The following is a 113,813-nucleotide window of genomic DNA, read 5'->3' as shown; positions in this document are numbered from 1 at the left end:
GCTCAGGTGGTGGTCCTGAGGCCGACGCCCGGCAGCAGTCCGCTTACCGCCTTCGCCGCGGCACTGCTGCCCCTGCTGGAACCCAACCTGCCCGAGGCCGAGCACCCCGACCGGATCGCGGAACTCGCCGAACTGCTGCGCCGCCAGGGCCCGGCGGATGTCGTGGCGCGGCTGCTCCACCTGCGGCACGCCAGCACACTGCTCGTCATCGTCGACCAGTTCGAGGAGGCCCTCGCCCTGGAACCGCACACCGTCGACGAGTTCGCCGACCTGCTCACCGGCGACACGCTGCCCGACACCGTCCGGGTACTGATCACACTGCGCGCCGACTTCCTGGAGCCGGTGCTGACCCATCCGCGGTTCGGCCCCGGGATCAGCGGGCACCTGCACGCGCTCGCCCCACCGGGCCCGGAGCAACTGCGCGAGATCGTGACCGCTCCCGTCGACGCCGTACCCGGCGTGTCCTACGAACCGAACCTCGCCGCACGCATCCTCGCCGACACCGGCCCCGGCCCGGGGGAGCTGCCGCTCCTCGGCCTCACCCTCGACCTGCTGTGGCAGCGGCAGGAAGGCGGCCTGCTGACGCACCGGGCGTACGAGGAACTCGGCGGTGTCACCGGCGCGTTGGGCGAACACGTCGATCAGGTCTGGGACGCGTGCGTGCCGCCGGAGGACGAGGAGGCGGCCAGGCGGCTGTTCACCCGGCTCGTCCGGATCCCGACCGGCATGCCCGCGCCCACCCGCCGGATGGCACTGCGCACCGAGCTGGGCGACGGGGAGTGGCGCGTCGCGCAACGGCTGGCCGGGACCCGGCTGCTGGTCGTCGGCAGCAACGCCGAGGGCACCGAGACCGTGGAACTCGCCCACGAGGCGCTGATCGGCGGGTGGCGCAGACTGGCCGACTGGACCAGCGGGGACCGGGCCTTCCTGGAGTGGCGGGCCGCGCTGCAACAGGACCTGGACCGTTGGGGGCAAGCCGAGCGCGCTCCTCAGCTGTTGCCGACGGACCTTCAACTCGCCCAGTCGGCAAGATGGTTGAGCGAGCGGCCCGGTGAACTGACCGACGCGGAACGGCACTATCTGGACGCCGGTCGCGCGCACCGCCGTACGCGGGTCCGCAGGCGGCGGGCGCTGCTGTCGGCGGTCAGTCTCGTCGTCCTGCTGGTCCTGGTGGCCCTGTTGTCGTTCCACGTCACGCGCGAGGAGAGCCGGGAACGCGCGGCACAGGCCGCGTCCCGCGCCCTGGCCGTCGCCGCCGAGGACGAGACACGCACCGAACCGGCCCTCGGCGTCCTCAAGGCGCTCGCCGCCCACCGGACCGCGTCCACGCCGGAGGCGCACAACGAACTCCTCCGGCAGTACCTGCGGTACCAGGGCTACGACCGGGTGCTGTCCGGCGTGCTGGGCACGGTCAGGCAGTTCACCACCAGCGCGGACGGCGACGTCGTCCTGGCCACCTCGCACCTGGGCCGGGCCGTCCTGTACGTCGGCGCGACCTCCGGCCCGGTACGCAGCGCCCAGGTGCCCTCGACCGGGCAGGTCCTGGAGGTCGCGGTGTCCGCGGACGGCAGGCGCGTCGCCTACGTCCAGGCGGACGGCAAGGCCGTCTGGTTCGAGGTGGACCCCGACGCCGACGACCTGCTCGGCCCGGTGCACCGGCTGCCCGACGCGCCGGGCACCGGCGTCAGCTGGGACCCGTCGGTGCGCCCCGCGATGTCGGCGGACGGCCGCCTGTTCGCCGCGCGCGTCCGGGGCCGTCTGGTGTGGTGGAACCTGGACAGCGACACGCTCGCCGGTGACGTGCCCGCGCCCCAGGACTTGACCAACGCGCTCTGGTTCGGCCCGGACGGGAGGACGCTGCTGACGACGGTCTACACGGCGGCGGGCGCGCAGGCCCTGAATTCCGTGGACATGGAGACCGGCCGCGCCACGCGACTCCTGTCCGAGGTCCAGGAGATCTACCTGTCCGGGGACCGCCGCACCGCCGTCGTGTGCCGTGAGGAGAACGACCAGTCCGTCGTCAGCCGTCATCGGATCTCCGACGGTGCCGCCATCGGCCGCCCCTACCGCGAACGGGACGAGGCGTACACCACGGCCCTCTGCACGGTGTCCGCCGTGGACGCGACCGGGCGGCGCGTCGCGCTGAGCTGGGCCGAGGAAGTGCGCCTGATGGACCTGGACACGGGCGAGGCGATCTCCAGTGTTTCGCTGCCGGAACCCGCCTCCACCGACTTCACGCCCGCACCCCTCCTCTCCGAGTCCCACGGCAGGCTCACCTACGCGGGCGGGCAGGGCTCGATGATCGCCTTCGTGGACCTGTCTACCGGCGGGAGGCCGCCGAAGGCCGCTCAGGAACGGCTCACCGCCGACGGCAAGCGGACGATCCTCGTCCTCGCGGACGGCTCCCGCATGGAGCTGCGCCCGGCCGACCCTGAGCGCAGCGGGCGCGTCCTCGCGCGGGCGACACGCGCGAAGCCGTACTGGTTGCCCGAGGAGACCGACGTGCCCGTCCTCCACGACACCGGCGGGCTCGTCGCCGACCGCGAGGCGCGGAACGTGGTGGTCGTCCGTGACACGTCGACGCTGCGCGAGGTGGCCACCGTGACCGCCGTCCGCCCGCCAAAGACCCCGCACGGCACCCGAACCGTCCGGGACCTGGACGTGAGCGGGGCGCTCAGCTTTCGCGATCAGAAGCACGAGTTCCGCTACCACTTCGACCACACCGGCCACCTGCTGACCGTCTCCGGCACGGTCGTCCAGCAGTGGGACCCGCGCACGGGCGTGCAGACCGCCCGCTTCGACGCCGGTGCGCTGCGCCCCGACGACGAGCCCGACGCGCTGATGACGATCGCCCCCTATCCCGAACGGAACAAGGTCTCCGTGATCGTGCGGGGACAGCCCGGCATCCGCGTCGTCGACATCACGGACGGACGGATCACGGACCGCATTCGCACCGAGGGCGAGGTCCTCTCCGTCCAGTTCGCCTCCGACGGCCGGTATTTCGCGGTCATGCGGCCCGAGACGGGACTGGAGGTGTGGCAGCGCGGAGACTCCCCACGCAAGGTGATCGGCCCGCTGAGCACCATCGGCGAGAACAGCATCACCCCCTACCGTGCCGTCTTCCTCGACGACGACCGCTTCCTGATCGCCGCCGAAAACGCCGTACGCACCTACCGGATCGGCGGACGCGGCTACGACGAGTCGTATGTGCTCGACCCATCGACTACGGGGGAACTCTCCTTCATGGACGTGTCCCGGGACGGAAACACCGTGATCAAGGGCGCCTTCGAGGAAACGGGCAGCGCCCTGGTCCTCGATCCCGAGGTGTGGGCGCGGGAGTTGTGCCGTCTCGTCGGCGGCCGGGCGTTCACGGCGGACGAGCGCGACGATCTCCCGGCGGAGGCGGAGACATGGCGGCTGTGCCCGTAGTGCCACAGGTTTGGAGATACGACAGTTGTGCCCGTAGTGCCACAGGTTTGGAGACACGACAGTTGTGCCCGTAGCGCCACAGGTTTGACGACGAGGGACCGAATGAACGGGGGACGCATGGCGTATCTGGTCGAACTACCCGTGTCCACGGCCGGTGGCGCCCCGGGCGTGGCACCGCGGGGCAGGACGGACACGGTCCGGGTGCAGATCGAGGAGGTGTCCGACGCGCTGGTCGAGGTCGCCCGGCCGGGGCGGGTCGTGGCGCGGGCGGCCCGGTCGCTGGGCGACATGCTCGCCGGGATCCGGCCCGTCGCGGAGCACTTCGTCAGCGCCTTCCGCGACCTGCCGGACGGCCCCGACGAGATCCGCGTCGAGTTCGGCCTGACCCTGTCCGCCGACGCCGACCTGGTGATCTCCCGGAGCACCGGACAGGCCAACCTCACGGTCACCCTGACCTGGCAGCGGCCGTCGGACCGGGCGGCGGAATGACGACGGCACAGGAGCCGCACCGGCAACCGGCGGCCATCGGCCCGAAGGCCCTGGACAGGGCGCTGCTGCGCATCCTCGACGCACGCCGCCAGCCCGTCGGCGTCGGCTTCCTGGTGTCCGACACGGTCGCCCTGACCTGCGCGCACGTGGTCTCCGCCGCCCTCGGCCCACCGGCCGACACACCACCGGAACCCGGCGCGCGCGTCCTGGTCGACCTGCCGCTCGTGCCCGGCGCGCCGCAGGCGGAGGCGGTCGTCGAGCTGTGGGTCGCGCCCGCGGGCACGGCCTCCGACGTCGCCGTGCTGCGGTTCGCGGCCCCGCTGCCGGGCGCGGGGCCCGTGCGGTTGGTGGACGCGGACGTCCTGTGGGGACACCGGGTACGGGCGTTCGGGGTGCCCGCCGGACGGTCCGGTGGTGTCTGGCACGTGGGGGTGTTGCGGGGGCGGCAGGCCGATGGCTGGGTGCAGGCCGATCTCGTCGGTGACGGCTATCCGGTGTCGCGGGGTTTCAGCGGTGGGCCGGTGTGGGACGACCGGCTGTCGGGTGTGGTCGGCATGGTCACGGTGGCCGAGTCCGGGCAGCCGCCGGTCAGTTACCTGATCCCCACCGGCGGGCTGGTGGCCGCCTGGCCCGAACTGGGCCCCCTCGTGCTGCCGCCCTCGCCGTTCCGCGGACTCGAGGCCTTCGGGGAGGCCGACGCCGAGATCTTCCACGGCAGGCGGAACGAGAGCGACAGGGTCGCACGGGCGCTCGACGAGCAGCAGTGGGTCACCGTCGTGGGCCCTTCCGGTTCCGGCAAGTCGTCGCTCGCCCTCGCCGGTGTGGCGCCACGGCTGCGTGCGCGGGGAGCCCGCGTCGTCGTCATGCGGCCCGCGTCCGGGAGCAGCCCCCTCGCGGCCCTCGCCGCCGCGCTGCTGCCCCTGCTGGAACCCGACCTGCCCGAGACCCGCCGCCTCGCACGCCTACCCGAACTCTCCGGCGAACTGCGCCTCAACGGCCTCGCGGAGACGACGGACCGCCTGCTCGAAGTCCAGGGCGCCAGTCGACTCCTCGTCGTCGCCGACCAGTTGGAGGAACTGCTCCAGCAACCCCCGGACGCCGTACGCGAACTGGCCGACCTGCTGTTCGCCGCCGACGCCCTGCCTCCCGCCGTACGCGTACTCGCCACCTTGCGCGCCGACTTCCTCGAACCCGTCCTCGGCCACCCGCAGCTCGGCCCCGTCACCGGCCGCCACCTGCACGCCCTCGCCCCGCTCGGCGAGAACGGGCTGCGCGAGATCGTCACCACCCCCGTCGACACCCTCCCGGCCGTCTCCTACGAGCCCCATCTCGCCGCGCGCATCCTCGCCGGCACCGGCACCGGACCGGGCGTCCTGCCGCTCCTCGCCCTCACCCTCGACCTGCTGTGGCAACGGCAGGAGGACGGCGTACTCACCCACCGCGCGTACGACGAACTCGGCGGTGTCACCGGTGCGCTCGGCAACCACGCCGAACGGGTCTGGGCCGAACACGTGCCGCCCGCCGACGAGGCGACGGCCCGCCGACTGTTCACCCAGCTCGTCCGGCTGCCCCTCGGATCCGCGGTGGCCACCCGGCGCCTCGCCCGGCGTGACGACCTCAGCGAGGACCAGTGGCGCATCGCCCAACGCCTCGCCGCCCACACCCGGCTCCTCGTCACCGACCGCAGCGCCGAGGGCACCGAGACGGTGGAACTCACCCACGAGGCGCTGATCGGCGAGTGGGACAGACTCGCCGCGTGGGTGGCCACGGACCGCTCCTTCCTCCGCTGGCGGGAGACCGTACGGCACGAGATGGACCGCTGGCAGGAGGCGGACCGGGCCCCCGAACACCTGCCGACCACCGCGGCGATGGCCGGAGCGGAGCAGTGGCTGCCCGACCGTGACGCCGCCCTGAGCGAGGCCGAGCGGGACTACCTGGCCGCGGGCCGCACCCACCGCCGCGCCCGCGCCCGCCGACGCCGGGCCCTGTTCTCCGGACTGGCCACGGCCCTGTCCCTCGCCCTGGTGCTCGGCATGCTCTACGTCGTCGAACGCCGCAACAGCCGGGAACGCGCCGCCCTCGGCGCCTCCCGCGCCCTGGCCACCGCCGCACAGGACGCCCATGCCAGCGACCCGGCCCGCGCCGCGCTGCTCGCCCTCGCCGCCTACGACACGTCCCCCACCCAGGAGGCCGAGAACGAACTGCTGCGCCAGTACCTCCAGTACACCGACTACGAACGGGTGCTCTCCGGCGGACTCGGCGACCCCGTCTTCGACAAGAGCCGCGACGGCGACGTCGTCCTGGCGGCGTCCAGACGCTCCGGAGCCACCCTGTTCGTCCACGCCCTGACCGGACCGGTACGCACCGTGCGCGTGCCGTCCACCGACAGGGTCCAGTACGTCATGGTGTCCGCCGACGGGAAACGCGCCGCCTACCTGCAGTACGACGGCAAGGCCGCCTGGTTCGAGGTGCGCCCCGACGCGGAACGCCCCGCCGGACCCCTGCACCGGCTCCCCGACGCCCCCGGCATCGGCACCAACTGGAGCGACACCGTCACCCCCGCGATGTCCCTCGACGGCACGATGATCGTCGCGCACGTCCGCGAACGCGTCGTCCGCTGGGACCTGGACAGCGGCCCGCACGGCACCCTTGCCGGGACCCTCCCCGCGCCGAAGGGCATCGAGTTCAGGATGTGGCCCGCCCCCGACAACCGGACGCTGCTCGTCCCCGTCTACAAGCGGTTCCGCGACTTCGGGCAGGGCGAGAAGGGCAGCCTGCTCGCCCTCGACCTCGTGACGGGCGAGAGCCGGATCGTGGTGCGCGCCGACGCCGACCAGATCCGCATCTCCGGCGACCGGACCCGCGCCGTGCTGTGCCATGTACGGGGCGACACCGCCGAGGTCACCGTCCACCGGGTCAGCGACGGCTCCCGAGAGGGCATCGCCTACCGGGAGGAGGACGCGGACTTCGCGGCCGACGCCTGCCTGGTGCAGTCCGTCGACCGTTCCGGCCTCCGCGTCGCCCTCAACTCCCCCCAGGGCCTCAGCGTCGTCGACCTGCGCGACGGCACGGTCCTCTCCCGCAACGGCCTGCCCCCCACGACCTCCTCACTGGCCACGAGCAGCCCCTGGCTCGTGGAGGCCGACGGTCGGCTCTCCTACGTCCGCCACGACGAGTCGATGATCGGGTTCGTCCCACTGCGCCCCGGCCACTGGTTCCTCGACGTCGCCCAGCAACTCCTCACCCGCGACGGCAAGTACACGATCACCGTCCTGGCGGACGGCTCCCGCCTGCAACTGCACCACGCGCGCAAGGAGAGTGCCCGCGTCCTCGCCGACGTGCCGCGCCGCAAGCCCCACTGGGTGCCCCAACGCGTCGAACCCCTCGCCCTGGACCGCACCGGACGGCTCGTCGCCGACCGCGAGGGCGTGAACATCGTCACCGTCCGCGACGCCACCACCCTGCGCCGCACCACCACCGTCACCGCCACCCAGCCCCCGCGCCTGCCCGACTCCGAGCCGTCGAACGCGGACATCGACATCGGCGACGGCGGCACCGACCGACCCGCCTACGACTTCACCTACTTCTTCGACCGCGACGGCAACCTCGTCACCGTCTCGGGAACCGTCGTCGAACAGTGGGACCCGCGCACCGGCAGGCGACTCGCGCGTCTCGACGCCGCGCCGCTCCGCACCCGGGCCAAAGGCGCCAAGGACGCGGATCTGATGATCGGCCCCTACCCGGCGAAGAACCAGGTCGCCGTCGTCGTCCTGGACCGGCCCGGCATCCACATCGTCGACCTCACCACCGGACGCACCACCGAGACCGTGCCGACCGGCGACGACATCCTCGCCACCCAGTTCGACCCCACCGGCAGGTACTTCGCGATCCTGCGCCGCGGCTCGGTCCTCGAACTGTGGCGACACGGTGACCCACCCCGCAAGGAGATCGGCCCGCTGCGCAGCATCGCCGAGTCGCTGTCCACACCGTACGCCGCCGGATTCCTGGAGGGCGGGGACCGCTATCTGGTCGCGGCGAACAACGCCGTACGCGTCCACCGGCTCGGCGAGCCCGGCTACGAGACCTTCTACTCCTTCACCGGCCCACCCGACAGCGCACTCGACGGGCAGCACGCCTTCCTGCACGCCTCCGCCGACGGCAGCTCCGTCCTGCACATCGGCCCCGACGGCTCCGGCGGGCCCCTCCACCTGGCACCGGGCCGCTGGTACCGCGAGCTGTGCGCCATCATCGGCGACCGGGAACTCACCCCCGGCGAGGTGGACCTGCTCCCCGCCGATCCACGGACCCGGAAACCCTGCGCCGAGGACGACTGAGCCTCGGCGCGCACCCTGACTACCCGGCCACCGCCGGACGAGGGGACCGGTCCCGCGGATCCATCAGGCAGCGCAGGAGCAGGAACGCGCGCACGGGGAGCTGGAGGGTGCGCCCTCGGACGGAGACGTGGGAGCCCGCCACGTCGAGTTCGACATCGCCGACGACGATCGCGGCCGTGGCCTCCGCGGTGCCGTCGTGGCAGACGACCGGCCCACCGCTCGGCGCCGTGGTCGGGCGGGGTGCCCTCAAGTTCCCGCGCTCAGGGAAGTACGCCCGCCGTGGCGCGCGCGGCGTCCCGCAGCCGGGCGGCGTCCTTGCTGGGGGGTGCGCCGAACTGACGGCGGTACTCCCGGCTGAACTGTGACGGGTTGTCGTACCCGACGCGGCGGCCGACGCCCGTGACGTCGCCCGGATGGGTGGCGAGCAGCAGCCGGGCCTCCTGGAGCCGGATCTGCTTCTGGAACCGGATGGGGCTCATCGCGGTCACCGCCTGGAAGTTGCGGTGGAACGCGGAGACGCTCATGCCGGACATCCGGGCCACGTCCTCCACCCGGAACGGCTCGTCGTAGTGCTCGCGGATCCAGCGCACCGCGCGTGAGACATGGCTGAGGCTGCTGTCGGCGAGGCCGAGCTGGCGTACCGTCGCGCCTTGCTCGCCGGTGATCAGCCGCCACAGGATCTCGCGCTTGACCAGCGGGGCGAGGACGGCCCGGTCGCGCGGTTCGTCGAGCAGACGCAGCAGCCGGACCACCGCGTCCAGCAGCGCGGGCGGAGCGTCGCTGACGGCGATGCCCGACGGCGCGGCTCCGCCGGTGCGGGGCGTGTCCCCGGGCCCGGCGTGCAGCAGCAGCTCGGCCACGGCGGACGGTTCCAGGAGGAGACCGAACCCCAGCGCGGGCTGGTCGGGGTCGGCCTGGGTGAACTGTCCGGTGACCGGCAGGTCGACCGACGCGACCAGGTACTGCCCGGCCCCGTACGCGTACACCCGGTCGCCCAGGGCGAGCCGCTTGGCGCCCTGGGCGATGACCGCCAGCACGGTGCCGGACATCGAGGGCGCCGGGGGGTCGGGCCGGTCGACCTTCGAGATGAGGACGCCGTCGATGGCGGTGGTCCAGTCGGGCCGGACATGGCGGGCCAGCAGGGTGCGCAACTCGTCGAGGTGCATGCGTCCATTGCACCACCACCCCGGGCGCTCGCTCCCGAACGCGAGAGGATCGTGCAAGTCCGAGCGAGCATCGTTCTAACGTTTCCGCAGGTCACGCCGCTTGAATGGAGTCATCGCACTCCATTACGGCGAAGGAAGACAGCCATGATCGTCAATTACGGTTTCCAGGCCACCCTGACCGCCAAGCCCGGACTGGGCGGCCAACTGGCCGACCTGCTGCTGACCGGTCTGGACGAGGGCAGCCCGGGCGCCAGCGAACACTGCGTCGTCTACCTCGTCTCCCGCTCCGCGTCGGACCCCGACGTCGTGCACGTCACCGAGGGCTGGACCAGCGAGGAGGACCACCACCGGATCTTCGCGGGCGAGGCCGCCCAGGCCATCGTCGCGCGGATCGGCGGACTGCTGGCCAAGGAGTCGGAGTTCAGCGACTACGTGCCGGTACGCGGCAAGGCCGCCTTCTGACCCCCTGCGCTGATCGCCCCCCTCCTCACGATCACGAAAGGCACCTCCCGACATGACCACCACGCGCCCCGCCCTCGACCCCGAACTGCGCGACCTGCTCACCGACATGCCCCTCATGTCCCAGCTCACCCCGGAACTGCTCGCGCAACTGCGCCAGTACCCCTCGACACCCGTCGAGTCGCTCCTCGAGCACCGCCAGGTCGACCGGCGCGAGATCACCGTCCCCGCCAGGGACGGCGCCGCCATCCCCCTGACGGTCCTCAGCCCCGCCGGTCGGACCGCCGCCGCACCCTGCGTCTACTGGATGCACGGCGGCGGCATGGTGATGGGCGACCGCTTCTCGCAGCTCGACATCCCGCTGGAGTGGCTCGACGAGTTCGGCGCGGTCGTGGTCTCCGTGGACTACCGCCTCGCACCGGAGGCCACCGGCACCACCCTGGTCGACGACTGCCACGCGGGACTGCTCTGGATCGCCGCACACGCCACCGAACTCGGCATCGACCCCACCCGGATCGTCGTCGCCGGTGCCAGCGCGGGCGGCGGCCTGGCGGCCGGGGTCACCCTGCTCGCCCGCGACCTGGGCACCCCGGCCATCGCCGCGCAGATGCTGATCTGCCCCATGCTCGACCACCGCAACACCAGCACCTCCAGCCGCCAGTACTCCGGCGAACCCGGCGTCTGGACCCGCGAGATGAACGAGTTCGGCTGGCGTTCCGTCCTGGGCGACCGCACCGACGCCGAGGTATCCGCTTACGTCTCACCCTCCCTGGCCGACGACCTCTCGGGCCTGCCGACCACCTACGTCGACACCGGCTCCGCCGAGGTCTTCCGCGACGAGGACACCGACTACGCCACCCGCGTCTGGGCGGCCGGGGGACAGGCCGAACTCCACGTCTGGGCGGGCGGATTCCACGGATTCGACGCGCTGTACCCGCAGGCCCACATCTCCGCCACGGCCCGCCGCACCCGCACCGACTGGCTGGCCCGGGTCCTGGCCGCCACCCCCGAGGCATGACAGTGACACCCCAGAAGGAGACGACTATGAGGATCGCCATCGTCACGGGCGCCAGCTCCGGCATCGGCCGGAGCGCCGCGATCGAGATCGCCAGGCGCGGCACCGGAGTCATCCTGACCTACGGCGCCAACGCGCGGGGCGGGCAGGAGACGGTCGCCGCCATCGAGAAGGCGGGCGGCACGGCCGTCGCCCTGCCGCTGGACGTCGGCGACACCGGCACCTTCGCGGCCTTCCGCGACGCGGTGGCCGAGGCGCTGCGCGCCACCTGGCGCCGTGACACCTTCGACTACCTGGTCAACAACGCCGGTATCTCCCACGCGTCCCTGCTCGAGGACACCACCGAGGACACGTTCGACCGGCTCATGCGCGTCCTGCTCAAGGGGCCGTACTTCCTGACACAGCGACTGCTGCCGCTGATGGCCGACGGCGGGGCCATCGTCAACACGAGCAGCAACTCGACCGCCATGGCGGGACTCGAGCCCGGCTACTCGGCCTACGCGTCGATGAAGGGCGGCCTCGACGTACTGACCCGCTACATGGCCAAGGAGTTCAGCCCCCGGGGCATCCGCGTCAACGCCGTCGCACCGGGATCGACCCGCACCCGGATCGCCGACGACGCCTTCACCCGGTTCCCCGAGGTCGTCCCCGTACTGGCCGCGAAGACCGCGCTCGGCCGGGTCGGCGAACCCGACGACATCGGCGCGGTGATCGCGACCCTGGTCTCCGACGAGAGCCGCTGGATCACGGCCCAGAACCTCGAGGTGTCGGGCGGCTACAACCTCTAGCGGCCCGTACGTCCGTAGGCGTCCGCGGCGTACTCCCACAGTCGGTCCGCCGTGGCCGGGTCCAGGGCGTGGGCTGCGACGCCTCCGGGCTCGTCGGAGTCGTCCGGCAGGACAGGTGCCTCCTGGTTGTCCTCGAAGTAGCGTCCGGTGACGCCGTCCAGGAGGGGTGAGGCGGCCAGCAGCACCGAGGTCGCCGCGCCCTGGGCGGGGGTCTTGTAGTAGGGCAGCGGTGTCAGGTTCCCCTCGCCGTCCATGACACCGAACGCGCGCAGGGTGTCGTCGTCGAGATGACGCTGGAGGTTGGTGAGGACGTACCCCGGGTTCAGCGCGTTCGCCGTGATGCCGTCGGCCGCCCAGCGCCGGGCCGCCCCCACCGCGTGAAGCACACCGGCGGTCTTGGACTGCCCGTAGGCCACCCAGGGGTCGTAGGGGCGCCGGGCGAAGTGCGGGTCGTCGAAGTCGAACGGCGTGCCTCGGTGGGCGCCCGAGCTGACGACCACGATGCGCGCGGTACCCGACTCCCGCAGCGGGGCGTGCAGGCCGGTGGCGAGGGCGAAGTGGCCGAGGAAGTTGGTGGCGAGCTGGGTCTCCCAGCCCTGGGGCGTGAGCGTCCGCTCCGGCAGGGCCATGATCCCGGCGTTGGCGACGAGGATGTCCAGCGGCCCCCGCCAGGCCCGTACGAAGGCGTCGACCGACGCGAGGTCCGACAGGTCGAGCGCCGCGGCCCGCACCTCGCCCGCGCCGGGCCGGGCGGACAGCTCGCGGACGAGCGGCTCGGCGGCCTCCGGACGACGGGTGACGACCGTGACCCGCGCTCCCGCGCCCGCCAGCGCCCGTACGGTCTCGGCGCCGATGCCGGAGGAGCCCCCGGTCACCACGGCGTGCCGTCCGGTGAGATCGACGCCGTCGACGATGTCTGCTGCGGTGGCGTCACGGTCGAAGGGTGTGACGAGGCGGGTGTGGGTGTCCACGCGGGCGTCCTTTCGGGCAGTTCCGAACAGTCCCCCGTAGTAGGGCTGTCCGCTGTTGTCCCTGCCGACGCTACGACGCAGGTGCTGGACGCTCTATCATCGAAGATCCGAGAAACTTCATCGCGCGTCCGAAAGGCGGCACATGGATCCGCTCGAAGACGTGCTGGCCCTTCTCGACACCCGGAGTCAGCTCTCCACGAGCCTGGTGGCGGGTGGCCGGTGGGCCGTGCGGTTCGAGCCACCGGCCGGGGTCAAGTTCAACACGGTCCGGCGCGGGTCCAGCCTCCTGGAGGTCGACGGGACCGGGGAGCCGATCGCCCTGGCGGAGGGCGACTGCTATCTGCTCACCCGACCGAGGCGCTTCACGCTCCGCAGCGGCCCCGGCGTCGAGCCGGTTCCCGCGGGGCCCGTCTTCGCCCGCGCCGTCGACGGCGTCGCGAGGACGGGCGACGGTGACGACGTGATCCTCATGGGCGGCAGCTTCTCCTTCGGGGCGCACGCCCAGGAACTCCTCCTGGACGCGCTGCCCCCGGTCATCCGGGTGCCCGCCGACACCCCGCAGGCGGGCGCCGTCCAGTGGGCGCTGACCGCGATCGGCGACGAGCTGGCACACCGGCCCCTGGCCTCGACACTCGTGGCCGAGCACCTCGCCGTCGTCATGCTCGTCCACGTACTGCGCCTGCACCTGGCCCGCGAACCCGAGACGGTGTCGGGGTGGCTGGCCGGACTCGCCGAACCCGCGGTCGCCGCGGCACTGACCGCCCTGCACGCCGACCCCGCCCGCCCATGGACCGTCGCCGAACTGGCGCACGCCGCGGCCGTGTCCCGCTCCACCCTCGCCGCCCGCTTCAAGAAGACGGTCGGCCAGAGCCCCCTCGAGTACCTGACCCGCTGGCGCATCCAACTCGCCGCCCGCCGACTGCGCCAGGGCACCGACACCGTCGCCGCCATCGCCCACGCCATCGGCTACGGCTCCGAGAGCGCACTCAGCGTCGCCTTCAAACGCGTCACCGGGATGTCACCCCGCGACTACCGCCGCCAGCCGACCGAGGCGTGAGCCCGGCCCCGGCACCGCGTCCGTGCCGACCCACGGCCCGTCCGATCCGTCGCCGGAGACCGGCAGCCGGTCTGTGCGGGGGACGGGGCACGTACTCGCCGCCGGTCAGCGCGGCCGTCAATGAGGACGGGTCATGGCCTCCAGGTCGCGGTCGAGGCCATCGTGTGACTTTCCTGCGAGTCCCAGGGCCGTCGAGTGCTGTGCGTGGAGGTTCCCCCAGGTCACCGGCTTGGCGTTCCCATGAAGCGTTCATGTTCGTCCAGACCTGGTGCACGGCGGTGCACGGCCGAACGTCGCGCGGTTCGTCCTGCGCGCTACGAGGGGAGCATCATGAGCTTGTTCCGCCAGGGGACCGACGCACGACCCCGGCACCGTTCACTCGAACGAGCTGACGACGGGCCGGTCAGAGCAGCCCGCGCCGGGCGAGGTTGTGCATCAGGGCGCGGACGCCGAACGACCACGGCGCGGCCTGTTCGCTGGTGATGACGGTGTTGGTGAGGGCGCCGAGCCGGGGGCTGGAGATCCGTACGATGTCGCCGTGCTCGTGGGTGAAGCCCCCGCCGGGTGTGTGCCGGTCCTCGGTGGGGGCGAACAGGGTGCCGGTGAACAGCACGAAACCGTCCGGGTACTGGTGGTGCGCGCCGTGCGTGGCGGCCACCAGGTCCAGCAGATCGCGGCTGATCTCGCCCAGGGAACTGCTGCCCCGCAGGACGTAGCCGTCCGCGCCGTCGATGCGCAGGTCGATGTCGAGCCCTCGTACGGCGTCGAGGTCGAAGTCGTCGTCGAGGAGGCGGACGAACGGGCCGATGGCGCACGAGGCGTTGTTGTCCTTGGCGTGGGACAGCAGCAGCGCGCTGCGGCCCTCGACGTCCCGGAGGTTGACGTCGTTGCCGAGCGTGGCGCCGCGCACCCGTCCCCTCGAGTCCACGACGAGGACGGCCTCCGGCTCGGGGTTGTTCCACACCGAGGCCGCGAGCACCCCGATGTCCGCCCCCGTACCGACCGCGGACAGCACCGGAGCCTTGGTGAACACCTCCGGGTCAGGGCCGATCCCGACCTCCAGGTACTGCGACCACAGACCCTCGGAGACCAGCAGTTCCTTGGCCCTGGCCGCCTCCGGGGACCCCGGGCGGACGCCCTCGAGCGCGCCGCCCACCGCCTGCCGGACACGCGCCCGCACCTGGGCGGCCTGCGCGGGATCGCCACCCGTGCGTTCCTCGATGACGCGCTCCAGCAGGCTCCGCGCGAAGGTGACGCCCGCCGCCTTGATCACCTGGAGGTCCACGGGGGCGAGCAGGTGCGGGGCGTCCCGGCGACCGGCGGCGGTCGCCGCCAGGAGTTCGTCCAGGTGCCAGGTGCGTCCGCCCGCGGCCTCGCGGACCACCCTGGCCGCGTCCTCACGTTCCAGCAGGTCGGAGACGGTGGGTGCGAGGGCTGTCAGGTCGACGACCCGCTCCCCGCGCACCGCCGCGACACACGGCCCGCCCCACTCCGGTTCGTGGACACGCGCGACGAGGGCGGCCCGGCCCGCGTCGGTCGGCAGCACGGTGCCGGGGGTGAGGCCGGGGCGTGGGCGGGCTGCTGCGGATTCCACGGGATGCGCTCCTGGAGGCGAGGGGGGGCCGGGCGCGGACTCAGTGCGAGTCGCGGGGCACCTCATGGCCCCGGCTGCCGCGCAGGAAGCCGAAGTCGGCACCCCGGTCGGCCTGTTCGACGTGCTGGGTGTAGAGCCAGGTGTAGCCGCTGGTGTACTGGGGTGCGGGCGCCTGCCACGCGGCGCGGCGGCGTTCGAGTTCGGCGTCGGCGACGTCCAGACGCAGGGTGCGGTGCGGCACGTCGAGGACGACCGGGTCGCCGTCCCGCACCAGGGCGAGCGGCCCGCCCACCGCGGCCTCCGGCGCGACATGCAGCACCACGGTCCCGTACCCGGTGCCGCTCATCCGGCCGTCGCAGACGCGCACCATGTCGGTGACGCCCGCCTTCAACAGCTTGGCGGGCAGGGGCACGTTGGAGACCTCGGGCATGCCCGGGTACCCCTGGGGACCGGCGTTGCGGATGACGATGACGGTGTTCTCGTCGACGTCGAGGTCCGGGTCGTCGGCGACCGCGTGGTACGCCTCGGGGGAGTCGAAGACACGCGCGGGGCCGCGGTGGGTGAGCAGGTGCGGTGACGCGGCGGACTGCTTGACCACCGCGCCGTCGGGACACAGGTTGCCGCGCAGCACGGCGGTACCGGAACCGGCGGGCTGGAACGGGTCGTCGAGGCCGGTGATGACGTCCGGATCGACGCGCTCGGCACCCGCCACGTTCTCGGCGATGCCCCGGCCGGTGACGGTGACCGGATCGCCGTGGAGCAGTGCGCCGCGGAGCAGTTCGGCCATGACGGCGGGCAGCCCGCCCGCGTAGCAGAAGTCCTCCATCAGGTACTTTCCGCTGGGCATCAGATTGACCAGGGTCGGCACCGCGCGGGCGAGGTCGTCGAAGTCCTCCAGGCTCAGCTCGACGCCGACGCGTCCGGCGAGGGCGGTGAGGTGGATGATGGCGTTGGTGGAGCCGCCGATGGCCGCGTTGACCCGGATGGCGTTCTCGAAGGCCTCCCGGGTCAGGATCCGCGACGGGCGCAGTTCCTCCTCCACCATCCGCACGATGCGCTGCCCCGCCGCCTGCGCGGTCTCCATCCGCCGGGAGTCGACGGCGGGCCAGGCCGCCGAGCCGGGCAGCTGCATGCCGAGCGCCTCGGCCAGGCAGGCCATGGTGGACGCCGTACCCATCGTCATGCAGTGGCCGTGGGAACGGGCCATGCAGCCTTCGGCGAAGAAGCACTCCTCCTGTGTCATCCGGCCGGTCTTCAGGTCCTCCTCGAACTTCCACACATGCGTGCCGGAGCCGACGTCCTGGCCGCGGTACTTGCCGTTGAGCATCGGACCGCCGGTGACCATGACGGCGGGCAGGTCGACGCTCGCGGCACCCATGAGCATGGCGGGCGTCGTCTTGTCGCAGCCGGACAGCAGGACGACGCCGTCGAGTGGATTGGCCCGGATCAGCTCCTCGACCTCCATGGCCATGAGGTTGCGGTAGAGCATCGCGGTGGGACGCATCAGCGTCTCGCCGGTGGCCATGGTGGGGAACTGGAGCGGGAAGCCGCCCGCCTGCCACACCCCGCGCTTGACGGCCTCCGCGACGCGGGTCAGATGGGCGTTGCACGGGGCGAGTTCGGAGGCGCTGGTCGCGATGCCGATGACGGGACGCCCGTCGAACACCTCATGTCCGAACCCCTGGTTGCGCATCCAGGAGCGGTACACCATCCCGCTGCGGCCCTCCGCGCCGAACCACGCCTGGCTGCGGCGGCTCGTCGTCCTCGCGTCCGTCATGTGCCTGCTCCTGTGGCTCGTATGCCGATCGGTGCGCGGTCCCGTAACGTAAGGCAATCATTAAATGATTCGATGAATGCCGTCCAGGGGGTGAGCGAAGATCGTGGTGCGTTTCCGGACCATGCATCAGCGCGTGGTCGACGAACTGGGTCAGCGGATCGTCGGCGGCGCGTGGGAGCCGGGGCAGCCGCTGCCGGTCGAGGACGCGCTCGCCACCGAGATCGGGGTGAGCCGTGGCGCGCTGCGGGAAGCGGTCAAGGCCCTGGCGGCCAAGGGGATGCTGGAGGTACGCCCGCGCACGGGCACGCGCGTGCTGGCCCCGGAGCACTGGAACCACCTGGACCGGGACGTACTGCGCTGGAAACAGGCCGGGGAACCCACGGCGCTGCTGCGCGACACGGGTGAACTGCGCCGGATCGTCGAGCCGGAGGCGGCCCGGCTCGCCGCCGACCGGGCCGGTCCGGACGACGTGCGTGCCCTGTACGACGCCCTGGCGGCCATGGAGACCGCGGCGGCGCGGCCCGAGCGCGGCGGCTACGTCGAGGCCGACATCGCCTTCCACCGCGCCCTGTTGGACGCGAGCGGCAACCGCCTCCTCGGCTCACTGGGCCGCGCGGTCGACATCGCGCTGGAACACAGCTTCCACGTCAGCACCCAGACCCCCGGCGCCGTCGAGGCCTCCCTCCCGGCCCACCGCGCCATCGTGGACGCCGTGGCGGCGGGCGATCCAGCGGCGGCGTCGGCAGCGGCGCTGGCGCTCGTCGAAGCGACCGAACAGGAGATAGCCGAGTCGCCGGGGCTGCCGCGGGACCCTGACTGACGCGGTTCCGCGAGCACCGCGTCACGGCGCACGCCAGCACCGGCTAGGTTTCCGGGGGGAACGTCTCCCGCATCGCCTGGACCATGGCACGCGCACCGGCCGATCGCTCGGCCGCCGTGACCATGACCGTCTCCCTCCGGATGACGAGCGCGGGGTCGCGGACGCGCAGCCACTTCACGCCCCGTGGGACGGCGTCCGCCGCCAGCCGGGGGAGGACGGAGACGCCCAGTCCGGCGGCGACCAGCCCCAGCCGGGTCTGCCAGCCGCGGGCTTCGTAGGCCACCCGGGGTGCTTCCAGGGTGGGCCAGGCACCGAACTGGGGGCTGCCCTCGTCACCGGTCCCGACGATCCACGGCTCCTGGGCCAGGTCGTCGATGTGCACCTCCTCCCGGGAGGCCAGCGGATGGTCGGCGCTGACGGCCACGCCCATGCCCCGGCCGGTGGGTACGGCTTCGACGCGCAGGTCCGTGAAGTCGTAGTCGGGAAGGCCTTCGCCGATCGCCACCACGGCCACCTCGATACGTCCCGCGCGCAGGCGCCGCAGCTGGGCGGGGCTGGAGGCTTCCCACAGGCTCACGGTGAGGGCCGGGTGCGCCTCGCGCAGGCGGGCGATGGCCCGCGGCACCAGGCTCGCCGCCGCGGTCGGATACGCCCCGACGGCCAGGCGGCCCGCGAGACGGTCGCGGAGCCCGGCGATCTCCAGTTCGGCCGACTCCAGGTGGGCGATCACCTGCCGTGCGTGCCGCAGCAGGGCCTCGCCCGGCCGCGTCGGCCGCACACCGCGGGCGTGCCGCTCGAACAGCGGGACCCCGGCCGCGGCTTCGGTGACGCTGACCTGCCGCGAGATAGCGGACTGGGTGTAGCCGAGCGCCTCCGCCGCCGCGGTGAACGACCCCCGCTGGGCCACTTCCAGCAGGACGCGCAGGCCCGTCAGCGTCAGTTCCGACATGGTCGGGACGATATGCGTGGGGTTCAGGGCTGGCAAGCGAGCCCCTCCCCGGCACGCATGGCTCAGCTGACGGGCGCGTCCGCGGCGTACGCGCTGTCCCGCTGGGGTTCGAGGGCGGCGAGCCGTGCGCGGACGGTGCCGGTGACCGCGTCGTAGGCGTCGGAGTTCAGCAGGAGCCGCAGGGGAGGATCGTCGGACAGCGCCGCCTCGATGGTGGCGTGGGCGACCCCCGACTGACTGCCGGGCATGTCCTCGACCCGGACCTCGGGGACGTCCACCGGGCCCCCACGGTACGGCTCGCTGAGCGGAACCCGCTGGGCGGCGTCGTAGAAGCTGGTCCTGACCATGCCCGGTGCCACGAGCATCGTCCTGATCCCGAACGGGGCGACCTCGGTCGCCATCGCCTCGAAGTAGCCCTCCACGCCCCACTTGGTGGCGTGGTAGATCGCGAATCCGGGGAACGTGATGTGCCCGCCCATGCTGGACATCTGGACGAACACGCCTCCGCCCTGCCGCCGAAGGTGCGGGACCGCGCGGCGGGCGAGCTGGATCGAGCCGGTGAGGTTGGTGGCGAGCACCGCCTGGACCTGCTCGTCGGTGAGGTCCTCGGCCGTGCCGAAGACGCCGAAACCGGCGTTGGACACGACGACGTCGACACGCTCGTGCTCGGCGAAGGCGCGGCCCGTCACCTCCTCGAGCTGGGCGGTGTCGGTCACGTCGAGTCGGGCGCGCCACAGCCGGTCGCCGTACTTGGCGGCGAGGTCGTCGAGCCGCTCGGGCGTGCGCAGGGTGGCGGCGACCCGGTCGCCCCGCTCCAGCGCCTGCTCGGTCAGTTCACGTCCGATGCCGCGGGAGGCTCCGGTGATGAGCCAGGTGGTCATGGTCTCCGTCTCCTGTCATTCCGGGAACACCTCCAACGTCCCTCCGGTCTGCCATGTGCACAAGCGATGTTTTGCGATGCCAGCCATGAGCTGTGCGCATGGCTGGTCGTTGGGTGCCGTCCTAGTCGGTGTCCTCCTCGAACGTGGCGTGCAGGCGCCGCGTGTGGTCCACGTGGCGTTCGGCCCCGGTCAGCGTGACCCTGGCCGTCAGGCGCGGGTCCGTGCTGGAGGCGGCCAACCGCACCTCCAGTTCGCCCGGTTCGACGACCCGTCGGCCGTCTCGTCCGGTGAAGGATGCGAGGTCGGCCGGGACCGTGACACGGATGCGGCGGGCCTCGCCGGGTGCCAGCTCCACCCGGGTGTAGCCGACCAGGCGCTGCACCGGCTGGACGACGGAGGCGACCGGGTCGTGCAGATAGAGCTGGACGACCTCGGCCCCGGGCCGTTCGCCGGTGTTGCGGACGGTGAAGGCGAGGGTGAACTCGCCGTCCGTCGGCGCCGCTTGCGCGGTCACCGCCAGATCGGTCCAGTCGAAGCTCGTATAGGACAGGCCGTGGCCGAAGGCGAACGCCGGGGTCGGATCGATGTTGGACACCTCGCTGGCGTGCGCGAGCCGCGCGCCGAGGTACGTGGTCGGCTGGGAGCCCGGCCCGCGCGGCACGCTGACCGGGAGACGTCCGGAGGGATTGACCCGGCCGCTGAGCACCCCGGCGATCGCGTGGGTGCCCTCCTCGCCGGGAAAGAAGGACTGCACGATCGCGGCGGACTCGTTGGCGGCCCGGCCGAGGGCGTACGGCCGTCCGGCGAGCAGCACGGTGATCACGGGAGTGCCCGCGTCGAGCAGGCAGTCGAGCAGTCGCTGCTGCGCGCCGGGCAGGACGAGCGCCTCGGCGTCGCACCCCTCCCCGCTGGTGCCCTGCCCGAACAGCCCGGCGCGGTCACCGAGCGCCACCACGGCGACGTCGGCCTCGCCCGCCACCCGGGCGGCCTCGCGCAGGCCGGAGAGGTCTCCGTCGTCGATTCCGGTGCCGTGGGCGACCGTGATCTCGGCGTCGGGGAACTCGGCGGCGAGTGTGTCGCGCAGCGTGGGCAGTTCGATGCCGAGCGGGGTCCCGGGGTGGCGGACGCCGATGTGCTGGGGGAAGGAGTAGCAGCCCAGCACCGCGGTGGGCTCGGTCGCGTTGGGGCCGATCAGGGCGATGCGGCGGGGCCGGGGGAGGGGCAGGGTGCCGTCGTTGGAGAGGAGGACGACGGCCTTCTCGGCGATCTCGCGGGCCAGTCGGCGGTTCTCGGGCGGGTCCAGGTCGATCTTCCCGCGCAGGGCGTCCGGGTCGTCGAGGTCGGCGCCGTCGAGCGCGGGCGGTACGGCGCTCCAGCCGGAGTCGAGCAGGCCGAGCATCGCCTTCTGCAGGAGGACGTGGCGCAGGGCGCGGTCGATGAGCCTCTCCGGTACGCGGCCCTCGGTGACGGCCCGCACGAGGGGGGCGCCGAAGGTCTTGACGTTGGGCAGTTCGACGTCGACGCCCGCCGCGAGTGCGGTACCGGCGGCGTCGGCCCAGTCGGCCGCGACACCGTGCAGGGTCTTGAGGAAGGCGATGCCGAAGTAGTCGGCGACGACGGTGCCTTCGAAGTCCCAGGTGTCGCGGAGCAGCGCGGTCAGCAGTTGCTCGTCGGCGGCGGCGGGGATGCCGTCGGTGTCGGTGTAGGCGTGCATCACGGAGTGGGCGCCGCCCTCGCGGAGGGCCATCTCGAACGGGGGCAGCAGGACATCGGCCCGCTCGCGCGTCCCCATGGGAACGGGGGCGAGGTTGCGTCCGGCGCGGGAGGCGGAGTAGCCGACGAAGTGCTTGAGGGTGGCGAGGACACCCGCGGACTGAAGGCCCCGTACGTAGGCGGTGCCGATGGTGCCGACGAGGTAGGGGTCCTCGCCGATGGTCTCCTCCACGCGCCCCCAGCGGGCGTCGCGCACCACGTCGAGGACGGGCGCGAGACCCTGGTGGAGGCCGACGGAGCGCATGTCACGTCCGATGGCCGCGGCCATCCGGCACACCGCGTCCGGGTCGAAGGTGGCGCCCCAGGACAGCGGGACGGGGTAGGCGGTGGCGCCCCAGGCGGCGAATCCGGCCAGACACTCGTCGTGCGCGACGGCGGGAATGCCGAAGCGGTTCGCCGCGGCGATGCGGGCCTGGGTGCGTGCCAGGGAGAGCGCGCCGACGGCCGGGTCGACGGGGACGGTGCCGAAAGGGCGGGTCAACTGCCCCAGTCCGCTGGGCAGCAGGGCCTCGAGATCGACGGCCTCCTCCATGTCGTGCTGGTGCGGGGCCACTTCACCGCCCTCGTTCGAGGCGCCCACCCACACTCCGTACAACTGGGCGGTCTTCTCCCGCAGGGTCATCGCGCCGATCAGGGCGTCGACCCTCGTGGTGGCGGGCAGGGACGGGTCGTTCCAGAGGGGGATTCCGGGGGTGGGCTCTACGGCCACGTTGGCGGTCACTTTCCTCCCACGCCCGTCCTCCCTGGACCAGGGGCGACGGGCGAACAGGTAGACGAGCGGGAACAGAAGGCCGTCTCGGGCCTGGAGTCGACGCGGTCCCGGGACGACGGTCACCGGCTGAACCCGGCGGTCAGACCGCTGAGCAACTGACGGCGGCCGAACGCGTACAGGACCAGGACGGGCAGGGTGGTCAGGACGACGGCGGCGAGGACGGCGGGGACATTGACGCCGTACTGGCCCTGGAAGGACCACAGCGCGAGGGGCAGGGTCCGGCGCTCGGGGCTCTGGGTGAGGACCAGCGGCAGCAGGAACCCGTTCCAGATGGTCAGTGCGTTGAAGATGGTCACCGTGAGGATGGCCGGTCGGGTCAGCGGCGCCGCCAGCCGCCACAGGGTCGTCCATTCGGTGGCGCCGTCGACCCGCATCGAGTCGAACAGTTCCTTGGGCACGTCGCGGATGAAGTTGGCGAGCACCAGCACGGACAGCGGGATCGCGAAGGCGATCGACGGGAGGACCAGCGCCAGCAGGCTGTCGTAGAGGTGCAGCTTGATGATGATCAGGTTGAGCGGGATCACCGTCGCCTGGAGCGGGATGGCCAGACCCATGAGGAACAGCCCGTTGATCCCGCGCAGGACCCGCATGCGCCAGCCCCGTACGATCGCGTAGGCGGCCATGAAGGAGAACACCACCGCCGGTATCACGGCACCGGCGGTGACCACGACGCTGTTCACGAAGTAGCGGGCGAAGTCCGACTCGATGACGAGCCGGTAGTTGTCTAGGGTGGGGTCGCCGGAGGGCACCAGCGGGTTGCTCGCGTAGTAGCGGCTCCGGTCCTTGAGGCTGGTGATGAGCGTCCAGTACAGGGGTACGGCGACGATGACGAGCCAGAGCCATCCGGCCAGTCCGCCGAACCAGTTGCGGCGGCGGGCCGCGGGACGGGAGGGGCCGCGACGCTCGTGGGGGGAGACCTTCCCGGGCCGCTGCGGCTTGGTCAGCGTGGTGGTCACGTCAGGCCCCCTCGAGTTGGCTGTCACCGGCGTCCCGTCCCCCGATCCGGCGCAGCAGCAGGGCGAGTGCGAGGCCCACCAGGACGAGGATGACGGCGATGGCGCTGGCCGGTCCCATCAGGTTGGCCTGGAAGCCCCGCTTGTACATGTCCAGCGCGAGGACCCGGGTGGCGTCCGCGGGGCCGCCCTCGGTCAGCACGAAGATGAGGTCGAAGAAGGTCAGCGACCCGACCACCATGAGTGTGGACGAGGTGATGATGGTGTACTTCAGCTGCGGCAGCGTGATGCTGAAGAACTGCCGGATCCGCCCGGCGCCGTCCAACTGGGCCGCCTCGTACAGGGACTTCGGGATCTGCTGGACCCCGCCCTGGTAGATGAGCGAGTGGAACGGGACGAACTGCCAGGAGACGACGAAGATGACGACCCCGAAAGCGAGCCAGGGCCGCCCCAGCCAGTCCTGGCTGAGGAACCCGACGTCCAGTCCGGCACCGAGCCCGAAGTTGGGGTCCAGCAGGGCCTCGTAGGCGATCGCGATCGCCGCGGAGCTGAGCAGCAGCGGGACGAAGTACACCACGCCCAGCACCGCGCGGTAGCGCTGGCGTCCGGCCAGGAACGTGCCGAGCAGAATGCTCGCCGGGGTCTGGACGACCCAGGACACGGCCATCACCAGGAACGTGACCCACAGGGCGTGCGGCAGCCCGGGATCGGTGAGCACCTCACGCCAGCTGGTGAGGCCAGAGGCGTGGATGCTGCCGTAGCCGTCCCAGGTGGTGAAGCTCAGCACGAAGACACCGACGAGCGGGATCACGGCGAAGCCGACGAAGACCACCAGCGCGGGCATCGCCAGCCACGGCAGGATGCTGCGCGGCGCGCGACGCGGCGGATGGCTGGTGAGCGCGCTCATTTGCCGATGACCGCGTTGAGGTTGGTGGCGAACTCCTGGGGCGAGACGGACCGCTGGAACAGCTTGACGATGTTGTCCAGCAGCGTCTCGGCGGCCCTCGGGCTGAGCGCCTGGTCCCAGGACTGCTGAAACGTCTTGGCGTTGCTGGCGATGTCATAGGTGAGCTGGAGGAAGTCGGCGCTGTCGGAGGCGGCCAGCAGCTTCTCCGTGCCCAGCCGGACGGGCACCGACCCGTTGTCGATCCACTTCTTCACCTCCTCGTCCTGGAGGACACCGTTCGCGAAGAAGTCCTTGGCGATCTTCTTCTCCTCGGCGCTGGCCTTCGAGGAGATGGACAGGTACTGCGCGGGGTTGCCGACACCGTTCTTCGGATCGCCCTTGCCGCCCTCGACGGGCGGGAAGTTCATGAAGCCCAGCTTGCCGCTGGAGACGAAGTCACCCCCCTCGGTCTTCTGGATGCCGTACGACCAGGCGCCGTGCAGCATCATGGCGGCCTTGCCGGTGTACAGCAGCGCCTGGTCGGCGTTGGAGTCCGCGGTGATCGAGGAGAAGCCCTTGATGAAGCCGTCGGCCTCGACCAGGTCCTGCACCCTGGTCAGCGCGGTGATGGCGGCCGGGTTGGACCAGGCGTCCTTCTCTCCCTCGATGACGGCCTGGAACACCTCGGGACCGCCGATGCGGTCGAACAGGAACTCCAGCCACATCATGTTGGTCCAGCGGGACTGCCCACCGAGGGAGAACGGCGCGATGCCCTCCGCGTTGAACCTGGGCACCAACGCCATGATGTCGTCCCAGGACTGTGGCGGTTGCACGCCGACGCGGTCGAAGACCTCCCTGTTGTAGAAGAGGACGATCGGCTGCACGTTCTCGCACGGCATCGCGTAGATCTTGCCGTCGACGGTCGCCGCGCCGAACGACGCCGGGAGCAGCCGGTCCTTGACCTCGGCGTGCTCCTCGAACCACGGGGTGAGGTCCTCGACCTGGTCCGCCTCCACGTAGGAGCGCAGTGTCCCGCCGCCCCAGCCCCAGATGATGGTGGGCGCCTTACCGGCACCGAGGGCCGTCTTGATCTTCGTCTTGTACGCGTCGTTCTGGAAGCTGGTGTCCTTGATCTGCGTGTCGGGGTTGGCCTTGTTGAACGCGTCCACCGCGCCGCCCCTGACGCCTTCCTGCGGCTGGCCGCTGAGGTACCAGTACGTGGCTCCATCGCCGCCCCGGCTGGGACCGGACGAGCCGCAGGCCGACAGCGCCGCGGAGACCGGCACGGCGGCGGCCATGCCGAGAAGGGCACGACGGGAAAGGGATATCTCCATGTCTGTTCTCCGCACTCGAGAGCCTCGGGCTACTCGTGAGTCGTGGTGAAAACGTTTCGAAATGTTTCGAGACTTGGCCCGTACGGGCTACCTCATGGAGCGTGTGCGTGAAAGCTAGGTTTCGGGCTGATGCGCTGTCAAGGCATGTGCACGGACGGAGTTGCAGGGCGATCACCTGCGTAATCTTGGGTGAGCAGGGGTATCGATAACTCTCGGCGGGGACCGAAACCCTTCGGGTGCCGAGCCCGGGACAGAAAGACGTTGAGGTGGCGGGCCCGGGTTGTCGTACGGTTGACCGGTTCCACCCGCGTTGGCGGCCACGACCGGCGGCTCACCACACCGGTGGACGTACTGTGGGGAGGAACCGATGCCACCGAACGTCAGGCGCACCACTCTGGCGGACATCGCCCAAGCGGCCGGAGTCTCCGTCGCGACCGTGTCCAAAGTGGTCAACGGCCGCGGTGAAGTAGCGGCGCACACCCGCGCCCGGGTGCAGGAACTGCTGCTTCAGCACGACTACCTCGCGCCGGTGTTCCGCAACACCGAGGTGATCGGGAGCCCGACGATCGAGGTGCAGTTCAAGGGCGGCCTCAAGTCGTACGTGGCCGAGGCGCTGGAAGGCATCATGGACTCCGCCGCCGCGGCCGGGGCCTCGGTGGTGATCAGCAAGGCCTCCCACGCCCCGCACTGGGCCCGGGACCTGGTCGCGGCCGGGCGCCGCGCCGTCATCGCCGTCACCAGCGTGTACACCGCCACGCACCTGAAGGAACTGGCCCGGGCCGGGCTGCCGTTGGTCGTGCTGGACCCGCTGCACTTGCCGGACAGCCGGGTCAACAGCGTCGGGGCGACCAACTTCGCCGGTGGTCTCACCGCGACCCGGCACCTGCTCTCCCTCGGCCACCGCCGGATCGCCTACCTCGGCGGACCGACCATGGCCGTGTGCAACCAGGCACGCATGCACGGCTACCGCGCCGCCATGGAGGCGGAAGGGGCGCCCGTGCCCCAGCCCTACGTCCGCCCCGGGGAGTTCACGTACGAGACCGGCCTGCTCGGCGCCGCGGCGCTGCTGGACCTGGACGACCCACCGACGGCGATCTTCACCGGCAACGACGAGATCGCCCTGGGCGTCATCGAGACCGCCCGCGCCCGGGGCCTGCGCATCCCCGAAGACCTGAGCGTCGTCGGCTTCGACGACACGCATCTCGCGCAGATGGCCTCACCCCCGCTGACCACGGTGCGCCAGCCCCTGCGCGAGATGGGCGCCGCCGCCCTGCGCACCGCCCTGCGCCTGGCCAACGGCGAGAAGGCCGAGTCCCACCACATCGAACTCGCCACGGAACTGGTGGTACGGGCGTCTACGGCGCCGCCGGGAGGGTAGGGCGCGGGAGGTCGGTGTCCTGCCGTATGCCAGCGGTTGAAGGGCAGGGGTCGACGTGCTCGGGCCAGGCCGCCGGGTGGGTCAGCCGCGGGTGCGGCCGGTTCCACGCTTGCGCGGTCGCTTTCCCTTGGGGACGTGGACCCTCGGCGGTGTCGGCTGTCGCGTCGCGCGATCCGAGTACGGGCGGCCGGACGGACCCATGGCGGCCCGCCCCTCGCACTCCACGGAGAAGGCCCCCGAGCAGGTAGGCGCGGGCACTGGTCGGGTGCGGACCCAATTAAAATACCGCTACGATGGGCGGTGATCGGTATATTAATTGGTTGCACGGAAGAGACACCCCTCATGATCGAGATCCTGAACCCCACCCTGCTCGACCGAGCGAAAGACACCGGCGCCCTGGTCGCCGACATCCTGCACACGCTGAAGGGCCGCAGCACGGTCGGCACCAACCTGATGGACATCGACCGGTGGGCCAAGAGCATGATCGTCGACGCGGGGGCGAAGTCCTGTTACGTCGACTACGCGCCGTCCTTCGGGCGCGGCCCGTTCGGCCACTACATCTGCACGGCCGTCAATGACGCCGTACTCCACGGGCGGCCGTACGACTACACGCTCGCCGACGGTGATCTGCTCACCCTCGACCTCGCCGTCTCGTGGGGCGGAGTAGCCGCCGACGCGGCCATCAGCTTCATCGTGGGCGACGCCAGGCACCCGGAGAGCATCGAGATGATCGACGTGACCGAACGCGCGCTGGCCGCGGGGATCGCCGCCGCCCGGCCCGGGGCCCGTACCGGCGACATCTCCCATGCCATCGGTACGGTGCTCAAGAAGGCCGGATACCAGGTCAACACCGAGTTCGGAGGCCATGGCATCGGATCGACGATGCACCAGGGACCGCACATCCCGAACGCCGGACGGCCCGGCCGTGGCTACACACTGCGCCCTGGACTGCTGCTGGCACTGGAACCGTGGGTCATGGCGGACACCGCCCGACTCGTCACCGATGCCGACGGGTGGACGCTGCGCAGCGCGACGGGCTGCCGTACGGCACACAGTGAGCATACGATCGCCATCACCGACGACGGAGCCGAGATCCTCACCCTGCCGAGGTGGGCGCGGTCGTAAGGAGCGGGCCGCGCCCGTGATCGGCGGCGGGATGGGCGCGAGCGCCGAAGCCGCGCCATCCCGGCGGGGGTTGGCCCACATCGCCCTCGCCGAAGGAGCCGACCGGTCAGCACTCGGGGTCAGGCCGCCGTCCGTGGGGCGACTGGTGCACTGGTTGACGCCTCCGTCTCCGACGGACCGGAACACCTGAGGCTCGGCGTCACCGACCGGCGGTCGTCGTGGTTCTCCCTGCCAACTCCTGCCGTCCGTCCCACCCGTCGCGGCAGGGACTGTGACGCCAGTGTCAGCGCAGGTGGCAGCCTACGCCGCTCCGTCGGCTGTCCCAGCACCACCGATCACGCCGTACCGCTGAAACCCCGGTGCCCGGCGGGTGTCCGCTGGCCAGAGGCAGTCCAGGACGGCGGCGGAGGGTGGGAAGACCAGCGCGGGAGAGGGCAGGGAGGTGCGCGGGAACCAATCCCAGCGTGCGATCTTGTCGGGTTCGGTGACCCGCGCGGTTCCCGTCGCGTGCTCGGTGACCGCCGCGGCCGTCACCCGTGTCAGCCCGTTGAGGCCGTCGACCAGTACCGCCGACACCCGGACCGCGGCGGGCGGTACGACGAGCCCGGTCTCCTCCCGCAGTTCCCTTGCCGCCGCCGTCTCGAAGTCCTCCCCCGGGTCCACCTTGCCACCGGGCAGCTCCCATCGGCCGTCATGACCGAGGCCCAGCAGGACCCGGCCGTCGTGGTCGAGGGCGGCGATCCCGACTCCCGTGAGGCTGCTCGGCGCGGGACGGGTCCGCTCGGGACGTTCGGTGGCATGTCGTGGCGTGTTCACGGGGCCATTCCACCTCATCCGGCACGCGCCGGGGCCTCCCTTCCCGCTCCCGGCACCAACCGAACAGACCGCGGTCGGTTCCCAGGCCGCCGGCTACCTCACCGAATGGGGTTCCTGCAACCGCGAGTACTACGTCAAGAACGTCGAGACATCCAGCACCGCCGCCGCCGAACTGACGCACATAAACTACGTTGTTCGGCAACGTCACCGACGGCAAGTGCGCGGCGGGCGACACATACGCGGCCACCGACCGGGCACACATCGCCGAGAAGTCCGTCCACGGGGAAGCCGGTGGGCGGCATCGACATCGACTGGGCGTACCCGGGCACCTGCGGTCTGAGCCGCGACACGAGCGGCCGGGACGCGTCCCCGAGGCCGATGAGCGCCCTGCGCGCCAAGTTCGGCCCTGACTGCCTGGTCACCGCGGCGATCACGGCCGACGCGACGTCCGGCGGCAAGAGGGACGCGGCCGACCACGCGGGCGCGGCGCAGTACGTCGACTGGTACAACCCGATGACGTACGACTTCTTCGGCACCGCGGACGCCACCGGCCCGACCGCCCCGCGCTCACCGGCTTACAGGTACTTGGCGAGGAACGGCAGCACCACGTCGGCGAACTCGTCGGGTACCTCCTCGGCGAGGTCATGCCCGGCGTCGAAGACATGACCGGTGACGTCGTGGGCCATGAGCCGCATCTGGGACTCGTTCCGTTCCCCTATGAAAGCCGATCCACCGAGCGCCAGGACGGGGATGTCCAGCTTCTTGCGGGCTGCCTGCCGGTTCTGTTCCGCGTCGACCAGCATCGCCCGGTAGATGGCGAGCATTGCGCGGATGCCACCGGGCATGGAGTAGCAGCGCACGTACTCCTCGATCGCGTCGGGAGTCGCACTGTCGGGGCGGGTCCGCTCGTACTTGATCATGTAGGTGATCAGTTCGCGCTCGTGTCCGGCGATCAGCAGCTCGGGCACGTCCGGCTGGAAGTAGAAGCCCAGGTGCCACAGGTGCATACCGCTGGAGACGTTCTCGGGGGTGAGCGCGGTGTGGTCCTCGAAGCCGAACCCGGGGAACAACGCCTCGGTGAACACGAGGGAGTTGACGTGATCGCGGTGGCGGGCGGCGAGCTGGTAGCCGATCACCGCACCCCAGTCCTCGCCGATCACGGCGTACGTCTCGTGGCCGAGGCGTGCCATCAGCTCGGCGATGTCGTCGCTCATCGTCGCGGAGTCGTAGCCGTCCGCGGGGCGGGCGGAGTCGCCGAGACCGCGGAGGTCGGGCACGACGACGGTGTAACGGGGCGTCAGCTTCGGGACGAGGTGGCGCCAGTGGTAGCCGGTCTTGGGGACGCCGTGCAGCAGTACCACCGCGGGACCGGATCCGGCGGTTCGGTAGTGCAGGCTCGTTCCGTTGACGGCGGCACGTCCCGTGCGGACCGGTGTTCCCGCGTGATCGAGCATCATCATTTCCGTCTGCCTCTCCTGTGGAGTGCGTGGTGATGGGGGTCAGTGGGTTACGGGGATGGGGGTCAGTGGGTTGCGGAGATGGGGGTCAGTGGGTTGCGGGGATGGGGGTCAGGGGTCTCGCGGTGAGTCGGTCAGGACCACGGGGCGGCTCGGGCCGTCGCCGTCGTGGGAGGCATCGATACGGGTGGGGGACTGCCGATGGTGGTGAGGGGCACGGAATCCTCCGGCGTGCGTTGTTCTGGATCGTTTTTCTGGATCGCACGATCCAGAATCAGGGCATGAAAAAGTCAGTCGAGGGTGGCCAGCGCGACCTCCACGAGGGGTTCGAGAGCGCGTGCGTCCGGGGTGATCTTCGAGGAGACCAGGAGTCCGTTGAGGAAGGTGACGAAGAACGCCGCCAGCGTGTGCGGGTCGTGCCGTGCCGCGATGTCGCCCCGCTCGACCGCGACGCGCAGCACCTCGGTCAGCGCCTCCCTGCTGGCGTCCTGCATGTCCCGTACGGTGCGCCGGGTCGCCTGGTCCTCCGGCAGGCGCTCGCACGCGGCGTTCACCGCCAGACAGCCCCGGCCCTGGTCCGCCACGGCGATCCGGATGCGCTCGACGAGCATCGTACGGATCGCCGACCGCGCGTCCGCGCCTTCCTCCAGGCTGCGCAGGGCAGCCGCGGCCAGGGTGGTGCGGTAGTGCGTCAGTGCGGCCCGGTACAGGCCGTCCTTGTCGCCGAACGCGGCGTACAGCGAGCCCTGCCCGATGCCCAGGTGCTGGGTCAGGTCCCGTACCGAGGTCGCCTCGTAGCCGCGCGACCAGAACAGCTCCATCGCACGGCTCACCGCCGCCTCGGTGTCGAACTCGCGGGTTCTCGCCATGACTCGCACGCTACCGTATCTGGATCGATCGCTCAAGAATGCGGCGCCGCTCGGCGCGTGGCCCAGTTGCGCGGCGTGCTTCTCGAGGAAGGTCAACAGCACGCCCTGCGCGACCTCACCGAAGGACAGGAACTGAGGGACAGTGCAGGGACGACTCTTGGCGCCCAGGGCTAGGCACGTTGGCAGTTCGTCACGTGGTTGTCCGTAGAGATCGGAGCCGGGCCTGCTGTGTGACGAGGTGTGGGTCGCATGGGAGACACTGGGCCGCCGTGGGGGCGCGGCGGACGCCACGGCAGCGTCGGCCGCCCGTTACTCCCCGGCACACGTCACCAGCACGCGTCACCGCTCAGGGCACCAGCACGACCCTCCCGAACACCGTACCCGCGTCCATGGCGCGGTGCGCCTGCGCCGCCTGGCTCAGCGGCAGCACCTCGTGGACGACCGTCCGCAGGGCCCCCCGTGCGGCATCGGCGAACTGGGACGACCGTACGGCCTGCCGGTCGGGCCCGGGCACGGTGTCGGAGCTGAAGGTGGCGAACGACAGCGACCTGCGGAAGGCGTTGACCAGCCGCATGCCGAAGTCGGCTGGTGGCGGCCCGCCGACCACGCCGACCGTCACATACCGCCCGTTGGAACGCAGCCGGTCCAGGAAGTCGGGAAGCTGAGGACCCCCCACCACGTCGACCACCACATCGAAGCCCGAGGGCGCCTCCGAGCCGCCCTCGCCGTCGCGGTCGAGGACATGGGTGGCCCCCAGCGCCCGCAACCGAAGGCCGCGCTCCGCCGACGAGGTGGTGACGGCCACCGCACCGGCGCCGCCCCTGGCCGCGAGCTGGACCGCCGTGACCCCGATGCTGCCCGCCGCGCCGCGCACGAGCACCGACTCACCCGGGGCGAGACGGGCGCGGTCCAGGGCGAAGTGGGCGACCACGCCGGAGCTGCCGAGAGTCACCGCGTCCGCGCCGGTCAGGCCGTCGGGCAGCGCAAGGACGTCCTCGACGGCGGCGACCGCCTGCTCGGCGTAGCCACCGGAAAGCCCCGTGAACGCCCACACCCGCCGCCCCGTCCACGAGGCATCCACGCCCTCTCCCACCGCGGTGACGGTTCCCGCCACCTCGCTGCCGAGGAGATGGCCTTCCCGGAAGCCGTACCCGGCGAGCGTTCCCCGTCGGATCACCGCGTCCGCGCCGCCCACCCCGATCGCCTCCGTGGTGATCCGCACCCGCCCCGGACCGGGGTCGGGCACGGGCACGTCGACGACGGCGAGACCGTCAGGGTCTCCGAACTTCCTGATCACGACGGCTTTCATCTCTGCTCCGGATGCCGGTGGTGGCGATACGGGCTGGGAAGGCGCCACTGGGCGGGTGAGCGGCACCGCCATCGGACCGTAACGGACGCCCCCGTCCGCTTGGCTAAAGTGAGAAACCATGACCGGCCGTTTGTCTCACCCCGCGCGTTCCGACGCCCGCGACAACCGGGCCCGCATCCTGGACGCCGCCCACGAGGTGTTCGGCGAGGAGGGCCTGAACGCGCCCATGCGTGAGGTCGCCCGGCACGCGGGCGTCGGCCCCGCCACGCTGTACCGGCACTTCCCGACCAAGCGGGCACTGATCGCGGAGACCTTCGCCCAGCAGCGGCGAGCCTGCCACGCCGCCGTCCGTCACGCCCTCGCGGATCCGGACCCGTGGCACGGATTCCGCGGTCTGATCGAGCGGATCTGCGAACTCCACGCGCACAGCCGGGGCTTCGCCGACGCCTTCATGACGGCCTTCCCCGAGGCCATGGACTTCGCCGCCGACCGGGAGCGAACCGTGCGCGCCGTCGCCGAACTGGCCCGCCGTGCCCAACAGACCGGTCGGCTCCGCCCCGGCTTCGTCGTCGACGACCTCGTCCTCATGCTCATGGCCCACCGGGGCCTGCACGACGTACCGCGCGCCGACCGGCTCACGGCCTCGCGCCGCTTCGCCGCCTATGTGATCGACGCGTTCCGCGCCGTACCGGAGACGGAGGCGGCGCCACACCGCCCCGCGCTGTCAGACCCTGCCGTTAGTGTTCCTGATCACGGCCGCCGCCACACGGACGGCTCGGAGTGCTGACCCGCTATCAGGAGCCCTGCGCATCATGGGATTTGACGTCACCTACGCCGACCTTTCCGTCGATCCGCCTCTGCTGTCGAACGCCGACGTCAGGTATGACAGGGCCCGGTTCGCCGGGTCACACGTGGCGCTGAGCGCGGGCGGGACAGTGACGCTGGACTTCGAGGTGGAGGATCCGGAGGACGTCCCCCAGGCAACGCTCACCCTCACGGCCCTCGTCTCCAAGCTCGGCCCCGCGCTCGGTCACGCCCCCATGGATGTCCTGGTCCAGGGCGAGGCGCTGGCCGAGGGCCTCACCGTGCCGGGCGGTGGTGATCTGCCGCAGGACAACGTCTTCGCCGTACCCGGGCGGCTGCTGAAGCCCGGCACCAACACCTTGGAGATACGCTCCTCGGACCGGGCCAGCAGCATGCTCTGGCTGTACCGGATCACCCTGGACCCCGTCTGGGAGCGCGGCCGATCGGAGCGCGCCCGGGCGGCAGAGGCCGCCCGCGACACGGTCTTCACCTACCGTACGGAGCTGCGCCCCGCCCACTCCTCCTCCGCCCCCTGGCAGGCGGCCCCACGGCTGTTCTTCCACGTCGACCGGGGCGAGCACTCCCTGCCCGCGCAACTCGGCTGGCAGACGGAGGACGGGGTCGAGTCCGCCATCAGCTTCCAGTCCAACATGTCCGACTTCCACGGCAGTTACCGCGCGGCGGACGGTACGGCGTACGAGTACCGGGGGCGCCTCACCGACCGTCGGCCGTTCTCGGACGACATCCAGAACCTCTCGGCGTCCGTGCTGCACCGCTTCCACACGGAGGAGGGGTGGGGTGGCCGCTGGCACACCTCCGACGAACTCCGGCTGCTGGTCGACGACGGCGGAGCGCCCGTCAGCCGCGTGACCTGGCGCGATCAACGGGGCAACTCGGGTGTGGCCATGCTGCATGCCGCGTCCCACGACGCCGAAGTCACGGCCGTAGAGGCGAGCGACGAGTTCGACGAGGCGGGGGAGGGGGCCGACAACCTCCTTGAGGACCAGCGCTCCAAGTGGCTGGCGTCCGACGACACCGCCCACGTGGACTTCACCTTCGCCCGCCCCACCGCGGTCGCCTCGTACTCCCTGATGTCGGCGAACGACTGCCCCGACCGCGACCCCCGCGACTGGACCCTGCACGGCTCCCACGACGGCCGCACCTGGATACCGCTGGACACCCGGAGCGGCGAGACCTTCGCCGGGCGCTTCGAGACGAGGGAGTTCCACCCGCGTGCCAGCGCCCGGCCCTACCGCCACTACCGCCTCGACATCACTCGCAACGCCGGTGGGTCCGAGATCCAGCTGGCGCGGGTCCGCTTCGCCGAGGCGCCCGGCGGACAGGTGTTCACCGGCTACTACCAGCGCCACAACGAGGGGCCCATCGGCTACCGAGGCACCCCGGCCGCCCCCTACACCTCGGCCCTTCCCGCCGCTCCCCGCGTCGCCGCGGAGCTGGAGACCGCCGCCGCGAGCCTGGCCGAGACCGCCCAGACGCTCGCCGCCCTGGCTTCCCAGCTTCGCGAGCACTGACCTCCGTACGCCCGGCGGGACGCGTACCGACACCCCGGTGGGTCAGGTGGGCTGTCCGATCGGCCGGATGGTCAGCGTGTTGAGGTCGACACCCGCTGGCTGGTCGAGGGCGAAGCAGACGGCCTCGGCGACGGGCTGGGGAGGCAGGGCGAAGGGGGGTGTGCTGCCGTCCTGCCAGAAGGGGGTGTCGATCACGCCGGGGTTGACGAGGGTGACACCGATGCCACGGGCCGTGGCGTGCATCCGCAGGTTCTCGGCGAGTCCGGTGACGGCCCACTTGGTGGCGGAGTAGAGGCTGGCGGGGGCGTTCTTCACCCCGACGACGCTGCCGATGAGCACCAACCGCCCGCCGGTGGCTTCGAGGTGGGGGAGGGTGGCCTTGGCCAGCAGCGCGGGGCCGAGGACGTTGGTGAGGACCATCGGCGGCCACAGCGTCGGGTCGCCGTCGCTGACGGTCGCGCCCGGCGTCCGCTGGTCGTCGGCGGAGACGAATCCGGCGTTGGCCACCGCGGCGTGCAGGGCGCCGAAGCGCTCCACGGTGTGGGTTACGGCGGACTGCGTGGCCTGCCAGTGCGCCGCGTCCGCGACGAGACCCAGCAGCCGGTCGGGGTGACCGGCCGCGTCGAGGAAGGCCTTGAGCTTCGTCTCGTCGCGGCCGGTGACGGCCACCCGGTGGCCACGGTCGAGAAGCAGCCGGGCGGTTCGCGCGCCGATGCCGCTGGTGGCGCCGGTGATGAGGATGGTCCTGCTGGTCATGGTCATGCTCCTGAGGTGCGGAGTGGTGTGGTGGACGGCTGGACGACCGGTAGGTGAGTCGGTCAGCGCGGTGCGTCCGCGGTGAGGGGCAGCGCGTGGATACGGCGGCTGGTCGGACGCCTGGACCGGGTGGCCGGAACGACATGGCCACGGGATGCAAAGGACTGGGATGTAGAGGACATGGATCCTCCTTCGGAGTGGTGCGCGTCGGGTGTCTCGCCCCGGCATTCGGCGGAGGACCGGAAACCGGGCTGCCGATGCCACGAAACCGGTGTCGTCGCTCGCGGGGAAGGAAGCGTTTGTGGGGGTACAAGCTCGACCCCCCTGCCCCTGAGGTCCCGGGCTACCTTGGATGTCATGGCACCCCGACCCGGCGACGGTTCCGACAACCGCTCCGACATCCGGAACTTCCTCGTCACCCGACGCGCCAAGCTCGCCCCGGAACAGGTCGGACTGCCCAGCAGCGGCCGACGCCGCGTCCCGGGCCTGCGGCGCCAGGAAGTCGCCGTTCTGGCCGGTGTGAGCACCGAGTGGTACACGCGGCTGGAGAAGGGCCACATCAGCGGCGTCTCCGAGGAGGTCCTGGACGCGGTCGCCCAGGCGCTGCGACTGGACGAGGACGAGCGCACCTACCTGTTCGACCTGGCCCGAGCGGCCCGACCGGCGCGCGGTACGGCACCCCGCCGCCGGGACGCCGAGATCCCGCCCTCCGTCCAGTGGATGCTCGACTCCATGACGATGGCCCCCGCCTTCGTACGCAGCCGCCGCATGGACATCGCCGCGTGCAACCCGTTGTGCCGGGCCCTGTACGCCCCGATGTTCGACAGCGACACCACCAACGAGCGGGGCCAGGCCAGCTTCCCCCGCTACTTCTTCCTCGACCCCGGCTCCCGCCACTTCTTCGTCGACTGGGAGGCCGGGGCGCGGATCAGCGTCGCGCTGCTGCGCGCGGAGGCCGGACGCGCGCCCCACGACCGGGCCCTGCGTGAACTCATCGGCGAACTGGCCACGCTGAGTGCGGAGTTCCGCACCATGTGGGCCCGGCACGACGTCCGCGTCCGCCACTACGGGGTCAAGCGGCTGCGGCACCCCGAGGTCGGCTGCGTGGAACTGGCCTACCGCTCCATGGGCCTGCCCGTGTCCGACCGGGAGGTGCACGAGCTGACCGTCTACAGCGCCGAGCCGGGCAGTGCCGCGCAGGACCGGCTCAGTCTCCTCGCCAGTTGGGGGGCCACCCGGGCCCCGGCCACGGAGCCCACCCAGCGGCCCCGCTAGCGGTCGCGCGTATCCGTGCGCAGGTCAAGCCGGTCCTCACCAGGGATCGGCGATCTCGTGAGCCAGAAGCGCTGCCAGCGCGTGATCACCACCGTGGCGGGGCCACTGCCAGGCCAGCGTCCGTGGGCCGACGCGTCCGGTCCCGGCTCAGTCCGCGTAGCCAAATGACCGTGTCCGTCCGTAAGTTGGGATACGAAGGGAGCTGGGGTCGTGAGCGATGTGCGCTGGGCAGGCATGGCCGTGGCGCTCGCCTGCGCGAGCGTGCTGATCGTGGCAGGGCTGATACGGCTGTATCCGGTGCTCCGCCGCGGAGACCGGTCGACTCGGACACCAGACGACGTCGAACGCGAGGATCCGAACTGCTGTCAGGTATGCGGTCATGCGGTCCCGCTGCTTGCCGCCGCCGACATCGACGAACCGCCCTGGCCCGGCGGTGTGGGCTGGTTCGTCAACCTCAGCAAGACCGGCGATCACCAGTTCGCGACTCGGGTGTGCCGCGACTGCTGGAATGCCAGCCAGGCCATCGAGGCCGAGATGCGGCGCGATGCCGAGGAGGAAGTCGACGCCAAGGCACGGGAAGCGGCGGCCTGGCTGGCCGGAGCCCCCGTTGTCGACGTGCCCTCACATGACTTGCGGGCAGATCATGGGTGGAAGCTCTACGGGGCCGAGGACGCGGCGCGGCATCTGGGCCGGTTCTCCGTGTACGGCAAGGGTGCGATGGGGTACGCCGCCGAGGAGGACGAACTCCCGGCGAGCTACCGAGACGGTGTCACCCGACCCGGCTATGACGATGTGCAGGGCTGCTACCTCTCCTATGCGGGCAGTGTGTTCCGTACGACAGACGGTCATATCGCCGTCAAGTGGAGAGAGCGCCACCGCGAATACCCGGATTAGGGCTGACCTGCTCAACGTGGGCGGGTGCGTCGGCACGGTTGGGGGGCATGTGCCCTCCTGGGAGTCGCCGTCGTAGGCACCGGCCGTACCCCCTGCCGTGGCAGCAACTCGCCCTCGCTTGAGGAGATCACGGTCGGGTCTCGCCTGGCGCATTATCGATCATACGTGTGACCGCCGTGGGTATCGTGCGGGCAAAGTCGACCGGAGTCGAACGCTGGTTTCGACGTGACTCGACAGAATCCGACGCATCCCGGATGACATCCCGACGTGCCCCCGGTGTGTCCCGACGAAAGAGTGCCAACGTGAGTTCGACCGCTGTCCGCCGTACCGCCCTCGCGGCCTCCGCCGCTGCCCTGGCCCTGCTGGCCACTGCCTGCGGCGGGTCGTCCGACGACGACGGCGCGACCAGTGACGACAAGGCCACCGCGGACCAGTCCGCCCCGGCGGGCGGGGCGCTGACCGCCGCCGAGTTGGAGAAGGTCGCCCTCGCGCAGGCCGACGTCGAGAACGGCGAGGTCACCACCAAGGTCCCGGCGAAGGACGACGTCGCGAAGGACCAGGTCTCGACGGACGACGAGGCCTGCCTGCCGCTCGCCCTCGCTCAGTCCGCGGTGGCCCAGGGCGAGCCGACGGCGACCGTGAAGCGGTCCTGGCAAGGACAGACGGAGACGCCCCCCGAGAGCACGGGTCCGGACGGCCAGGACATGACCACCATCAACGTGGACAAGATCATGCTGAACCTCGCCTCCTACCCGGAGGGCGGCGCCGAGCAGGCACTGAAGGGGCTGAGCACGGCCGCCGAGAAGTGCGCCGACGGCTTCACCGTGACCTCGGGCAGCGACAAGCTGAAGATCGCCGAAGTCACCACGGCCACCGCACCCGAGGGCGGGGACGAGGCGCTCGCCGTCAGCCTCGGTGTGGACATCGGTCAGGACACCGACGGGCTCATGAAACTGGTCGTGGTCCGCAAGGGCGCCACGCTCGCCTCCTTCAGCGCGGTCAACCTCTCCTCCATGATGACCGGAGCGGAGTTCGACGTCCCCACGGACGTCGTCGACGCACAGGTCACCAAGCTCGGCTGACACCGGGCATGCGCCCTGGCTGTGTTCGCTCATGAGCCGGACCCTGACATGAGGCACGGACATCTACGAGGTGACCAGCGGCCCTACGCCAGCAACACCGAACGCACCCCCGGCAGCGCGCCCGGCCCACGCCCTGGGAGACTTCCTGCACACCTACAACCACCACCGCTGCCACACCGCCCTCGGAGGCAAACCCCGATCAGCCGCGTCAACAACCCTGCGAAGCAATACACCTAGCGCCAGGGATCAAGGGCGTGCTTACCGCGAGTCCGGCCTGCTTCGAGTTGCCGCAGCACCTCTGGTCCCTCGGCCAGGGGATGGACCTGGGGGGTGCCGGGCGGGTAGACGCCGTGGGCGATGAGTGCCTCGATCTCGACGAGCAGGGACTCGTAGAGGGACGGTGCCGCGGTGGCCAGCGCGCCGATGTGCAGGCCCTTGACCTGGGCCTGGTGGGTGAAGACCAGGTCGTGCGTGCTGAGGGTGGCGTCGCCGGAGGCGGCGCCGAACACGACGACGCGCCCGGTGAAGGGTTTGGTGACCGACAGGCTGGCCTCGAACGTGGCCTGTCCCACCGATTCCAGGACCAGGTCGATGCCACCGGTCAGGCGGGTGATCTCGACGGCCAGATCGGGACGTCGGCTGTCCAGGACCTCGTGGGCGCCGAGCGCTTTGACGGTGTGGTGCTTGGCCGGTGACGCCGTGGCGATCACGCGCGCCCCGTAGTGCCGGGCGAGACGGACGGCGGCCTGCCCCACGCCTCCGGCCGCGGCATGCACGAGCACCACGTCACCGGTCGCGATCTGACCCAACGGCTTCAGTGCCGCCAGTGCGGTCGCCCAGTTCAGCACCAAGCCGAGTGCTTCGGCGTCGCTCCAGCCGGACGGCACCGGAAGCGCACCCGCGGACGGCATCGTCATGTACTGCGCGAAGGCGCCCGGGCCGACCCCGACGACGTGGGTACCGACCGGCAGCGGGTTCTCGACCTCCGCTCCGACCCCCACGATCTCACCGGCGGCTTCGAAGCCCGCCACATAGGGCGCCCGCGGGCCTCCGCCGTACGTTCCACGGGTCTGCATGACGTCCGCGAAATTGACCCCGGCGGCGCCGACGCGGATCAGGTACTGGCCGGGCCCGGGGACGGGGCGGCGGTGCTCGGTGGTGAGGGTCAGATCCTTCGGTCCCCGGTGCGACCGCTGGACCAGTGCTCGTACCCGCTGCTCAGCGGCGTGCCGCTGCCTGTTGGTCTCCATGCGCCGAACGTAGGAGTCTGACACTTGCGTCAAGGTCAAGCGACGGTCAGGATTCAGGGATCAGTGCGGCGGGCCTCCCGCAGGTAGGCGTCGAGTGCCGCCTGCTGATCGCTGAGAGCGGCGATGCGCGCGGCGAGCCGGTCGCGATAGCCCTGCACCTCGCGCAGGAACTCCGCGCACACCGCCCCGGTGCCGGTCTCGGGGCCGTCCGTGAGGCTGGGCAGCGCCTCCCTGATCAACCGCACAGGCAGCCCGGACTCCAGCAGCGAGCGGATGACGAGCACCCGGTCGACGGTGGACTGGCAGTAGTCGCGGAACCCATTGCTGAAACGCCCGGGGACGATCAAGCCCTCATCCTCGTAGTACCGCAACGAACGCGCACTCACGCCACTGATCCTGGATGCGTCGCCGATTCTCATGTCTGAGGCCAACACCGAGGTGCGCCGCGATCTTCCAGCACAGCCGGGCCAGTGGTCGTCGAGCCGGGCGGCCCACTGCGGCGCGCTCGCGGCGAGGACGGAGAACCCCGCTGTCCGACGAACTCATGGCGAGCCCGTGGGGAGCCAGCGTGCGGGCGACGCCCCCAGCGCGCGCCGGGCTCGATCCGGATGCGGCCGGACTCCCGGTCGAGCACCTCGACGGAGGTCATCCTCGACAGGTCGATGACGATGCCGCCGTCGTTGGTCGACCGGACGCTGACGCCGTGACCGCCGCTGCGCACCGAGATGTCGACGCCCTGGCCGCGCGTGTAGCCGAGGGCCGCCACGACGTCGTCGGCGTTCTGGGCCTGGACGCGCCCAGACCGCCCGACCACAACCTTCCGGTCGCCGCGACCGGGAGGCCTCTTCCTCGCACCGCGCCGTGTGGTGACCTCATCGAACCCCACGCACCGAGTTGGCGCTCCCGACCCGCGTGCGGCCCCGCGCGTTCAGCGCCGCTTCTCCCCGTGCTCGCCCCCGGCGCCCACGATCCTCGCTGACGGGGGACCGTTCCTTCACCACGGGAGATCGCATGAGCAAGACCACCGACCCAACCCCGGGGCGCCGCACCCTCCTTCAGGCGGCGGTCGCCGTCCCCGCGGCCGGGGCCGCCGTCTCACTGCTCGGTGCCGGGGCGGCCGAAGCCGCCACCCAAGGCGCACGGCACGGCCACTTCGACACCGAGTCACCCCGCTTCGCCCTCGCCGTACTGCCGGACACGCAGTACCTCTTCGATGCCGACAGCGCCGACCCGGAGCCGCTGAGAGCGACGTTCCAGTACCTCGTCTCCGAGCGCAGAGAGGCGAACATCGCCTTCATGACGCACCTCGGCGATGTCACCGAGCACGGCACCAAGGGCGAGATCGACCTCGCCGCCGACACCTTCCGCACCATCCACGGCAAGGTCCCCTACAGCGTCCTCGCGGGCAACCACGACATCCCCTCCGGCGACGACCAGCGCGGCGACACCGCCTATCTGCGCGCCTTCGGGCCCCGGCGGTTCAGCGGCATGCCCACCTTCGGCGGCGCCTCCCCGGACGGCTACAACAGTTACCACGTCCTGCGGGCGGCCGACCGGGAGTGGCTGGTCCTGGCCCTGGACTGGCGGGCCTCCGACAAGGGCCTGGCCTGGGCGCAGGACGTCCTCGACACGCACCCCACCCTCCCCGCCATCCTGACGACCCATGACCTCGCCTGGGCCGGGGACGACGGCGAGGCACACCTGTCCGGCAACGGGCAGCGCCTGTGGGACCGGATCATCCGCGGCAACGACCAGATCTTCCTCGCGCTGGGCGGCCACTACTGGCCGCCGGGACGCACCGTGCTCACCAACGACGCGGGGAACGACGTACACCTCCACATCACCAACTACCAGGACCGCTACTACGGCGGCGCCGCCATGATCCGGCTCTACGCCTTCGACCTGGCGCGCGACACCATCGACGTCCAGACCTTCGCCCCCTGGTTCCTCGCCCGGGACCCCGCCAAGCGGACCCCGCTGGAGGAGGAGACCATCGAACTGACCGGGGACACCGACCGCTTCAGCCTCGGCATCGACTTCGCGGACCGGTTCAAGGGCTTCGCCCCGGTCGTCCCGCCGAAGCCGCGCCCGGCGCACCGCGTGATGCCGCGCGGCACCGTCGCCTACTGGCGCTTCGACGCCGACGGCCTCGACGCCACCGGCCGCCCCGGCGCCACCGTGCCCCCGGGGGCCGTGGCCCGCGACCTGACCGGCAACGGCAACGACCTCACCGTCCGGCTGCTGCACAGCAGCGCCGCCGAGGTGCTGACCTGGTCCGGCGACCACCACAGCGACCAGCCCGCGCACGCCAGCCTGCGCTTCGACGGCGGCAAGCAGCCGGACCGGGGCGCCGTCCTCACCACCCACGCCACCGCCCCGCTGAACAGCATGAAGTTCCGAAGCGGCTTCACCATCGAGACGTTCATCAAGCTGCCCGACCCGTACCAGGGCGACCACGCCTGGATGGGCATCCTCAGCTGGGAGGGCCGCAACGGCGACGCCGGGAAGACCACGGGCTGGTCGAAGGACGAGCCCACGTGCAGCCTCAACGTCACCCCGGAGCGCTTCCTGCAGTTCGTCCACTACCCGGACGTCCAGGACGCCGACCCCACCTCGTGGAGCCACGCGCTGCCCGTCGGCCGCTGGACCCACATCGCCGTCGTCAACGACGGCCGCCGCACGGTGATGTACGTGGACGGCTCGAAGATCGCCCGCAACCCGTCCCAGCCCGCCACCGGCATCGAGACCCTCGGCAAGCCCTTCGTCATCGGCGGCACCCAGTTCGCCGAGGAGTTCGGCCAGGGCTTCTACGGCTGGATCGGCGACACCCGCCTCGTCGACCGCGCCCTGAGCCCGCGTGAGTTCATGCTGCTCACGGACTAGCGCGGGCCGGTTGTTCACCGAGCCGTCCCCTGCCGGTCTTGCGCAGGACCGCCGACACCGTGAAGGTGTCCCCGTCGTGACGTCGCCTCAGCGATCCCTGCTTTCACACCGAAAGGCACCGCATCCTTGATGTGGACTTCACCCGGGCAGCCGCCCAGCCAGCGCCCGCCCTCCTCCAGACCCCCGCTCCTACGCCGCCGGGTCACCGCCGTTGCCCTCGCCCTCAGCGCCCTGGCCATCGCCCCGGCCCCCGCGCAGGGCGCCGACACGGCCTCCGACATCGGCGCGTTCCAGGCGGTCGACCAGTTCATCGGAACCCAGCTCGACACCTCGCAGAACAAGGGCAACAGCGCCTACGGCAACACCTGGCCCGGCGCCACCGTCCCCTTCGGCATGGTGCAGTCGAGCCCCACCACCTACCGCACCGGCGACGGTGACCAGAAGGGCGGCTACGAGTACACCGCCGACCGGCTCCGCGGCTTCGGCATGACACGGCTGTCCGGCACCGGCTGCGAAGGCCGGTTCAGCGGCTTCGACTTCCCGGTGCTGCCGTACACCGGGGCCCTGCCGGACGGGGCCCTGCCCACCAGCCCGGGCAGCGCCATCAAGGACTACTACCTCGGCTACGACCACGCCCAGGAGAAGGCGGAGCCCGGGTACTACTCGGTCGGTCTCGACAACGATGTCAAGGTCCAGCTGACCGCCACCACCCGCACCGCCGTGAGCAGCTACGACTTCCCCGACCAGGGCAGCTCCACGCTGATCCTCGACACGGCCGGGTCCAACAACCGGGTCTTCGGCAGCGAGGTGACCGTCAAGGGCAGCACCGTCGAGGGCTGGGTGGAGGCCGCGTCCGTCTGCGACGAGGGCGGGCGCTACCGTGCCCACTTCTCGGCGACCTTCGACAAGCCCATCCGCTCCCACGGCACCTGGGAGGGCGGCACCGTCACGCCCGGCGCCTCCACCGCCCGCGCGGGCGAGGCCAAGCACGGCGCCGGTACCTACCTCGTGTTCGACCAGGGCGCCAAGGTCACCGCGAAGGTGGGCCTCAGCTACGTCAGCACCGCCAACGCCGCCCAGAACGCGGCCCACGAGGTGGGCAGGCGCGCCTTCGGCGACGTACGCGCCGCCGCACGGCGGACCTGGCGGGACGCCCTGGACACCGTGAGGACCGAGGGCGGCAGCCGCGACGAGCGGGTCAAGTTCTACACCGCGCTGTACCACGCCCTGCTGCACCCGAACGTCTTCGACGACGTCAACGGCGAGTACCAGGGCTACGACGGCAAGGTGCACCGGGTCGCCAAGGGCCGCCACCACTACGTCACCTACGCCGGATGGGACGCCTACCGCAGTCAGGCCCAGCTGGTGGCGCTGATCTTCCCGAAGGTCGGCAGCGACATCAACCAGTCCCTCGTCGACATGGTGGGCCAGACCGGGAAGTGGCCGAACTGGCCGCACCTCAACCAGTCCCAGCAGAAGATGAGCGGTGACTCGCTGCAGTCCCTGCTGGCGTCGATCGACGCCTTCGGCTCCACCGCCTACGACCGGCGGGCCGCGCTGGAGTCCATGAAGGACACCCAGTCGCTCCCGGCCGACGACACCCTGAGGCGGCACGCCTACCAGTACACCAGCGTCGGTTTCATCGAGAACCGCAAGCAGGACGCCGCCACCTCCAAGACGCTCGAGTACGCCATCGACGACTTCGGCATCGCCCAGCTCGCCAAGCGCCTCGGCGACACCGCCACCTACGAGCGGTTCATGGGCCGCGCGCAGAACTGGCAGAACCTGTTCGACGCACAGTCCCTGCACATCCGCCCGCGCGACCGCAACGGCTTCGACCGCGGGTTCAACCTGGGGGAGCGGGGCGACCAGTTCGAGCAGGCCACCGGCTACCAGTACGGCTGGATGGTCCCGCACAACATGGGCACCCTCATCGAGAAGCGGGGCGGCATCGACACGGCCACGGCCGCGCTGGACGAGCACCTCAGCGCCCTGGACGCCGGTGTCTACCACACCCGCGGCGCCTACCTCAGCAACCAGCCGAGCTTCGGCGCCCCGTACGCCTACCACTGGCTGCGGCAGCCGCACCGCACCACGGACGTGCTGCACCGCGCGTCCGCCGAGCTGTACGGCACCACACCCAAGGGCCTGCCCGGCAACGACGACCTAGGTTCGCTGAGCGCCTGGTACGTCTGGGCCAACACCGGTCTGTACCCGGCCGTCTACGGCACCGCGAACCTGCTCGTCAGCGGTCCAGCGTTCGAGCGGGTCGTGATCGACAGCGTGGGCAGCGACCGCAGGGTGGACATCAAGGCACCCGGCGCGGACACCAAGCCCTACATCAAGGGCATGACGGTCGACGGCAGGCAGGTCTCCCGCTCCTGGCTGACCGAGGGCTTCGCCCGCGAGGGCGGCGACATCCGCCTCACCATGTCGTCCACCCCCGGTACCTGGGGCACCAGGGCCACCGACGTGCCCCCGTCCTACACGGACGGCGGTGACGCCCGGAACAACACCGGCACCACGCCGGACGGCGCGGGGAACACCGGCTCGCTGGACCTCAGCGACAACTCCCTGTCCCGCGAGCGCCTCGCCGAGGCTGGCGCCGCACCCGGTGCCAGGCTGCCGCTGGGCGACACCGGCGTCCGCTTCACCTGGCCGGACACCGAGCCCGGCGAGCCGGACAACTGGATCCCGCACGGCCAGCGCGTCGACATGGGCGGCGCCAAGGCGACCGGCATCTCCTTCCTCGGCCTGGCCACCAACGGGCCCTCCTCGGGCACCGCGGTCGTCGAGTACACCGACGGCTCCACCCAGGACGTCGGCGTGCAGTTCACCGACTGGACCCCCGGCACCACCTACCAGTTCGGCAACCAGCCCCTGGTGACCACCACCGGACGCAACCGCGCCGCGGGCGGCTCCGACACCGTACAGACCAAGGTCTTCGGCACCGTGCCACGGCTGCTCGACCCGGCCAAGCGGGTCGCGTCCGTCGTCCTGCCGCAGGGCACCGACCGCGGCGTCATGCACGTCTTCGACGTCGCCCTCACCACCAAGGAGGGCCTGGACGTCCCCGGCACGACCCCGGAGCGGATCGTGCTGACACCCACCGGCACCCCGCACCTCACCCAGGCCGTCACCTGGCGCACCGGCGCCTCGGTCACGGCGGGCGAGGCACGCGTACGCCGCGCGGGCACCGACGAGTGGCGCACCGTCCCGGCACGCGGCAACGAGGAACTCGTCAGCGCCGGTGTCCCGACCCGCACCCACTCCGCCGTCCTCACCGGACTGCGCCCCGGAACCGCCTACGAGTACCAGGTCGGCACCGGCCGCTGGTTCAGCCCCGTCCACACCTTCACCACCGCCGAACAGCCCGGCGCGGACTTCACGTTCCTGTACTTCGGCGACGCCCAGAACGACCTGTCGGCGAAGTGGGCCCCGGTGGTCAGGCAGGCCTACGAGCGCTACCCGGACGCCGTCGGCAGCGTCAACGCCGGAGACCTGGTCAACACCAGCGGCAACGACAGCGAGTGGCGGGACTGGTTCGGCGCCATGGACGGCTACCGCCAGACCACCAACGTCATCGCCGCCCCGGGGAACCACGAGTACTCCGGCGACGCGTTCCTGAAGACCTGGAAGTCCACCTTCGAGTTCCCGGACAACGGCCCGCGCGCCAGCGGGGGAGCGGGTGACACCCCGGCCGAGCGGCAACGCGCCGCGTACGAGGCGCACATGGCCAAGGCCCTGACCGAGACCGCCTACTACACCGACTACCAGGGCGTCCGGTTCATCACCCTCAACGCCAGCACGGGCGACGCCCGTTCCCTGATGACCCCCGCCCAACTCCCCGCGTGCAGCCAGGACTGCCCCGACGCCGAGAAGCTGTGGCTCGACCTCCAGGCGCGCTGGCTGGACGAGATCCTCGCCGACAACCCCAACAAGTGGGCCGTCGCCGTCTTCCACCAGCCGGTCTTCTCCGCCGCCGAGGGCCGCGACGAGAAGCCGGTACGGGACGCCTGGCTGCCGGTCTTCCAGCGTCATGACATCGACCTGGTGCTGATGGGCCACGACCACGTCTACTCCCGTGGCCATGTCGACGCGGACGCCACTGGCACCCCCGGCATGACCACGGGCCCCGTCTACACCGTCACCGTCTCCGGACCCAAGTACTACGAACTGGCCCCGGTAGGCGACAGCGTCTGGAAGCGCAACGGCGCCACCGAGGTGGTCCGCGCCGGGCACACCTCCACCTTCCAGGGCATCAGGGTCACCGACGACCAGCTCCGCTACGAGGCCGTGGTCGCCGCGAAGTGGGACGACAGGTCGACCACCGACAAGGAGGTGGGCGAGGTCCTGGACGCCTTCACCATCACCAAGTACGACGACGGGACCAAGTACGTCACCGAGGACGGTGTCCCGGTGCCGCGCCGCTGAGGCCGGGCACGGCTGATCCGCCGTCAGTCCCCGCGGATCAGCCGTGCGGTCACCGTCTTGGGGCGCTGGTACTCGTGCAGGGCCAGCGTGCTCAGGTCGGTGCCGTGGCCCGAGGCGCCACGGCCGCCGTGGGGGAGTTCGGCGGTCTGCACGAGATGGCAGTTGAGCCAGACCTCCCCCGCGTCCAGCCGCCCGGCGAGATCCAGACCCGTGCTCAGGTCCCTGGTCCACACACTCGCCGCCAGCGCCTGCGGGACACCGTTGGCCAGCGCCACGGCCGCGTCCCGGTCCGCCGCCCGCTGCACGGTGAGCAGCGGTCCGAAGACCTCCTCCACCACCGCCGGATCGTCGTCGGGCAGGTCGGCCAGGATCCGGGCGGGACGCCAGAAGCCGCCCTCCTCACCGGCCCCCGGAGCGATGTCGCCGACGACGGTCCGCCCCGCGGCCGAGCGCTCGACGATGCCGTCGTAACGGGCCAGCTGGTCCGCGTTGTTGAGCGGACCGAAGTCCCGCCCCGCGAGGCTCGCGCGCGCCGCGGCGGCCAGACCCGCCACCGCATCCTCGTAGTTCTCGGGCAGGGTGACGACCCGGGCGGGCGCGGCACAGCTCTGCCCCGCGTTGTACACGCAGGCGCGGACGAGCTGGGTCCAGGTGTCGTCGGGCGCGTCGGGCAGCACCAGCACGGGGGAGTTGCCGCCGAGTTCCAGACTGACCCGGCGCCCTTGGGCACGGGCCGCCACATCGGCCCCCGCCGCCGCGCTGCCGGTGAACGCCACCATGTCGACGTCAGCCTCGACCAGGAGCTGTCCGGTCCGCCGGTCGCCGGGCAGGGCCGTGAGGACCGCGGGTCCGAGCGCCTCGGCGGCGTGCTCGGCGAGGAGTTCCAGGGTGTCGGAGGTGGTCTCGGCGGGCTTGGCCACCACCGTGTTGCCCGCGGCCAGGGCGGGCGCGCACCGCCAGGCGGCCATCATCAGCGGGTAGTTCCAGGGCACGACGACCCCCACCACCCCGAGCGGTTCCCACCGCACCCAGCTCTCGTGGCCGTCGACCAGCCGCCCCGCGGCGGGCGCCGACTGGGCCCGGACGGCGGAGGCGTAGAACCGGAAGAGGTCCGCGACCTGCTCCACCTCGCCCACCGTCTCGCTGTCCGGCTTACCCGTCCCGGCCGCCTCCCGTACGACGTAGGCGGCGGCGTTCTCCTCCACCAGTGCGGCCAGCCGGTCCAGCCGCCGCGCCCGTTCCCTGGGCGTCGGACCGCGCCACCCGGGCGCCGCCGCCCGGGCCGCGGCGACGGCGGACCGCACCTCGCTCTCACGGGCCACGGGGGCGGTGCCACGGACGGCGCCGGTGCGGGGGTTGACGAGGGTGGTCTTCACAGTGCGGTCGCCTCCACGGTTGCTCACGGGTCGTACGCCCGATTCCTCACAGGCCGTACGCCCGCTCTCACAGGTCGTACGCCCGTAGCCACAGCTCCAGTGTGAGCAGCAGCCACAGCTTGCCGCCCTGCCGGGGCAGCAGTGTGCCCTCGCCGCGCATCCAGGTCCGTACGGTGTCGGGCCGGAACAGTCCGCGCTGCCGGGCGGCCCGGCCGAGCAGCAGGTCACCGGCCAGCTCGCGCAGCGGCCCGGTCAGCCACTGCTGCACCGGAACCCGCATACCGCTCTTGGGCCGGTCCACCACCGTCGCGGGCAGCAGGTCCCGGACGGCCTCCTTGAGCACCCACTTCTCCGCCGTGCCCCGCAGTTTGAGCGGCGGGGGCACGGCGAAGGCGTGGTCGATCACCCGCCGGTCGAACAGCGGCGCACGGCCCTCGAGGCCCTGGGAGGCGGTGAGTCGTTCCACCTTGGTGAGGATGTGATGGGCGCCCTTGGTCCGCAGGTTGCAGTGCAGGAGCTGGTTGAGGAGGTGGGTCATGCGGTCCGGGCCGGTCAGGTAGGGCTCGACGAAGCGCTGCGGGGCCGGGGCGGACGCCAGGGCGGACAGCGCGTCCGCGGTGAGTAGCTCCGGCAGGTCGGTCCAGCACTTGCGGTACGACCGCAGATAGGCGGTGGCCCGGTCCTCGTACCAGGGCGCGTCGGGCGACCCGGCGTGCATCTCCCGCACCAGCATCGGCAGGTTCTTCGGCCCGCCGAAGACCGGGTCGCCGCCCTCCCCGTTGAGGACGGTCCGCAGCCCGTCGCCCGCGACCGCCTCCGCGAGCAGCAGGTTGGGCACCGTCAGCGGGTCCCCCACGGGGCTGTCGAGGAGGGCCGCCGTGTCCGCGAGCCGCGCCGCGACGGCCGCGCCGGAGACCGTCAGCACCCGGTGCCGGGTGTGGCAGTGGGCGGCGACGAGGCCCGAGTAGCCGAGTTCGTTGGGGAGTTCGTCGCCGAAGCTGATGGAGTAGGTGTGCACGGGGTGGCTGTGCAGCTTCGCGGTGAGCGCGGTGACGAGCGAGCTGTCGACCCCGCCGGACAGCAGCACACCGACCGCCTCGGCCTCGGGCAGCCGCCGCGCGGTGGCGTCCTCGAGGAGGGCCCGCAGCGTGAGGACGGCCTCCTCGGGCTCCTCCGCGGAGCCGGACACACGCTCCGTCGGCTCCCAGTGCACGGTCTCCGTCACGGTCCCGTCGGCCGCGAGGCGCAGCACCCGCCCGGGGAGGACCTCGTGGACGCCCTCCAGCAGCGTCTCCTCGCCCGGCAGATAGGCGAACGTGAGGAAGGAACGGACGGCCGACAGGTTCACGCGCGTGCCCAGCGCGGGCCAGCGACGCAGGGCGCGCAGGGAGGTGGCGGCGGCCCAGGCCCCGGCCGCGCGGGCGTAGAAGAGGGTGCGGGCGCCGACCTGGTCGCGGATCAGCACCAGCTCCCCGCCGTCGAGCACGGCCAGCGCGAACATGCCCTCGGCCAGCGCCACTCCCCGCGCACCCAGCCGGGCCCAGCAGCGCAGCAGCAACTCGCCGTCCCGGCAGTCGGGCGGGGCTGTGGCACCGTCGGCCGCGAGCGCGGCACGCAGCTCGGCGCGGTTGTACAGGGTGACCTCACCGACCGCACGCCTCCCGTGCGCCTCGAACGGCCCCTCGGCGGGCCCGGGTTCGTCCGGTACGAGGGCCAGTCCCGGTACGACGGCCCGGGCGCCCATCCGCGCGAGGTGCGCGTCGGCCGTGCCGGTGCGGCCGTCGGGGTGCCCGGAGTCCGGGGCGAGGCAGACGCAGAACCGCGCCATCCGAGGCGTCCTTTCCTGTGCGGGTGAGCGGACTGGGCCGGGGGCCCGGTCAGCCGAAGTCGTCGTCGGTCCAGCCGTCGTCGTCGCCCCAGTCCCCGCCGTCCCAGTCGTCGCCACTGTCGTAGGAGACCTCGCCGCCACCGGAGGACGTCGAGTTCTGCGCCTGCTGCCGCAGCGCCTCTTCCTCCTCCGGTGACAAGGCCAGCGGCGGAAGATGAGCGGCGGTGACGGCGAGGCCCGCCACGCCGAGACCGACGAGGAGCGCGCCCATCCGGCCGCCGAAGGACGTCCGGTTGATCATCAGGGTCTCGCCCCGGCCCCACAGGGTCCGGCCGTAGCCGATGTCCCGGCCGTAGGTCACGGTGCCGTCGGCGGGCATGCGCTTGATGATCCTGCCGCCCAGCAGTTCGTCGGTGCCCGAACCGCCCTCGCTGTCGTGCCAGCGCACCACGCCGTCCGGGCCGCGACGGCGCCACTCCTGACGGCCGTCCTCGTAGGTGCGGTGGACGCTGCCGTCGGCGAGCAGCTCGTCCGTGTAGCCGATTTCGCGGGGGCGGATCATGCGCTTCGGTCCTTGGGTCGGCACAACTCGGGGACAGGGAAGGCGGCGTGCGGCCCGGTCATGCGTCGGGCCAGGTCATGAAGCCCGCGGTGCGCAGGTCGCGCAGCTCGCTCCACACCGACTGGCGGGGCGGCCTGGCACCACGCGTGAGCCGCAGTACGGCACGCAGGAGCCGGGCGGGCGGCAGCGCGGCCACCTCGGTGAACCGGCCCGCGGCGAGCCACTGGACCTCGGCGGGCCTGAGCCCCGGCGGCAACGGCCCGAGCGGCGGAAGCGGGCCGGGCCTGCGGCCGGACACCAGCCGCAGCGTCCGCGCGTGCCGGGGCACCAGGCCGAGCGAGGCCACCCGGACGCCGGGCACCGGCCCGAGCACCGCGCGCACCCGGCCGGGCAGGGCGATCCCGGCGGGGCTGGCGTCGTGCAGGACATGCACGGTGGCCCCCTCGGCGCGCTCCAGGGCCGCCACCGTCCGGGCGTCGAGGGGCAGCTCGTCCTCGGCGCTCAGCACGGGGCACGCCGCCTCCACATGGACGTGGTTGGCGAGCAGCATGTGGGCGATGGAGCGGTCCTGGCAGACCAGCAGCCGGGGCAGCCCGTAGGCGTACAGGTCGGGTTCCCGGGCGGGCCCGCCGAGCGTCGGGGCCGGACCGGTCGGCGTGGGGAGCAGCCCGGCGGGCTCCCGGCCGCGCAGGGCCTCGGTGAACCGGGCGAGCCGGAGCGGCGGGGCCGGGCTGTGCGGGATGCGGCGCAGCGGCGCGGGGGTGGGGCGCAGGACGCGGCAGGTCTCGTAGTACAGCTGCCGCTCGGTGAAGCGGAGGGAGCCGGGGGCCGCCGCACGTCGTGCGGCGAGGGTGATGGCCCGCTCCAGCAGCGGCCGGGGTGGGTACGTCGGCATGTCAGTTCCCGTCCTCCGCCGTGGGCTCCGGCCAGCTCATGAACCCGACCGCGACGGCCGCACGGCGTGCCGGGTCCAGGGCGTCGCGGGCCCGTGTCACCGCCCGTTCGACGGCCGACTCCAGCACGGCTGGAGGGACCGCGGCGACGGGGCCGACCCAGCCCTGGGCCAGCCATTCGGCGTCCTCGGGCGCGACGTCCGCCAGCTGCCGCAGCCAGTCGGGCCAGTCGGACGGATCCCCGGCGACGCGCCAGGGTGGCGTCTCGTGGAGTCTGACACCCCGGCGGTTGGTGCGTGCCGCCCGCACCGGCAGTCCCGCGTCCACGACCACCTCTCCCGGGCGGCTGGCGCGGACGTCGGCGACCAGTTCACAGCCCTCCGCGCCCGCGTCGTGGAGCACCACCACGGGCCCGGTGCCGGGCAGTTCCGCGGGGCGGGCGGCCAGGGTGAGGTTCAGGCGACGCGGGATGTCGTTGACGGACAGGAAGACGCGGACGGCACGGTCCGGGCAGAGCAGCGCGACGGGTGGCTTCGGCCCGCTCGACCTCGGCGGTCTGCCGGTGATCGTGCCCTGGTCCGTCTCCCGGTGGTGCTCGTCGTCCACGATCCCGGGCGGCAGGCCCTTGTACACCGACACCCACGGTCCGCGCATCATCGACCGGAAGTCCCGCAGCGCGGGCACCACGAAGGCGCTCGCCCGGCGCGCGGGCAGACGCGAGTCGCCCTTGGCGATCTTGTACACGACGAACGCCAGTCCGAGGCTGATCCACCACATCAGCGCGCCGCCGGGGATGTCCCGCGCGAAGAAGGCGAACACCACGAGTCCGACGACGAGCACCGTAGCCACCAGGCGTCCGGCCCACCTCGGGCGCCCGCTCGCGGGGGACGCCGACCAGCTCGGGTTGGAGCTGCGGGCCAGGTACCACAGCTGGGTGAGAGTGACCTTCCGACGGCCTGAGTCGGTGGCCTTCCCGGCGATGCGCCGGACGCGGGTGTCGTGCATGCCGCGGCCGTGCAACTTGGGGTCGAGAGCGAAGCGCCGCTGGCATTTGGAGCAGACGCTTCCGGTGCGTTCCTTGCGCAGCAGGGACGCCTGGCAGTGGGGGCAGATCACGCGCCGTCCCCTTCCGGCCAGGTCATGAAGCCCACCGAGGCAGCGCGCCGCCGCTCCGGGTCGGCCGCCGCGCGGGCCCTCTCGACGGCGCGGGTGACCACGGCCAGCAGCCTCGCGGGCTCCACCCCGACCAGCGGGAACCCCCAGCCCTTGCGGAGCCACTGGAACTGCGCGGGACTCAACTCCGCGCGCTCCGCGAGCGGTTCCATGACCTCCGCCTTCGGCGGCTCACCCCGCACGGGCACCGCGTTCGCGCGGCCGTACACGGCGTCGAGCGGCAGACCGACGTCGACGACCGGGCGCCCCGGCAGCGCGGCCCTGACCCGGTCCGCGAGCAGCAGCCCGTGGGCGTCGGCGTCGTGGAGCACCAGTACGGGGCCCGGCCCGGGGGAGTCGGAAAGCGCGCCGGGGTCGGCGGCGAGGGTGACCCCGTAGCGAGTGGTGAGGCCCGCGGCGTCGAGGAAGACGGCGATGGACCGGTCCGGGCAGACGAGCACGAGCCCCTCGGACGCCGGGACGGCGGGCGGGGACGGATAGCCGCTGTCGTCGACCACCCCGGGCGGCAGCGCCTGGTAGACGCGCCTCCAGTCCGCCAGCGCACCGGCGTGGAACGCCTTCCGGTCCAGCCGTGGTCTGCCCCGGCCCACCCCACCGATCTCGGCGACGACGAAACCGAGCGCCCCGAGCAGGAGCAGGCCGCCGACGACGGCGAACGCCATGACCGTCAGCAGCCCGGCGATCCCGACGACGAGACCGAACAACGTCAACGCGATCGCGCAGCCCATGTCGACCTGGGTCTCCCGCAGCGACCGGCGGGAGAGGGCGTACCACAACTGATCCGGTGTGCACGGGACCTGGCCGTCCCGGGTGAGCTTGCGGGTGACCCGGCGGACGCGGAGGTCATGGAGCCGCAGCGGGTTGGTCTTGGGGTCGAGGGCGTACGTGCGGCCGCACTTGCCGCAGACGTTGGCGGGGCGTTCCCTGCGGAGCAGGGACTGCTCGCAGTGCGGACAGATCACCGGCGGCCCTCCAGTCCGTGCGCGAGGCGCCGCAGCCGGGCGGCCAGCCGCTCCCGCGCGGTGGTGACACCCGTCCCCCGCACCCGCTGCAGCCGCTCGATGTCCCGCAGGGCGGCGGCCAGCGCGAGATAGCCGGTACGGGCGAGGGTGCCGGTGCCGGAGGGCGCGCCGGTGGACGGCTCGGCGGCGGCCCTGCGCTCCGCCTCGGGGGCGGTGATCGCGTAGTCCTCGTGGTCGATGCCGTAGCCGGTGTTGGCGGCGAGGATGGTCAGCGGGGAGGTGTCCCGGTTGGCGAAGGAGTGCGGCATCATCTCCGGGATGCGAATCAACTCGCCGGGCGCCAGCGGGACTTCGGTGACCCGGCCGCGCTCGCCGTCGTACAGGCCGCAGGCCGCGTAGCCGAGGCTGAGGACGAAGTGCTCCCCGCCGTGCGCATGCGGGGTGAAGGCGCTGCGCGGGCCGACGATGCCGAGCTTCACCGTGGCGTTGGAGGGGCGCTCCGGGGAGGTGGCCGCGTCCCCGACGAGATAGTGGGCGAACTGTCCGTCGTCGATGAACCGCAGCAGATCCCGCTCGGGCCCGAGGTCCCGGGCGCCGTCACGGTCGGCGAGGACGACGGAGCCGTCGGGGCGCAGCCGGTAGAGCCGCACGCCGTGCGGCAGCTCCGATATGCCTGACCCGTCTTCCCCGGCACTACCGAACAAGCGTTCCTCCCCCGAGTGCCACCAGCGCACGCAACCGCATGCTAGCCGCTGATCCAGAACACGACGATGGATCGGGAGAACCAACGGCCGACACGGTGGTGAACAGGGAGATCACCTCGCGGGTCAACAGGCCCCCCGGGGTAGGCACCGAGGCCCTACGGCCGGTCCCGCAGCCGCTCGCGTCCCCAGTCCCCCAGCGGCTCGAGCGCCTTGTTGAGGCGCCTGCCGTCGTCCGTGAGCGAGTACTCGACGCGCGGCGGCACCTCGTCGTAGGCGGCCCGGTGCACGACGCCGTCCGCTTCCATTTCGCGCAGGTGGGAGGCGAGCACCTTCTCCGTGATGCCCGGCAGCAGTCGGCGCAGTTCGCCGAAGCGGCGGTGCGGGTGCTCATGGAGTGCCCACAGGATCAGCACCTTCCACTTGCCGCCGATCACCTCCATCGCGGTGTCGATGCCACAGGCGTGCCCGTCCGGGGCGCCCGGCCGGTTCAGTGTCGTCATGCCCCGCCTCTCTGACCTGTTCGCTCACCCCGGGGTAACCACCCACTCGAAAGTGCGTACTTGATCATGTCCGGGCTGGTGACCAGCCTAATCGGCATGGAAAAGGAAGCACTTGAGAAGACCTCCGTCACCCTGCTGGGCCTCGGCGCCATGGGCGGCGCGCTGGCCCGCGCCTGGCTCACCGCCGGACACCGGCTCACCGTGTGGAACCGCACCCCCGCCCGCACGGCGTCCGTCGTCGCCGAGGGCGGCCGGGCCGCGGACAGCGCCGCCGAGGCCGTCGCGGCGAACACGCTCGTCGTCGTCTGCCTCCTCGACGACGCCTCGGTGGGCGAGGCCCTGGCCGACGCCGACCTGACGGGCCGCGACCTGGTCAACCTGACGACCAGCACTCCCGCACAGGCCCGCGCCCGAGCCGAGTGGGCCCGCGAGCGCGGCGCCCGCTACCTGGACGGCGGCATCATGGCCGTACCGCCGATGATCGGAGTTCCCGGCTCCGGCGGATACGTCTTCTACAGCGGTTCGGGGGAGTTGTTCGAGCGGTACCGGGAGACCCTGGCCGTCCCTGCCGGTACCACCTACGTCGGCGAGGACCCGGGGTTCGCGGCCCTGCACGACGTCGCCCTGCTCAGCGCCATGTACGGGATGTTCGCCGGGGCCGCCCACGCCTTCGCTCTCATCCGAAAGGAGGACATCGATCCCACGGCCTTCGCTCCGCTGCTCGCCGACTGGCTCGTGGCGATGGCACCCGCTGTCCACCAGACCGCCGACCAACTGCGCAGCGGTGACTACACCAAGGGTGTCGTGTCGAATCTCGCCATGCAGGTCGCGGGCACACCGACCTTCCTGGACACGGCCGAACAGCAGGGTGTCAGCCCCGAACTGCTGACCCCCTACTTCGCGCTGATGCGCCGCCGCCTGACCGAAGGCAGCGGGGACGAGGACCTGACGGGCGTCATCGACCTCCTGCGGCGCTGACCGGCCGCGCGCTCACCGGGTGGGTTCGGACTCCTCCGCGGCCGGTGCCCCGGCCTGCGGCTGCGCCCCGTCGGCGGCGGTGTAGAAGACGGAGCGGCCCTGTGTGCTGCGCTGTGCCTGGCTCTTGGCCACGAGCGTCTCAAGGGTGCCGCGCACGACGGTGGTCTTGAGCTTCCGCTCGGGGTGGGCCTCGGCGAGCGCGGCGGTGATCTCCGCCGCTGAGCGGGGCTCGCTCTGTTCCGCGAGGTGGCCGTGGACCAGGTCGACCAGCGTGGCCTGCTTCGACTCCGCGCTCGCCGTGGCGGCCTTGCGCCCGCTCGGCTTGGCGGCCTTGGCACGGCGCTTGGACGAACCGCCCGTCTTCTTGCGCGGAGCGGGCACCTTGGGTGTCTCGTCCGTGAGCGTGGGCGCGGGGGCGGCCTCCGCGGTGATGCCGAGTGCCTGCTGCATGCTCACCAGCACGGAGTGATCCTGCTGCACGGTGACCAACTGCTCCTGGAGAGCGGCGATCTCCGCACTGATGCGCTCCTGTTCCTTCACGTTGCGCTCGAGGTCGCCGGACACCTGAGCGGCGTACTGCGATGCCAGTTCACTGGCGGATGTGGTGCTGTCGGACATGGCTGTCTGCCCTTCCTGCCGGACGCGTTGTCGCTGTCACCACGGGCGCGCGGATGCCGCGAGCGCCGTGGTGTAGCGATGTTACGGACATCCGGAACAGTTGGCTGACCACCCGCGGCACCGCTCGGGCCCGTAATCGAGGTCGACGGTACCGACACAGGGCCCTAACCTCGACCTCCATGACCAACTTGGAGACCGTTCACGATGTGCCCGTCCTGATGTGCGCGCCCGAGGGTGACACCTTCGCCGACACCAGAGATGTGCTGGATCTGGCGGGCAACGCCTCCTACCAGGGCGCCCAGTGGGTCGTCATCCCGGTCGAGCGTCTCGATGACACGTTCTTCGATCTGAGCACCCGTGTCGCCGGTGAGTTCCTCCAGAAGTTCGTCAACTTCCGGGTGGGTGTCGTCGTCCTGGGTGACATCTCCCGGCACGCGGCGACCAGTTCGGCCCTGCGGGACTTCGTCCGGGAGTGCAACCGCGGACGGCAGACATGGTTCCTCGGCAGCGTCGAGGAGTTGGGTGAGCGGCTGAGGTGGCAGGCGGCTTCGGCCGGTCGCTGACCTGGGTTCCCACGCTGTCACATTCTCCGGCGCTGTCCGGTCTACAGGGTGTGGAGCGAGGAAACCGAGGACAGCATGCGTGAGATTCTGATCGTGGGTGGCGGCTACGCGGGCTTCTACACGGCGTGGGGCCTGGAGAGGAAGCTGCGTTCGGACGAGGCGCGGGTCACCGTGGTCGACCCGCGTCCGTACATGACCTACCAGCCCTTCCTCCCCGAGGTGACGGCCGGATCGATCGAGGCACGCCACGCCGCCGTGTCCCTGCGACGGCACCTGAACCGGACCCGGCTGATCGCGGGCAGGGTCGTCGAGATCCGCCACGCGGACCGCACGGTCACCGTCCGCCCGGAGCGCGGAGCCGACTACGAACTCCGCTACGACACCGTCGTGATCACGGCCGGAGCGGTGACCCGCACCTTCCCGATCCCCGGCGTGGCCGAGCGGGCGATCGGTCTGAAGCACGTCGAGGAGGCCGTGGCCGTCCGCGACCGGCTGATGACCGCGTTCGACCGGGCGGCGTCCCTCCCGCCCGGTGCCGAGCGGCGCAGGCTGCTCACCGTCACCTTCGTGGGAGGCGGCTTCTCCGGCGTCGAGGGCTTCGGCGAACTGCTGTCCCTGGCGACCGCCATGCTCAGGTCCTATCCGGAGCTGAGCCTCGACGACCTGTCCTTCCACCTGGTCGAGGCGCGGAACCGCATCCTGCCGGAGGTGGCGGACCAGCCCGGCGAGTGGGTGGTGCGCCACCTGGAACGCCGTGGCGCGCACGTCCACCTGAACACCCAGCTCGTCTCGGCGGAACACGGACACGTCGTGCTGTCCGACGGGGCGGAGTTCGACTCCGAGCTGATCGTCTGGACCGCGGGCAACGCGTCCAACCCGGTCGTGCACAACCACACCGACCTGCCGGTCAACGAGCGGGGCATGCTCGTCGTACGCCCCGACCTGCGGGTGGGCACCGACAACGAGCCCGTGCCGGAGGCGTGGGCGGCCGGGGACGACGCGGCCGTTCCCGACCTCGCCGCGACCACGCCGGGTGCCTACACGGTGCCCAACGCCCAGCACGCCGTCCGGCAGGGCAAGCGCCTCGCGCGGAACATCGCCGCGGACCTGCGCGGGAGGAAGGCGCGGAACTACCGCCACAGCAGCCTGGGCGTGGTGGCCACGCTCGGCATCGGCCGGGGCATCTTCCAGTACAAGCGCATCGTCATCAAGGGGTTCCCCGCCTGGCTGATGCACCGGGGCTATCACGTCCTGGCCGTCCCCACCTGGGAGCGGAAGGTGCGCGTGCTCAGCGTCTGGCTCACCGCCGCCCTGTTCGGCCGCGACCTCGTCTCCCTCGCCTCCGTCCAGCATCCCCGGGAGGCGTTCGTCACCGGCGGCCGGGCCCCCGCACACGAGGAGGACCGGCTGGCTGCCTGACGAAGAGACCGCGCTTCACGGAGGGCGCCATGGCCTGACTCAGCCGCTGAGGGACCGCACGTACGGCAGCAGCTTGTCCGGGTTCATGACCCACATGAGCCGGTCGATGCCCTCGCCGGACACATCGGCCGTCAGCAGCGCGAAGGGGCCGCCGTCGGTGGACACGAGGACGGCCGGGCGGCCGTTGGCCTCGACCCAGCGGACGTCCGTCCCCGGCCAGAAGCGGGGCGCGAAGGCCACGACGAACCGGGAGACATGCGTGCGCCCGAGGACGGGGATCCGCGAGGCGCCGCGTGCCCCGTTGCCGTCGGTGTAGCTGACGACGTCGGCGGCGAGGAGGCCCTCCAGCGTGCCGAGGTCGCCGGTCCGCGCGGCGGTGAGGAACCCTTCCAGCAGCCGCCGGTGCTCGGTCCGGCTCACGCGCTCCCTGCGCTCGGCGGCCAGGTGCTTGCGGGCACGGCTCACCAACTGGCGGGTGTTGCCCTCGCTGGTCTCCAGGATCTCGGCGACCTGCTGGTAGGGGTAGTCGAAGGCCTCCCGCAGGACGTAGGCCGCCCGCTCCACCGGGTTCAGCTTCTCCAGGAGCAGCAGGACCGCCATCTCCAGCGCCTCGGCCCGCTCCGCCCCGGCCTGCGGATCCCGGCTGGTGTCGATCGGCTCGGGCAGCCACGGACCGATGTACGACTCCCTGCGCACCCGCGCGGACTGGGCGAGGTTGATGGCCAGCCGGGTGGTGATCGTGGCCAGGAAGGCGGCCGGTTCCCTGATGTCACGCCGGTCCGCGCGCTGCCACCGCAGCCAGGTCTCCTGGAGGATGTCCTCCGCCTCGGCGGAGCTGCCGAGGACGCGGTACGCGATGCCGAACAGCTGGGGGCGGGCCTTGAGGAAGTCCCCGGTCGCCTGGTCGAGGGAGTCGGCGTCGTCCCCAGCGTGCATGATCGTCCCTTCCGGCCGCGAGGCCGTCATGCTACGGCCTGACGTCGTACAGGACGTTGAAGGGGTCGTCCGCCGTCGACCGGGTGACCTCGTTGAACCCCGCCTCGGTGCAGAGGTCGCGGACGACCGCCTCGGGCATGCCGCACGTTCCGAGGGCGGCCCCGCCGTCGGCGAGGGACGTGGTCATGCAGTAGAAGACGCTGAACCCGTAGAACATCGAGGCCACGGGACCCACGTTGTCCTGCGGCCGGTCCTCGCAGTTGATCTCGAGCATCAGGTAGTCGCCGTCGTCCCGGACCGCGGCCCTGATGGCGGCCAGGAGCCCCTTGGGATCCGCCGAGTCATGGATGACGTCGAAGGTGGTGACGAGGTCGTAGCGCCCCGGCAGCCCCTGGGCGGCGTCCACCGTCGTGAAGGTGACCCGGTCGGCGACACCGGCCCGCTCCGCGTTCGCCCGGGCGCGCTCCACCTGCCCGGGAAAGTTGTCGAAGCCGGTGAAACGCGAGCGGGGAAACGCCTTGGCGAGCACGATCAGCGCACGGCCCGCCCCGCAGCCCACGTCCGCGACGTCGACGCCCCGCTCCAGCTTCTCGACGACGTGCGGGAACGTGCTCAGCCAGTCGTCGACCATCACGCTCTCGAACCAGCTGCCGGTGAACCGGCTCATGCCGTCCCACAGGATGTCCGGGTAGTCGCTCTGCCGGACCCCTCCGCCGTTGCGGAACGCCTCGGCCAGTCGCTCGTACGGTGCCAGCGCGGCGGGCAGCATCTGGTACACGCCGCCGAGGAACATGGGCCCCGCCTCGTCGGCCAGGGCGGGGGCGTGCTCGGCGGGCAGGGTGAAGCGCCCGGGCTCCGGTTCCTCCAGATAGCCCGCGGCGGTGAGCCCGCGCAGCCATTCGCGGACGTAGCGCTCGTTCAGGTCCAGTCGGTCGGCCACTTCCCGACTGCTCGCGGGGCCGCGTTCGGCGAGGTCTCCGAACAGGCCGAGTCGGTCGCCGACATGGCACAGGCCGACGGTCATCGTCCCGCTGAGGTCGCCGAGCGCCTTCTCCATGAAGGCCTCGACCTTCGCTTCGTCCAGTTCCTGTCGCACCGCCACGGTGCCCCTTCCGGCCCAGTCCGGTCGCGGAGTGCGACCGCCCCGGACAGGAAAACACCGGGCCGACCGGTCGCGGCGCCGCCACGACGCGCGGTGGCACCGGAGCCGGACCGCCTCACTCGATCCGCGTATCCGGCCGCCGCGGGACCTGGCGTCGGGCGGTCAGGCGGCGGCCCACCCGCGCAGCTCGCGGGCGATCCGGGCCACGCCGAGCGCTCCCGAGGCCGCGTCGCGTACCAGCGCCACGGCCGCCTTGGGCGGGTAGTCGAGTCCATGGCCGTTGAGGATCAGATAGGCCTCGGTGGTGTGCCAGGCGAAGGCCTCGTTGGAGTGTTCCAGGCACGGCAGCTTCGCCAGGGTCTGCAGCAGTGCCGCGGCCTTCAGGTGCGGCGAGCCGTAGATGTCGCGCTCCATCGCCCGGGCGTTGACGCGGGCGACGGCGGCGTAGAGCGGGCCGTAGTCGTCGACCTGGGGATCACCGTCGAGCAGCTCGGCGGCGTGCAGCAGGAAGGTGACGTCGAGCGGGTGCGGCGGTTCCGGCTGGGTCACGCGGCGTGCCCTCGCTCCTGCTGCTCGAGGTCGCGCCGTGCCTCCGCCTCGGCCGCCCGCTGTTCGGCGCCGGGATCCACGCTGCTGGGCTCGGCCGCGAAGGCGGCGCCGCTACGGGCCATGGACGCCCGGAAGCCCTCCAGGAACCGCCGCTCCACCGCGGTCGCGCGGTCGTAGGCGGCCGACAGGATGTACTCCTGCATGCTGACCCCCGCCTGCTTCGCGGCGGCCGCGATGGCCGCCCGCTGCGCGGGGTCGGGGAAGCGCAGATTCATCGCCTTGGGATCCGACATGGCCCCCACGGTACCAGCGGTACCACGGAGCTGTCCCGGGTCCCGGGAGAACACCACCGACCACGGGCCGCGCCCCCGAGGCCCAGCCCGCACCGCCCGCGGTCGGTCACATGGCAGCGGCGTGGAGCGCAGGCCCGTACCGCCGTGGTGCTGGAACGAGACGCTGCGGGGGACGGGCCGCGCCGTCGTCCGGTGTGGGGCTGACCTTTCCGTACACCAGCGCGGTAGCCGGACGCGACGTACGACTTTCGCGGTACGCGTCCCTCTACCGCCCTCGTTTGACGACCGCCGTCAGGTCCGGGGATACGCTGCGCCGGTGCGGATCCCCCCGTTCGCCGTCGACGTCCCTGATCGCTGTGGCGCAGACCGGTGTCGCCGTGCTCCTCGGGATGGAGGCCGGGCAGCAGGGCCACCGGGAACTGGGCGCGTTCGCCTACGCGTTGGTCGTCCTCGCGAACGGGGCCGTCGCGTTCCGCGGCATGTCCAACCCGGAGTTCGCCGACCAGCTGTTCATCAGCGAGGCGACCGTCAAGACGCACCTCAACCGCACCATGACCAAGCTGGACCTGGGCAGCAGGGCGCAGGCCGTCGTGGTGGCGTACGAGACGGGCCTGGTGACCCCGGGCACCGGCGACGGCTGACGTACCGCGGGAGTTGACTCCCGTACCGCCGTGGTCGTCGTGAGACGACGACCCTGCCCTTCCGACTCCTGGACGGCGACGGCGGGGAAGACGGGCCGGACGCCGTCATCGGCGCGGGGCGCCTGAGCATCCGGCCCACCGACCTCCTGCACCAGTTGACGACCTTCCGGACGACCTTCCGGACGACCTTCCGGACGACCGGCCCGGGCGGCCGGGCGGCGCTGGACCGCTGCGGGTGGTTCTTCGTGGGGAGGCTCCGGGACGTGTACGGGCGGCCGTGAGACCGGATGTGGTGTGTCAGTTCCCCACGCCGAGCCCGGACATGAACGCGGACGGATAGCGGTCGCCACGCGCCGCGCCCAGAGGCACCGCCTTCTCGATCTCGGCGAGGTCGTCCGCGGTGAGGTCCAGCCCCAGCGCGGGCAGCGCCTCCGCCAGCCGCTCGCGGGTGCGCGCGCCGACCAGCGGCACGATGTCCACGCCCTGGGCGGCCACCCAGGCGATGGCGAGCTGCGCGACGGTGCACCCCTTCGCTGCGGCGATCCGGCGCAGCGCCTCCACCAGGGCGAGGTTGTGCTCCACGTTCCCGCTGGTGAACCGGGGATTGTGGGCGCGGCTGTCGCCGGGCCCGGCGGCCCGCTCGGGCGACCAGTGCCCGGAGATCAGACCCCGGCTGAGGACGCCGTACGCGGTCAGGCCGATGCCCAGCTCCCGGAGCGTGGGCAGGATCTCCGCCTCCACGCCGCGGGAGATCAGCGAGTACTCGATCTGGAGGTCCGCCACCGGATGCACGGCGTGCGCCCGCCGGACCGTCGCCGCGTCGACCTCCGACAGACCGAGGTGCCGCACGTACCCGGCGTCGATCATTTCCTTGATCGCGCCCACCGTCTCCTCGACGGGCACCGCCGGGTCGAGCCGGGCGGGACGGTAGATGTCGATGTGGTCGGTGCCCAGCCGGGTCAGCGAGTAGGCCAGGAAGTTCTTCACCGCCTCGGGACGGCCGTCCTGGCCGCCGAAGTGCGGGCCCGGCCCGCGCAGCATGCCGAACTTGACGCTCAGCCGGTAGCTGTCCCGGTCCCGGCCGCGCAGCGCCTCCGCGAGCAGCAGCTCGTTGTGGCCCATGGCGTAGAAGTCGGCGGTGTCGATCAGTGTGACCCCGGCCTCCAGCGCGGCATGCACGGTGGCGATGCTCTCGGCGCGGTCGGCACCGCCGTACGCCCCCGACATGCTCATGGCGCCCAGGCCCAGGGCGGAGACGGTCGGGCCGGTGCTGCCCAGGGTGCGAAACTGCATCACATGCTCCTCGTGTCGTCGGTCTGCCCCCACTGTGGGAGCGCGCCGTGGGGCACGGGAGAGGAGCCTTCATCATGGGAGCGCCGCTCCCTGGCTGGGCTCCCGGTCACGAGGGACCCTTGGGACATGCAGCGTGACGAACTCGCCGACTTCCTGCGCCGCCGCCGCGAGGCGATCCGTCCGGCCGAGGTGGGCATCGCCGACGGCCCGCGCCGCCGCACCAGCGGCCTGCGCCGCGAAGAGGTGGCGATGCTCGCCGGAGTGTCGGTGGACTACGTCGTACGCCTCGAGCAGGGCCGCAGCAGCCACCCCTCAACCCAGCTGCTCGGCGCCCTGGCCAGGACCCTGCGCCTGTCCGACGACGAGCGCGACCACCTGTTCCACCTGGCCGGACACCAGCCCCCGCCCGCCGACGGGGTGGCCCGCCTCGCGCGCGCCGGGCTGGTGCGCATGCTCGACCTGCTCGGCGACACCCCGGCCCTGGTGCTGTCCGACCTCGGCGAGATCCTCGCTCAGAACCGGGCGGCCCTGCTGCTGACCGGCGACCACACCGACTTCACCGGTGACCGGCGCTACGCCGTGTACCGCTGGTTCACCGACCCCGCGCTCCGCGCCGTCAACCCGCCCGAGGAGCACGAGCAGTACGCCCGACGGCTCGTGGCCGACCTGCGCGCCACCGCGGGCCGTCGCTCCGGCGACCCCACGGTCACCGCCCTCATCGAACGGCTCCAGAGCGAGAGCGCCGACTTCCGGCGCCTGTGGGCCGAGCACGAGGTGGCGGTCCGGCGCAGCGACCGCAAGACCTTCCTGCACCCATGGGTGGGCCGTCTGCGGATGGACTGCGAGACCCTGGTCACCCCGGACCAGGGACAGCAACTGCTGGTCCTCACCCCGGCGGACACCGAGACCCGCGAACGCCTGGACCTGCTGCGCGTACTCGGCACCCAGGAACTGCCCACCGGCCCGACCCCACAGTGAACCGCCCGCCTCCGCCGACCGGGACGGCACCCCGCCAACGCCACCGGATAAATGCCTGGCGGCCGGGACCCGCACGGACCAGCATGGCGCGCATGAGTGAACAACCCACACGCTGGACCCAGGCGACCGTCTACCCCGACATGTGGGCCGACCCCGGCGACGACCCCCGCGACAGCGAAGGCCCCGGCCCGGAGGGCGAGCTGGCGACGCTGGAGGACTTCCTGGTCAACTACCGCAAGACCCTGCTGATGAAGTGCGAGGGTCTCGACGCCGAACAACTGGCCCGGCGCTCGGTGCCGCCGTCGACGATGTCGCTGCTCGGGTTGGTGCGGCACCTCGCGGAGGTGGAGCGGGACTGGCGCAACTGGATCACCGAGGGCGACCTGCTGCCGAAGCTCTACGGCAGGCGTGACGCGGACTTCGACGAGGCGGTGGGCGACCAGGCCGTGGTCGACGCCGCGTACCGGGACCTGGAGCGCGAGCAGGCCGCGACCGACGCCGTCCTGGCCGCGCACCCGGACCTCGGAGCGCGGGTCGGCAGGGAGAACATCGCGGTGCGCGAGCTGCTGGTGCACCGGATCGAGGAGTACGCCCGGCACTGCGGGCACGCCGACCTGCTGCGCGAGTGCGTCGACGGACGGGTCGGTCAGTAACAGGCCCGGTAACAGGCCCCGCACCAGGGGACGGTACGGCCCGCGCGGGCACGGGTGTCACACGGGTGTCAGTGGCATACGTCATGATGTGCCGTACCGGATCCTGTGGTGGGGGGAGCAGGTTCGTTGACGAGTCGTGTGTGCGGGTGGGCCGTGTCCATGGCCCTGTGCCTGCTGTACGTGTGGGGCGCACCCGGGTCCGCGCACGCGGGGGAGTCCTCCCCGCGCGACGTGTGCCTGAGCACCGGACTCGCCGGGGCCAGGGTCACCACGTCGGTGCGGCTGGAGCACGACGACCGCACGTACTCGAAGATCGTCACCGACCTCACCGTGGACGTCCCCGGCACCTGGCCGCTCGCACACGACCTGCTGCTCAGCGAGCGCAGCCACCGGTATGTCAGAGCCATGTCCTGTCTCAGCAGGGGGACACAGAGCCCAGCAACCTCCCCCGACCTCGATGGCGAGCGCTGGTCGGAGTGGCGGGACGGACCTCCGTCCGTCACTTCCCGGGGCGGCCGGGTCAAGGTCGCCTACGAGGCCTACGGCTGGGTCGACCACAGCTTCGACATCGAGATAGGGGTGTGGCGGATAGAGTCGCACGCCACGGGGCGCTGGTCCCTGGAACTCATGGCGCCGTCCGCCCTGTGGGGCGCCCGGTGGGACCGGATCACCGTGGACCCGGGACGGCCCGGAGCCGAGCGGGCCGAACCCGAGCCCAGGACCGGCCACGGCGCCACCGCGCTGGTGTGGCGGCCGGGCCGGGTGGTGCACGCGAACGAGCCCGTGCTGGAGGCGCTCCCCGAGGAACTGGACCTGACCGTCACGACACGGCCGTCCTGGCAGCGCTCCTGGGCCGCCGAGGGAAGTCAGGTCACCGGGCTGGGACTGGACCTCCTGGGCTCCCTGCTCTGGGTCGGCGCGATGTCCGGCCTGCTGCTGGCGGCGGCCCGGCGCTACCGCGCCCGTCCCGGCACCCGGACCGACGCCCAGCGGCGCACCGTGCGCAACCTCAGTCGGTGGGCCCTGACCACCGTCCCCCTCTACCTGTTCGCCCAGATGGAAGGCCTCGTCGAGCGGTCCCTGGAACGCACGGACGCCTGGCTCGACTTCGACGGGCAACTCGTCTTCGAACACGGCCTGGCCCTGCTGTGCGCCGTCCTCCTGCTCCGCTTCGCCCGTCCCTCGCGGCGGCTCCGCTGGGCGGCCGTCGCGTTGGCGCTCGTCGCGCTGACGACCACGGTCCTGCTGTGCGCGGTCATCGTGCCGCCGAGCAGCTATCTCGTGTCGGAGACCGGTTACGGGTCGCTGGAAGCGGGACTCGCGCTCCAGACCGGCGGCTCCTTCAGCCTCGTGGCCCTGCTGCTCCTCGCCTTCGTGGCCGCGGCCTGGCGGCTGGCGACGGACGGAGAGCTGCTGCCCAAGAGCCGCCACCACCCGGGCCAGGACCGGGAACTGACACTTCGCACGGCCCTGCCGACGGTCCTCTCGGTCGCGGCGCTCATGGCCGTGTACTTCGCGGTGGCCGAGGAACGCAACTGGCAACGCGCCAGCTGGCTGAGCAACCCGATGGACGCCGAGTACGGTGCCGACCACCGGGCGGACTTCTTCTGGGAGGCGATGTGGTCGGTCTCCTACCTCGACGACTGGATCATCGCCGACCACGGCTGGCTGCTCACCGGTCTGGCCGTGGTCGCCGTGTTCAGCGCATGGCGCGCCTCCGGCCCCCATGACTCGCTGTCACCGCTCGCCGACCCGGCGGACCGCCTGCTGTTCCTCGCCTTCTTCCCGCTCGCGGTCGGTCTGGACGTCGACAACCACCTCGGCAACGCCCTGCTCGAATCCCTCTGGACACCCCTCTACATGCTCGCCCTGTACGGGGCGACGACCCTCCTGGCCCACCGCTCCGTCCTGGCCCAGCCCTTCGAGGTCTCCCAGCGGCCCCTGTCCGCCGTAGTGGGACCGGTGACCCGGCAGAAGCTCCTCACCAAGGCCCGTGCCTACCGTGAGATACACGCCGAGCTGCGCCGCCTGGACCAAGGCCTCTTCGGCGACACGCCGCCCGAACGGGCGGCCCTGGAAGGGGACTTGGAGGACCTCCACGACTGGGCGGCGATCAGCGTCCCGGGGACCGCGCCCGAGCGGCTCCCGGCCACCGTGTCCGTGGTGGACGCGGCCCTCGCGCTGGGCCCACGGGACGACTGGTGGGGCAACGGCGTGCGGGGCGCCCGCCTCGCGCTGCTGCCGGGGCTTCCGGCCGCCGGTCTGAACACCTGGGCCGAGTGGATCAGGGGAGAGGCCTGGCAGAACACGCTGTCGGACCTCGTCGGCCTGCCCGGTCTGACCGCCGGGCTCATCACCTGGCTGGCCTCGTTCGCCGCGGCGGGCTTCGTCCTGGGCGCCCTGTGGCGTGTGCTGCCCGGGCGCAGGGGAGCGAGCAAGGCGATCCCGGTCGCCCTGGCGTTCGCCGCCCCCGCGGCGCTCGACGGGCTGGTCGGCTGGTTCACCCGCGAGGGCGCGACCAACCTGGCGCTCCAGATCTCGACCATGCTGTTCGTCCTCACGGTGACCGCGGTCGCGCTCGACCTCGACACGTTCCGGGGCGAGCGACGGTACTGGCAGAGCCGCCTGGGCCTGCTCCTGTCCGTCTACCAGATGCGGTACTACTCCCTCCAGGTCGCCTACCTCGTCGGCCAGATCATCGCCATCATCACGATCTGGCAGTTCTTCGCGGAACCCGACGCCGTACCGTCCCAGAGCGAACCGCCGCCCGACCATTCCTAGCGCCGGGGGAGCGGCAACGACAACGGGATGGCGAGCAGGAGGACTCCCGCGGCGGCGATCGCTGTACGCGGGCCGGTCATGGCAGCGAGCAGTCCCCACACGGCGGCCAGGGCGGTGATGCTGACGCTGGCACTGACCGACCAGGCGGCCGGTGTGCTCCAGCCGGTAGGTGGCCAGAAGCGGGTTGAACGGGGCGCAGCTGGTGACCAGCCCGCACTGATCGCCATGACGAGCACCATCCCGGTGAGCTGGGCTGGACGAACGCGAGCCCGAGACGCCAGCAGACGCGCAGCGCCCCCGCGGTACGGAGCACCTCGCGCTGCCCGTACCGCGCCGCGAGTGGCCACGCGAGCCGGGAGCCGACGAGGCCACCGACACACGGCACGGCGAAGACGAGACCGTACTGCCACGGCGCGAACCCGAGGGGACCGAGCAGCAGCACGGCGAGCAGCGGTTCACTGGCCATGATCAGGCCGTTGACCGCGATCGCGTGCAGGAACAGCGGGCGCAGCACGGGGTGGGTGAGGAGGTGGCGCCAGCCTTCGAGCAGGTCGTGTCCGCGCGGCCGTGGCACGCCGGACCGGGCGGGGGCCCTTGCCGCCGGTGGAGCGGATGCCCAGCGCCGAGAGCGGATAGCTCACCGCGTCGGCGACCACGGTCGTCACCGGTCCGAACAGCCCGATCGCGGCGCCGCCGAGCGGGAGGCCGACCATGGTCGCGGTCCAGGTCGTCGACGCGAACCGGCTGTGGGCGACGAGCAGGCGCTCCGGCGACGGGAGCGCCTTCAGATACGCGCCGCTCGCCACCCGGAAGGCGATGTCGGCCGCGGCGACGACCACAGAGACCACGAGGAGCTGGGCGAAGGTGGGCCACCGGGAGGCCGGGTGTTTCACGAGCAGCCACCTATGGGACGCGCTGAGGTAAGTCGCACTATCGGTGCGGGTCTCTGGGTTGTGTTGGCTGATCAGCTGTGCGCTGGGAGCGGTCTCGGCGCCGGGTGGCGTGGAGGGAGCCGAGCAGGTGGAGGGAGTGGGCGCTGGGGCTGCCCGGTTCGGCGTGGTAGATGACGAGCTGCTGGCCGGGTGCCTCGCGTACGTCGAACGCCTGGTAGGTGAGCGTGAGCGGGCCGACGTCCGGGTGGAGGAAGTGTTTGGCGTCCTGCGTCTTGCCTCGCACGGTGTGGGACTGCCACATGCGCGCGAAGTCCGCGCTGTGCTCGGTGAGGGTGCCGACGAGTTCGCGCAGCCGAGGGTTGTCCGGTTCGAAGCCGCTCGCCTCGCGGAGGTTGGCGACGGTGGCTTGTGCCGCCCGGTTCCAGTCCGTGTAGAAGGTAGGGCCGGCGGGGTCGAGGAAGGTCATGCGGGCGAGGTTGTCCGCCGGGGTGAACGCCGAGTAGAGGGCCTGGGCCAGTGCGTTGACTGCGAGGAGGTCGAGGGTTCGGTTCATGACGAACGCCGGGGTGTTGGGGTAGCCGTCCATCAGCTGTCGCAGGGCGGGGCTGACGCGGCCAGTGGAGTGAGGCGAGAGTCGGTCGCCGGGCGTGGCCCCAGCCAGCCGGTACAGGTGCGCCCTGGCGTCCTCGTCGAGGTGCAGCGCGTGGCTGAGGGCGTCTATCACCTGGGGCGAGGGGTTGCGTTCGCGGCCTTGTTCGAGGCGGGTGTAGTAGTCGGCGTTCACTCCGGCCAGGATGGCGACCTCCTCGCGGCGCAGTCCGGCGACTCTGCGGGGCCCGTGGCTCGGCATGCCGACGTCGTGCGGGCGCAGGGCGGCGCGGCGTGCGCGCAGGAAGTCCCCCAGATGGTTGTCGTCCATGCGTTCAGGCTAGGCAGTGCGCCGGTGGGCTGCCTGGGTGTGGTGCACCCAGGCAGCACGCGTCCTGGTTCGTCGCCGCTGACCTGCGCAGACTCGGTGGAGCGGGAGGGACCGCACCGTTCGAGGAGAGGGGGCCGCCATGGCCGCGATCGAGGACGGCCACGTGGACGTGGTCGGTATGTGGGTGACCGAGGACGGGCACATTCGGCAGGAGCTGCTGCCGGACGGCCGTTACGACGAGGCTCGCGGCGAGCGGGCCAGTGCGTACACCGGCCGTTACACGGTCACGGGTAGTCACCTGGACTACGTCGACGACACCGGGTTCACCGCCACAGGGGACATCCGCGATGGAGTGCTCTACCACGAACACCTCGTGCTCCACCGGGAGTAGAAGTCGTCGTAGCGGGGCGGCGAGCGTAGCGGGACAACAAGGTTCGGGCAGCAACTGCTCCGGTCGGGGAGACCGACTCCTCGTGGGAGCGGACCGACTGCTGAGGCAGCAGCAGTCGGTGACAGACGTATCAAACGCAAGGGAAGGACCGTATTCATGACCGGACGACGCCTTGAGGGCAAGGTGGCCCTGATCACGGGCGCGACCGGGGGGATCGGTGCGGCGACCGCCGAACTCTTCGCCCAGGAGGGCGCCCGGCTGGTGATCACCGATGTAGCCCGGGAACGCCTCCAGAAGCTGGCGCGGCGCATCGAGGCGGGTGGCGCGGAGGTGGCGACCGCCCTCCTCGATGTCTCCTCCGCCCGGGAGTGGGAGGAGGTGACGGCCCTCGTACGTGATCGTTTCGGCGTCCTGGACGTCCTGGTGAACCTCGCCGGAATCCTGGACTGGCCGGGTATCGAGGACACGCGGGAGGAGGCATGGGACCGCGTGATCGACGTGAACCAGAAAGGCACCTGGCTCGGTATGAAGGCGGCGATGCCGCTGCTGCGAGCGAGCGGCAACGCGTCGGTGATCAACACCTCGTCCGTACTCGGCCTGGTGGGCAGCGGCGCGGCGGCGGCCTACCAGGCGTCGAAGGGCGCGGTGCGCCTGCTGAGCAAGACGGCCGCGGTCGAGTACGCCCGGCAGGGCGTACGGGTCAACTCGATACATCCCGGAGTGGTCGCCACACCGATGATCCAGGACCTCCTGGAGGAGCAGGGCGACCAGCAACCGGACATCCAGCGCACCCCCATGCGCCGAGCCGGCCGCGCCGATGAGGTCGCCCCCGCGATCCTCTTCCTCGCCAGCGACGACTCCTCCTTCGTCACCGGCTCGGAACTCGTCGTCGACGGCGGCCTCACCGCACACTGAACAACCCGCCCGCCGGGCGTCCACGGCGTCACCCGTGCGCACGCCCGGCAAGTGCGCTCATCTCCTGTGCCGTCTGCCTCGTGAGTGCGTGACCGTACAGCAGCCCAGACAGCCAGCGCGGGAAACTGCGCGCGACCCCGATCTTTACGAGAGGACCTCATCATGACGCCCACCGCCGCGTCTGCCGAAGCATCCGAGTTCGCCGGGAAGACCGCACTGGTCACCGGGGCCGCGCGCGGGGTGGGCAAGGAGACCGTGGCACTGCTCCATGCCCGCGGCGCCCGCGTCGTCGCCGTCGACCTGCGTCCCGACGTCACGTCCCTGCAAGACGAATTCCCCGGCGTACTCGCGATGCGGGGCGACATCACGCGGGAGGAGACCGCCGTCCACGCGGTCCGCTCGGCGCTGGACACCTTCGGAGGACTGGACATCCTGGTGAACAACGCCGGACGCACCCTGAACAAACCCGTCACCGAGACCACCGCCGAAGATTGGGACACCGTGATGGCCGTCAACGCCCGCGGATCCTTCCTCTGCGCCCGAGAAGCCTTCCGAACGATGCAGAGCCGGGGCGGCGGGAGCATCGTCAGCACCGGGTCCTACGCCAGCACGGTCGCCCTGCCCGAAGGTGCCGCCTACAGCGCGTCCAAGGGCGCCCTGGCCCAACTGACCAAGGTGCTCGCCGTCGAAGGCGGGCCATGGGGCATCCGCGCCAACCTTGTCGCCGCAGGTGTCATCGAGACCGACTTCCTCGACACGATCCGCCCCGACAGCCGCGCCTACCTGGCCTCGTTCGCCGACGCCCAGCCCTTGGGCCGAGTCGCACAGCCCGAAGAGATCGCCGAGGTCCTCTGCTTCCTCGCCTCACCACGCTCCAGCTTCATCACTGGGGCCGTGGTACCCGCAGACGGCGGCTTCACCGCCGTCTGAAGTGACGGGGCCGATCAGCCGTTGCTCGCACACACCACCCTGCCTGCCGGACGGCGTGTTGCCGGTAGTTCATAATCCGTCAGGAATATGCACGTTCTGACTCTGGATTACTGCAGGTGGCGTGGTAAGGAGTGCCGTGCACCCCGCCTCAGTCACGTAGCGCCTGACCGCGGCCCTCAGCGTTGTGGACCTCCCGGAAGCGTCGCCAAAGGGTTTCCCCTGCCGCGACGCTCCGGGGGCGCCGGTGGTTGGGTGGGGAGGTGGTCACGGCGTCGAAGCCCTCCTGGGGCAGGGCTTCGTCGTTCTCGTGATCGGCCGGGAAATGATCACGTGAGTCCGAGGGGCGCCAGCGGCCGGGCCATGTCCCGCCCGTGATGGCGCAGGCTCTCAGCGATGTTGCCCCGTCCGGCCAAGCGGAGCGTGCCGATGGCCAGATTCCGCAGAGAGGCCATCGCCCGCGGCGCGCTGCCGGTCCGCACTCGTGGGCGACCTCGGCGCTGGCGCAGCCCGGCACGCAGCGCACCTGGCGGTTCACCACCCGCTGGCCCGGGTCATCGCCATCGACGCCTCGCCTGCCCGGCACGCTCCCGGCCTGCTTCCGTGAGGCGCGTACGTCGGGTCGGTGAGGCTCCGTGCACCATTTTTTACCTTACGGGTCGACCCGTATGGTAAGAAGAGGCATGACTGCTGTGGCAACTCCCCGCGGACGCCCGCGGGATGAACGCGTGCACGCGGCGATCCTCGGGGCCGCCGTCGACATCGTGACCGAGGTCGGTTACGCCGCCACGTCCATCGCCGCGGTGGCCGCTCGGGCCGGTACCGGCAAGGACACCATCTACCGGCGCTGGTCCACCAAGGCGGAACTGGTGTACGAGGCGGTCTTCACCGCCACCGAGTCGGCCCCCGTGCCGGACACCGGAAGTCTGGCCGGTGACCTGACCGCACTGGTCAGCGCCCTGGTGGGGGAGTTCACCGCGCCAGCCGCCGCCGCGGCCCTGCCCGGCCTGCTGGCCGACTTCGCCGCCAGCCCCAAGTTGCGGACCGGTATCCGCAGCCACTTCCTGGGCCCCGCCAAGGCCGGTCTGGCGGAGGTGTTCGAGCGAGCCGTCCAGCGCGGAGAGGCCCACTCCGCCGTCCCCGCCGACCTGGTGCTCGACACCCTGGCGGGGGCCGTCTTCTTCCATGTCGGCCTCGTCGGCGCACCGGTCGGCCAGGACCTCGCCGACCAACTCGCCGCCCTGGTCACGCGCGGGATCGAGGTCCGGTGAACGGCTGGTTCCTCGCCGCCGGGCTCACCAGTGCGGGCGTCGCCGCGGTGCACGCCCGTGCCGGAGGACGTGACGTCGTACGACCGCTGCTGGCCGGTGACCTGCCGGACGAACCGCGCCGGGTGCTGCACTCCGTCTGGCACATGGTCACGGCCGACCTGGTCCTGGCCGCCGCCGCCCTGATCGGCCTCGCGCTGTACCACCATCCCGGCGCGAACATGGTGGCCTGGCTGCTGGCCGCTCACTTCACGGCCTACGCGGCGGTGTTCCTGTGGATATCGCTGGCGGCGGGGTGGACCAGGCCGTGGCTGAGACTGCCCCAGTGGCTGCTGCTCCTGCCCGTCGGGGCCCTGGCCGCGGTGGGGGCGCTGTAGCCGCTCCACCGCGGCACGAGGCCCCTCACCGTTCCTCGCGGAGCTGGAGGAGGTAAGCGGCCGTCAGCGCGACGGCACGGTCCTCGTCCCGCGCCAGTTCCGCGAGGACGCCTGCCACCCGCGTCCCCGGAATCCCCGCCAGGGCCTGGGTCAGCCGTCCGCGCGCCCGCGCGTCGGTGGCATCCCGCGCGAGGTGGTCGACGAGCCCGGACACGATCCGGTCGGCCGTCGCGGCGTCACCGGCCAGCTCGCTCAGGGCATCGGCCGCGTCGGTGTCGTTCCTCCCCGCCACGATCATCTCCATGAGGGTCGGGACCGCTTCGGCCACCCCGCGTGTCCCGAGCGCGAGGGCCGCATGCCCGCGGACCTCGAAGTCGCGGTCCGTGAGGGCCGCCCGCAGGCACGCGGTCGCCTCGTCACCGGGCAGCACGGCGAGGGACTGGACGGCACGTCGGCGCACCGCGCTCTCCGGTGAGGCGAGGCCCTTCGCCAGCGGTGCCACCCCGCCCTCGCCCGCCCGTGCCAGCGCCCACCGCAGGGCCCCGGCGACGTTCGGCTCCTCCTCGCCCAGCACCGCCTCGACCAGGGCGTCCACCGGCGCCGCAACCCCGTCGGCCGGGGACAGGGCCGCGCGCTGGCGGGCGTGGGCGTTCTGCGACCCCAGCGCCTGCAAGAGTGCCACGATCCGCAGGACGTCCTCCCAGTCGGCGGGGTCCGCGGCGTCGATCCGGCGCAACCGCGTGAGCAGTTCGGTCTCGGCCGCGATGCGCTCGCTGGTCTGCCGGATGAGGTCGCCGACGAGCACGCAGGGCGCGAACCCGGGGTCGTCGAGCGCGCGCCCGATCTCCCGCAACGACAGCCCCAACGACCGCAGGCTCTCGATCTGGAAGACGCGCCGGATGTCGGCCGCGGAGAACTCCCGGTAACCGGAGCCCGTACGACCGGAAGGCCGCACCAGGCCGAGCGATTCGTAGTGCCGGAGCATGCGGGCACTGACCCCGGACCGTCTCGCCACCTCACCGATCAGCACGGTTCCCCCCGTCCGTCCCGGGGGCCCCGGTGAGGGCCACGACGCGCCTCGCTTGGTCGATCGCCCACTCGAATCCGGCGTCCGGGTCGCGCAGCAGCCGTTGCGTGGCGTGCGCGTGCGCCCGTACGCGCGGGTCACCCGCCTGTGCCGCGGCCCGCAGGCACGGCACGCTCACCTCGCCCAGCGCGACCAGCGCCTGGCTCAGGCTCAACTGAGTCGCCCGCTCACCGCGCCCCAACTGCGTCGCCAGCACGGCGGCCAAGGCCGCCTCCTCGCCTTCCGGTACCAGTACGACCGCGGCCCGCCAGGCACTCTTGGCCACCTCCTCGTCGGCGTCGCACAACAGGGCGCGGGTGATCGCCGGCCACGCCCGCCGGTCCCCGAGCTTGGACAGCGTGTGCAGTGCCTGACCGCGCGCCTGCGCCCGCGTCGAGCGGACCTCACGCAGCAGTCCTGGGAGCGTCGAGGACACCGGGTGGCGGGTGAGCGCCCAGGTCAGCATGTCGAGGACGAAGAACTCGTCCTCGACCGCGCACCGTTCGAGGAGCTTGTCCACGTAGCACGGGTCGGGCGCCGTCCCGAGCGCCAACGCCGCCCGCAACCGTACGGACGCCCGGCTGTCCTCCAGCCCCTGCAGCACCCGCGGCTCCCGCGGCGCGTCCGTGTCCTGTCCGCCCATGGTCATCGGGACCACCTCCTCGGGAAGCAGTGAACGCCTTGTCACCGTGTCAAGGTCAACCGCTCCCCGCGAGCGCGCGATGTCCTGGCTGGCCGACCGCCGCCGTCTCGCCCACCGCGATGGTCTCCCGCTGGCCCACCCGCCGGGTTCGCACGGCATCGGGTAGGCCGAGCGACGTGGAGACTCGCGCCCGCGCCGACCGACAGGTTCGACATCGGGTAGGCCGAGTGACGTGGAGACTCGCGCCCGCGCCGACCGACAGGTTCGACGGCCCGGCTCCGCCGGGTCACCTCGCGCCGCGCGGGGGCCTGCCGTCTGCGGCGTCCACGGCTGACGCGGCTCAGCAGGCGGGCCGCCGACAGCGCTGGCTCGGCGCCCGCGACGCTGTTCACGCCGCGGGCCAGGGCCTTCGGGCATGGCGGCCCCGTTACGGGAGCACGATGTCGCGGCCGGAGCCGCCTTCGAGGACGTCCTCTCCGGTGCCACCGCAGACGAGGTCGTCGCCGCCTTCGCCGTCCAAGGTGTCGTCGCCGGGGCCACCGAGGACGATGTCGCGGCCGTCCCCGCCCATGGCGTGGTCATCGCCGGGTCCGGCGTGCACGGTGTCGTCACCGCCGTAGCCCTCGATCATGTCGTCGCCCCGGCCGCCCCACATCCGCTGGTTGCCGCTGTCACCCATCAGGTGGTCCATACCGTCCCCGCCGTGCAGGGCGGCGGGTCCCATGACCATGTCGTTGCCCGCGCCGCCCAGCACCGTGCGCGCGGTGTGGGCGTGCAGTTCGTCGTCGCCGGGGCCGCCGCTGACGGTGCCGATCCCGGGGGTGAAGGCGGCGACCGTGTCGTGGCCGTCGCCGAGGAAGACGTCGATCCTGTCGGGCCGGGGACTGTCGGCGGGGAGTTCGCAGACGACGGAAGTGGTGTCCTCGGCTCTGGAGTACGCACAGTGGTCGCCCGGTTCGAGCGGGACCACGTCGCTGAAGCCGATCCGCCGGATTCCGTCGCTGGTGTACATGGAGAACACGTTGAGGTCGTTGGCCTGCCCCGCGGCGGCGGTGAAGACGATCGACTGAGTCGCCCAGTCTGCTCCGACGCGGGCCTTCGCCTCGGTGGCCGTGGCCGTGGCCGTGGCGGTGGCCGTGGCTGCCGGGACGACGGTGAAACCGGCGGTGAACAGGGTCACGGCGACCGCGCTGACGGCGGCTCGGTTTCGGTTCACGAGACCTCATCTCAGTGGAGTGACGGGGGACCGACCTGCTTGCGTGGTGCTGCCGGAAACCCTGCGGGCCCGGGCGCGAGAGCAATCTGACGTCGCGTCATAGCCAGCCCAGGTTCTCCGGGACGTGATGGTTGGGATGGTTGGGCTTCTTCGGCCAGGCGTGTTCCCGGTATCGCCGTGGCAGGGATCGCTCGCTCATACCTGTTGCGACGGTGCGGAGTTGGCCGAAGGCGGGCCGACTGCGGGTGTGGGGCGGCATCGGCGGTGATCGAGAGGCACCCACCGCCGGGCGGCCCTGCCCTGGAACAGCCGTGTCCGTCCCACCCTGACATCACCCCGCACACCAGTCCGGGCCGCCTCCTGGCCCTCCGGTCCCGGGAACGGCCCTGATTCTCGGCTCACGGCAGACTCCCTGCTCGCCGCCCGCCCCTGCCATCAACTCGGTCCGCCTCATTGGTACTTCACTTGGAACACCTACGCTTGGGAGCGCTCCCATAGTAGCTGTGAAACGGGGAAGAAGTTCCCCTCCCGTGCGCAACCAGATTCCGTTGACCGGGCGGTCGCGGTCGCGTCGTCGGCCCGCGCAACGAGTACTTCGCATACGGCGTCGCAGTGGCCCGCATCCAGGCATCCGGCGAGACCGTCGATGCCTCCTGCTCGCCGGGCAGCGCTCTGGCGCACCAGTCGAGTGCCGCCGCGCACGCCTCCGCGGCACACCCGTGTCCCCGCGCCTGCGGCAGGAACATGTAACCGAGCCCGACCTCCGGGGCCCGGGGCGGACGTGGACCGGATGCTCCGGGTCGCGCCGCTCGAGCGTGACAACCCCGATCATCACGCCGTCGAGACCGATCACGAAGAGGCCAGGGCGCCGCGTGGGTGTCTCGGGCACCGCACGCTCGCACTCGTCACGCTGTCGAGGGCCACCTTGTAAACGCCCACCTCGGGCGAGGTGAACAACTCGATGACCGCCGCACGGTCGCGTGCCTCGGGCTCACGGAGCGCGAGCCTCCCGGTCTTGATCGGGGCAGGCGGCCGGGCGACGGGCCCTAACTCAGTCATGCAGGCCAGCTAATGAACAGGCTCGGTAGCGATCAACACTCGCGGACCGATCAACCCACCTGCCCGGGTACGTCCTTCTTCTCTCGCATCCCCTCCAACGAGCCACAACCCGTACTGCTCCGCCCTGCGGGTCCAAGGATGGGATCTGACGTCATTTCTCGTGCACATCCACGGCCCCGCCGACCGCCCATCGCCACCCGAACCGATGGACAAACGCTGCTGCCTGAAGTGAACGAAGCCAGGGGCCGATGCGGCTGAAAACGAGCAGCGGCGACGGGTGCGGCTGGTCGCCGTGGCGTCCGTCGGGCCCCCACCAGTGCATGCACCGCATGGGAGTGTCACGTGCTCGGTCGGCTCAGCTGACTCAGTAGACGCTCAGGCCGTATGCCGACAGCGACTCGACCACTGGCTGGTAGTAGGTGAAGCCTCCCGAGCTGCAGTTCCCGCTGCTGCCGACGATGATGCCGAGAGCCGTGCCGCCTGAGAAAGCCGGGCCGCCGGTGTCTCCGGGCTCGGAGCAGACGGTCGACCGGAACAGCCCGTATACGGTTCCCCCGCCGTAGTTGACGGTGATGTTCACGGCCTGGACGGCCCCGCAGCGGTATCCGGTGGTCCGCCCGACGTGGCAGATGGACTGCCCGACGACGGGATGCGCCGCGTTGGTGATGTCGCGGGTACCGGCACCGGCGCCCAGCGAGACCTCGCCCGGGTAGGCGACCGCCGTATTGGTGTACCGGATGCTCGCGTAGTCGTTGCCCGGGAAACTCACTCCCGCGGTGACGCCGACGGCGACGGTCAGGGCGGGGTCGGCGTACCAGGTGTGGGCGCCCTGGGCGCACCGGCCCGAGACGAGCGCGTACAGCGTGGAGCCGGAGCGGGCGTTGAAGCCCACGGTGCAGCGGGTGCCGGTGCTGTAGAGGATGTCGCCCCCGCGCACCGCGACGGCCGCCTGCTGCCCCGCTCGCTGGTCAGCATGTGCGGCCGATCCGACGGCGCCGGACCAGCCCAGGAGCAACGCCAGTACGACGACGGCCCGGAGGATGGTTCGACGGGGTCTGTTGGAACGCACGGTACTCACGCTGACCTCCTACGGCATGTACCTGCCATTGTGGGTCCTCCTGGCCCGTATGGTCAGGCTTAAAGCCGCCAACGCCCGGGAGACCCGGTGGGCGATCTCGGACAAGGTCCGAAGCGATCCAGGTACGACCGGCGTGCTGCCACGCCTTCGCTTCTGTGTTCGGAAGGGTGTGGGGTGACCAGATGCCAGGTGTGAGGCCCGGCATCGCACATGTTCGGGGGTTTGCTTGCTGAACAGAGCATGGTGGCGGCTCGGCAGGGGATGCTGACGACTGCGACAGCACTGGCTGTTGTGTCAGTTGCCGCACCGGCGACCGCAACCGCAGGCGACACGGCGGAACTTGAAGTCGAGTCGTACGTCCTGCCGGTCGGCGCGGCCAAGCCGTCCTTGAATGACCTGCAAGGCGGAAACGGGATGCGACGCCTGCGGGAGCTGGCAGTCCAGGCGAGGGTGGTCGGCGAACCGTTCCCCGCCCGCACCACCGACTACATGCCGCTTCCACCGGGACTGCTCGTGGAGATCGACGCCCTGGCGGCTTCAGGGTCGAGCGGGAGCTGCCCGGAGGCCTGGAGGAGCGGGCCCTTGCGGATGCCCTGGGCTAGCGGGGCGGGCAGAGCGGGCGCGTTCTCGGTGGTGATGACGATTCTGGCCATGGGCGGCGTGTGCTTGGGTCGTACGGAGTGAGGCCGGGGCGGGGTGTGGCGGCGGCCGCGGTTCAGGCCCAGGCGCGGCGTTCCTCGCTGCGGGGGTCGTCGACCTGAGCCCACCCGACGGTGTCGGTGCCGCTGTCGGCGTCGATGCGCAGCGTGGCGCGGCGCCCGGTGTCGTAGGGGTCCCAGCCGGGGCGGCCGGTCGTGGCGAAGCGGACCCAGGTGGCGTGCACGCGGGCGGCGAGCCGCGCGGGGGGCTTGTCGGGGCCGAGCAGGGCGGCCGGGCCCTGGAGCTGGGGGAGGTGCGCGAGGTCGAAGACGAAGGGGAGTTCCACCGCGTGGGTGGCACCGAGTTCTCCGTTCAGGGCCGCGGAACGCCAGGCGAACTCGTAGGCGAAGGTGGCGGACCCGGGGTGGGCGGTGTGCGCGTCGGCCAAGGCCCGGCTGCCCGCGCCGAACAGCGCGTCGCCCAGGATGGCGGAGCGCAGTTCGCCGAAGGACGCCCCGGGGCGGGAGACGCGGTACACCTCGACGAGCTTCGCCGGGTCCGGGTGCGAGAGCCTCGCCACGTCGTCGACGTCAGCGGCGGTGGAGGCGGCGTACTTGTCGACGGGGACCAGGTAGAGGTTTCCCTCCTCGCTGTTGGTCCCGACGAGCAGGTCCACACCGGCACCGGCACCGGCACCGGCGGCGACGGATGCGGCGGGCTGGGTGTCCAGGACCAGGCTGAAGGGGCTGAGGCCGAGGAGCGGGTCGTGGTGGGTGTCGGTCCGCAGGTCGATGCCCGCGAGCCGGGAGGCGGCCTCGACGAGGCGCTCGTCGGGGATGTCGGCGAAGGCGTCGGCGTGCGGCTTGACGTCAAGGACCTCGGCGGCGGCCCTGGTGACGCGGGCGGCCTGTTCGGACGTGAACGCGCCCAGGCCACTGCCGCTCTGGACGATCGCCCGGCGGAACAGGCCGGTGGCGTCCGGGGCGGCGAGGACACCGCCGACGATGGTCGCCCCGGCCGACTGGCCGAAGACAGTGACCGCGCCGGGGTCACCGCCGAAGGCGGCGATGTTCTCCCGCACCCAGCGCAGGGCGGCGACCACGTCGAGCAGGCCGCGGTTGGCGGGCGCGCCGGGCAGGTCGAGGAAACCGGCGATGCCCAGCCGGTAGTTGAGGGTGACGAGGACGACGCCGTCGCGGGCGAAGGCGGAACCGTCGTACAGGGCGGAGCGCGTCGATCCGGCGACGAAGCCGCCGCCGTGGACGAAGACCATGACGGGCAGGCCGTTCCCCGCCCACGCGGGCGTCCACACGTTGACGGTGAGGTAGTCCTCACCACGGCTCCAGCCGGTGCCGAAGTAGGAGGACATGTCGACGCTGCCGAGCCTGCGCTCGGACTGGGGCGCGTTGGGTCCCGGCACGGTGGCGTCCCGGACCCCGTCCCAGGGCTCGTGCGGTCGCGGCGGGGCGAACCGGTCGGCGCCGCGCGGCGGGGCGGCGTAGGGAATGTTCAGGAAGGCGGCGGTGCCGTCGTCCTGGCGCAGGCCGCGGACGGCTCCCTGCGCCGTGGTCACGACAGGGTCGGTGTGGTGGTGCACGGTGGTGCCCTTCCGCATGGTCTCAGGCCTGCTCGGTGTACGGGGTGAAGGGGGCCCAGCCCTTGATGGCGAACCTGCTGCCCTCGCGTACGACTTCGGCGGCGCCGTGGCCGCCCAGGTGCGCGGGGATTACCAGGGCGTTGTTGTCGGCCGCCCAGCCCAGCACCTTGCGGCGGGTCGCGCGGGCGCCCGCGGGGTCCTCGCAGAAGCAGCTGTTGGCCTCCGGTTCGAGGATCTGCACCGGGCTGTGCAGCATGTCGCCGACGAACACCGCCCGGTCCGTTCCGGAGGTCAGGGTCAGCACGGAGGAGCCGGGGGTGTGGCCGGGGGCCGCGTCCAGGCGCAGGGCGGCGTCGATCTGGTGGCTTTCCTCCCACAGCAGTGTCTGGTTGGCCTGGTGCACCGGGGCCACGCTGTCCTCGAAGACGTTCTGGTTGCCACGGCCGAGCAGCGGCTCGTGGCCGTTCGCGGGATTCCAGAAGTCGAAGTCGTCCTTGGGCATCAGATACGTGGCGTTGGGGAAGGTGGGCACCCACCGCCGCCCGTCCAGGTACGTGTTCCAGCCGACGTGGTCGATGTGGAGATGCGTGTTGATGACGATGTCCACGTCCTCGGGCTCGACACCGGCACGGGCGAGACTGGCGAGGAAGTCCGTCTCCAGATGACTCCAGACGGGCGCGTACGGGCGCTCCTTGTGGTTGCCCACACCGGTGTCGACGAGAATGGTCCTGCCCGCGCTGCGCAGCAGCCAGGTCTGGATCGCGGAATTCACGGAATTGGTTCCGGGATCCAGGAAATGTGGAGCCAGCCAGGGCGTACCGGATTCCCAGACCTCTTTCGAACTTTCCGGGAAGAACGTCTCGGGCGTCATTTCGACCGAGCCGTAGTATTCCCAGACACGAGTGATCGTGACATTGCCGAGCTTGATCTGTTCCATGGTTCTCCGTCAGGCGTCCGGTGACTTCCCGCAACGCTACGAGCGGTCCGGCGGGCGCGGTATCAGTCACGTGACTGCACCCGCCCGCCGGTGGCAGGTGACCAGGCCAGGCCACTTGTAGCCTGGTGGGGACAGGGCGCAGCCGCTCCGCTCGACGGACCACGATTCCTGGAGAAGACCGGTGGATGAGCACATAGGCGACCCCCAGGCGGTCGCGCGAGAGGATCCGGACGGAGAAGGGAATCTCATCGGCCGGGACGCTGAACTGGCGCGTGTTCTTCGCGTGGTGGACGCGGTGGCGTCGGCGGACCTGGTGGCGTCGGCGGAGGCGGTGGCGTCGGCGGACCCGGTTCTGGTTCTTCTCGGTGATGTGGGTGTGGGGAAAAGCGCACTGCTGGACCGCGCGGTGCACCGGGCCGAGACCAGCGGCACGCGCGTCCTGCGCGCCGAGGGCAGCGAGTCGGAGGCGAAACTGGCGTTCTCCGCCCTGCACCTGCTGCTGCGGCCGGTGTCGGCTGAGACCGACGAACTGCCCGAGCGGCAGCGCGCGGCGTTGCACCACGCCCTCGGCGGCGGTACGGCCCCGGCGGAACCCGACCTCATGCTCCTCGGTGTCGCCGTCGTGAACCTCCTGTCCGCCCTGGGCGACCAAGAACCGGTGCTCCTGGTCCTGGACGACGCGCACTGGTTCGACCGGGCCTCCCTGGACGTACTGTCCTTCGCCGCCCGGCGACTGGCGGGCGAACCGGTCGCGATGCTGATCGCGGCACGGCCCGGCGACCGCCTCCCCGGCTTCGCCCCACACTGGCCGACACTCACCGTGGGTCCGCTCGACAACGCGGCGGCGAACCGGTTGCTGGACCAACAGCCACGGCGCCCGACCGGTCGGACGCGGACGCGGATCCTCGAACAGGCTGAGGGCAATCCGCTGGCGCTGACCGAACTGACCAGGGCGGCCACCACACCCGACGCGGCGGCCACCGAACAACCGCCCGCGGGCCCGCTCCTCCTCCCCGAACATCTGGAGCGGACCTTCGCGGCACGCCTGCCCGACCTCCCGGCCACCACCACCCGCGCCCTGCTGCTCCTGGCCGCCATGGGCTCCGTCGATTCGGTGACCTCGGGTCCGGTCCTGCTGGCGGGCTCCGTCCATTCCGCGGCTTCCGGTCCGGCCCTGCTGGCGGATTCCGCCGATTCGGCGACCGGTGTCCCCGCCCTGCCGCCGCCGGACACCGCCGCTTCCGCGGCCCCCGTCCCCGTTCTGCCGCCGATCGCCGAGGACGAGGTCTGGCTGGCCGCCGAGCAGGCCGGGCTGATCCGGCGGACCGGCCGGGGTATCCCGCGCTTCAGCCACCCGCTGATCCGGTCCGCCGTCTACCACGCCGCCTCCGCCGACGCCCGGCGCGCGGCCCACCTCGCGCTCGCCGAACTGCTGCGTGCCGAGCCGGACCGGCGCGCCTGGCACCTCGCCGCCGCGACCGCCGCCCCGGACGCGGCCGTGGCGGCGGAGCTGGAGCGGACCGCCGAGCGGGCCCGGCGCCGGGGCGGCCACGCGGCGGCGGCGACGGCCCTGCAACGGGCCGCGGACCTGGCACCGCGACGCGAGGACGGTGCCCGGCTGCTGGTCGCCGCCGCCGCACAGGCCGTGCTCACCGGCGACCTCGCCTGGGTGGAGGAACTGGCCGCCGCGGTGCGCGCACGTACCGACGACCCAGCGCTCCTCGCCGAGGCCGCCGCACAGGTGGGACGACTGGCCGCACTGACCGTCCGCCACCCCGTGGCCTTCTCCCGACTGGCCGACGCCGCAGAGGAGTTGGCGGCCGACCGGCACCGGTCCGACACCGCGCTGGAACTGCTGGCGGGCGCCACCGTGGTCCGCTTCTACAGCGCCCGGGACGCACAGCGACAGCGCGTCGAGGCCCTCCTGGGCAGCCTTCCGCAGGGCGACGCGGCACAGGCATGGCTGCGCATCTGGGTACGGGCCGTGTCCAACCCCTTCGACAACAGGGCCGAACTGCTCTCCCTGCTGCCACGGGTCGCCGCCGAAGCGCGACGGCGCCCCGACCGGCTCACCGCCTTCGCGGTCATGGCCTGGCTGCTGGACGAGACCCCGCAGGCCGTCCGCGCCTTCGACGAGGCCTTCGACCGCTGGGGGCCGCGCGGCCCGCTGCCGGACGGGCTCGGCGGCGCCGCCGCCTGGAGCTATGTGGAACGGGGACGATGGGGGCGGGCCCGGGAATCCTGCGCCCGCAGCGGTGCGCTCGGCGCCACGGCTGGCCTCGACCACGCCGTGGCCTGCGCCGCCGCCGTGGACGCCACCGTGCTCGCCTACCAGGGAGACGTATCCACGGCGCGAGCCCAAGCCGCGCACGCGCTCGCCCTGATCGACCCGCTGGAGAGCCGCTCGGTGGCCGTCTACGCCCGTCGCGCCCTGGGCGCCGCGGCCCTCGGGGAGGGGGCGCACGAGACGGCGTACGACCAACTCCGTGCCGTTTTCGAGGCGGATGGCACGCCCGTGCACTACCACGCCTCCTATCCGGCCCTCGCGGACCTGGCCGCCGCGGCGGTCCGCAGCGGTCACCGCGACCAGGCCACCGCGATCGTGGAACGTTCGGCGCGCGCCCTCGCCGACAACGCCTCCCCGCGCCTGCGGGCACTGATCGGGCGGGCCCGAGGTCTGCTGGCCGACCCCGACCACGCCGAGCCGTATTTCCGGGCCGCCCTGGCCGATCCCGTAGGGGAACACTGGCCCTTCGAACACGCCCAGGCCCTGCTGGACCTCGCCGAGTGGCTGCGCCGCCGCCGACGTATCGCCGAAGCGCGAGCGCCGCTCGCCGAGGCCCTGGAGACCTTCCGACGCCTGGGGGCCCGACCCTGGATCGAGCGCGCCCGGGCCGAGGCACGCGCCGCCGGACTCGACGTCACGGACTCCGCTCCCGACGCGCTCGCCGAGCTGTCCCCGCAACAGCAGCAGATCATCCGGCTCGCCGCCCGCGGGCTGACCAACCGCGAGATCGGGGAGAAGCTGTTCCTCTCCCCGCGCACGGTCAGCTCGCACCTCTACCGCAGCTTCCCCAAACTCGGCATCACTGCCCGCTCACAACTGCGCGACCTCGTCGAAGACGCCCTCGCCCCCGCTGACCATCAGGGCTGAAGGCCATCCGCGGCGGCGCAAGCAGTCACGTGACGCATACCGCCCTCACATCCCGCTGAACCAGACTGGTCACGAGGTCGACAGCGGGTCGGACGAGAGCGGGAACGGACAAAACGATGGTGGCTGCGAAGACCGAGTCGCTCCGGGCCCGGTTCACCGCCGCCGATCCGGGACTGCTGCGCCTGACCGCCGCGCTGCGGGCCGTCCTCGGTCTCGCTCTCACCCTGGCCGCGCTGACCGCACTGGGCGAGCCCTCCGCCGTCGTCCTGGTCGGTGGCTTCCTGACGGTGGTCACCTCGCTGGCGAGCAGCGACCCGCACCCCCGCAACCAGTTCCGCACCCTGCTCGCCGGGGCGCCCGTGGCCCTCGCCGCGCTGACCGCCGGAGGGCTGCTGAGCCCCTACCCCCTCGCCTCCCGCCTGGCGTTCCTGCCGCTGATCTTCGCCGCCGTCTACGTCCGCCGGTACGGGCGACGCGGCCTGGACCTCGGCATCTACGCCTTCATGGCCTACTTCCTGTCCCAGTTCGCCGCCGTCCAGCCGCATCAACTGCCCCAGCTCACGGCCGCGTTGGCCGTCTCCTTCACCGCCGCCGCAGTCGCCCGCTTCGGCCTGGTGCCCGTGACGTCGTACGGCATCCTCACGCGCCTCGGCGCGGCGCTCGACGTACGGCTTGCCGACGCCCAGTGGGTCACGGAGAACCTAAGGGACGTCAGTACGTACGACACACGGCGACTGCGACGACGTCTGCACCGACGCCTCAGAGCCCTGCACACCTCCGTGGGGCTGATACGGGAGTTCCGTGACGACGCTCCCACCGTGTGCCTGCGCCACCGGGCGGCGGCGGAGCTGAAGCGAGCGGCACGCGCCGTGCCCCCCACGCCCTGCCCACCCACGGGTCGCTCCGCGTATCGGTCCGCGTATCGGTCTGTGTATCGGTATGTGCATCGGACCGCGTATCGGTATGTGCATCGCTCCGCGCATCGGTATGTGCATCGCTCCGCGCTCCCGACGCGCTACACGACACGGCAGGCGTGGCAGGTGACCTCCGCCGCGGCGCTGGCCATGCTCGGCGGGCACCTGATCTCCCCGCCCTTGTGGTACTGGGCCGTGGCCACGGCCTGGGTCGTCTTCGTCAACGCCGAACACACCGGCGACATCCTGCGGCAGAGCGGCCGACGGCTGATCGGCACCGTCGCGGGCGTGCCGTTCGGGTACGGCCTCGCGGTCCTGACGGCCGGACACACGTCCTTGACCCTGGCCGCCCTACTCGCCTGTGTCTTCGGCATGTTCTACACGCCCTCCGGCCGCTCCTACTGGGCGGTGACCTTCTTCATCACCGGCTCCCTCTGCATGGTGCTCGCCCTCCTGGACACGCTCTCCCCTCTCGTCCTCTCCCTGCGCGTACAGGAGACGGCGCTGGGAGCTGGCTGCGGCATCCTCGCCGCGCTCCTCGTCCTCCACGAGCGCGTACCCGACCGGATCCGGCGCCAGCATCCCGCACAGCCCTGAGGGCCTCCGCCTGGTGACTCGATCTGACCGTCGCGGCAACGGGTTACCGCTGTCCGGCGGGTTGCCGGGGCCCGCGCTTCGTTCAGTGCCGCGTCGGCGGCCCTGATCTCCGCGTAGTACTGCCGGTGCACCTGCTACGGGAGGGCGAACTGGATCGTGTGGGACATCCCGGTCGGCTCACCGAAGCGGATGTCGCGGGGCAGGCGCTGTGCCATGCCGCGGCGCACGATCAGAGCGCGCCCCGTCGTCCTGGTGGCCCAGGGCCTGTCCTCCGTGGCGAGGCTGCCGACCCCTTCCATGGCCCGGTGACGCGGTGGCCCTACCGCCTGCCGGAACCGCTTGACGGCTTCATACGGCGCGTCCCGCTCGCAAGGATCACCAGTGATCGGGGAGACAGGATCTGAGCAGCGGTTACCCGTCCAGACGCCAGGGGGCCTCGGAGAGGGCGGTCTCGGGTTCCCGCTGATCGGCTTCCTGTTGATCGGGTTCCTGTCGATCGGCTTCCTGTTGATCGGGTTCCTGTCGATCGGCTTCCTGCTGATCGGCGACTTGGTGGGACAACAGGCGCAGCGCGTCGGCAGAGGTGCTGTCGTGGGGTGTGTAGACCTCCAGCCGGTGGTCGGGGCTGTCGGGTTGGAGCCACACTTGGTAGTCGACGTCGACGTCTCCGACGGTTGGGTGTCGCAGGCGCATGGTGCCCACGGTGCAGTCCGCGACATCGCCTTTCGCCCACAGCGTGGCGAAGTCGTCGCTGCGCATGGCGAGTTCGCCGATCAGTTCGGCCAACCGGGCGTCGGTGGGGTACCTGCCCGCGGTGAGGCGCAGGTAGGCGACATGGATGCGGGCCAGTTCATCCCAGTTTCGGTGCAAGTCGCGGATGGGGGAGTCGAGGAAGAACATCCGAGGGACGGACGGGCGTCCCGTTGGACGGTGGGGCGCGTCGAAGGGGACGTGTCCGGCGACGAGGGCGTGCCCGGTGCGGTTCCAGGCCAGCACGTCGCCGCGGCGGCCGAGCACGACGGCTGGCGTGGTCTCGGCGAGGGACGCCAGGAGTGTCAGTACCCGGGGGTGCGGCCTTTCAGGGCGGGGACGGACCAGGCGTGATGTAGTGGGCTGACGGGCGAGGTTGTGCAGGTGGGCTGTCTCGGCCGGATCGAGGTGGAGAACGCTCGCGAGCGCGTCGAGGACCTGTCGGGAGGCTGTACCGGCCTGACCCTGTTCCAGGCGCGTGTAGTAGCCGACGCTCACACCGGCGAGCTGGGCGAGTTCCTCACGGCGCAGGCCCGGTACGCGGCGGGTGATGCCGTAGGTGCGCAGCCCGACCGCGGCGGGCGTGACCCGGTCGCGGCGACTCTTGAGATAGGCCCCAAGGCTCTCCAGCTCCATGACTCGAAGCGTAGACGCGACGGTCCGCGTCCGGGTGTCCCTGGGAGGTGTACCCATGACGCGGATCTGGTTGCCCGGCGCACGGCGCCGCACCGTCAGAAGCATGAACGAACAGCGTGTTTCCCACTCACCCGGTCTGAGGGAATGGCTCGGTCTGCTGGTGGTACTCGGACCGGTACTGCTGGTCGCGATGGATGGTTCGGTCCTGTACCTGGCCATGCCCAAGGTCGCTGAGGCGTTGTCGCCGACTGCCGATCAGGCGTTGTGGATCCTGGACGTCTACGGATTCGCCGTCGGGTCCTTGCTCATCGCGTTCGGCAACATCGGTGACCGGTACGGTCGGCTGAAGCTGCTGATGACCGGCGCGGCGGTGTTCGGCGTCGGCTCGACGGGAGCGGCGTTCGCGCCCGGGCCGGAACTGCTCATCGCCTTCCGGGCGCTGATGGGCGTGGCCGGTGCCACGCTGCTGCCGTCGGCGCTGGCGGTACTCAGCGAACTGTTCCCCGACCCCCGTCGGCGAGCGCAGGCGATTGGGATCTTTGCGGCCACCTTCGCCGCCGGGTTCGCGATCGGCCCGGTCGTCGGCGGACAGCTGCTGAGCAGGTTCTGGTGGGGGTCGGTCTTCCTGATCAACCTCCCCGTCGTCCTGCTGTTCCTGGTTCTCGCCCCGGTCCTGCTCCGTGAGGTACGCGCCACCCGAAGCGGTCGCATTGACGTCCTGAGCGTTCCGCTCTCCGCCGTGGGCATCCTGCTGACCGTCTACGCGATCAAGGACGCTGCCGCGGAGGGACTGGCCGTGGCCCCGGTGGCCACGGGGATCGCCGGTGTCGTCACCCTGGCATGGTTCACCCGGCGGCAACTCCGCCTCGCACACCCGCTGATCGACTTCCGCCTCTTCCACGACCGGGTGTTCGCGATCGCGGCCATCACCGGGCTTCTGCCCCTGGCCGCATGGTCGGCAGTGGCCTACCTCGGCGGCATCTACCTCCAGTCCGTTCTTGGGCTGCCTGTCCTGGACGCGGCTCTCGTCGCACTCCCCGGCGCGGCTGTGCTCACCCTCACCTGCGTCGTCACACCGGCACTGGTCGCGCGTATCGGCACCCGAGCAGCGCTCATCACCTGCCACTTCTTCATCGCCGCGGGGCTGCTCCTGCTGTTGCCCATCAGCGTCTCCGAGGGGATCGGTTGGTACATGGCGTCCACCGTCATCGCCAGCATCGGCTACGGCATCTCCTTCAGCGTCGTCGCCGACACCGCCGTAGCCGCAGTTCCCGCAGAACGGGCGGGGTCCGCAGCGGCGATCGCCGAGACCAGCAACGAGATCGGCAACGCTCTGGGGATCGCGCTCCTCGGCTCGCTGGCCGCCCTGATCTTCCGTCTTCAGGGACCTGACCTCGCTGGCACCCTCAACGAGACACTCCAGCTCCCCGGTCTCGCGCCCGCGGTGATCGGCGACGCGAAAGCCGCCTTCGTCACCGGTCTGCACGCCACTGCCATCGTCGCGGGCATCCTCCATGGCGCACTCGGCGCATTCGCCCTGCGCCGGATACCGACAACCATCCTCAGCGCGAGCGCCGTCGGCAAGGAACTCCGGGACTGGGACACCGAGGAAGAGGGCAGCATGCGATAGCGGGTCGGCGCTGTAGGTGCCGTGGGCCAGGCGTCGGCCAGCCGCGCTGACGCGTACGGCGTCCAGCGCGGTGTCGGCGTAGCCGAGGGTGGGGAAGCCGGGCGTTGTCCATGCCCTTGGGGTCGTAGACGGTGACCCGATGTCGTACTGCACCTCACCGAATGGCAGGAGTTCCGCGAGCTGGACCCGGCCGCCCTCGGCGACAGCCTTCATGTACGCCCCGCCCCGCCCCGGCTCAGTGCCAGTCGCTGATCCTGACGTCGTGCGGTGCGGGCTCGCCCTTGCCGGTTTCCACGAGCCTCTTGAGGCTCATCAGGAAGGTCGCCCACTTCGTGCTGCAGTGGTGCATGAACTCCACCGGCTCCTTCCAGCCCTCGTGCCGGAACAGCACGATCGTGAAGTCGTCCTGCTGCCGGAGCAGGAAGCGGATCCGGGTACCGAGCCATTCCTCGGGACCGTCGACGACCTCCCAGACCACGCGCTCGCCGGGCCGGGCCTCCAGGACCTTCATGTCGAATCCGCCGGGCTCGAAGCGGAACCGGATCACGCCGCCGACGTCGGGGTCCCCGTCGGTGTCCTGCGTCCACCAGCCCGCCAGCCCGTCGACCGTGGTCAAGGCCGCGTAGACGGCGTCCGGGGACGCTACGACTCCGATCCTGTGCAGGATGTCCACCATCTCGGTGTCCCTTCTCTTCATGGATGTGCTGACTTCTCGTCAGGTAAAGGGCGACGCCCGTCCGCGCGGCGTCAGCCCTCTTGCTCGCGCTGAATCGCCTCGGCGATCCGCTTGACGCGCCGCAGCCGGGCGTCCCAGCTGGCCCCGACCGAGGCCAGTTGCGCGGTCGCGCGGGCGAGTTGCGCCTCGTCCACCTCGTACCGGCGCTCGCGCCCGGACGGTGTGACGTGCACCAGTCCGACCCGCTCGAGCACGCCCAGGTGTTTGGCGACCGCCTGCCGCGTGACCGGCAGCCGCTCGCTCAACGTGGTCGCGGTGCGGGCCCCGCCCGTCAGCAGCAGGTCGAGCATCCGCCGCCGGGTGGGATCGCCGACCGCCGACCAGAGTTCGTCGTCGACGGGGGTGCTCATCGCGTCGACGCCAGCCGGGCGGCGTAGGCGACGAGGCGGGGCAGGAAGTGGTCCCAGCCGGTGACGTGGTCGCGGTAGTGCTCCTCGAGCACGGCCGCCTCCCAGCCCTTCTCCCGGAACCCCGTCTCGGTGAAGCGCAGCAGTGTCCCGGTGCCCGACGGGAGGAGGTCGAAGGTCACCAGGAGGGAGTTGTCCGACGCCGCGGCCTCACCCTCGTCGTACCCCCAGCGGAAGGAGAAGCGTCGGGGCGGGTCGGCCTCCACCACCGTGACGGGCACCTCGGTCACCTCGGATGAGGTCTTGTCGCCGAACGCGATGGCCCCCGTGGCGCCGGGCACCGGCTCCAGGTCCGCCTCGTCCGGCCACCACTCCCGCAGGTGCTCGGGCGTGCTGACGACCTCGTAGACCACCTCCGGCGCGGCCTCGATGTGGATCTCCCGCTCGATGCTGCCGTACTCCGTCACCATCCGGCTCACCCGCCTTCTCTAGCAACCTTTGGTTGCGTATGACTGTAGACCGCTCCTCCGGTACACGCAACCTTTGGTTGCTATTCGGTCCGGCCGGGACGCGCGCCGAAGGTGCGGCGATAGGTGTCCGGGGGCACGCCGACCGTGCGGTTGAAGTGGCGCCGCAGGGTCGTGGCGGTGCCCATGCCGGTGGCCGTCGCGATGCTGTCGACGCTGGCGTCGGTGGTCTCCAGCAACTCCTGGGCGCGGCGGATGCGCTGCGTCAGCAGCCACTGCAGCGGGGTGGTGCCGGTCACCGCCCGGAAATGGCGGCCCAGATGGCGCGAACTCATCCGCGTCCGCCGGGCGAGGTCCTCCACGGTCAGCGGCTGGTCCAGCCGCTCCATCACCCAGGGGAACAGCGCGGCGAGCGGATGGTTGTCCGGGGCGGGCACCGGTGTGGTGACGAACTGCGCCTGCCCGCCGTCCCGGTGCGGCGGCACGACCAGGCGGCGCGCGACCGCGTTGGCGACCGCCGAGCCATGGTCGAGGCGGACGAGGTGCAGGCACAGGTCCATGGCGGCGGCCTTGCCCGCGGAGGTCAGCACGCTGCCGTTGTCCACGTACAGCACGTCCGGATCCACCTCCACCCGCGGATAGCGGTCGGCCAGCGCCCGGGTGTGCGCCCAGTGCGTCGTGGCCCGCCGCCCGTCCAGCAGACCGGCTGCCGCCAGGACGAACGCGCCCGTGCAGAGGGAGACCACGCGCGCACCCGCCGCGTGGGCCGCCCGGACGGCGTCGACGAGGTCGGCGGGCGGGTCCTCGTCGATGTCGGCCCAGCCCGGGACGATCACGGTCGCCGAGCGCGCGAGCCGGTCGAGACCGTGGTCGGGCTCCAGCCGGAACCGGCCGACCCGCACCGCGTCCGACCCGCAGACGGCGAAGTCGTACCAGGACACCGTCACCTCGGCCGGAGCGGAGCCGAAGACCTCGTGGGCCACGGACAGTTCGAAGTGCAGCATGCCGTCGGTGACGGCCAGCGCGACAGTTTGCACGTCCGGAATTGTACGGGTCATGTCGTTCCGGACACTGGCCCGTGCACCGTCCTCCCGAAAGGATGTGGAGCAGGCAAGCACGGGTTCGAGCAGAGGAGACGGCGATGGAATCGAAGCGCACGGTAGCGGTGTTCGGCGCGTACGGGCACACTGGGCGCTTCGTCGTGGCGGAACTGCTGGAGCGCGGGTTCACCCCTGTCCTGTCCGGCCGTGACGCCGACAAGCTGAAGGCCCTTGCGGCGGCCCACCCCGGCCTCGACGCCCGCCCGGCGTCGACCGACGACCCGGCCTCGCTCGACCGCGCGCTCGCCGACGCCGACGTGGTGGTGAACTGCGCCGGTCCCTTCGCCACGACCGCCGCACCCCTGATCGAGGCCGCGCTGCGCGCGGGAATCCCGTACGTGGACGTGGCCGCCGAGATCGAGGCCAACGCGGACACGTTCGCGCACTTCGGCGCCCGGGCCCGGGACGCGGGCACGCTGATCGTCCCCGCGATGGCCTTCTTCGGCGGCCTCGGCGACCTGTTGGCCACCGCGGCGCTGGGCGACGACACCGTGGCCGACGAGGCGCACATCGCGTACGGACTGAGCGGCTGGCACCCGACCGCGGGAACGCGCGTCGCGGGCGAGGTCTCCCGGGGCCGACGCGGCGGCCGACGCGTGCGGTACACCAACGGGCGGCTGGAGTACCACGGTGACGACCTGACGACCCTCAAGTGGCCGTTCCCCGACCCGCTGGGCCCCCGGCCGGTCATCGGGGAGTTCACGATGGCGGACGTCGTCACCCTCCCCAGCCACCTCTCCATCCCCGAGGTGCGCACCTACATGAGCGTCGAGGCGGCCGGGGACCTGTCGGCCCCCGACACCCCGGCGCCGGTCGCGGCCGACGAGCACGGGCGCTCCGCGCAGACCTTCCTGGTCGACGTCGTCGTGCGCCGGGGGGACGACGAACGGCACGTCGCGGCGCGGGGGCGGGACATCTACGCCGTCACCGCGCCGCTCGTGGTGGAGGCGGTCGACCGCATCCTCACGGGGCGGACCAGGACGGTCGGCGTCGCCTCCGCGGGCGCGGCCTTCCACGCGGCGGAGTTCCTCGGCGCGCTGGCGCCGCACATATCCCTCGAAACGCACCCGTAGCGTCGTACCCGACGCCTCCCCTGTCACTCGCGCCCCGTTGTTGCAATTAATATGCAACAACCTGCTGACCGCGATAAGGGTGTGAGGCTGATGACGACTCGATGGACGCCCCGGACGTCCCGATGGATACGAGGCACCGCCGTCGCCGCGGCGACCGTGAGCGCGATCACCGCGTGCTCGGCGCCCGGCGGCGGGGACGCCCAAGGCGCCACCGACTCGGTCGTGATCGGGGTGGCCTCGGAGCCGGACACCCTGAGCCCGCTGCTCGGCTACGGCAAGGACGGCAACTCGAAGATCTTCGACGGGCTGCTGGCCCACGACGCCGACCTGAAGCTGCGACCCGCGCTGGCGAAGGCGCTGCCGGAGATCGGCGACGGCGGCCGCACCTACACCTACACCCTGCGCGAGGGCGTCGAGTTCAGCGACGGCGAGCCGCTGACCGCGGCCGACGTGGCCTTCACGTACCGGACGATCCTCGACGAGAAGACCAACAACACCTCGCGCAGCGAACTCGACGCCATCGAGGAGGTGCGGGCCGACGGGGACGACACGGTCGTCTTCACGCTCAAGTACCCCTACGCCGCCTTCGCCGACCGCACGGTGCTGCCGATCGTCCCCGAGCACGTCGCGGGGGAGCAGGACCCCAACACCGGCTCCTTCAACACCGAACCGGTCGGCACCGGTCCGTACGTCCTGACCGACTGGCGCAAGGGCGAGAAGCTCACCTTCAAGGCCAACCCCCACTACTGGGGCGGCGCACCGCGGGTGAAGACGGTCACCATGGCGATCGTCGAGGACGACGACGTACGCGCCACCCGGCTGCGCTCCGGCGACCTCGACGGCGCCACCCTGCCCCCCAACCTCGCCGCCACCTTCGAGAACGACGACGACAAGAAGACCCACGAGGCGAAGTCCTACGACTTCCGCGCCGTCACCCTGCCCACGGCCGGTGAAGTCACCGGCGACCGCGCCATCCGCCGGGCGCTGGACGCGGCCGTGGACCGCCGGGCCATGGTCGACAAGATCCTCGACGGCGCGGGCAGCCCGGCGTACGGGCCGCTGCCCCTCGACGACCCCTGGTTCGCGAAGGGCATCGAGCGCGAGCGGGACCTGACCGGGGCCCGGCGCATCCTGGACCAGGCGGGCTGGCGGACCGGCGACGGCGGCATCCGCGCCAAGAACGGGCAGCGGGCCTCCTTCACCCTCCTGTACCCCTCCGGCGACAAGGTCCGCCAGGACCACGCCCTCGCCTACGCCTCCGACGCCAAGAAGGCCGGTATCGAGGTGAAGGTGGAGAGCGCCACCTGGGAGGTCATCGAGCCGCGCATGAAGACCGACGCGGTCCTCGCGGGCTTCGGCAGCACCGGCGACCCCGACTTCGGCCTCTACACCCTGCTGCACTCCTCCCTCGCCGGAAACGGCTTCAACAACATGGCCCGCTACGACAACCCGGTGGTGGACGAGGCCCTCGACACCGGCCGCCGCGCCCAGGACGAGACGACCCGCGAGACGGCCTACGAGACGCTCCAGCGCGAACTGGTGAAGGACCCCGGCTACACCTTCCTCACCCACATCGACCACGTCTACGTCCTCGCCGACCGCTGGCAGGGCCTGACCACACAACGGGAGCCGCACGAGCACGGCTTCGCCAGCGGCCCCTGGTGGAACGTCGAGGACTGGCGGCCGAAGAAGTGAGCCCACTGCCCTGGGGGCCCATGGCACGACTGGTGGGACGGCGGACCCTGTTCGCCGTCCCGGTCCTCCTCGTCGTCACCTTCGGCGTCTTCGCGATCGCCGCCGCCTCCCCGTTCGACCCCGTCAAGGCCTACGCGGGCACCGCCGCGCTCGGCGCCGACCAGGAGACCCTGGACCGCCTGCGCGCCAACCTCGGCGCCGACCAGCCGTTCGCCCAGCGCTGGTGGGACTGGCTGACCGCCGCCGTCACCGGCGACCTCGGCCAGTCCAGCGTGCTGCGGCAGCCGGTCGCCCAGGTCGTCGGCGAACGCCTGGTGTGGTCGGCGCTGCTGTGCGCGGTGGCCTTCACCGTCGCCGTCCTGCTCGGCACCCTGCTGGGGGTGCTGGCCGCCCGCCGCCCCGGATCCTGGCTCGACCGTGCGGTCACCTCGCTGGCCTACACCCTGGAGGCGGCACCGGTCTTCTGGATCGCCCTGCTGGCCATCTGGCTGTTCGCCCTCCAACTGGACGTCCTCCCGGCGGGCGGCCTGACCGACACCGCCAGCGAACAGGTCACCCCGTCCCAGCTCACCAGCCACATCCTGCTGCCCGCCGGAGTCCTCGCCGTCTCCCAGCTCCCGTGGTTCACCCTGTACGTCCGCCAGGGCGTCGGCGACGCCCTGGCGGAGGACCCCGTACGCGGCGCCCGCGCCCGGGGCCTGAGCGAACGTACCGTCCTGCTCGGCCACGCCCTGCGCTCCGGCATGCTGCCGGTGCTGACCCTGATCGGCTCCCGGGTGCCCGAACTCATCACCGGCGCCCTGCTGGTGGAGAGCGTCTTCAGCTGGCCGGGCATCGCGGCGGCCACGGTCGAGGCGGCCACCGCCGTCGACTTCCCGCTCCTCGCCGCCCTGACCACGCTCGCCACCGCCGCCGTCCTGGTCGGCAACCTGCTCGCCGACCTGCTGTACGGACTCTTCGACCCGAGGGTGAAGCTCAGTGAAATGTGACTCCCATGGCTGAGGCCACCGCCGAGACGAAGTGGCGGTCGTACGGCGCCGACCGCCCCGCCACCCGCGCCCTGAGGGTGCGCACCTCCGTCACGCTTGTCGCGCTGACCGTCCTCGCGGTGCTGCTCGTACCGCCGCTCGCCCCGCTCGACCAGCAGGCCGTCGACCTGGCCGCCAAGCTCCGACCCCCGTCCTGGCAGCACCCGTTCGGCACCGACGACGTGGGCCGCGACCTGCTCCTGCGCTGTCTCTACGGGCTGCGGGTGTCCCTGCTGGTCGGCGTGGCGGCGGCCGTGACGGCGACCGTGGTCGGCACCGCGGTCGGCGCCACCGCCGGGGCGCTGGGCGGCTGGGTCGACCGGGCCGTCATGCGGCTGGTCGACGCGTTCTCGTCCGTGCCGCACCTGCTGCTCGGCATCTTCATCGTGGCCATGTTCCGGCCGGGCGTATGGCCGGTGATGGTGTCGGTGGCGCTCACCCACTGGCTGTCGACGGCCCGTATCGTGCGCGCCGAGGTGCTGTCCCTGCGCTCCCGCCCGTACCTCGACGCCGCCGTCTCCGGTGGCGCGTCCCGGTGGCGGGTGGCGGTACGGCATCTGCTGCCCGCCGTGTTCCCTCAGGCCGCGCTGGCCGCCGTACTGATGGTGCCGCACGCCATGTGGCACGAGTCGGCCCTGTCGTTCCTCGGGCTCGGGCTGCCCACCCACATGGCGAGCCTCGGCAACCTCATCCAGAGCGCCCGTGGCTCCCTGCTCGCCGGACAGTGGTGGCCGACCCTCTTCCCGGGCCTGTTCATCATCGTCCCGACCCTCGCCATCGCCGGGCTCGCCGGGGCCTGGCGGGAACGGATCAACCCCCGCCGCCGATCGGAGCTGATGCTGTGACCGAGCGATCGACCGTGCTCGCGGTGCGCGGGCTGTCCGTGCGCTTCCTCCTGTCCGGCGGACGCCGTATCGCCGCCGTCACCGACGCGCACTTCGACGTCCACGCCGGTGAATGCCTCGCCCTGATCGGGGAGAGCGGCTGCGGCAAGTCCGTCCTCGCCTCCGCCCTCCTCGGCCTGCTGCCCGCCAACGCGCGCAGTACCGGGGAGGCCCACCTCGACGGCCTCGACCTGCTGGCGGCCGACGAGCGCACCCTCGCCCGGACGGTACGGGGACGCCGTATCGGCCTCATCCCGCAGAGCCCGGCCGCGCACCTCACCCCCGTCCGCACGATCCGCTCCCAACTCGAGGAGACGATCGCCGAACTCACCGGCACCCGGGGCCGGGCCGCCCTGCGCACCGCCGCCGAGAAGGCCGCCGCGCGCGCCGCGTTCCCCGCCGACCACCTGGACCGGCACCCGCACGAACTCTCCGGCGGCCTTGCCCAGCGCGCCGCCACCGCCCTCGCCCTCGTCGGCGACGCGCCCCTGCTGCTCGCCGACGAACCGACCACCGGACTCGACCGCCACCTGGTGGACCGCACGGTCGACGAACTACGACGGCACGTCGACGCCGCCGACCGCTCCCTGCTGATGATCACCCACGACCTGACCGCCGCCGAACGCATCGCCGACCGGGTCGCCGTCATGTACGCGGGCCGCATCGTCGAACTCACCGACGCCGCCGCCTTCTTCGGCACCCCGGGCCCCCGGCACCCCTACAGCCGCGGCCTGCTCCAGGCCTTGCCCGACCGCGCCTTCACCCCCATCCCCGGCATGCCGCCCGAACTCGGCGACCTTCCCGACGGCTGCGCCTTCGCCGCCCGCTGCGCACGGGCCACCGATGCCTGCGCGGCCCGCCCGCCACTGACCGGGACGGTCGCCTGCCACCACCCGCACGTACCGGAGGACATCCGTGCTTGAACTGCGCGCCATCACCGCCGGATACGACCGTGAGGCCCCCGTGGTGCGGGACGTCTCCCTGACCGTCGCCCCCGGGGAGGCCGTCGGCCTGCTCGGCCCCAGCGGCTGCGGCAAGTCCACCCTCGCGCGCGTCACGGCACTGCTGCACCGCCCCGACGCCGGAACCCTGCTCCTGGACGGCGATCCCGTACGCCGGTGGCGGCACCGCGCCCCACGCGAGCAGCGCACCGCCTTCGGTGTGGTCTTCCAGCAGCCCCGACTCGCGGCCGACCCGCGCCTGAGCCTGGCCGACCTGATCGCCGAGCCCTTGCGCGCGACCGGCCGCCGCGAGGACGCACCGGACCGGGTGGCCGACCTCGCCGCCACCGTCGGTCTCACCCCGGACCTGCTGAACAGACGTCCCCACGAGGTCAGCGACGGCCAACTCCAACGCGCCTGCCTCGCCCGCGCGCTCGTGCTGCGTCCCCGCTGGCTGGTCTGCGACGAGATGACGGCGATGCTCGACGCCTCGACCAGCGCGGCACTGGTCGCGGCCGTCGAGCACTACCGTGCCACCACGGGCGCCGGGCTGCTGGCCGTGGGTCACGACCGCACGCTGCTGCACCGCTGGTGCGACCGCACCCTGGAGGTGACCGCCGCGGGGACGATCGCCGCGGTGTGAACCCGTCGCCGCGAACGCCTCACCAGTTCATGTACCGCACCGCACCGAGGCCGCAGAAGGTGCAGCCGGACCGCAGGAAGTCCTCGGTACGGCGGAACTCCTCGTCGGCCAGGTGCCAGCGCAGCCACGCGGTGATGATGTGCTGGCCGTTGCGGGCGGCGTAGATGTGGTCGGTTCCGTTGAGGATGGTGAACCACACCGGTACATCGGTGCTGGTGTAGTCGCGCTCCATGTTGGCGGTGGCGAAGTCCTCGTCGCCGCCCACGTAGAGGGCGGGGTTGCGGAGGCTGTCCGGACCGTTGCCGTCGAAGGAGCCACCGGCCACATGGACGGTGGTCTCCAGGCGCGGCCCGTCGGCCACGTCGAACGTCCCGATCGAACCGCGGGAGTGACCGCCGAAGGCCACCTCGGCGGTGTCGAGGTCCTGGTCCAGCGGGCTGCTCGGACTGGCGTTCTGGTCCTCCAGCCAGTCGAGGGCGTCGACCATGTCGTCACCGCTGCTGGAGGAGACCTCGCTGTAGACGACGAACCCGTGCGAGGCCCACTGGCGCGGCATGTCCTCGTAGTCGGCGGGGTCGGAGCCCGCGCGGCCGTACTGCGAGACGACATGTCGAGGGTCCCTTCTGCCTGTCTGCCTGTCTGGATTGGACGGGCGCCAGGTCAAGACCGGGCGGATGGTGTCGACGGTCACCGCGTACGGCCCCGGCTTGTCGGGTCGTTGTTATCGGATCCGTCGATGACGTCGGCGGCCGTCAACCTGGGCGGACACAGCGCTCGTGGAGGCGTCGGACGGCGGCGAGCCGACCGGGTCGCTGCCGCCGGTGGACGACGTCACCAAGGGACGGGGGGACCCGTCAAATCACCGGTGGTGTGTCTCTGCTCCCCGGCGAGCGACTCGGATCACACGGCACCTGACCCGTCATCCCTGACCTCAGGACTACGCCTTTGGTACCGGTCCCACCTGGACCCCCGGCCCGATCCGCCGACCCCTGACGGCGGTTTAGCGTCGCACCATGCGTATAGGACTACTTGGCACCGGCAACGTCGCCCGGGCGCTGGCCCACGGATGGCGTGCCGCAGGACATGACGTGCTCCTCGGCTCACGTCACCCCGAGGAGCGGACAGACCTGGGTCTCCCCGTGGCGGGCCTGAACGAGACGGCCGCCCACGCGGAGGTACTGGTCAACGCCACCCCGGGAACCGTCTCCGTGGACGTGCTCCGGTCCATCGGTGCACCGGCGCTCGCGGGCACCCTGCTGATCGACGTCGGCGTGGGCCTCTCCGACGACTTCACCGAACTCTCCCACCCCAACAGCAGCCTGGCCGAACAGATCCAGGAGGCCTTCCCCCTGACCCCCGTGGTGAAGACGCTGTGCACCATGGACTCCACCGTCATGGTCGCCCCCGACGACCTGCACGGTCCGAGCACCGTCTTCCTCTCCGGCGACGACGCCGAGGCCAAGCGCACCACCGGCCGCCTCCTCACCGACCTCGGCTGGCCCTCGTCCGCCCAGCTGGACATCGGCGGCATCACCACCGCACGAGGCCAGGAACACTTCGCCCTGCTTTTCATGGGCATCGCGAACGGACTCGGATCCCACACCTTCAACATCAACGTGGTCACCCGCCCCTCCGCCTGACCAACCACTCGGTCCCTCCACCGCGCCGGGCAGAAATCCGCCCAGCTATATGGACGGTGCGTTCATATTCTGATTATATGGATTCACCGTCCACATAATGCGGAGGAGAGAGATCCATGACCACCACGACCACCACTTCTCGTGTCGCCCTCGTCACCGGCGGTTCCGGCGGCATCGGCAAGGCCGTAGTCGAGCGGCTCGCCGCCGACGGCTTCGCGGTCGCGGTGCACTACTCCGGCAACAAGGCGAAGGCCGAGGCGCTCGTCGAAGAGATCACCGGAACCGGCGGGCAGGCCGTCACCGTCGGCGGTGACGTGGCCGACGAGCACGCGATGGCCGCCGCCTTCGACGCCGTGGAGACGGCGTTCGGCGGCATCGACGTGGTCATCAACACCGCCGGGATCATGGTGCTCGCCCCGATCGCCACGCTGGACCTGGACGACCTGGACCGGATGCACCGCACGAACATCCGCGGCACCTTCGTCGTCTCCCAGCAGGCCGCCCGCCGCGTCCGCCCCGGTGGCGCGATCGTCAACGTGTCCACGTCCGTGACCCGCACCCAGCTGCCCACCTACGGGGCGTACGTCGCCAGCAAGGCCGCCGTGGAGGGCATCACGCTGATCCTCGCCCGCGAACTGCGCGGCAAGGACATCACCGTCAACACCGTCGCGCCCGGCCCGATCGCCACCCCGCTCTTCCTTGAGGGCAAGGACGAGACCACGATCGCCGACTTCGCGAAGGCCACCCCGCTGGAGCGGCTGGGCGACCCGCGGGACGTCGCCGAGTCGGTCGCCTTCCTCGCCGGTCCCGCCCGCTGGGTCAACGGCCAGGTCCTCTACACCAACGGCGGTCTCGCCTGACCCCCGCGAGCACACGCCCGTAGCAGAGCCGAAGGGAAACCCCATGTCATCCGTCGTTCTCATCACCGGCGCCGCCACAGGCATCGGCAACCTCACCGCCCGCTCACTCGCCGCCGCGGGCCACACCGTCTACGCCAGCATGCGCGATGTGCGGGGCCGCAACGCCGCCCACGCCGAGGAACTCCTGGCACTCGGCCGCCGCGAGGGGCAGGACCTCCGCGTCGTGGAACTCGACGTGCGGTCCGAGGCATCAGCGGAAGCGGCCGTCGCGACCGTCCTCGACGAGGCCGGACGCCTCGACACGGTCGTCCACAACGCCGGACACCTCTACGTCGGCTACGTCGAGGCCTTCACCCCCAAGGACGTCCAGCGCCTCCTGGACGTCAACGCCGTCGGCATCCAGCGCGTCAACCGGGCGGCCCTGCCGCACATGCGCTCGCGCCGCTCCGGCACCCTCCTCTACGTGGGCAGCACCACCTCGGTGGTCGTGCCGCCCTTCCTGGGGCCCTACGTGGCGTCGAAGTTCGCCGCGGACGCGCTGGCCCAGGTCACGGCGTACGAGGTGGGGCAGTTCGGCATCGAGACCACCATCGTGATGCCGGGCCCGTTCACCCAGGGCACCGAGCACTTCCCCAACGCCAGCCGCGCCGGTGACGGTGAGCGCACCCGCGCCTATGCCGCGCTGGACCCGATGGCGGCCCGCAACGAGGAGGCCACGGAGGGGCTGTTCCCGCCCGGTGTGGACGCCCACCCGCGTGCCGTGGCCGAGGAGATCGTCCGGGTGCTGGACCTGCCCGTCGGCACCCGGCCCTTCCGGACCGTCGTCGACTTCAGCCAAGCCGGTGTGGAGGAGGCCAACGAGGTCATGCGCCGCGCCCAGGAGGAGTTCCTCACCCGGCTCGGCTTCGGTGAGCTGCTCCACGTCAAAGGGGCGGAGGCGGCCTGACGAACGGCGATGACCGGCCCCCGCACCGTACTTCCTAGACTGAGCCGATGCAGGACGAGCGAAAAGGGGACATCGTGACGGAGCAGGCCGAGGGGGCCGAGGAGCGCCCGGCCCGCAGGCGTGGCCGTCGCCCGGCCGACGAGGTGCGCGCGGATGTCTTCCGTGTGGTCGGGGAGGTGCTGATGACGGAGGGCATCGCCGACCTGACCTTCGAAAGGGTCGCCCGGCTGTCCGGTGTCAGCAAGACGACGCTGTACAAGTGGTGGCCCTCCAAGGGGGCCCTCGCCCTCGACGGTTACTTCCACGCCGTCGAGGAGACCCTCGCCTTCGAGGACACCGGCGACCTCCGCGCCGACCTTCTGAGTCAACTGCGCGCCTTCGTGAGGGTCATGACCCGGACCCCGGCCGGGCGGGTGGTGACCGAACTGATCGGGCAGTCCCAGACCGACGAGGACCTGGCCACGGCCTTCCGCTCGCTGTACTCCTCCGAGCGCCGACGGCTGGCCGGTGAGCGGCTGCTGCGGGCCAAGGAGCAGGGCCAGCTCCGGGACGACGTGGATGTCCGGGTCCTCGTGGACCAGTTGTGGGGCGCTGTCTACCACCGGATGCTGATCCCGGACGAGCCGGTGACCGATGACTTCGTGACCGCCCTGGTCTCCAACCTCGTCGAAGGCATCACCCCGCGTCCGGAGCCGCCCGCTCAGCGAAACTCGTGAACCACCTGGATCTCACCCACGATATGAGCGTTGAACTCGTCCAGCTCCTCGGCGGGCACCCACAACTCCAGGATCGTCCGCCCACCCGCCTGCCGGACCGGATACCTGCTCAGGAAGGCGGTCTCGACTTCGAACCGGGTGACGAAACCGGCACCGTCATGCTTGACGTTCCAGTCCCGCGCGATCCTGACGGCGTAGTCCTCGTTGAGCACCGGATAGAAGATCGGCTGCTCGGGAAGGCGCGGCGGCCAGGCACGCCAGTCCAGCTCACGCACCAACTCCAGCTCCTTGGGGCCGGTGGGACGCCACAGGGTCGTCGTCGCTCGCTGGCTGGTCACAGTCTTCACTCTCCGGACGAGGCAACCGCCGATGCGGCGGGCCGGGAGCCCGACGGTACCGACACTTCGATGACAGCGGCCATCGAGTTTCGCCAGGCCCCCTCTCACCCGGTCGCACATCAGATGTTGTCGCTGACGCTTCCCGCCGAAGCCGCTCCCGAACTGCTCGACGCCGGGAGCGGCCGACTATCACGGCAGGCGGTAGTTCTCGTCGAGCACCGCGCCCCGCTCGGGACGGTTCTGGTCGTAGCCGCGCGGGTCGCACTGGAGGCCGCCCACCACACAGTGGTTGACCATGGCGGCGAGGGTGCGCTCCTCCCAGGCGTTGAAGAAGTCGTAGTGGAAGGAGTAGCCGCGGCCACTGGCCAGCCGGACCTGCGACATGTCTCCGTCGACCGGGAAGGCCATCTTGAACTCGACCATCGGCAGGGCGACCGGATGGGAGGTGGGACAGATGTCGTTGTTGGTGCCGGGCTTCACGACCGGGTAGGCCATGTGGCTCTGGTGGTCCGGGGTGTCGAGATACCTGCCGTCCCAGCAACTGGGCGCCTGCATGCGGATGTTGAGCTGGGTACCGGCCGGGCAGGTCGTCTGCGGGAAGTCGACGTTCTTGAAGCTGTCGCCGCACTCCCAGCCCTCCACCCACCCGGGGTGGTCACGGAACTGCTCCGCGCTCTGCGTCGGACTGCCGACCACGAAGCGCAGCCCCTTGGGGAACGGGCGCACGCTGGTGTAGTCGGTCACCCCCGCCTTGTAGTAGATGACCTGCGGTCCGACCGGGAGGATCTTCCGGTCCCCCTTGAACAGCGAGGGCATCCAGTAGGCGGAGCCGTCGGCGGGCGCCTTGCAGGTGGTCGTGCCGCCGTAGAGGGAGTCGGTGGTGCTGTGTGCGTTCGTCGAGGTGTTGCCCATGAAGGTGTGGTCGTGGGACTTGCCCGGCTGGGCGGGGTAGACGATGGGGTCGTCCGGGGCGGTGTGCGTGACCGCGCAGTTGGCCTGGAACTCGTGGAAGTAGGCGGGCGGTGGCTCCTTCTCGGACGGTGTCACCCCGGTGACGGGTGGGTTCGCGGGGATGTAGCCGTCCCCGTCGGGGTCGTCGGCCGACACCTGGGTGGACGCGGCCATCATGTGCCCGCTGTGGGCGGTGGAGGCCGACGGGGCTGCCGCGTTGGCGGTGAGGCCCAGGGCCAGGGTGCTGGCCACGAGGGCGCAGCCGAGGAGTAAGGCCGGGAGCCGTTTCGGACGTGGACGTGATCTCATGCTTGATCCCTTGGTTGATCCCGTTTTGCTGAGGTCAGCTGTAGACACCGAACTCGTAGAGCGAGTAGCCCCAGCCCGTGCCGCGCGCGGTGAGGTGCAGGCGTACGTGGCGAGCGGTCGCCGAGACGCTGATCGTGTCGATGTCACCGTTGCCGGTCGTGGTCGCGTGGATCGTGCGCCAGGTGTTGCCGTCATCGGACACCTGCACCTCGTAGGACTTGGCGTAGGCGGGTTCCCACACCAGTTGCAGGGTGCGGACGGCCGTGGGGGCGCCGAGGTCGACGCTGATCCACTGGGGGTCGCTCCAGTCGCTCGCCCAGCGGGTGCCGGTGTTGCCGTCCGTCGCGCGGGTGGGCGGGCAGGGGCAGTCGCCGTAGGAGGACTGGAAGGAGGAGGCGGTGGTCGGCTTGTTCAGCGCCACGTTGGTGCCGCTGACGGGTGGGGGCACGACCTTGACGGACTTGGTCTCGATGCCCGCGTTGCCGCGGCCGTCCCGGGCCTGGAGGTACACCTTCCAGACACCGAGCTTCTCCGGCGCGGTGACCGCGAAGGTGCCGTTGCCGGTGGAGCGCCACTGCGCCTCGACCAGACGCTTGTCACCGTTGGCGTAGTTGCCGCTGAGGAAGACCTTGTAGGTGAGCGGGTCGTTGTCGGGGTCGCGGACATCGGCCCGGACGGTGAACTCGCCCCCGGCCGGGGCCGACGCGGGGGAGGAGACCGTCATGTTGCTGACCACCGGCGGGGTGTTGTCACCGGCCGTCGAGCCGCCGTAGGCACGCTTCACCGCGTAGTAGGAGTGCCGCTTGAGCCCGTCGGGCAGCAGGTTGAACCAGATGCCGCCGAAGTCGTGCTCGATCCCGTAGTGGAAGAGGGTCGCGCCGAGCGCCACCCCCCGATGCCCGGTGACGCAGTCCCACGCCTTGGTGTAGCCGTCGGCCTTCTGCACGTCGGTCGGCTCGTCGGGCACACCGTTGGCGTCGTCCGGCACCTCCCACTCACCCGCCGGTCCGGCCTCGGTGATGAGGTACGGCTTGGAGTAGCCGCCCTGCTCCCAGGCCTGCCGGACACCGCAGATGTCGCCGTAGGAGTTCATCGCGTACAGGTCGAGGTCGGGGGCGTTGCGCTTGTAGTAGGGCCAGGCACCCGTCCACGCGTCGGTCGAGGTGACGGGGTGGTCCGGGTCGACGGAGTGGATCCTCTTCGCCACGTCGTTGACGAAGGTGGTGTAGGCGTCACGCTGGGTCTCCAACTCGGCGCCGCTGTAGCAGTTCCGCAGACCGAGGACCGACTCGTTGCCGACGTTCCACATGAGGGTCGCCGGGTGCGTCCTGTAGGCCTCGACCCACCTCGTGAACTCGGTGAGCATGTTGTCCTTGTACGTGGTGTCGGTGACGTAGTTGACACAGCCACCGGAGCCGGGGCCGCCGCCGGGCTGCAGCCAGAAACCGTTGATGACCTTCACGCCGTTGGCCGCGGCCGTGTCCAGGAGCGGCTTGGTCGACGCGTCCGTGCCCCAGGTGCGGATCGTGTTGACCCCCATGGACTTCACGTCCGGCAGGTACGTCGCCGCGTCGGCGACCGCCGGGCCCCAGGTCAGGCCCTTGACGGTGTACGGCTGCCCGCCGACGGTGAGCTGCCAGTCGCCCTGCGTCCCGGTGACGCGCACCGCGCCCTCGGCGACCGGGGGAACGCCCTCGCCGTACACCTGGAACTCCCAGAGGGAGTAGCCGTAGCCGGTGGCGCGGGCGAGGCCGTTCATCCGTACGTAGCGGCCGGAGCCGGAGACCGGGACGTCGTCCACGCCGCCGTCGCCGCCGGTGACGGTCCTCAGCGTGCGCCAGTCGGTGCCGTTGTCGGAGGCCTGGATCTCGTAGTCCTTGCCGTACGCGGCCTCCCAGGTCAGCACCACGCGACTGAGGTCACGGCGCTCGCCGAGGTCCACCTGGATCCACTCGGCGTCGCGCCACTGACTGGCCCAGCGGGTGCCGCCGAGGTTCCCGTCGAAGGCGGCTGCCGCGGAGAAGGCGTCGCCTTCCTGGGAGGAGGCGGCGGCCCGCTTGCCCTGCGACAGCAGTGACTCGGCGGCGTCGGCGGCGGGCGCGGTGGCGAGGGTGAGACAGGAGGCGAGGAGCGCTCCGAGCGAGAGCGTGGCCGCCGCTTGACGGGTGCGATGAGGTCGTGGGGGAGAGGGGGAGTGGAACATCGCGGCTCCTGGGGAGGAAGGGGAGCGACAGACGGGAAGGGGAGCGACAGGCGGAAAGGGGAGCGACAGACGGAAAGGGGAGCGACAGACGGGAGTGACGTGGACATGCCAAGCGTGAACGAACGTGGGGCGCTGCACCGGTCGGCCCCCGGGCCGGGGACACGTGCTTCCCGGCCCGGGGAGCCTTGCGTGATCGGCCGTCAGGTCCTACGGGTACGACACCACCGTGGACGGCACCGTCGAGGTACCGCCCGGGACGGTGGACGCGCCGGTGTCGTTGATGACGTGGGCGTAGTGGCCCTGGCCGCCGAGCGAGACGGTGAGCAGGGTGTGGAACCGCACTCCCGGCTTGATCGGGGACCGGAAGCCGTGGTCCTGGATGATGGTCGGGTCCACGTTGTAGTTGCAGTAGGAGCCGAGCCCCCATGCCTCATGGGTGTCGACCGAGTCGTCCACCCGGTAGGCGGCGTAGCCCCGGGTGGAGCCGTTCTGGATCGCGGCCTGGTTGGGGGCGTCGTACGCCTTCTCGTTCTGGTAGAAGATCGTCCGGCCGCGCTCGCCGTACCACTCGACGTCGTACTTGTTGAAGTGCTCGACGAAGAGTCCGGTGGCCAGCACGTCGTCGCCGTTGACGCGGACGCCGTAGTCGGCGCGGTTGGTCTCCCAGCCGACGCCCTCGCCGTGGTCCGCGCGCCAGACCCAGGTGTGGTCGATGACCACGTCATCGCTGTTGACGACCATGCTGGTGGTCGCCTTGCCCGCGCCCGCGCCGCCGATACGGATGTACACGTCCTGCACGGTCGTCGGGTTCGCGGCGTGGTCGGCCGAGGCACCCTGCGGGCCGATCTCCAGCAGCGTCTGGGAGTTGGTGGGACCGGCGTCGATGAGGAGACCGGCGAGGCGGACGCCGTCGACGTCGGCGACCCGCATCGCGGTCACGCCGTTGACCGGGATGATCGTCGCCAGGCCGAGGCCCAGGACGATGGTGCCCGCGCGGTTGATCTCGATGGTGCGGTCCACCTGGTAGACGCCGGGGGTGAACAGCAGGTGCAGGCCCTGGGCGACGGCCGCGTTGATGGTGGCCGCCGAGGTGCCGGGCTTGACGACGTAGAACTGGCTCAGCGGGATCGACTGGCCCTGCGGGGTGCCGCTCTCCCAGGTCGTGCCGCGCGCGTTGGTGCGCTTGGCGGGGGCGAAGACCTTGTACTCGTCGCCGTCCAGGTAGAGGAACGGCTTCTCGCGGGAGATCGGGGTGGTGTCGAGGCTGGTGTAGCGCGGCTCGGGGAAGCTGGTGGCGGGGGCGCCCACGGTGCCGGAGAAGACCTGGTTCCACACGGAGTTGGACCAGCCGCCGATGGAGCTGTCCCGCGTGTACCACTGCTGCTGCGAGTAGTTGCCCACCTGGCCGTCGATCTTGCTGTCGGCGATGTAGCCGCCGCTGGCCCAGCCGTAACCGTTCGGGGCGAGGTTGAGCCCGCCCTTGACGTGCATACGGCGGAAGGAGGCGGCCTGCGACACGGCCCACCGGTTGGTGCCGCTGACCGGGTTCAGTGCCAGGTTCTCCGCGGAGCGCCAGAAGTTCTGCGTGGCGTTGCCGTTGAACCAGCCCGCGTCGACGGTCACGTCACCGTTGATGGTGGTGTCGTCGGGGCGCAGGCCCAGACCGGAGACGGAGGTGTAGAAGCCTATCTGCGCGTTGAGCCCGTTGTAGGTGCCGGGCTTGAAGAGGAAGGCGTGCCGCCCGCTGCCGAACTGCGCCGACTCCTGCTGCCGGAACACCTCGTCCAGCTTGGCCTGGATGCCCGGCGTGGACGGGCTGAAGACATGGACGTTCGGGCCGAGGTCGCCGCCGCCGGGGAGGGTGGGGCCGCCGTCGCCGGTGTCGCCGAAGACCTTGAACTCCCAGAGGGAGTAGCCCCATCCGGTGGCCCGGGTGACGCCCTGCATGCGCACGTAGCGGGCGGTCCCGGTGACGTTCAGGGTCTCGGTGCCGCCTGTGCTGGTCGTCGTCGAGTAGGCCGTGGACCAGTCGGTGCCGTTGGCGGACAGCTCGATGCGGTACGCCTTCGCGTAGGCGGTCTCCCAGTGCAGCACCACCTGGCTGAGCTGGGCCGGGGTGCCGAGGTCGACCTGCAGCCACTGGGCGTCGGAGGCCGCGCTCGACCAGCGGGTGCCGAGGTTGCCGTCGACGGCGTCGGCCGCCGGGGTGCCGTAGTGCTCCTGGCTGGAGGCGGTGACCGGCTTGCCCTCGGAGAGCAGCACCGGAGCCGCCTGGGCGGCGGGGGCGGGGACCAGTGCGAGCAGGGAGCCGAGGAGGGCCGCGGTGAGGGCCCCGGCGATGCTCCTACGGGCCGACGCGGGACGTCGTCTTCGTGGGGGCAGGGACAGGCGGATGCCAACGGGCATGGAGAGGTCTCCTTAACGAACCGGTAACGGGAGAGCGCTCTCCAAACCTTGCCCGTCATCTAAAGGAGGGGTCAAGGAACTTGACGCCTTTTCTTTTGGCTTTACTTAAGATCCATGGGGGTTGCTGGTGCGCTGGGCACGAGCACCACGCCACCGCCCGGGCCCCGTGGCCCTGAGACGTTAGGGTTCGGGGTATGAGCGAGAGGGCCCCGACCTTGGAGGATGTCGCGCGGGAGGCGGGGGTGTCCCGGGCGACGGTGTCGCGGGTCGTCAACGGGGTCCGCAACGTGGCCCCCGACATCCAGGAGGTCGTCCGCCGCGCGATCGAGCGGACGGGCTACCGGCCCAACCGGGCAGCGCGGTTCCTGGTCACCCATCGCACCGAGACGGTCGCCCTCGTCATCTCCGGCACGGGGGACGCCTTCGCCGCACGCGTCTTCGCCGATCCGTTCTTCGGCCGGGTCGTCAACGGCGTCGTGAGCTGTCTGCGGGCCCGCGCCATGCACCCGGTCATCCTGGTCGCGGAGTCCGAGAGCGCCCGGAGACAGGTCGTCGACTATCTCAGCCAGGGGACGGCGGACGGCGCCCTGGTGGTGACGATGCAGGCGGCGGATCCCCTGGCCGCGATGCTGACCGCGACCAAGATCCCCACCGTGGTCTTCGGCCGTCCGGAACCGGGACTCGACGTCAGCTACGTCGATCTCCGCCAGGCCGACGGGGCGCGGCTGGCGGCCGGGCATCTGCTGGCCCGCGGATGCCGCCGGATCGCCACGGTCTGCGGCCCCCGGGCGCTCCCCGCGGCCCGTGAACGACTCGAAGGGTTCCGTACGGCGCTGGCCGCCGCCGGGGTCGGTGAAGTGCCGGTCGCCGAGGGCACGTTCACCGTGGACAGCGGGGCCGCGGCCATGAGTCGGCTGCTCGCCGAACACCCCGACATCGACGGAGTCTTCGCCGCGAACGACATGATGGCCCACGGCGCCTGCCAGTTGCTGCGCGAGCGCGGGAAGCGGGTCCCCCAGGACGTCGCCGTGGTGGGATTCGACGATTCCAGCGTGGCGGTGGCCTACCGCCCCTTCCTGACCACGGTCCGGCAGCCCGTGGAGCAGATGGCCGGAGAGATGGCCGGTCTGCTGGCCGAACACATCCAGGGCACGCGCACCGAACCCACCGCGGTGTTCTTCGCACCCGAACTCGTCGTGCGCGACTCGGCCTGACCGGGTGTGGGCCCGCCGCACATCTGTCAGCGTGTGCGGAGGCCGACAGCACGGGCGGTCGGCAGCGGAAGGGAAGGAATCGTCAGCCATGTCACGCGTTCGTGTCCACAACTTCTCCCTCTCCCTCGACGGCTTCGGCACCGGTGAGGGACTGAGCCATGACGCACCGTTCGGCCACGCCGGTGAGCGGCTGCACGAGTGGATGTTCACCACCCGGTGGTGGCACGAGACGACCGGCGAGCCCGGCGGAACCGGCGGCCTCGACGACGCCTTCGCACGGCGGCACGGCCCCGGTGTCGGCGCCGAGATCATGGGCGCCGGGAAGTTCGGCTACCCCGGATGGCACGAGGACCCCGAGTGGAAGGGCTGGTGGGGACCCAACCCGCCCTTCCACACCCCGACCTTCGTCCTCACCCATCACCCGCGCCCGTCGATCGAGATGGAGGGTGGCACGACGTTCCACTTCCTCGACACATCGCCCGCCAAGGCGCTGGAGGCGGCCCGCGAGGCGGCGGGCGACCAGGACGTGCGCGTGGGCGGCGGGGCGACCGTGGTCCGCGACTTCCTCGCGGCCGGACTCGTCGACCACCTGCACGTCGTCGTGGTCCCGATCCTGCTCGGCCGCGGCGCACGCCTCTGGGACGGGCTGGAGGACGTACAGAAGGACTACCAGGTCGAGGCCGTGGCGTCACCCACCGGGGTCACGCATGTGACGTTCACCCGTGCGGGGCTCTGACACGCCCGAAGCGTTCGTCGCGCCGATATCGCGCCCCTGCTCCTGGACCTCGCCGAGCAGGGCCACCCGGCCGCGCGGGACACGGCGTTGGGGCTGATCGACGAGGCCCTGTCGTCGTATCCCCATGACGGGTACACCTGGCGGAACGTTTCCCGGACGGCGTGTACGCGGCGGAACTGCATGTCGCCGGTGAGATCGCCGTGCTGGACGAGGTCGCGGTCAAGTATTCGCCCACGGACGGCTCCCTCGAGGCGTGCCTCCGGGTGATCGGAGGATGCCCGGACGGACTGCCGCCGGGCGGCGTGCTGTTTCCGGCGGAATGCGGGGAGCGCGTGCACTGAACGGGCTTCGGTCGGTTGGCCGGGCCTTCGGGCGGGTGACTGTCCCGATCGCTGGGCATGATCGACGAAGCGCACACACCGTCAAAACCCGTCCGTAGGTGAGGAATTACGTGTGTTACGGTCCTGCCATGGCCGAGGTTGTCCCCGCCGCCGAACGCCTTTCGTGACACCGCCGGAAAGGAATGTCATGACGTGTGGAATTTTAGCGATTCCCGACAAGGACGACTCCCGCTGGACGCGGCGGGACGGTGTGTCCGTGCCTCACGGCGGAGGCGCGTCACCGAGGGGGTGACCGGGCACACCACCACGGCCCAAGCCGTGCGCAGCAGCCGCCCCGCGATGTGCGACCGCTCGGCGGCCCGTCACGGCACCCGCGCCGTCCACTCCGGCGACGTGAACTTCGTCCGGGCCAGCTCCTCCGCGCGGGCCAGCTCCTGGTCCGTCACCTTGCCGTCGGAGAGCCCGTAGCGCAGGCGGAACGAGTCGATCATCCGCTCGATGACCGCTTCGCGCGCCAGGCCGGTCTGGCGACGCAGCGGATCCACCCGCTTCTTCGCGCTCTTGGTGCCCTTGTCGGACAGCTTCTCGCGCCCGATGCGCAGCACCTCGAGCATCTTGTCGGCGTCGATGTCGTAGGCCATGGTCACGTGGTGCAGCACGGCACCCGGACCGCCGCCCGGTCCGACGATCCGCTTCTGCGCGGCACCGGCGATCTTGCCCTGGTCGGTGGCGATGTCGTTCAGGGGCTGGTACCAGGCCCTGATCCCCATCTCGCCGAGGGCGCCGATCACCCAGTCGTCGAGGTAGGCGTAGCTGTCCTGGAAGGACAGCCCCTGCACCAGCGCCTCCGGCACCGACAGGGAGTAGGTGATCGTGTTGCCGGGCTCCACGAACATCGCCCCGCCGCCGGAGATGCGGCGTACGACCTCGATGCCGTGCCGGTCCGCGCCCTCGGGGTCGACCTCGTTGCGCAGCGACTGGAAGCTGCCGATGATCACGGCGGGGGCGCCCCACTCCCACACCCTGAGCGTCGGCGGGCGGCGTCCCACGGCGACCTCGGCCGTGAGCACCTCGTCCAGCGCCATGTGCAGCGCCGGGGGCTGAGGGCCCTCGTGGATCAACTGCCAGTCGTAGTCGGTCCAGTCCGCGGCGTGGGCGAGCGCGCGACGCACCGCGATGGCCACGCCTTCCGAGGTCAGCCCGTACATCACGGTCCCCTCGGGGAGCGCGGCGTCGATCCGGGCCGCGAGACCGGCCGCGTCGGTGTCGGCGGGGGCGCCGTCGAGGGCACCGCCCATGGCGGCCAGCGCCTCATCCGGTTCGAGGAAGAAATCACCCGCCACGCGCGCGTGCCGCAGCACACCGTCCGCCACGTCCACCTCCACGACGACGAGCTTGCCGCCCGGAACCTTGTACTCACCGTGCACGGCTCTGCCTTTCTCCTGTGTCCCGCCGGGAAACAACGCGGGAGGCGGGCGTCTTCCCGGGCCGCTCGCGCACGGTGACCGCAGAGCGCCCCTCGTCTGCCTACACTGCCGGGCATGGCATGCCGCATCAGTGAACTGGTCCTCGAATGCGCCGACCCCGAGCGGCTCGCCGCGTTCTGGAGCGAGGTTCTCGGCTACGTCGAACTCGACCGGGACGACGACGGAAGCATCGAGATCGGACCGCCCGACGTCGGCTTCGGCGGCCCGCAGCCCACCCTCGTCCTCAGCCCCAGCAGCGACCCACGCACCGGGAAGCTGCCCCTGCACATCGACGTCAACGCCACCGACCGCGACCAGGACGCCGAACTGAAGCGGCTCCTCGCGCTCGGCGCCAGGCCCGCCGACGTCGGCCAGACCGGCAGCGAGAGCTGGCACGTCCTGGCTGACCCGGAGGGCAATGAGTTCTGCCTCCTGCGCCGTCGTCTCCAGCCCCTCTGATCCCCACACGGGGTGTCAGCCGGACTTGGATTCCATCACCTCCTTGAGCCGGGCCAGGTCGGCGGCGACCATACCCGCGTCACGCTCGAGGTCCGCGTCGCTCATCTCCGGACGGCGGCGGAGGGTGAACACCACCTCGCTCCCGGTGCCGCTGGCGATCACACGGACCGGGTTGTAGACGGTCTCCCCAGAGGGGAGTGTGACGTGGTGGTCGAGCACTCCCAGCTCATTGGGCGGCGTGAAGCTCACCGTGACCCGGCCCAGGGCAGTGGACTCCGCGACCCACTGACCCCCGGTCTGCTCGATGGATTCGCCCAGGCCATGGGCCCACGCGGGCAGGTTGGCCGGGTTCGAGGCATAGGCGTAGACATCGCTGACAGTGCGGTCGATGTGGACGCTGAGGTGGCGTGATTCCTTGTCGGTGCCGTTCATGGCGGCAACGCTAGCGGCCCGCCGTCGCCGTCCTCTTGAACGAAACAGACACCGCGCGCGCAGGAGACGGCCCGCCGGAGGGACCGTCTCATGCGCGCACCGGGTCGCCGCCCTGCCGTCGGTCAGCTCAGTGGCTCGACCCACACGTTGCGGTAGCGGACCT

At 71.5% G+C, this 113,813-nt stretch carries 100 protein-coding genes and 4 pseudogenes (2 of these 104 cut by a window edge); 47 read left to right on the top strand and 57 right to left on the bottom strand.

From position 1 onward, the window contains the following. From ACFVQG_RS27730 to ACFVQG_RS27720, 3 genes are all read left to right on the top strand, one after another. Positions 1–3,429, top strand: the 3' portion of a protein-coding gene (locus ACFVQG_RS27730) for a trypsin-like peptidase domain-containing protein (protein ID WP_383388489.1). Its footprint begins 897 nt before the window's first position; the window shows 3,429 of its 4,326 coding nt (coding positions 898–4,326); its start codon lies beyond the left edge, outside the window; it ends in the stop codon at positions 3,427–3,429. 102 nt (positions 3,430–3,531) lie between these two features. Continuing rightward, positions 3,532–3,918, top strand: coding sequence for a CU044_2847 family protein (locus ACFVQG_RS27725; protein WP_383388487.1), 387 nt, complete (start codon positions 3,532–3,534; stop codon positions 3,916–3,918). Continuing rightward, positions 3,915–8,252 (top strand): trypsin-like peptidase domain-containing protein, encoded by a 4,338-nt coding sequence (locus ACFVQG_RS27720; RefSeq protein WP_383388485.1) that lies wholly within the window; start codon positions 3,915–3,917, stop codon positions 8,250–8,252. Before ACFVQG_RS27725 ends, ACFVQG_RS27720 begins: the two co-directional genes overlap by 4 nt. Before the next feature lie 19 nt (positions 8,253–8,271). Here the strand turns inward: ACFVQG_RS27720 and ACFVQG_RS27715 are convergent, their stop codons facing one another. Together ACFVQG_RS27715 and ACFVQG_RS27710 are read right to left on the bottom strand one after the other, a co-directional pair. Beyond that, entirely contained in the window at positions 8,272–8,502 is a 231-nt protein-coding gene (locus tag ACFVQG_RS27715; RefSeq protein WP_383388483.1) for a hypothetical protein, read from the bottom strand. Between the two features lie 10 nt (positions 8,503–8,512). Next, positions 8,513–9,418: an AraC family transcriptional regulator N-terminal domain-containing protein gene (locus tag ACFVQG_RS27710; RefSeq protein ID WP_383388481.1), complete on the bottom strand. Its 906-nt coding sequence runs from the start codon at positions 9,416–9,418 to the stop codon at positions 8,513–8,515. A gap of 144 nt (positions 9,419–9,562) precedes the next feature. Between ACFVQG_RS27710 and ACFVQG_RS27705 the strand changes: the two genes are divergently transcribed. The 3 genes from ACFVQG_RS27705 to ACFVQG_RS27695 are packed head-to-tail and all read left to right on the top strand — an operon-like array spanning position 9,563 to position 11,680. Continuing rightward, positions 9,563–9,880, top strand: coding sequence for a putative quinol monooxygenase (locus tag ACFVQG_RS27705; protein WP_383388479.1), 318 nt, complete (start codon positions 9,563–9,565; stop codon positions 9,878–9,880). A 52-nt stretch (positions 9,881–9,932) separates the two neighbouring features. Next, positions 9,933–10,895, top strand: coding sequence for an alpha/beta hydrolase (locus tag ACFVQG_RS27700; RefSeq protein WP_383388477.1), 963 nt, complete (start codon positions 9,933–9,935; stop codon positions 10,893–10,895). A gap of 26 nt (positions 10,896–10,921) precedes the next feature. After that, a complete protein-coding gene (locus ACFVQG_RS27695; RefSeq protein WP_383388475.1) occupies positions 10,922–11,680 on the top strand; it encodes an SDR family NAD(P)-dependent oxidoreductase in 759 nt (252 codons plus the stop codon). On the opposite strand, the gene ACFVQG_RS27690 is transcribed toward ACFVQG_RS27695, so the two are convergent. Further along, positions 11,677–12,651 (bottom strand): SDR family NAD(P)-dependent oxidoreductase, encoded by a 975-nt coding sequence (locus tag ACFVQG_RS27690; protein WP_383388473.1) that lies wholly within the window; start codon positions 12,649–12,651, stop codon positions 11,677–11,679. The genes ACFVQG_RS27695 and ACFVQG_RS27690 overlap by 4 nt on opposite strands. A gap of 142 nt (positions 12,652–12,793) precedes the next feature. Here ACFVQG_RS27690 and ACFVQG_RS27685 point away from each other — a divergent pair, with 142 nt between their 5' ends. Beyond that, on the top strand, positions 12,794–13,708 hold the full coding sequence (locus tag ACFVQG_RS27685; protein ID WP_383388472.1) for an AraC family transcriptional regulator: 915 nt from the start codon (positions 12,794–12,796) through the stop codon (positions 13,706–13,708). Between the two features lie 403 nt (positions 13,709–14,111). On the opposite strand, the gene ACFVQG_RS27680 is transcribed toward ACFVQG_RS27685, so the two are convergent. Further along, entirely contained in the window at positions 14,112–15,302 is a 1,191-nt protein-coding gene (locus ACFVQG_RS27680) for a fumarylacetoacetate hydrolase family protein (RefSeq protein WP_383388470.1), read from the bottom strand. Positions 15,303–15,342: 40 nt separating this feature from the next. Next, the gene (locus ACFVQG_RS27675) at positions 15,343–17,079 is read right to left on the bottom strand and encodes an IlvD/Edd family dehydratase (protein WP_383388468.1); all 1,737 of its coding nucleotides are present in this window, start codon (positions 17,077–17,079) and stop codon (positions 15,343–15,345) included. A gap of 121 nt (positions 17,080–17,200) precedes the next feature. On the opposite strand from ACFVQG_RS27675, the gene ACFVQG_RS27670 reads away from it, so the two are divergent. Next, complete coding sequence (locus ACFVQG_RS27670; RefSeq protein WP_383388466.1) at positions 17,201–17,899, top strand: FadR/GntR family transcriptional regulator; 699 nt, start codon at positions 17,201–17,203, stop codon at positions 17,897–17,899. A gap of 43 nt (positions 17,900–17,942) precedes the next feature. On the opposite strand, the gene ACFVQG_RS27665 is transcribed toward ACFVQG_RS27670, so the two are convergent. The 6 genes from ACFVQG_RS27665 to ACFVQG_RS27640 form a co-directional block, all read right to left on the bottom strand. Next, the gene (locus ACFVQG_RS27665; RefSeq protein WP_383388464.1) at positions 17,943–18,848 is read right to left on the bottom strand and encodes a LysR family transcriptional regulator; all 906 of its coding nucleotides are present in this window, start codon (positions 18,846–18,848) and stop codon (positions 17,943–17,945) included. Positions 18,849–18,910: 62 nt separating this feature from the next. Then, positions 18,911–19,729, bottom strand: coding sequence for an SDR family oxidoreductase (locus ACFVQG_RS27660; protein WP_383388462.1), 819 nt, complete (start codon positions 19,727–19,729; stop codon positions 18,911–18,913). A gap of 121 nt (positions 19,730–19,850) precedes the next feature. Then, the gene (locus tag ACFVQG_RS27655; protein ID WP_383388460.1) at positions 19,851–22,223 is read right to left on the bottom strand and encodes a glycoside hydrolase family 3 N-terminal domain-containing protein; all 2,373 of its coding nucleotides are present in this window, start codon (positions 22,221–22,223) and stop codon (positions 19,851–19,853) included. Between the two features lie 110 nt (positions 22,224–22,333). Beyond that, positions 22,334–23,230, bottom strand: a complete 897-nt coding sequence (locus ACFVQG_RS27650; protein ID WP_383388456.1) for a carbohydrate ABC transporter permease — start codon at positions 23,228–23,230, stop codon at positions 22,334–22,336. A gap of 1 nt (position 23,231) precedes the next feature. Continuing rightward, complete coding sequence (locus ACFVQG_RS27645) at positions 23,232–24,134, bottom strand: carbohydrate ABC transporter permease (RefSeq protein WP_383388453.1); 903 nt, start codon at positions 24,132–24,134, stop codon at positions 23,232–23,234. Then, positions 24,131–25,447, bottom strand: coding sequence for an ABC transporter substrate-binding protein (locus ACFVQG_RS27640; protein WP_383388451.1), 1,317 nt, complete (start codon positions 25,445–25,447; stop codon positions 24,131–24,133). The genes ACFVQG_RS27645 and ACFVQG_RS27640 overlap by 4 nt, the downstream gene beginning before the upstream one ends. 367 nt (positions 25,448–25,814) lie before the next feature. On the opposite strand from ACFVQG_RS27640, the gene ACFVQG_RS27635 reads away from it, so the two are divergent. Beyond that, positions 25,815–26,825 carry a LacI family DNA-binding transcriptional regulator gene (locus tag ACFVQG_RS27635; RefSeq protein WP_383388449.1) on the top strand — a complete coding sequence of 337 codons (1,011 nt, stop codon included), beginning with the start codon at positions 25,815–25,817 and terminating at the stop codon, positions 26,823–26,825. 342 nt (positions 26,826–27,167) lie between these two features. Further along, the gene (gene map / locus ACFVQG_RS27630; RefSeq protein ID WP_383388447.1) at positions 27,168–27,950 is read left to right on the top strand and encodes a type I methionyl aminopeptidase; all 783 of its coding nucleotides are present in this window, start codon (positions 27,168–27,170) and stop codon (positions 27,948–27,950) included. A 300-nt stretch (positions 27,951–28,250) separates the two neighbouring features. On the opposite strand, the gene ACFVQG_RS27625 is transcribed toward map, so the two are convergent. Continuing rightward, positions 28,251–28,766, bottom strand: a complete 516-nt coding sequence (locus ACFVQG_RS27625; RefSeq protein ID WP_383388445.1) for an NUDIX hydrolase — start codon at positions 28,764–28,766, stop codon at positions 28,251–28,253. On the opposite strand from ACFVQG_RS27625, the pseudogene ACFVQG_RS27620 reads away from it, so the two are divergent. After that, a pseudogene (locus tag ACFVQG_RS27620) lies at positions 28,759–29,381 on the top strand (glycosyl hydrolase family 18 protein); the annotation flags it as partial. The gene ACFVQG_RS27625 and the pseudogene ACFVQG_RS27620 sit on opposite strands and share 8 nt — an antisense overlap. On the opposite strand, the gene ACFVQG_RS27615 reads toward ACFVQG_RS27620, so the two are convergent. From ACFVQG_RS27615 to ACFVQG_RS27605, 3 genes are all read right to left on the bottom strand, one after another. Then, positions 29,342–30,223 (bottom strand): alpha/beta fold hydrolase, encoded by an 882-nt coding sequence (locus ACFVQG_RS27615; RefSeq protein ID WP_383388833.1) that lies wholly within the window; start codon positions 30,221–30,223, stop codon positions 29,342–29,344. The pseudogene ACFVQG_RS27620 and the gene ACFVQG_RS27615 overlap by 40 nt on opposite strands. A 290-nt stretch (positions 30,224–30,513) precedes the next feature. Further along, positions 30,514–31,092, bottom strand: a complete 579-nt coding sequence (locus tag ACFVQG_RS27610; RefSeq protein WP_383388443.1) for a TetR/AcrR family transcriptional regulator — start codon at positions 31,090–31,092, stop codon at positions 30,514–30,516. 346 nt (positions 31,093–31,438) lie between these two features. Beyond that, positions 31,439–32,401 carry a zinc-binding dehydrogenase gene (locus tag ACFVQG_RS27605; RefSeq protein WP_383388441.1) on the bottom strand — a complete coding sequence of 321 codons (963 nt, stop codon included), beginning with the start codon at positions 32,399–32,401 and terminating at the stop codon, positions 31,439–31,441. A gap of 118 nt (positions 32,402–32,519) precedes the next feature. Between ACFVQG_RS27605 and ACFVQG_RS27600 the strand changes: the two genes are divergently transcribed. Both ACFVQG_RS27600 and ACFVQG_RS27595 read left to right on the top strand, forming a co-directional pair. Continuing rightward, positions 32,520–33,188 (top strand): TetR/AcrR family transcriptional regulator, encoded by a 669-nt coding sequence (locus tag ACFVQG_RS27600; protein WP_383388439.1) that lies wholly within the window; start codon positions 32,520–32,522, stop codon positions 33,186–33,188. Between the two features lie 25 nt (positions 33,189–33,213). Beyond that, the gene (locus ACFVQG_RS27595) at positions 33,214–34,737 is read left to right on the top strand and encodes an alpha-1,2-mannosidase (protein ID WP_383388437.1); all 1,524 of its coding nucleotides are present in this window, start codon (positions 33,214–33,216) and stop codon (positions 34,735–34,737) included. 42 nt (positions 34,738–34,779) lie between these two features. Here ACFVQG_RS27595 and ACFVQG_RS27590 read toward each other — a convergent pair whose 3' ends face one another. Continuing rightward, the gene (locus ACFVQG_RS27590; protein WP_383388435.1) at positions 34,780–35,493 is read right to left on the bottom strand and encodes an SDR family oxidoreductase; all 714 of its coding nucleotides are present in this window, start codon (positions 35,491–35,493) and stop codon (positions 34,780–34,782) included. Between the two features lie 357 nt (positions 35,494–35,850). Here ACFVQG_RS27590 and ACFVQG_RS27585 point away from each other — a divergent pair, with 357 nt between their 5' ends. The 3 genes from ACFVQG_RS27585 (at position 35,851) to ACFVQG_RS27575 (ending at position 38,744) form a co-directional block, all read left to right on the top strand. After that, entirely contained in the window at positions 35,851–36,768 is a 918-nt protein-coding gene (locus tag ACFVQG_RS27585) for a helix-turn-helix transcriptional regulator (protein ID WP_383388433.1), read from the top strand. A gap of 210 nt (positions 36,769–36,978) precedes the next feature. Continuing rightward, positions 36,979–37,662 carry a hypothetical protein gene (locus ACFVQG_RS27580; protein WP_383388432.1) on the top strand — a complete coding sequence of 228 codons (684 nt, stop codon included), beginning with the start codon at positions 36,979–36,981 and terminating at the stop codon, positions 37,660–37,662. Between the two features lie 302 nt (positions 37,663–37,964). Then, entirely contained in the window at positions 37,965–38,744 is a 780-nt protein-coding gene (locus ACFVQG_RS27575) for a hypothetical protein (RefSeq protein WP_383388430.1), read from the top strand. Positions 38,745–38,977: 233 nt separating this feature from the next. On the opposite strand, the gene ACFVQG_RS27570 is transcribed toward ACFVQG_RS27575, so the two are convergent. Genes ACFVQG_RS27570 through ACFVQG_RS27560 form a run of 3 tightly spaced genes read right to left on the bottom strand, consistent with a single transcriptional unit; the run spans position 38,978 to position 40,760 of the window. Continuing rightward, positions 38,978–39,994, bottom strand: coding sequence for a zinc-binding dehydrogenase (locus ACFVQG_RS27570; RefSeq protein ID WP_383388428.1), 1,017 nt, complete (start codon positions 39,992–39,994; stop codon positions 38,978–38,980). Positions 39,995–40,047: 53 nt separating this feature from the next. Next, the gene (locus ACFVQG_RS27565) at positions 40,048–40,413 is read right to left on the bottom strand and encodes a MerR family transcriptional regulator (protein ID WP_383388426.1); all 366 of its coding nucleotides are present in this window, start codon (positions 40,411–40,413) and stop codon (positions 40,048–40,050) included. After that, positions 40,410–40,760, bottom strand: coding sequence for an FAD-binding protein (locus tag ACFVQG_RS27560; protein WP_383388831.1), 351 nt, complete (start codon positions 40,758–40,760; stop codon positions 40,410–40,412). Before ACFVQG_RS27560 ends, ACFVQG_RS27565 begins: the two co-directional genes overlap by 4 nt. Before the next feature lie 245 nt (positions 40,761–41,005). Here ACFVQG_RS27560 and ACFVQG_RS27555 point away from each other — a divergent pair, with 245 nt between their 5' ends. Both ACFVQG_RS27555 and ACFVQG_RS27550 read left to right on the top strand, forming a co-directional pair. Continuing rightward, the gene (locus ACFVQG_RS27555) at positions 41,006–42,877 is read left to right on the top strand and encodes a LamG-like jellyroll fold domain-containing protein (RefSeq protein WP_383388424.1); all 1,872 of its coding nucleotides are present in this window, start codon (positions 41,006–41,008) and stop codon (positions 42,875–42,877) included. A 129-nt stretch (positions 42,878–43,006) separates the two neighbouring features. Further along, the gene (locus tag ACFVQG_RS27550; protein WP_383388422.1) at positions 43,007–47,311 is read left to right on the top strand and encodes a GH92 family glycosyl hydrolase; all 4,305 of its coding nucleotides are present in this window, start codon (positions 43,007–43,009) and stop codon (positions 47,309–47,311) included. 23 nt (positions 47,312–47,334) lie between these two features. Here the strand turns inward: ACFVQG_RS27550 and ACFVQG_RS27545 are convergent, their stop codons facing one another. The 8 genes from ACFVQG_RS27545 to ACFVQG_RS27510 form a co-directional block, all read right to left on the bottom strand. After that, positions 47,335–48,687 (bottom strand): aldehyde dehydrogenase family protein, encoded by a 1,353-nt coding sequence (locus ACFVQG_RS27545; protein WP_383388420.1) that lies wholly within the window; start codon positions 48,685–48,687, stop codon positions 47,335–47,337. A gap of 67 nt (positions 48,688–48,754) precedes the next feature. Continuing rightward, positions 48,755–50,515 (bottom strand): asparagine synthetase B family protein, encoded by a 1,761-nt coding sequence (locus tag ACFVQG_RS27540; RefSeq protein WP_383388418.1) that lies wholly within the window; start codon positions 50,513–50,515, stop codon positions 48,755–48,757. Between the two features lie 49 nt (positions 50,516–50,564). Beyond that, positions 50,565–51,077: a hypothetical protein gene (locus ACFVQG_RS27535; RefSeq protein ID WP_383388416.1), complete on the bottom strand. Its 513-nt coding sequence runs from the start codon at positions 51,075–51,077 to the stop codon at positions 50,565–50,567. A gap of 58 nt (positions 51,078–51,135) precedes the next feature. After that, positions 51,136–51,972, bottom strand: a complete 837-nt coding sequence (locus ACFVQG_RS27530; protein WP_383388414.1) for a hypothetical protein — start codon at positions 51,970–51,972, stop codon at positions 51,136–51,138. A gap of 1 nt (position 51,973) precedes the next feature. After that, positions 51,974–53,086: a hypothetical protein gene (locus ACFVQG_RS27525; RefSeq protein ID WP_383388412.1), complete on the bottom strand. Its 1,113-nt coding sequence runs from the start codon at positions 53,084–53,086 to the stop codon at positions 51,974–51,976. Continuing rightward, on the bottom strand, positions 53,083–54,105 hold the full coding sequence (locus ACFVQG_RS27520; RefSeq protein ID WP_383388411.1) for a hypothetical protein: 1,023 nt from the start codon (positions 54,103–54,105) through the stop codon (positions 53,083–53,085). The genes ACFVQG_RS27525 and ACFVQG_RS27520 overlap by 4 nt, the downstream gene beginning before the upstream one ends. Then, positions 54,102–54,809 (bottom strand): cupin domain-containing protein, encoded by a 708-nt coding sequence (locus ACFVQG_RS27515; protein WP_383388409.1) that lies wholly within the window; start codon positions 54,807–54,809, stop codon positions 54,102–54,104. The genes ACFVQG_RS27520 and ACFVQG_RS27515 overlap by 4 nt, the downstream gene beginning before the upstream one ends. A gap of 155 nt (positions 54,810–54,964) precedes the next feature. Then, the gene (locus tag ACFVQG_RS27510) at positions 54,965–55,309 is read right to left on the bottom strand and encodes a winged helix-turn-helix transcriptional regulator (protein ID WP_383388407.1); all 345 of its coding nucleotides are present in this window, start codon (positions 55,307–55,309) and stop codon (positions 54,965–54,967) included. Between the two features lie 96 nt (positions 55,310–55,405). On the opposite strand from ACFVQG_RS27510, the gene ACFVQG_RS27505 reads away from it, so the two are divergent. Then, a complete protein-coding gene (locus tag ACFVQG_RS27505; protein WP_383388405.1) occupies positions 55,406–56,287 on the top strand; it encodes an NAD(P)-dependent oxidoreductase in 882 nt (293 codons plus the stop codon). A gap of 12 nt (positions 56,288–56,299) precedes the next feature. Here the strand turns inward: ACFVQG_RS27505 and ACFVQG_RS27500 are convergent, their stop codons facing one another. Then, complete coding sequence (locus tag ACFVQG_RS27500) at positions 56,300–56,905, bottom strand: hypothetical protein (RefSeq protein WP_383388403.1); 606 nt, start codon at positions 56,903–56,905, stop codon at positions 56,300–56,302. 179 nt (positions 56,906–57,084) lie between these two features. Here ACFVQG_RS27500 and ACFVQG_RS27495 point away from each other — a divergent pair, with 179 nt between their 5' ends. Together ACFVQG_RS27495 and ACFVQG_RS27490 are read left to right on the top strand one after the other, a co-directional pair. Beyond that, positions 57,085–57,468 carry a DUF4180 domain-containing protein gene (locus ACFVQG_RS27495; RefSeq protein ID WP_383388401.1) on the top strand — a complete coding sequence of 128 codons (384 nt, stop codon included), beginning with the start codon at positions 57,085–57,087 and terminating at the stop codon, positions 57,466–57,468. Between the two features lie 75 nt (positions 57,469–57,543). Then, positions 57,544–58,887: an NAD(P)/FAD-dependent oxidoreductase gene (locus ACFVQG_RS27490; RefSeq protein ID WP_383388400.1), complete on the top strand. Its 1,344-nt coding sequence runs from the start codon at positions 57,544–57,546 to the stop codon at positions 58,885–58,887. 39 nt (positions 58,888–58,926) lie between these two features. Here the strand turns inward: ACFVQG_RS27490 and ACFVQG_RS27485 are convergent, their stop codons facing one another. From ACFVQG_RS27485 to ACFVQG_RS27470, 4 genes are all read right to left on the bottom strand, one after another. Then, the gene (locus ACFVQG_RS27485; RefSeq protein ID WP_383388398.1) at positions 58,927–59,823 is read right to left on the bottom strand and encodes an RNA polymerase sigma-70 factor; all 897 of its coding nucleotides are present in this window, start codon (positions 59,821–59,823) and stop codon (positions 58,927–58,929) included. 31 nt (positions 59,824–59,854) lie between these two features. Continuing rightward, positions 59,855–60,925: a methyltransferase gene (locus tag ACFVQG_RS27480; RefSeq protein ID WP_383388396.1), complete on the bottom strand. Its 1,071-nt coding sequence runs from the start codon at positions 60,923–60,925 to the stop codon at positions 59,855–59,857. Positions 60,926–61,087: 162 nt separating this feature from the next. Continuing rightward, positions 61,088–61,474, bottom strand: coding sequence for a fic family toxin-antitoxin system, toxin component (locus ACFVQG_RS27475; protein ID WP_383388394.1), 387 nt, complete (start codon positions 61,472–61,474; stop codon positions 61,088–61,090). After that, positions 61,471–61,767 carry a DUF1778 domain-containing protein gene (locus ACFVQG_RS27470; RefSeq protein WP_383388392.1) on the bottom strand — a complete coding sequence of 99 codons (297 nt, stop codon included), beginning with the start codon at positions 61,765–61,767 and terminating at the stop codon, positions 61,471–61,473. Before ACFVQG_RS27470 ends, ACFVQG_RS27475 begins: the two co-directional genes overlap by 4 nt. Positions 61,768–62,240: 473 nt before the next feature. On the opposite strand from ACFVQG_RS27470, the pseudogene ACFVQG_RS27465 reads away from it, so the two are divergent. After that, a pseudogene (locus tag ACFVQG_RS27465) lies at positions 62,241–62,408 on the top strand (response regulator transcription factor); the annotation flags it as partial. Positions 62,409–62,705: 297 nt separating this feature from the next. Here ACFVQG_RS27465 and ACFVQG_RS27460 read toward each other — a convergent pair. Beyond that, a complete protein-coding gene (locus ACFVQG_RS27460) occupies positions 62,706–63,701 on the bottom strand; it encodes an aldo/keto reductase (RefSeq protein WP_383388391.1) in 996 nt (331 codons plus the stop codon). A gap of 126 nt (positions 63,702–63,827) precedes the next feature. On the opposite strand from ACFVQG_RS27460, the gene ACFVQG_RS27455 reads away from it, so the two are divergent. The 3 genes from ACFVQG_RS27455 (at position 63,828) to ACFVQG_RS27445 (ending at position 68,113) form a co-directional block, all read left to right on the top strand. Then, entirely contained in the window at positions 63,828–64,679 is an 852-nt protein-coding gene (locus tag ACFVQG_RS27455; RefSeq protein ID WP_383388389.1) for a helix-turn-helix transcriptional regulator, read from the top strand. Positions 64,680–64,771: 92 nt separating this feature from the next. Then, positions 64,772–65,332, top strand: a complete 561-nt coding sequence (locus ACFVQG_RS27450; RefSeq protein WP_383388387.1) for a DinB family protein — start codon at positions 64,772–64,774, stop codon at positions 65,330–65,332. Between the two features lie 126 nt (positions 65,333–65,458). Beyond that, on the top strand, positions 65,459–68,113 hold the full coding sequence (locus ACFVQG_RS27445; protein WP_383388385.1) for a DUF6185 family protein: 2,655 nt from the start codon (positions 65,459–65,461) through the stop codon (positions 68,111–68,113). Here the strand turns inward: ACFVQG_RS27445 and ACFVQG_RS27440 are convergent. Together ACFVQG_RS27440 and ACFVQG_RS27435 are read right to left on the bottom strand one after the other, a co-directional pair. Then, positions 68,110–68,979, bottom strand: a pseudogene (locus ACFVQG_RS27440) (MFS transporter); the annotation flags it as partial. The gene ACFVQG_RS27445 and the pseudogene ACFVQG_RS27440 overlap by 4 nt on opposite strands. Positions 68,980–69,043: 64 nt before the next feature. Further along, positions 69,044–69,925 carry a helix-turn-helix transcriptional regulator gene (locus ACFVQG_RS27435; protein WP_383388383.1) on the bottom strand — a complete coding sequence of 294 codons (882 nt, stop codon included), beginning with the start codon at positions 69,923–69,925 and terminating at the stop codon, positions 69,044–69,046. A 139-nt stretch (positions 69,926–70,064) separates the two neighbouring features. Here ACFVQG_RS27435 and ACFVQG_RS27430 point away from each other — a divergent pair, with 139 nt between their 5' ends. From ACFVQG_RS27430 to ACFVQG_RS27410, 5 genes are all read left to right on the top strand, one after another. Further along, positions 70,065–70,316, top strand: coding sequence for an Atu4866 domain-containing protein (locus ACFVQG_RS27430; RefSeq protein WP_383388381.1), 252 nt, complete (start codon positions 70,065–70,067; stop codon positions 70,314–70,316). A 156-nt stretch (positions 70,317–70,472) separates the two neighbouring features. Further along, the gene (locus ACFVQG_RS27425) at positions 70,473–71,231 is read left to right on the top strand and encodes an SDR family NAD(P)-dependent oxidoreductase (RefSeq protein WP_383388379.1); all 759 of its coding nucleotides are present in this window, start codon (positions 70,473–70,475) and stop codon (positions 71,229–71,231) included. A gap of 162 nt (positions 71,232–71,393) precedes the next feature. Next, positions 71,394–72,161 (top strand): SDR family NAD(P)-dependent oxidoreductase, encoded by a 768-nt coding sequence (locus ACFVQG_RS27420; protein WP_383388377.1) that lies wholly within the window; start codon positions 71,394–71,396, stop codon positions 72,159–72,161. Between the two features lie 680 nt (positions 72,162–72,841). After that, entirely contained in the window at positions 72,842–73,429 is a 588-nt protein-coding gene (locus tag ACFVQG_RS27415) for a TetR-like C-terminal domain-containing protein (protein WP_383388375.1), read from the top strand. Continuing rightward, a complete protein-coding gene (locus ACFVQG_RS27410) occupies positions 73,426–73,803 on the top strand; it encodes a hypothetical protein (protein ID WP_383388373.1) in 378 nt (125 codons plus the stop codon). Before ACFVQG_RS27415 ends, ACFVQG_RS27410 begins: the two co-directional genes overlap by 4 nt. A 25-nt stretch (positions 73,804–73,828) precedes the next feature. On the opposite strand, the gene ACFVQG_RS27405 is transcribed toward ACFVQG_RS27410, so the two are convergent. The 8 genes and pseudogenes from ACFVQG_RS27405 to ACFVQG_RS27370 form a co-directional block, all read right to left on the bottom strand. After that, positions 73,829–74,833: a HEAT repeat domain-containing protein gene (locus tag ACFVQG_RS27405; protein WP_383388368.1), complete on the bottom strand. Its 1,005-nt coding sequence runs from the start codon at positions 74,831–74,833 to the stop codon at positions 73,829–73,831. Then, positions 74,820–75,518, bottom strand: coding sequence for a HEAT repeat domain-containing protein (locus ACFVQG_RS27400; RefSeq protein WP_383388366.1), 699 nt, complete (start codon positions 75,516–75,518; stop codon positions 74,820–74,822). Before ACFVQG_RS27400 ends, ACFVQG_RS27405 begins: the two co-directional genes overlap by 14 nt. Before the next feature lie 421 nt (positions 75,519–75,939). After that, the gene (locus ACFVQG_RS27395; protein ID WP_383388364.1) at positions 75,940–76,728 is read right to left on the bottom strand and encodes a calcium-binding protein; all 789 of its coding nucleotides are present in this window, start codon (positions 76,726–76,728) and stop codon (positions 75,940–75,942) included. Positions 76,729–77,384: 656 nt separating this feature from the next. Further along, positions 77,385–77,787: pseudogene (locus ACFVQG_RS27390) on the bottom strand (GNAT family N-acetyltransferase); the annotation flags it as partial. A 364-nt stretch (positions 77,788–78,151) separates the two neighbouring features. Continuing rightward, positions 78,152–78,865: a S1 family peptidase gene (locus tag ACFVQG_RS27385; RefSeq protein WP_383388362.1), complete on the bottom strand. Its 714-nt coding sequence runs from the start codon at positions 78,863–78,865 to the stop codon at positions 78,152–78,154. A gap of 485 nt (positions 78,866–79,350) precedes the next feature. Continuing rightward, positions 79,351–79,518 carry a hypothetical protein gene (locus tag ACFVQG_RS27380; RefSeq protein WP_383388361.1) on the bottom strand — a complete coding sequence of 56 codons (168 nt, stop codon included), beginning with the start codon at positions 79,516–79,518 and terminating at the stop codon, positions 79,351–79,353. A gap of 62 nt (positions 79,519–79,580) precedes the next feature. Then, a complete protein-coding gene (locus ACFVQG_RS27375) occupies positions 79,581–81,101 on the bottom strand; it encodes a carboxylesterase/lipase family protein (RefSeq protein ID WP_383388829.1) in 1,521 nt (506 codons plus the stop codon). A gap of 22 nt (positions 81,102–81,123) precedes the next feature. Further along, a complete protein-coding gene (locus ACFVQG_RS27370) occupies positions 81,124–82,038 on the bottom strand; it encodes an MBL fold metallo-hydrolase (protein ID WP_383388359.1) in 915 nt (304 codons plus the stop codon). 181 nt (positions 82,039–82,219) lie between these two features. Here ACFVQG_RS27370 and ACFVQG_RS27365 point away from each other — a divergent pair, with 181 nt between their 5' ends. Both ACFVQG_RS27365 and ACFVQG_RS27360 read left to right on the top strand, forming a co-directional pair. Continuing rightward, a complete protein-coding gene (locus ACFVQG_RS27365; RefSeq protein WP_383388357.1) occupies positions 82,220–85,192 on the top strand; it encodes an AAA family ATPase in 2,973 nt (990 codons plus the stop codon). A gap of 116 nt (positions 85,193–85,308) precedes the next feature. Then, positions 85,309–86,703, top strand: a complete 1,395-nt coding sequence (locus ACFVQG_RS27360) for an FUSC family protein (RefSeq protein ID WP_383388355.1) — start codon at positions 85,309–85,311, stop codon at positions 86,701–86,703. Positions 86,704–86,837: 134 nt separating this feature from the next. Here ACFVQG_RS27360 and ACFVQG_RS27355 read toward each other — a convergent pair whose 3' ends face one another. Together ACFVQG_RS27355 and ACFVQG_RS27350 are read right to left on the bottom strand one after the other, a co-directional pair. Further along, a complete protein-coding gene (locus tag ACFVQG_RS27355; protein WP_383388354.1) occupies positions 86,838–87,002 on the bottom strand; it encodes a hypothetical protein in 165 nt (54 codons plus the stop codon). Positions 87,003–87,114: 112 nt separating this feature from the next. Next, on the bottom strand, positions 87,115–88,089 hold the full coding sequence (locus ACFVQG_RS27350; RefSeq protein ID WP_383388352.1) for a helix-turn-helix transcriptional regulator: 975 nt from the start codon (positions 88,087–88,089) through the stop codon (positions 87,115–87,117). A 103-nt stretch (positions 88,090–88,192) separates the two neighbouring features. On the opposite strand from ACFVQG_RS27350, the gene ACFVQG_RS27345 reads away from it, so the two are divergent. Then, complete coding sequence (locus ACFVQG_RS27345; RefSeq protein ID WP_383388350.1) at positions 88,193–89,719, top strand: MFS transporter; 1,527 nt, start codon at positions 88,193–88,195, stop codon at positions 89,717–89,719. Between the two features lie 235 nt (positions 89,720–89,954). On the opposite strand, the gene ACFVQG_RS27340 is transcribed toward ACFVQG_RS27345, so the two are convergent. The 4 genes from ACFVQG_RS27340 to ACFVQG_RS27325 form a co-directional block, all read right to left on the bottom strand. Next, positions 89,955–90,416 (bottom strand): SRPBCC domain-containing protein, encoded by a 462-nt coding sequence (locus ACFVQG_RS27340; RefSeq protein ID WP_383388348.1) that lies wholly within the window; start codon positions 90,414–90,416, stop codon positions 89,955–89,957. Between the two features lie 50 nt (positions 90,417–90,466). Continuing rightward, positions 90,467–90,805 carry an ArsR/SmtB family transcription factor gene (locus ACFVQG_RS27335; RefSeq protein WP_383388346.1) on the bottom strand — a complete coding sequence of 113 codons (339 nt, stop codon included), beginning with the start codon at positions 90,803–90,805 and terminating at the stop codon, positions 90,467–90,469. Continuing rightward, positions 90,802–91,272, bottom strand: coding sequence for an SRPBCC domain-containing protein (locus tag ACFVQG_RS27330; RefSeq protein WP_383388827.1), 471 nt, complete (start codon positions 91,270–91,272; stop codon positions 90,802–90,804). Before ACFVQG_RS27330 ends, ACFVQG_RS27335 begins: the two co-directional genes overlap by 4 nt. A gap of 80 nt (positions 91,273–91,352) precedes the next feature. Continuing rightward, entirely contained in the window at positions 91,353–92,306 is a 954-nt protein-coding gene (locus ACFVQG_RS27325; RefSeq protein ID WP_383388344.1) for a helix-turn-helix domain-containing protein, read from the bottom strand. Between the two features lie 104 nt (positions 92,307–92,410). Between ACFVQG_RS27325 and ACFVQG_RS27320 the strand changes: the two genes are divergently transcribed. The 6 genes from ACFVQG_RS27320 to ACFVQG_RS27295 all read left to right on the top strand — a co-directional run bounded on the left by ACFVQG_RS27320 (position 92,411) and on the right by ACFVQG_RS27295 (position 98,633). Next, positions 92,411–93,442, top strand: coding sequence for a saccharopine dehydrogenase NADP-binding domain-containing protein (locus ACFVQG_RS27320; protein ID WP_383388342.1), 1,032 nt, complete (start codon positions 92,411–92,413; stop codon positions 93,440–93,442). A 90-nt stretch (positions 93,443–93,532) separates the two neighbouring features. Then, positions 93,533–95,137 carry an ABC transporter substrate-binding protein gene (locus ACFVQG_RS27315; protein WP_383388340.1) on the top strand — a complete coding sequence of 535 codons (1,605 nt, stop codon included), beginning with the start codon at positions 93,533–93,535 and terminating at the stop codon, positions 95,135–95,137. Positions 95,138–95,157: 20 nt separating this feature from the next. Beyond that, positions 95,158–96,126: an ABC transporter permease gene (locus ACFVQG_RS27310; protein WP_383388338.1), complete on the top strand. Its 969-nt coding sequence runs from the start codon at positions 95,158–95,160 to the stop codon at positions 96,124–96,126. 5 nt (positions 96,127–96,131) lie between these two features. Then, positions 96,132–97,010, top strand: coding sequence for an ABC transporter permease (locus tag ACFVQG_RS27305; protein ID WP_383388336.1), 879 nt, complete (start codon positions 96,132–96,134; stop codon positions 97,008–97,010). After that, positions 97,007–97,972, top strand: a complete 966-nt coding sequence (locus tag ACFVQG_RS27300) for an ABC transporter ATP-binding protein (RefSeq protein WP_383388334.1) — start codon at positions 97,007–97,009, stop codon at positions 97,970–97,972. Before ACFVQG_RS27305 ends, ACFVQG_RS27300 begins: the two co-directional genes overlap by 4 nt. Next, entirely contained in the window at positions 97,965–98,633 is a 669-nt protein-coding gene (locus ACFVQG_RS27295; protein WP_383388333.1) for an ABC transporter ATP-binding protein, read from the top strand. Before ACFVQG_RS27300 ends, ACFVQG_RS27295 begins: the two co-directional genes overlap by 8 nt. Before the next feature lie 19 nt (positions 98,634–98,652). Here ACFVQG_RS27295 and ACFVQG_RS27290 read toward each other — a convergent pair whose 3' ends face one another. Continuing rightward, complete coding sequence (locus ACFVQG_RS27290; protein WP_383388332.1) at positions 98,653–99,189, bottom strand: hypothetical protein; 537 nt, start codon at positions 99,187–99,189, stop codon at positions 98,653–98,655. Between the two features lie 457 nt (positions 99,190–99,646). Here ACFVQG_RS27290 and ACFVQG_RS27285 point away from each other — a divergent pair, with 457 nt between their 5' ends. The 4 genes from ACFVQG_RS27285 (at position 99,647) to ACFVQG_RS27270 (ending at position 102,795) form a co-directional block, all read left to right on the top strand. Continuing rightward, a complete protein-coding gene (locus ACFVQG_RS27285) occupies positions 99,647–100,273 on the top strand; it encodes an NADPH-dependent F420 reductase (RefSeq protein ID WP_383388330.1) in 627 nt (208 codons plus the stop codon). A gap of 116 nt (positions 100,274–100,389) precedes the next feature. Continuing rightward, positions 100,390–101,133 carry an SDR family oxidoreductase gene (locus ACFVQG_RS27280; RefSeq protein WP_383388328.1) on the top strand — a complete coding sequence of 248 codons (744 nt, stop codon included), beginning with the start codon at positions 100,390–100,392 and terminating at the stop codon, positions 101,131–101,133. A gap of 43 nt (positions 101,134–101,176) precedes the next feature. Further along, on the top strand, positions 101,177–102,079 hold the full coding sequence (locus ACFVQG_RS27275; RefSeq protein ID WP_383388326.1) for an SDR family NAD(P)-dependent oxidoreductase: 903 nt from the start codon (positions 101,177–101,179) through the stop codon (positions 102,077–102,079). A 47-nt stretch (positions 102,080–102,126) separates the two neighbouring features. Then, complete coding sequence (locus tag ACFVQG_RS27270; protein WP_383388324.1) at positions 102,127–102,795, top strand: TetR/AcrR family transcriptional regulator C-terminal ligand-binding domain-containing protein; 669 nt, start codon at positions 102,127–102,129, stop codon at positions 102,793–102,795. On the opposite strand, the gene ACFVQG_RS27265 is transcribed toward ACFVQG_RS27270, so the two are convergent. The 4 genes from ACFVQG_RS27265 to ACFVQG_RS27250 all read right to left on the bottom strand — a co-directional run bounded on the left by ACFVQG_RS27265 (position 102,780) and on the right by ACFVQG_RS27250 (position 109,002). Continuing rightward, positions 102,780–103,133: a hypothetical protein gene (locus ACFVQG_RS27265; RefSeq protein WP_383388322.1), complete on the bottom strand. Its 354-nt coding sequence runs from the start codon at positions 103,131–103,133 to the stop codon at positions 102,780–102,782. The two genes, ACFVQG_RS27270 and ACFVQG_RS27265, sit on opposite strands and share 16 nt — an antisense overlap. Positions 103,134–103,322: 189 nt before the next feature. Then, positions 103,323–104,393, bottom strand: coding sequence for a DUF1996 domain-containing protein (locus ACFVQG_RS27260; protein WP_383388321.1), 1,071 nt, complete (start codon positions 104,391–104,393; stop codon positions 103,323–103,325). Between the two features lie 34 nt (positions 104,394–104,427). Beyond that, positions 104,428–106,596: a discoidin domain-containing protein gene (locus ACFVQG_RS27255; protein WP_383388318.1), complete on the bottom strand. Its 2,169-nt coding sequence runs from the start codon at positions 106,594–106,596 to the stop codon at positions 104,428–104,430. A gap of 207 nt (positions 106,597–106,803) precedes the next feature. Next, complete coding sequence (locus ACFVQG_RS27250; protein ID WP_383388316.1) at positions 106,804–109,002, bottom strand: discoidin domain-containing protein; 2,199 nt, start codon at positions 109,000–109,002, stop codon at positions 106,804–106,806. A 194-nt stretch (positions 109,003–109,196) separates the two neighbouring features. On the opposite strand from ACFVQG_RS27250, the gene ACFVQG_RS27245 reads away from it, so the two are divergent. The 3 genes from ACFVQG_RS27245 to ACFVQG_RS27235 all read left to right on the top strand — a co-directional run bounded on the left by ACFVQG_RS27245 (position 109,197) and on the right by ACFVQG_RS27235 (position 111,293). Continuing rightward, complete coding sequence (locus tag ACFVQG_RS27245) at positions 109,197–110,216, top strand: LacI family DNA-binding transcriptional regulator (protein ID WP_383388314.1); 1,020 nt, start codon at positions 109,197–109,199, stop codon at positions 110,214–110,216. A gap of 88 nt (positions 110,217–110,304) precedes the next feature. Further along, entirely contained in the window at positions 110,305–110,952 is a 648-nt protein-coding gene (locus ACFVQG_RS27240) for a dihydrofolate reductase family protein (protein WP_383388312.1), read from the top strand. 161 nt (positions 110,953–111,113) lie between these two features. Next, complete coding sequence (locus tag ACFVQG_RS27235) at positions 111,114–111,293, top strand: hypothetical protein (RefSeq protein ID WP_383388310.1); 180 nt, start codon at positions 111,114–111,116, stop codon at positions 111,291–111,293. Positions 111,294–111,655: 362 nt separating this feature from the next. Here the strand turns inward: ACFVQG_RS27235 and ACFVQG_RS27230 are convergent, their stop codons facing one another. Continuing rightward, the gene (locus ACFVQG_RS27230) at positions 111,656–112,720 is read right to left on the bottom strand and encodes a biotin/lipoate A/B protein ligase family protein (RefSeq protein ID WP_383388308.1); all 1,065 of its coding nucleotides are present in this window, start codon (positions 112,718–112,720) and stop codon (positions 111,656–111,658) included. Between the two features lie 114 nt (positions 112,721–112,834). Between ACFVQG_RS27230 and ACFVQG_RS27225 the strand changes: the two genes are divergently transcribed. Then, positions 112,835–113,218, top strand: a complete 384-nt coding sequence (locus tag ACFVQG_RS27225) for a VOC family protein (RefSeq protein ID WP_383388307.1) — start codon at positions 112,835–112,837, stop codon at positions 113,216–113,218. Between the two features lie 15 nt (positions 113,219–113,233). Here the strand turns inward: ACFVQG_RS27225 and ACFVQG_RS27220 are convergent, their stop codons facing one another. Together ACFVQG_RS27220 and ACFVQG_RS27215 are read right to left on the bottom strand one after the other, a co-directional pair. Then, positions 113,234–113,650, bottom strand: a complete 417-nt coding sequence (locus ACFVQG_RS27220; RefSeq protein ID WP_383388305.1) for an SRPBCC family protein — start codon at positions 113,648–113,650, stop codon at positions 113,234–113,236. A gap of 122 nt (positions 113,651–113,772) precedes the next feature. Further along, positions 113,773–113,813: the 3' portion of a family 16 glycoside hydrolase gene (locus ACFVQG_RS27215; protein WP_383388303.1), read on the bottom strand. 2,980 nt of this gene lie beyond the right edge of the window; the window shows 41 of its 3,021 coding nt (coding positions 2,981–3,021); its start codon lies beyond the right edge, outside the window — the gene reads right to left on this strand; its stop codon occupies positions 113,773–113,775.

Origin of the sequence: Streptomyces sp. NPDC057877 (assembly GCF_042796855.1) — a bacterium.
Lineage (GTDB): Bacteria > Actinomycetota > Actinomycetes > Streptomycetales > Streptomycetaceae > Streptomyces.
This window is presented reverse-complemented; position numbering and strand designations above follow the sequence as displayed.

Excerpts from the sequence above, each read along its gene's own strand:
- ACFVQG_RS27725 (WP_383388487.1), top strand. The coding sequence starts at position 3,532 with ATGAACGGGGGACGCATGGCGTATCTGGTCGAACTACCCGTGTCCACG.
- ACFVQG_RS27720 (WP_383388485.1), top strand. The coding sequence starts at position 3,915 with ATGACGACGGCACAGGAGCCGCACCGGCAACCGGCGGCCATCGGCCCG.
- ACFVQG_RS27710 (WP_383388481.1), bottom strand. The coding sequence starts at position 9,418 with ATGCACCTCGACGAGTTGCGCACCCTGCTGGCCCGCCATGTCCGGCCC.
- ACFVQG_RS27705 (WP_383388479.1), top strand. The coding sequence starts at position 9,563 with ATGATCGTCAATTACGGTTTCCAGGCCACCCTGACCGCCAAGCCCGGA.
- ACFVQG_RS27700 (WP_383388477.1), top strand. The coding sequence starts at position 9,933 with ATGACCACCACGCGCCCCGCCCTCGACCCCGAACTGCGCGACCTGCTC.
- ACFVQG_RS27695 (WP_383388475.1), top strand. The coding sequence starts at position 10,922 with ATGAGGATCGCCATCGTCACGGGCGCCAGCTCCGGCATCGGCCGGAGC.
- ACFVQG_RS27685 (WP_383388472.1), top strand. The coding sequence starts at position 12,794 with ATGGATCCGCTCGAAGACGTGCTGGCCCTTCTCGACACCCGGAGTCAG.
- ACFVQG_RS27675 (WP_383388468.1), bottom strand. The coding sequence starts at position 17,079 with ATGACGGACGCGAGGACGACGAGCCGCCGCAGCCAGGCGTGGTTCGGC.
- ACFVQG_RS27670 (WP_383388466.1), top strand. The coding sequence starts at position 17,201 with ATGCATCAGCGCGTGGTCGACGAACTGGGTCAGCGGATCGTCGGCGGC.
- ACFVQG_RS27665 (WP_383388464.1), bottom strand. The coding sequence starts at position 18,848 with ATGTCGGAACTGACGCTGACGGGCCTGCGCGTCCTGCTGGAAGTGGCC.
- ACFVQG_RS27660 (WP_383388462.1), bottom strand. The coding sequence starts at position 19,729 with ATGACCACCTGGCTCATCACCGGAGCCTCCCGCGGCATCGGACGTGAA.
- ACFVQG_RS27645 (WP_383388453.1), bottom strand. The coding sequence starts at position 24,134 with ATGAGCGCGCTCACCAGCCATCCGCCGCGTCGCGCGCCGCGCAGCATC.
- ACFVQG_RS27640 (WP_383388451.1), bottom strand. The coding sequence starts at position 25,447 with ATGGAGATATCCCTTTCCCGTCGTGCCCTTCTCGGCATGGCCGCCGCC.
- ACFVQG_RS27635 (WP_383388449.1), top strand. The coding sequence starts at position 25,815 with ATGCCACCGAACGTCAGGCGCACCACTCTGGCGGACATCGCCCAAGCG.
- map (WP_383388447.1), top strand. The coding sequence starts at position 27,168 with ATGATCGAGATCCTGAACCCCACCCTGCTCGACCGAGCGAAAGACACC.
- ACFVQG_RS27615 (WP_383388833.1), bottom strand. The coding sequence starts at position 30,223 with ATGATGCTCGATCACGCGGGAACACCGGTCCGCACGGGACGTGCCGCC.
- ACFVQG_RS27610 (WP_383388443.1), bottom strand. The coding sequence starts at position 31,092 with ATGGCGAGAACCCGCGAGTTCGACACCGAGGCGGCGGTGAGCCGTGCG.
- ACFVQG_RS27605 (WP_383388441.1), bottom strand. The coding sequence starts at position 32,401 with ATGAAAGCCGTCGTGATCAGGAAGTTCGGAGACCCTGACGGTCTCGCC.
- ACFVQG_RS27600 (WP_383388439.1), top strand. The coding sequence starts at position 32,520 with ATGACCGGCCGTTTGTCTCACCCCGCGCGTTCCGACGCCCGCGACAAC.
- ACFVQG_RS27595 (WP_383388437.1), top strand. The coding sequence starts at position 33,214 with ATGGGATTTGACGTCACCTACGCCGACCTTTCCGTCGATCCGCCTCTG.
- ACFVQG_RS27590 (WP_383388435.1), bottom strand. The coding sequence starts at position 35,493 with ATGACCAGCAGGACCATCCTCATCACCGGCGCCACCAGCGGCATCGGC.
- ACFVQG_RS27585 (WP_383388433.1), top strand. The coding sequence starts at position 35,851 with ATGGCACCCCGACCCGGCGACGGTTCCGACAACCGCTCCGACATCCGG.
- ACFVQG_RS27570 (WP_383388428.1), bottom strand. The coding sequence starts at position 39,994 with ATGGAGACCAACAGGCAGCGGCACGCCGCTGAGCAGCGGGTACGAGCA.
- ACFVQG_RS27565 (WP_383388426.1), bottom strand. The coding sequence starts at position 40,413 with ATGAGAATCGGCGACGCATCCAGGATCAGTGGCGTGAGTGCGCGTTCG.
- ACFVQG_RS27555 (WP_383388424.1), top strand. The coding sequence starts at position 41,006 with ATGAGCAAGACCACCGACCCAACCCCGGGGCGCCGCACCCTCCTTCAG.
- ACFVQG_RS27550 (WP_383388422.1), top strand. The coding sequence starts at position 43,007 with ATGTGGACTTCACCCGGGCAGCCGCCCAGCCAGCGCCCGCCCTCCTCC.
- ACFVQG_RS27540 (WP_383388418.1), bottom strand. The coding sequence starts at position 50,515 with ATGGCGCGGTTCTGCGTCTGCCTCGCCCCGGACTCCGGGCACCCCGAC.
- ACFVQG_RS27535 (WP_383388416.1), bottom strand. The coding sequence starts at position 51,077 with ATGATCCGCCCCCGCGAAATCGGCTACACGGACGAGCTGCTCGCCGAC.
- ACFVQG_RS27530 (WP_383388414.1), bottom strand. The coding sequence starts at position 51,972 with ATGCCGACGTACCCACCCCGGCCGCTGCTGGAGCGGGCCATCACCCTC.
- ACFVQG_RS27510 (WP_383388407.1), bottom strand. The coding sequence starts at position 55,309 with ATGACGACACTGAACCGGCCGGGCGCCCCGGACGGGCACGCCTGTGGC.
- ACFVQG_RS27505 (WP_383388405.1), top strand. The coding sequence starts at position 55,406 with ATGGAAAAGGAAGCACTTGAGAAGACCTCCGTCACCCTGCTGGGCCTC.
- ACFVQG_RS27500 (WP_383388403.1), bottom strand. The coding sequence starts at position 56,905 with ATGTCCGACAGCACCACATCCGCCAGTGAACTGGCATCGCAGTACGCC.
- ACFVQG_RS27495 (WP_383388401.1), top strand. The coding sequence starts at position 57,085 with ATGACCAACTTGGAGACCGTTCACGATGTGCCCGTCCTGATGTGCGCG.
- ACFVQG_RS27490 (WP_383388400.1), top strand. The coding sequence starts at position 57,544 with ATGCGTGAGATTCTGATCGTGGGTGGCGGCTACGCGGGCTTCTACACG.
- ACFVQG_RS27485 (WP_383388398.1), bottom strand. The coding sequence starts at position 59,823 with ATGCACGCTGGGGACGACGCCGACTCCCTCGACCAGGCGACCGGGGAC.
- ACFVQG_RS27470 (WP_383388392.1), bottom strand. The coding sequence starts at position 61,767 with ATGTCGGATCCCAAGGCGATGAATCTGCGCTTCCCCGACCCCGCGCAG.
- ACFVQG_RS27460 (WP_383388391.1), bottom strand. The coding sequence starts at position 63,701 with ATGCAGTTTCGCACCCTGGGCAGCACCGGCCCGACCGTCTCCGCCCTG.
- ACFVQG_RS27455 (WP_383388389.1), top strand. The coding sequence starts at position 63,828 with ATGCAGCGTGACGAACTCGCCGACTTCCTGCGCCGCCGCCGCGAGGCG.
- ACFVQG_RS27450 (WP_383388387.1), top strand. The coding sequence starts at position 64,772 with ATGAGTGAACAACCCACACGCTGGACCCAGGCGACCGTCTACCCCGAC.
- ACFVQG_RS27435 (WP_383388383.1), bottom strand. The coding sequence starts at position 69,925 with ATGGACGACAACCATCTGGGGGACTTCCTGCGCGCACGCCGCGCCGCC.
- ACFVQG_RS27430 (WP_383388381.1), top strand. The coding sequence starts at position 70,065 with ATGGCCGCGATCGAGGACGGCCACGTGGACGTGGTCGGTATGTGGGTG.
- ACFVQG_RS27425 (WP_383388379.1), top strand. The coding sequence starts at position 70,473 with ATGACCGGACGACGCCTTGAGGGCAAGGTGGCCCTGATCACGGGCGCG.
- ACFVQG_RS27420 (WP_383388377.1), top strand. The coding sequence starts at position 71,394 with ATGACGCCCACCGCCGCGTCTGCCGAAGCATCCGAGTTCGCCGGGAAG.
- ACFVQG_RS27415 (WP_383388375.1), top strand. The coding sequence starts at position 72,842 with ATGACTGCTGTGGCAACTCCCCGCGGACGCCCGCGGGATGAACGCGTG.
- ACFVQG_RS27400 (WP_383388366.1), bottom strand. The coding sequence starts at position 75,518 with ATGACCATGGGCGGACAGGACACGGACGCGCCGCGGGAGCCGCGGGTG.
- ACFVQG_RS27380 (WP_383388361.1), bottom strand. The coding sequence starts at position 79,518 with ATGGCCAGAATCGTCATCACCACCGAGAACGCGCCCGCTCTGCCCGCC.
- ACFVQG_RS27370 (WP_383388359.1), bottom strand. The coding sequence starts at position 82,038 with ATGGAACAGATCAAGCTCGGCAATGTCACGATCACTCGTGTCTGGGAA.
- ACFVQG_RS27360 (WP_383388355.1), top strand. The coding sequence starts at position 85,309 with ATGGTGGCTGCGAAGACCGAGTCGCTCCGGGCCCGGTTCACCGCCGCC.
- ACFVQG_RS27355 (WP_383388354.1), bottom strand. The coding sequence starts at position 87,002 with ATGGAAGGGGTCGGCAGCCTCGCCACGGAGGACAGGCCCTGGGCCACC.
- ACFVQG_RS27350 (WP_383388352.1), bottom strand. The coding sequence starts at position 88,089 with ATGGAGCTGGAGAGCCTTGGGGCCTATCTCAAGAGTCGCCGCGACCGG.
- ACFVQG_RS27345 (WP_383388350.1), top strand. The coding sequence starts at position 88,193 with ATGAACGAACAGCGTGTTTCCCACTCACCCGGTCTGAGGGAATGGCTC.
- ACFVQG_RS27340 (WP_383388348.1), bottom strand. The coding sequence starts at position 90,416 with ATGAAGAGAAGGGACACCGAGATGGTGGACATCCTGCACAGGATCGGA.
- ACFVQG_RS27335 (WP_383388346.1), bottom strand. The coding sequence starts at position 90,805 with ATGAGCACCCCCGTCGACGACGAACTCTGGTCGGCGGTCGGCGATCCC.
- ACFVQG_RS27330 (WP_383388827.1), bottom strand. The coding sequence starts at position 91,272 with ATGGTGACGGAGTACGGCAGCATCGAGCGGGAGATCCACATCGAGGCC.
- ACFVQG_RS27320 (WP_383388342.1), top strand. The coding sequence starts at position 92,411 with ATGGAATCGAAGCGCACGGTAGCGGTGTTCGGCGCGTACGGGCACACT.
- ACFVQG_RS27315 (WP_383388340.1), top strand. The coding sequence starts at position 93,533 with ATGACGACTCGATGGACGCCCCGGACGTCCCGATGGATACGAGGCACC.
- ACFVQG_RS27310 (WP_383388338.1), top strand. The coding sequence starts at position 95,158 with ATGGCACGACTGGTGGGACGGCGGACCCTGTTCGCCGTCCCGGTCCTC.
- ACFVQG_RS27305 (WP_383388336.1), top strand. The coding sequence starts at position 96,132 with ATGGCTGAGGCCACCGCCGAGACGAAGTGGCGGTCGTACGGCGCCGAC.
- ACFVQG_RS27290 (WP_383388332.1), bottom strand. The coding sequence starts at position 99,189 with ATGCCGCGCCAGTGGGCCTCGCACGGGTTCGTCGTCTACAGCGAGGTC.
- ACFVQG_RS27285 (WP_383388330.1), top strand. The coding sequence starts at position 99,647 with ATGCGTATAGGACTACTTGGCACCGGCAACGTCGCCCGGGCGCTGGCC.
- ACFVQG_RS27280 (WP_383388328.1), top strand. The coding sequence starts at position 100,390 with ATGACCACCACGACCACCACTTCTCGTGTCGCCCTCGTCACCGGCGGT.
- ACFVQG_RS27275 (WP_383388326.1), top strand. The coding sequence starts at position 101,177 with ATGTCATCCGTCGTTCTCATCACCGGCGCCGCCACAGGCATCGGCAAC.
- ACFVQG_RS27270 (WP_383388324.1), top strand. The coding sequence starts at position 102,127 with ATGCAGGACGAGCGAAAAGGGGACATCGTGACGGAGCAGGCCGAGGGG.
- ACFVQG_RS27260 (WP_383388321.1), bottom strand. The coding sequence starts at position 104,393 with ATGAGATCACGTCCACGTCCGAAACGGCTCCCGGCCTTACTCCTCGGC.
- ACFVQG_RS27255 (WP_383388318.1), bottom strand. The coding sequence starts at position 106,596 with ATGTTCCACTCCCCCTCTCCCCCACGACCTCATCGCACCCGTCAAGCG.
- ACFVQG_RS27250 (WP_383388316.1), bottom strand. The coding sequence starts at position 109,002 with ATGCCCGTTGGCATCCGCCTGTCCCTGCCCCCACGAAGACGACGTCCC.
- ACFVQG_RS27245 (WP_383388314.1), top strand. The coding sequence starts at position 109,197 with ATGAGCGAGAGGGCCCCGACCTTGGAGGATGTCGCGCGGGAGGCGGGG.
- ACFVQG_RS27240 (WP_383388312.1), top strand. The coding sequence starts at position 110,305 with ATGTCACGCGTTCGTGTCCACAACTTCTCCCTCTCCCTCGACGGCTTC.
- ACFVQG_RS27225 (WP_383388307.1), top strand. The coding sequence starts at position 112,835 with ATGGCATGCCGCATCAGTGAACTGGTCCTCGAATGCGCCGACCCCGAG.
- ACFVQG_RS27220 (WP_383388305.1), bottom strand. The coding sequence starts at position 113,650 with ATGAACGGCACCGACAAGGAATCACGCCACCTCAGCGTCCACATCGAC.